Source organism: Streptomyces akebiae, from assembly GCF_019599145.1.
GTDB classification, from domain to species: Bacteria; Actinomycetota; Actinomycetes; order Streptomycetales; family Streptomycetaceae; genus Streptomyces; species Streptomyces akebiae.
The window spans coordinates 9,227,077-9,342,419 of record NZ_CP080647.1 but is presented as its reverse complement, the minus strand read 5'-3'; the positions used below and the strand labels follow the sequence as shown (position 1 = coordinate 9,342,419).

General features: G+C 72.8%; 83 protein-coding genes and 6 pseudogenes (2 of these 89 only partly in view). 34 read left to right on the top strand and 55 right to left on the bottom strand.

Annotation, left to right across the window (positions count from 1 at the left end):
• Positions 1-538, bottom strand: the 5' portion of a protein-coding gene (locus K1J60_RS40495) for a pyruvate carboxylase (RefSeq protein WP_220650561.1). It extends 2,837 nt beyond the left edge of the window; only the first 538 of its 3,375 coding nucleotides appear in the window; its start codon is at positions 536-538; its stop codon lies off the left edge, out of view.
• A gap of 236 nt (positions 539-774) precedes the next feature.
• The gene (locus K1J60_RS40490) at positions 775-2,490 is read right to left on the bottom strand and encodes a serine/threonine-protein kinase (RefSeq protein WP_220650560.1); all 1,716 of its coding nucleotides are present in this window, start codon (positions 2,488-2,490) and stop codon (positions 775-777) included.
• Positions 2,491-2,801: 311 nt separating this feature from the next.
• On the opposite strand from K1J60_RS40490, the gene K1J60_RS40485 reads away from it, so the two are divergent.
• Both K1J60_RS40485 and K1J60_RS40480 read left to right on the top strand, forming a co-directional pair.
• A complete protein-coding gene (locus tag K1J60_RS40485; RefSeq protein WP_220650559.1) occupies positions 2,802-6,011 on the top strand; it encodes a family 78 glycoside hydrolase catalytic domain in 3,210 nt (1,069 codons plus the stop codon).
• A gap of 222 nt (positions 6,012-6,233) precedes the next feature.
• On the top strand, positions 6,234-7,994 hold the full coding sequence (locus tag K1J60_RS40480; protein ID WP_259408128.1) for a protein kinase domain-containing protein: 1,761 nt from the start codon (positions 6,234-6,236) through the stop codon (positions 7,992-7,994).
• Between the two features lie 58 nt (positions 7,995-8,052).
• On the opposite strand, the gene K1J60_RS40475 is transcribed toward K1J60_RS40480, so the two are convergent.
• The 5 genes from K1J60_RS40475 to K1J60_RS40455 all read right to left on the bottom strand — a co-directional run bounded on the left by K1J60_RS40475 (position 8,053) and on the right by K1J60_RS40455 (position 12,544).
• Complete coding sequence (locus K1J60_RS40475; protein ID WP_220650557.1) at positions 8,053-8,898, bottom strand: MurR/RpiR family transcriptional regulator; 846 nt, start codon at positions 8,896-8,898, stop codon at positions 8,053-8,055.
• Positions 8,899-9,024: 126 nt separating this feature from the next.
• The gene (locus K1J60_RS40470; RefSeq protein WP_220651926.1) at positions 9,025-9,945 is read right to left on the bottom strand and encodes an ABC transporter substrate-binding protein; all 921 of its coding nucleotides are present in this window, start codon (positions 9,943-9,945) and stop codon (positions 9,025-9,027) included.
• A gap of 27 nt (positions 9,946-9,972) precedes the next feature.
• A complete protein-coding gene (locus tag K1J60_RS40465; protein ID WP_220650556.1) occupies positions 9,973-10,662 on the bottom strand; it encodes an ABC transporter permease in 690 nt (229 codons plus the stop codon).
• Positions 10,659-11,324: an ABC transporter permease gene (locus K1J60_RS40460; RefSeq protein WP_033532706.1), complete on the bottom strand. Its 666-nt coding sequence runs from the start codon at positions 11,322-11,324 to the stop codon at positions 10,659-10,661. The genes K1J60_RS40465 and K1J60_RS40460 overlap by 4 nt, the downstream gene beginning before the upstream one ends.
• A complete protein-coding gene (locus tag K1J60_RS40455; protein ID WP_259408127.1) occupies positions 11,321-12,544 on the bottom strand; it encodes an ATP-binding cassette domain-containing protein in 1,224 nt (407 codons plus the stop codon). Before K1J60_RS40455 ends, K1J60_RS40460 begins: the two co-directional genes overlap by 4 nt.
• 266 nt (positions 12,545-12,810) lie before the next feature.
• On the opposite strand from K1J60_RS40455, the gene K1J60_RS40450 reads away from it, so the two are divergent.
• Positions 12,811-13,716 carry an amidohydrolase family protein gene (locus tag K1J60_RS40450; protein ID WP_220650555.1) on the top strand — a complete coding sequence of 302 codons (906 nt, stop codon included), beginning with the start codon at positions 12,811-12,813 and terminating at the stop codon, positions 13,714-13,716.
• A 385-nt stretch (positions 13,717-14,101) separates the two neighbouring features.
• On the opposite strand, the gene K1J60_RS40445 is transcribed toward K1J60_RS40450, so the two are convergent.
• The 3 genes from K1J60_RS40445 to K1J60_RS40435 form a co-directional block, all read right to left on the bottom strand.
• Positions 14,102-15,532: a cytochrome P450 gene (locus K1J60_RS40445; protein WP_220650554.1), complete on the bottom strand. Its 1,431-nt coding sequence runs from the start codon at positions 15,530-15,532 to the stop codon at positions 14,102-14,104.
• A 161-nt stretch (positions 15,533-15,693) separates the two neighbouring features.
• Positions 15,694-16,329: a phosphoribosylanthranilate isomerase gene (locus K1J60_RS40440; RefSeq protein ID WP_220651925.1), complete on the bottom strand. Its 636-nt coding sequence runs from the start codon at positions 16,327-16,329 to the stop codon at positions 15,694-15,696.
• 83 nt (positions 16,330-16,412) lie between these two features.
• Complete coding sequence (locus K1J60_RS40435) at positions 16,413-17,657, bottom strand: PucR family transcriptional regulator (protein ID WP_220650553.1); 1,245 nt, start codon at positions 17,655-17,657, stop codon at positions 16,413-16,415.
• Positions 17,658-18,017: 360 nt separating this feature from the next.
• Here K1J60_RS40435 and K1J60_RS40430 point away from each other — a divergent pair, with 360 nt between their 5' ends.
• On the top strand, positions 18,018-18,881 hold the full coding sequence (locus tag K1J60_RS40430) for a DUF4394 domain-containing protein (protein ID WP_220651924.1): 864 nt from the start codon (positions 18,018-18,020) through the stop codon (positions 18,879-18,881).
• A gap of 176 nt (positions 18,882-19,057) precedes the next feature.
• Here K1J60_RS40430 and K1J60_RS40425 read toward each other — a convergent pair whose 3' ends face one another.
• The 5 genes from K1J60_RS40425 to K1J60_RS40400 form a co-directional block, all read right to left on the bottom strand.
• Positions 19,058-20,371 carry an LCP family protein gene (locus K1J60_RS40425; RefSeq protein WP_220650552.1) on the bottom strand — a complete coding sequence of 438 codons (1,314 nt, stop codon included), beginning with the start codon at positions 20,369-20,371 and terminating at the stop codon, positions 19,058-19,060.
• 342 nt (positions 20,372-20,713) lie between these two features.
• Complete coding sequence (locus K1J60_RS40420; protein WP_398683964.1) at positions 20,714-20,932, bottom strand: hypothetical protein; 219 nt, start codon at positions 20,930-20,932, stop codon at positions 20,714-20,716.
• 95 nt (positions 20,933-21,027) lie between these two features.
• Positions 21,028-21,462, bottom strand: coding sequence for a DUF7144 family membrane protein (locus tag K1J60_RS40415; RefSeq protein WP_220650551.1), 435 nt, complete (start codon positions 21,460-21,462; stop codon positions 21,028-21,030).
• A gap of 50 nt (positions 21,463-21,512) precedes the next feature.
• Complete coding sequence (locus tag K1J60_RS40410; protein ID WP_220650550.1) at positions 21,513-21,983, bottom strand: SHOCT domain-containing protein; 471 nt, start codon at positions 21,981-21,983, stop codon at positions 21,513-21,515.
• Between the two features lie 1,697 nt (positions 21,984-23,680).
• Complete coding sequence (locus K1J60_RS40400) at positions 23,681-24,388, bottom strand: HdeD family acid-resistance protein (protein ID WP_220650549.1); 708 nt, start codon at positions 24,386-24,388, stop codon at positions 23,681-23,683.
• Between the two features lie 208 nt (positions 24,389-24,596).
• Between K1J60_RS40400 and K1J60_RS40395 the strand changes: the two genes are divergently transcribed.
• Complete coding sequence (locus tag K1J60_RS40395) at positions 24,597-26,012, top strand: DUF2252 domain-containing protein (protein ID WP_220650548.1); 1,416 nt, start codon at positions 24,597-24,599, stop codon at positions 26,010-26,012.
• Positions 26,013-26,127: 115 nt separating this feature from the next.
• On the opposite strand, the gene K1J60_RS40390 is transcribed toward K1J60_RS40395, so the two are convergent.
• The 5 genes from K1J60_RS40390 to K1J60_RS40370 form a co-directional block, all read right to left on the bottom strand.
• A complete protein-coding gene (locus tag K1J60_RS40390; RefSeq protein ID WP_045560456.1) occupies positions 26,128-26,325 on the bottom strand; it encodes a hypothetical protein in 198 nt (65 codons plus the stop codon).
• A 156-nt stretch (positions 26,326-26,481) separates the two neighbouring features.
• A complete protein-coding gene (locus K1J60_RS40385) occupies positions 26,482-27,003 on the bottom strand; it encodes a hypothetical protein (RefSeq protein WP_220650547.1) in 522 nt (173 codons plus the stop codon).
• Positions 27,004-27,051: 48 nt separating this feature from the next.
• On the bottom strand, positions 27,052-28,752 hold the full coding sequence (locus K1J60_RS40380) for an MFS transporter (protein ID WP_259408363.1): 1,701 nt from the start codon (positions 28,750-28,752) through the stop codon (positions 27,052-27,054).
• Positions 28,753-29,098: 346 nt separating this feature from the next.
• Complete coding sequence (locus K1J60_RS40375) at positions 29,099-29,635, bottom strand: DUF2087 domain-containing protein (protein WP_220650545.1); 537 nt, start codon at positions 29,633-29,635, stop codon at positions 29,099-29,101.
• 171 nt (positions 29,636-29,806) lie between these two features.
• Positions 29,807-30,418, bottom strand: coding sequence for a 3'-5' exonuclease (locus tag K1J60_RS40370; RefSeq protein WP_220650544.1), 612 nt, complete (start codon positions 30,416-30,418; stop codon positions 29,807-29,809).
• Between the two features lie 175 nt (positions 30,419-30,593).
• Between K1J60_RS40370 and K1J60_RS40365 the strand changes: the two genes are divergently transcribed.
• Entirely contained in the window at positions 30,594-30,974 is a 381-nt protein-coding gene (locus K1J60_RS40365) for a winged helix-turn-helix transcriptional regulator (protein WP_220651923.1), read from the top strand.
• Between the two features lie 90 nt (positions 30,975-31,064).
• Here the strand turns inward: K1J60_RS40365 and K1J60_RS46420 are convergent.
• A pseudogene (locus K1J60_RS46420) lies at positions 31,065-31,366 on the bottom strand (elongation factor 1-alpha C-terminal domain-related protein); the annotation flags it as partial.
• 41 nt (positions 31,367-31,407) lie between these two features.
• On the opposite strand from K1J60_RS46420, the gene K1J60_RS40360 reads away from it, so the two are divergent.
• Entirely contained in the window at positions 31,408-31,842 is a 435-nt protein-coding gene (locus K1J60_RS40360; RefSeq protein ID WP_220650543.1) for a helix-turn-helix domain-containing protein, read from the top strand.
• Positions 31,839-32,219: an antibiotic biosynthesis monooxygenase family protein gene (locus K1J60_RS40355; RefSeq protein ID WP_220650542.1), complete on the top strand. Its 381-nt coding sequence runs from the start codon at positions 31,839-31,841 to the stop codon at positions 32,217-32,219. Before K1J60_RS40360 ends, K1J60_RS40355 begins: the two co-directional genes overlap by 4 nt.
• 13 nt (positions 32,220-32,232) lie before the next feature.
• Here the strand turns inward: K1J60_RS40355 and K1J60_RS40350 are convergent, their stop codons facing one another.
• The gene (locus tag K1J60_RS40350) at positions 32,233-32,769 is read right to left on the bottom strand and encodes a hypothetical protein (protein ID WP_220650541.1); all 537 of its coding nucleotides are present in this window, start codon (positions 32,767-32,769) and stop codon (positions 32,233-32,235) included.
• 197 nt (positions 32,770-32,966) lie between these two features.
• Between K1J60_RS40350 and K1J60_RS40345 the strand changes: the two genes are divergently transcribed.
• Positions 32,967-33,959: an aldo/keto reductase gene (locus tag K1J60_RS40345; RefSeq protein WP_220650540.1), complete on the top strand. Its 993-nt coding sequence runs from the start codon at positions 32,967-32,969 to the stop codon at positions 33,957-33,959.
• Positions 33,960-34,089: 130 nt separating this feature from the next.
• Here K1J60_RS40345 and K1J60_RS40340 read toward each other — a convergent pair whose 3' ends face one another.
• The 8 genes from K1J60_RS40340 to K1J60_RS40305 all read right to left on the bottom strand — a co-directional run bounded on the left by K1J60_RS40340 (position 34,090) and on the right by K1J60_RS40305 (position 59,140).
• Positions 34,090-35,358, bottom strand: coding sequence for a diaminobutyrate--2-oxoglutarate transaminase (locus tag K1J60_RS40340; protein WP_220650539.1), 1,269 nt, complete (start codon positions 35,356-35,358; stop codon positions 34,090-34,092).
• A gap of 65 nt (positions 35,359-35,423) precedes the next feature.
• A complete protein-coding gene (locus tag K1J60_RS40335) occupies positions 35,424-36,425 on the bottom strand; it encodes a TauD/TfdA family dioxygenase (RefSeq protein WP_220650538.1) in 1,002 nt (333 codons plus the stop codon).
• A gap of 32 nt (positions 36,426-36,457) precedes the next feature.
• Positions 36,458-36,667, bottom strand: coding sequence for an MbtH family protein (locus tag K1J60_RS40330; RefSeq protein WP_220650537.1), 210 nt, complete (start codon positions 36,665-36,667; stop codon positions 36,458-36,460).
• Between the two features lie 147 nt (positions 36,668-36,814).
• Complete coding sequence (locus K1J60_RS40325) at positions 36,815-53,260, bottom strand: non-ribosomal peptide synthetase (protein ID WP_220650536.1); 16,446 nt, start codon at positions 53,258-53,260, stop codon at positions 36,815-36,817.
• Positions 53,257-53,550 (bottom strand): acyl carrier protein, encoded by a 294-nt coding sequence (locus tag K1J60_RS40320; protein ID WP_220650535.1) that lies wholly within the window; start codon positions 53,548-53,550, stop codon positions 53,257-53,259. The genes K1J60_RS40325 and K1J60_RS40320 overlap by 4 nt, the downstream gene beginning before the upstream one ends.
• A gap of 267 nt (positions 53,551-53,817) precedes the next feature.
• Positions 53,818-55,530, bottom strand: a complete 1,713-nt coding sequence (locus tag K1J60_RS40315; protein ID WP_220650534.1) for an acyl-CoA dehydrogenase — start codon at positions 55,528-55,530, stop codon at positions 53,818-53,820.
• Positions 55,527-57,389: an acyl-CoA dehydrogenase family protein gene (locus K1J60_RS40310; RefSeq protein WP_220650533.1), complete on the bottom strand. Its 1,863-nt coding sequence runs from the start codon at positions 57,387-57,389 to the stop codon at positions 55,527-55,529. The genes K1J60_RS40315 and K1J60_RS40310 overlap by 4 nt, the downstream gene beginning before the upstream one ends.
• Positions 57,386-59,140 (bottom strand): fatty acyl-AMP ligase, encoded by a 1,755-nt coding sequence (locus K1J60_RS40305; protein WP_259408126.1) that lies wholly within the window; start codon positions 59,138-59,140, stop codon positions 57,386-57,388. Before K1J60_RS40305 ends, K1J60_RS40310 begins: the two co-directional genes overlap by 4 nt.
• Positions 59,141-59,279: 139 nt before the next feature.
• Here K1J60_RS40305 and K1J60_RS40300 point away from each other — a divergent pair, with 139 nt between their 5' ends.
• From K1J60_RS40300 to K1J60_RS40275, 6 genes are all read left to right on the top strand, one after another.
• The gene (locus K1J60_RS40300; RefSeq protein WP_220650532.1) at positions 59,280-60,239 is read left to right on the top strand and encodes an ABC transporter ATP-binding protein; all 960 of its coding nucleotides are present in this window, start codon (positions 59,280-59,282) and stop codon (positions 60,237-60,239) included.
• A complete protein-coding gene (locus K1J60_RS40295; RefSeq protein WP_220650531.1) occupies positions 60,239-61,147 on the top strand; it encodes an ABC transporter permease in 909 nt (302 codons plus the stop codon). Before K1J60_RS40300 ends, K1J60_RS40295 begins: the two co-directional genes overlap by 1 nt.
• An 87-nt stretch (positions 61,148-61,234) precedes the next feature.
• Positions 61,235-62,476, top strand: coding sequence for an LLM class F420-dependent oxidoreductase (locus K1J60_RS40290; protein ID WP_398683959.1), 1,242 nt, complete (start codon positions 61,235-61,237; stop codon positions 62,474-62,476).
• Positions 62,463-63,176: a thioesterase II family protein gene (locus K1J60_RS40285; RefSeq protein ID WP_220650530.1), complete on the top strand. Its 714-nt coding sequence runs from the start codon at positions 62,463-62,465 to the stop codon at positions 63,174-63,176. The genes K1J60_RS40290 and K1J60_RS40285 overlap by 14 nt, the downstream gene beginning before the upstream one ends.
• A 49-nt stretch (positions 63,177-63,225) precedes the next feature.
• Positions 63,226-64,050, top strand: coding sequence for an SDR family oxidoreductase (locus K1J60_RS40280; protein ID WP_220650529.1), 825 nt, complete (start codon positions 63,226-63,228; stop codon positions 64,048-64,050).
• Between the two features lie 46 nt (positions 64,051-64,096).
• Positions 64,097-66,742: an amino acid adenylation domain-containing protein gene (locus K1J60_RS40275; protein WP_220650528.1), complete on the top strand. Its 2,646-nt coding sequence runs from the start codon at positions 64,097-64,099 to the stop codon at positions 66,740-66,742.
• Between the two features lie 37 nt (positions 66,743-66,779).
• Here the strand turns inward: K1J60_RS40275 and K1J60_RS40270 are convergent, their stop codons facing one another.
• Complete coding sequence (locus tag K1J60_RS40270; protein WP_220650527.1) at positions 66,780-69,473, bottom strand: LuxR C-terminal-related transcriptional regulator; 2,694 nt, start codon at positions 69,471-69,473, stop codon at positions 66,780-66,782.
• Between the two features lie 435 nt (positions 69,474-69,908).
• Positions 69,909-71,621 (bottom strand): IlvD/Edd family dehydratase, encoded by a 1,713-nt coding sequence (locus K1J60_RS40265; RefSeq protein WP_220650526.1) that lies wholly within the window; start codon positions 71,619-71,621, stop codon positions 69,909-69,911.
• Between the two features lie 410 nt (positions 71,622-72,031).
• Here K1J60_RS40265 and K1J60_RS46980 point away from each other — a divergent pair, with 410 nt between their 5' ends.
• The 3 genes from K1J60_RS46980 (at position 72,032) to K1J60_RS40250 (ending at position 74,806) form a co-directional block, all read left to right on the top strand.
• Positions 72,032-72,484 (top strand): IclR family transcriptional regulator domain-containing protein, encoded by a 453-nt coding sequence (locus K1J60_RS46980; protein WP_317619741.1) that lies wholly within the window; start codon positions 72,032-72,034, stop codon positions 72,482-72,484.
• Positions 72,485-72,578: 94 nt separating this feature from the next.
• Positions 72,579-73,637, top strand: coding sequence for a zinc-dependent alcohol dehydrogenase (locus tag K1J60_RS40255; RefSeq protein ID WP_220651921.1), 1,059 nt, complete (start codon positions 72,579-72,581; stop codon positions 73,635-73,637).
• A gap of 35 nt (positions 73,638-73,672) precedes the next feature.
• Positions 73,673-74,806: a PP2C family protein-serine/threonine phosphatase gene (locus tag K1J60_RS40250; RefSeq protein ID WP_220650525.1), complete on the top strand. Its 1,134-nt coding sequence runs from the start codon at positions 73,673-73,675 to the stop codon at positions 74,804-74,806.
• Positions 74,807-75,106: 300 nt separating this feature from the next.
• Here K1J60_RS40250 and K1J60_RS40245 read toward each other — a convergent pair whose 3' ends face one another.
• Complete coding sequence (locus tag K1J60_RS40245) at positions 75,107-76,240, bottom strand: aromatic acid exporter family protein (RefSeq protein ID WP_259408125.1); 1,134 nt, start codon at positions 76,238-76,240, stop codon at positions 75,107-75,109.
• 537 nt (positions 76,241-76,777) lie between these two features.
• Here K1J60_RS40245 and K1J60_RS40240 point away from each other — a divergent pair.
• From K1J60_RS40240 to K1J60_RS40230, 3 genes are all read left to right on the top strand, one after another.
• Positions 76,778-77,458, top strand: coding sequence for a GAF and ANTAR domain-containing protein (locus K1J60_RS40240; RefSeq protein WP_259408124.1), 681 nt, complete (start codon positions 76,778-76,780; stop codon positions 77,456-77,458).
• Positions 77,459-77,793: 335 nt separating this feature from the next.
• The gene (locus K1J60_RS40235; protein WP_220650523.1) at positions 77,794-78,678 is read left to right on the top strand and encodes an SDR family oxidoreductase; all 885 of its coding nucleotides are present in this window, start codon (positions 77,794-77,796) and stop codon (positions 78,676-78,678) included.
• An 86-nt stretch (positions 78,679-78,764) separates the two neighbouring features.
• Entirely contained in the window at positions 78,765-78,935 is a 171-nt protein-coding gene (locus K1J60_RS40230; RefSeq protein ID WP_220650522.1) for a hypothetical protein, read from the top strand.
• Positions 78,936-79,069: 134 nt separating this feature from the next.
• Here the strand turns inward: K1J60_RS40230 and K1J60_RS40225 are convergent, their stop codons facing one another.
• The gene (locus tag K1J60_RS40225) at positions 79,070-79,633 is read right to left on the bottom strand and encodes a hemerythrin domain-containing protein (RefSeq protein WP_220651919.1); all 564 of its coding nucleotides are present in this window, start codon (positions 79,631-79,633) and stop codon (positions 79,070-79,072) included.
• Positions 79,634-80,117: 484 nt separating this feature from the next.
• The gene (locus tag K1J60_RS40220) at positions 80,118-80,972 is read right to left on the bottom strand and encodes a GNAT family N-acetyltransferase (RefSeq protein ID WP_220650521.1); all 855 of its coding nucleotides are present in this window, start codon (positions 80,970-80,972) and stop codon (positions 80,118-80,120) included.
• A gap of 222 nt (positions 80,973-81,194) precedes the next feature.
• Between K1J60_RS40220 and K1J60_RS40215 the strand changes: the two genes are divergently transcribed.
• Entirely contained in the window at positions 81,195-82,889 is a 1,695-nt protein-coding gene (locus K1J60_RS40215; RefSeq protein ID WP_220650520.1) for a dolichyl-phosphate-mannose--protein mannosyltransferase, read from the top strand.
• Positions 82,890-82,925: 36 nt separating this feature from the next.
• On the opposite strand, the gene K1J60_RS40210 is transcribed toward K1J60_RS40215, so the two are convergent.
• From K1J60_RS40210 to K1J60_RS40185, 6 genes are all read right to left on the bottom strand, one after another.
• Positions 82,926-83,504: a hypothetical protein gene (locus K1J60_RS40210; protein ID WP_220650519.1), complete on the bottom strand. Its 579-nt coding sequence runs from the start codon at positions 83,502-83,504 to the stop codon at positions 82,926-82,928.
• Complete coding sequence (locus K1J60_RS40205; RefSeq protein ID WP_220650518.1) at positions 83,501-84,883, bottom strand: hypothetical protein; 1,383 nt, start codon at positions 84,881-84,883, stop codon at positions 83,501-83,503. The genes K1J60_RS40210 and K1J60_RS40205 overlap by 4 nt, the downstream gene beginning before the upstream one ends.
• Positions 84,880-85,713, bottom strand: coding sequence for an ABC transporter ATP-binding protein (locus K1J60_RS40200; RefSeq protein ID WP_220650517.1), 834 nt, complete (start codon positions 85,711-85,713; stop codon positions 84,880-84,882). Before K1J60_RS40200 ends, K1J60_RS40205 begins: the two co-directional genes overlap by 4 nt.
• Entirely contained in the window at positions 85,710-86,540 is an 831-nt protein-coding gene (locus tag K1J60_RS40195; protein ID WP_220650516.1) for a zf-HC2 domain-containing protein, read from the bottom strand. Before K1J60_RS40195 ends, K1J60_RS40200 begins: the two co-directional genes overlap by 4 nt.
• Complete coding sequence (locus K1J60_RS40190; RefSeq protein WP_220650515.1) at positions 86,537-87,097, bottom strand: RNA polymerase sigma factor; 561 nt, start codon at positions 87,095-87,097, stop codon at positions 86,537-86,539. The genes K1J60_RS40195 and K1J60_RS40190 overlap by 4 nt, the downstream gene beginning before the upstream one ends.
• A gap of 106 nt (positions 87,098-87,203) precedes the next feature.
• Complete coding sequence (locus tag K1J60_RS40185) at positions 87,204-87,818, bottom strand: dihydrofolate reductase family protein (RefSeq protein ID WP_220651918.1); 615 nt, start codon at positions 87,816-87,818, stop codon at positions 87,204-87,206.
• Positions 87,819-88,072: 254 nt separating this feature from the next.
• Here K1J60_RS40185 and K1J60_RS40180 point away from each other — a divergent pair, with 254 nt between their 5' ends.
• From K1J60_RS40180 to K1J60_RS40170, 3 genes are all read left to right on the top strand, one after another.
• Positions 88,073-89,263, top strand: coding sequence for a carboxylate-amine ligase (locus tag K1J60_RS40180; RefSeq protein ID WP_220650514.1), 1,191 nt, complete (start codon positions 88,073-88,075; stop codon positions 89,261-89,263).
• Positions 89,264-89,507: 244 nt separating this feature from the next.
• A complete protein-coding gene (locus K1J60_RS40175; RefSeq protein ID WP_220650513.1) occupies positions 89,508-91,292 on the top strand; it encodes an N-acetylglutaminylglutamine amidotransferase in 1,785 nt (594 codons plus the stop codon).
• The gene (locus K1J60_RS40170; protein WP_259408122.1) at positions 91,265-93,586 is read left to right on the top strand and encodes a S9 family peptidase; all 2,322 of its coding nucleotides are present in this window, start codon (positions 91,265-91,267) and stop codon (positions 93,584-93,586) included. Before K1J60_RS40175 ends, K1J60_RS40170 begins: the two co-directional genes overlap by 28 nt.
• Before the next feature lie 229 nt (positions 93,587-93,815).
• Here the strand turns inward: K1J60_RS40170 and K1J60_RS47300 are convergent.
• From K1J60_RS47300 to K1J60_RS40160, 3 genes and pseudogenes are all read right to left on the bottom strand, one after another.
• A pseudogene (locus tag K1J60_RS47300) lies at positions 93,816-94,064 on the bottom strand (phosphatase PAP2 family protein); the annotation flags it as partial.
• Positions 94,061-94,246, bottom strand: coding sequence for a hypothetical protein (locus tag K1J60_RS40165; protein WP_220650512.1), 186 nt, complete (start codon positions 94,244-94,246; stop codon positions 94,061-94,063). The gene K1J60_RS40165 and the pseudogene K1J60_RS47300, both read right to left, overlap by 4 nt.
• Before the next feature lie 111 nt (positions 94,247-94,357).
• The gene (locus tag K1J60_RS40160) at positions 94,358-94,846 is read right to left on the bottom strand and encodes a DUF5709 domain-containing protein (protein WP_220650511.1); all 489 of its coding nucleotides are present in this window, start codon (positions 94,844-94,846) and stop codon (positions 94,358-94,360) included.
• Positions 94,847-95,061: 215 nt separating this feature from the next.
• On the opposite strand from K1J60_RS40160, the gene K1J60_RS40155 reads away from it, so the two are divergent.
• Positions 95,062-95,199 (top strand): hypothetical protein, encoded by a 138-nt coding sequence (locus tag K1J60_RS40155; protein ID WP_220652008.1) that lies wholly within the window; start codon positions 95,062-95,064, stop codon positions 95,197-95,199.
• Between the two features lie 146 nt (positions 95,200-95,345).
• Here K1J60_RS40155 and K1J60_RS46415 read toward each other — a convergent pair.
• Positions 95,346-95,468 (bottom strand): annotated as a pseudogene (locus tag K1J60_RS46415) (SDR family NAD(P)-dependent oxidoreductase); the annotation flags it as partial.
• 292 nt (positions 95,469-95,760) lie between these two features.
• Between K1J60_RS46415 and K1J60_RS40145 the strand changes: the two are divergent.
• The 3 genes from K1J60_RS40145 to K1J60_RS40135 all read left to right on the top strand — a co-directional run bounded on the left by K1J60_RS40145 (position 95,761) and on the right by K1J60_RS40135 (position 98,872).
• Complete coding sequence (locus tag K1J60_RS40145) at positions 95,761-96,606, top strand: glycoside hydrolase family 16 protein (protein ID WP_259408121.1); 846 nt, start codon at positions 95,761-95,763, stop codon at positions 96,604-96,606.
• Positions 96,607-96,833: 227 nt separating this feature from the next.
• Positions 96,834-97,598 (top strand): IclR family transcriptional regulator, encoded by a 765-nt coding sequence (locus K1J60_RS40140; RefSeq protein ID WP_220650509.1) that lies wholly within the window; start codon positions 96,834-96,836, stop codon positions 97,596-97,598.
• 233 nt (positions 97,599-97,831) lie between these two features.
• Positions 97,832-98,872, top strand: coding sequence for a PP2C family protein-serine/threonine phosphatase (locus K1J60_RS40135; protein WP_259408361.1), 1,041 nt, complete (start codon positions 97,832-97,834; stop codon positions 98,870-98,872).
• Positions 98,873-99,057: 185 nt separating this feature from the next.
• On the opposite strand, the gene K1J60_RS40130 is transcribed toward K1J60_RS40135, so the two are convergent.
• Positions 99,058-99,573, bottom strand: coding sequence for a hypothetical protein (locus K1J60_RS40130; RefSeq protein WP_220650507.1), 516 nt, complete (start codon positions 99,571-99,573; stop codon positions 99,058-99,060).
• 263 nt (positions 99,574-99,836) lie between these two features.
• On the opposite strand from K1J60_RS40130, the pseudogene K1J60_RS46410 reads away from it, so the two are divergent.
• A pseudogene (locus K1J60_RS46410) lies at positions 99,837-99,938 on the top strand (SAM-dependent methyltransferase); the annotation flags it as partial.
• Between the two features lie 165 nt (positions 99,939-100,103).
• On the opposite strand, the gene K1J60_RS40125 reads toward K1J60_RS46410, so the two are convergent.
• Entirely contained in the window at positions 100,104-100,631 is a 528-nt protein-coding gene (locus K1J60_RS40125) for a DinB family protein (protein ID WP_220650506.1), read from the bottom strand.
• A gap of 370 nt (positions 100,632-101,001) precedes the next feature.
• Here K1J60_RS40125 and K1J60_RS40120 point away from each other — a divergent pair, with 370 nt between their 5' ends.
• Both K1J60_RS40120 and K1J60_RS47295 read left to right on the top strand, forming a co-directional pair.
• The gene (locus tag K1J60_RS40120; RefSeq protein ID WP_220650505.1) at positions 101,002-101,808 is read left to right on the top strand and encodes a nucleotidyltransferase domain-containing protein; all 807 of its coding nucleotides are present in this window, start codon (positions 101,002-101,004) and stop codon (positions 101,806-101,808) included.
• A gap of 34 nt (positions 101,809-101,842) precedes the next feature.
• Positions 101,843-102,010, top strand: a pseudogene (locus K1J60_RS47295) (transposase); the annotation flags it as partial.
• 167 nt (positions 102,011-102,177) lie between these two features.
• Here K1J60_RS47295 and K1J60_RS40110 read toward each other — a convergent pair.
• The 5 genes and pseudogenes from K1J60_RS40110 to K1J60_RS40090 form a co-directional block, all read right to left on the bottom strand.
• Positions 102,178-102,786: a DJ-1/PfpI family protein gene (locus tag K1J60_RS40110; protein ID WP_220650504.1), complete on the bottom strand. Its 609-nt coding sequence runs from the start codon at positions 102,784-102,786 to the stop codon at positions 102,178-102,180.
• Between the two features lie 187 nt (positions 102,787-102,973).
• Positions 102,974-103,861 (bottom strand): GNAT family N-acetyltransferase, encoded by an 888-nt coding sequence (locus K1J60_RS40105; RefSeq protein WP_220650503.1) that lies wholly within the window; start codon positions 103,859-103,861, stop codon positions 102,974-102,976.
• Positions 103,858-107,280 carry a hypothetical protein gene (locus tag K1J60_RS40100; RefSeq protein ID WP_220650502.1) on the bottom strand — a complete coding sequence of 1,141 codons (3,423 nt, stop codon included), beginning with the start codon at positions 107,278-107,280 and terminating at the stop codon, positions 103,858-103,860. Before K1J60_RS40100 ends, K1J60_RS40105 begins: the two co-directional genes overlap by 4 nt.
• Positions 107,281-107,371: 91 nt before the next feature.
• Positions 107,372-107,833: pseudogene (locus K1J60_RS40095) on the bottom strand (FecCD family ABC transporter permease); the annotation flags it as partial.
• A gap of 235 nt (positions 107,834-108,068) precedes the next feature.
• Complete coding sequence (locus K1J60_RS40090; RefSeq protein ID WP_220650501.1) at positions 108,069-109,271, bottom strand: cytochrome P450 family protein; 1,203 nt, start codon at positions 109,269-109,271, stop codon at positions 108,069-108,071.
• Positions 109,272-109,731: 460 nt separating this feature from the next.
• Between K1J60_RS40090 and K1J60_RS40085 the strand changes: the two genes are divergently transcribed.
• Entirely contained in the window at positions 109,732-111,537 is a 1,806-nt protein-coding gene (locus K1J60_RS40085) for an RICIN domain-containing protein (RefSeq protein WP_259408120.1), read from the top strand.
• 667 nt (positions 111,538-112,204) lie between these two features.
• Here the strand turns inward: K1J60_RS40085 and K1J60_RS40080 are convergent.
• Entirely contained in the window at positions 112,205-112,612 is a 408-nt protein-coding gene (locus K1J60_RS40080; RefSeq protein WP_220650499.1) for a RidA family protein, read from the bottom strand.
• Positions 112,613-112,855: 243 nt separating this feature from the next.
• Positions 112,856-113,218 (bottom strand): Imm51 family immunity protein, encoded by a 363-nt coding sequence (locus K1J60_RS40075; RefSeq protein ID WP_220650498.1) that lies wholly within the window; start codon positions 113,216-113,218, stop codon positions 112,856-112,858.
• Between the two features lie 353 nt (positions 113,219-113,571).
• Between K1J60_RS40075 and K1J60_RS40070 the strand changes: the two genes are divergently transcribed.
• A complete protein-coding gene (locus K1J60_RS40070; RefSeq protein ID WP_220650497.1) occupies positions 113,572-114,216 on the top strand; it encodes a dihydrofolate reductase family protein in 645 nt (214 codons plus the stop codon).
• Between the two features lie 499 nt (positions 114,217-114,715).
• Here K1J60_RS40070 and K1J60_RS40065 read toward each other — a convergent pair whose 3' ends face one another.
• On the bottom strand, positions 114,716-115,343 hold the 3' portion of the coding sequence (locus K1J60_RS40065) for a hypothetical protein (protein ID WP_220650496.1). Its footprint extends 161 nt past the window's final position; 628 of the gene's 789 nt are visible here — the last part of the coding sequence; its start codon lies off the right edge, out of view — the gene reads right to left on this strand; its stop codon occupies positions 114,716-114,718.

The following is a 115,343-nucleotide window of genomic DNA, read 5'->3' as shown; positions in this document are numbered from 1 at the left end:
ACTCGCGCAGCGCCGCCGGATCCTCGACGCGGCGCATTCCGCGACCGCCGCCGCCCGCGACGGCCTTCACGAAGACCGGGAAGCCGATCTCGTCCGCGGCGCGGACCAGTTCGTCCACGTCGGTGGAGGGCTCGGAGGAGCCGAGGACCGGTACGCCGGCGGCACGGGCGGCGGCGACCGCGCGCGCCTTGTTGCCCGTCAGCTCCAGGATGTGGGCGCTGGGACCGACGAAGGTGATGCCGGCCTCCTCGCACGCGCGGGCCAGCTCGGGGTTCTCGGACAGGAACCCGTAGCCCGGGTAGACGGCGTCGGCGCCCGCCAGCCGGGCGGCGCGCATGATCTCCTCGACGGAGAGGTACGCCCGCACGGGGTGCCCCGGTTCGCCGATCTCGTAGGCCTCGTCGGCCTTGAGCCGGTGCAGCGAGTTGCGGTCCTCGTGGGGGAAGACGGCGACCGTCCGCGCACCCACTTCGTAGCCGGCGCGGAACGCGCGGATCGCGATCTCGCCACGGTTGGCGACCAGTACCTTGCGGAGCATCCCTGATCCCTTCGAGCTGCCATGAGGACACCATGGTTTCGGCAATGATGCCGTTACACCACAAGAAACGTGTCACTCAGTGCCATGTGAGCCCAGTCACTTCCTGAGTCCAGACTGTACGATCATCGGACATTCCACCCGGTCGGTGCGCCCGAGGACAGTCGTGTCCGCGCGGCCTGCCGGTTTCCGTGTGACCCTCAGTGCCACGCGAGCCGCCGGATCGCACCGAATCCCCGTCAGCTCCCCACCGCGAACTGGCTGCCCGTCTTCTCGCCGTCGTCGGTCCGTGCCGCCGCGACACAACGGAAGACCCGGAGCCCGTCGGCCCACTCGGCCGCGCTCGGCGGAATGAGGTCGACGCTCCACTCCCCGGCGACCCGGCGACCCTCGGGGGCCATCGACGCGGACATGACCTTCTGGGAGCAGAGCGTCTTCACATCGGGGTGCTTGATCAGGTCGCGGGCGTTGTTGGTCTGGCCGTCCTTCGGCAGGGGGGCGATGGCGAAGGTCTCCCACACGTGCTTGGCCTGGCAGTCGGCGCGGCTGACCGTGACGATGCCGGAGATGTCGACGATCCCGCTCCAGCACTCGGGGGTCTCGACGCATCGGCCGCCCACGCCGTCGACCTCCGTCGCGGGACAGTTCTCGGTGGTGGTCGCCGCCCCGAACCCCGAGGTGCCCTTGTCGTCGGCGGCCCCGGCGGACGGTGACGCGGCGGCGGACGAGAGGGAGCCGTCCGTGCCGCCCTCCCGCCGGTCGTCGCCCTGGTAGGTCACCACGGTGACCGACACGCTCACGGAGACGGCCACGGCCGCGAACGCGGCGATCAGCACCGGCCGGCGCCGCGCCGCACCCTTGCGTCCACGATCGCCACCGTCGCCACCGGGCCCGGGAACGACGGTCGTACCGCCCGCCCCACCCGATCCGCCCGGCCCGGGGACCACGGTCGCCCCTCCCCCGCTCGTCGGCGCGTCCCCGTACGGCGGCGCGTCCCCGTACGGCGGCGGCATCGTCGTGGGCGGCGCGACCGCGTACGGCGGCATCGTCGTGGGCGGCCCGCCCCGGTACGCCGGAACCGTCGGCATGGCGGGCGCCGGGCCGAAGCCACCGCCGCCGCCCAGGTCGACGGTGTCGAGGTCGACCGCGACGAGCGCGTCACGGAACGCGCCGGCGTCGGACAGGCGGTGGGCGGGGTCGGCGGCGAGGGCGTGGCGGAGCGCCGTGTTGAAGGCGGGCGGCAGTCCCGGGATGTCGGCGTAGGGCCAGGTGTGGCGGACGATCAGCTCGGCGAGGCTGAGTTGCGTGCCGTCCTCCGGGTAGTGCGGCGGGCGTCCGCACAGCAGGGCGTAGACGGTCGCGGCCAGGGAGTACACGTCGCCCGCCGGGCTGGGGTCCGTCATGCGGAAGGCCTCGGGCGGCGCGTACGCGGGGGTCAACGCCTCCCGGGTCACGGACAGTTCGCGTCCGGGCCGGGGCATGGCGGCGAGGCCGAAGTCGGTGAGGGCGACGCCCCCGTACCGGTTGACCATGACGTTGCCGGGCTTGATGTCGCGGTGCAGCACCCCGGAGGCGTGCGCGGCGGCCACCGCGTCGGCGAGGCCCACGCCGATGTCGCGCGCCTCCTTGGCCGGGAGCGCGCCCTGGCGGTGCAGCCGGTCGCCCAGGGAGCCGCCGGGGCACAGCTCCAGCACCATGTAGGGGCGGTTGTCGGCGAGGACCCCGGCGTCGTACACCGGGACCACATGGGGGTGTCCCGACAGCTGCCCGGCGGCCGTGACCTCCCGCAGGAAGCGTTGCCGGTCGCGGGGTGTGGAGAGCACCCTGCTGTCCACCTTGAGCGCGACCTCCCGGCCCACGGCCAGTTGCCGGGCCCGGTACACCGTGGCGAACCCGCCCTGGCCCAGGACTTCCTGGATCTCGTAACCGGGCAGGTCCGTTCTCTCGGGCCCCATGGTTGCCGTACCCCCTGCGCACAGCCCCGGCCAGGACATCCGGCCGAGGTGAGGCGGACTCTAGCCGAGCCCGGTGGCGATGGAAGGCCGGGGGCGTCCGGCTGCCTCTCATCGCCCTGTCAGGCGGCAGTCGGCCCTCACACCGGTTAAATCGTTTCAATCCCAAGGATTCACTGGCGCCCCAACCATTGACCGGATTCCGCGCGGAACCATAACCTCCGGGCAATCACGCTGAAACCTTTCAGGGCTTCACGGGCTTCCACCCTCCCACCCCCTCCCACCCGCCGAACCCCCCGATCCGAAGGTGCACCATGGCACGCGACTTCTCACGGCGAAGACTTCTCCAACTCGGCGGCACCGTGACCGCCTCCGTCGTCCTGTCCGGGCCCCGGGCCTTCGCCGCCCCCGGGCCGGGAGCCGTGGTCACGGCCGCCGGGCAGCCGCCCGCGCCCACCGGAACGCTCACCGATCTGCTGCCGCGGGCCCTCGGCACGAGCGCCGGGACCGGCCCCCGCTTCAGCTGGCAGGTGCCGGACTTCTGCGCCGGCACCGTGCAGCGGGCCTACCAGCTGCAACTGGCGGCCACCCCCGACGGTTTCGAGGACGACGAGCTGGTGTGGGACTCCGGCAGGCGGAAGTCGGCCGACTGCACGGCCGTCCCCTACGACGGCCCGCCGCTGAAGCCCCGTACGGCCTACTGGTGGCGGGTCAGCAGCTGGGGCGAGAAGCGGTCGGCCTGGTCGGAGCCGGCCCTGCTGGCCACCTCGGTCGAGGACGAGTGGGAGGCGAAGCCGATCTGGGCGCCGGCCGGGCCGGTGATGACCGACGGCACCCTCACCGTCCGCGTCAGGATCAGCGCGGTGGCCGCCGGACTGTGGTTCCGGGCCACGAACACCGCCAACAACTACCTGTGGCAGCTGCGCGCGGGCACCACCGGTGTGCTGCGCAAGCACGTCTGCGTGGGCGGCACGTACACCGTGCTCGGCGAGGTGCGGCTGCCGTTCGCGGTCACCGCCGGGGAATGGGTGGACGTGAGCGTCACCATGACCGGTTCGACCTTCACCACCACCGTGAACGGCACCGTGGTCGACACCACCACCGACAGCCGCTACGCCTCCGGCAACATCGGTCTGCGCAACGGCCTCACCGAGTCCCAGACCTACGACCGGGTGACCTTCACGGCCACCGACGGCACGGTCCTCCTCGACGACGACTTCGCCTCCGACAAGGGCACCTTCACCGTCGGCACGGTCTCCGGCGGCGTCCTCACCTTCCCGGCCGGCGCCTCCTCGCTCTCCTCCTACGGGGCTGACGACACCTGGGCGCTGCTGCGCCACGAGTACGACACGAAGCCCGGCCGGGAGATAGCCGCGGCCGTCCTCTATGTGGCGGCCACCTCGCCCGATCCCGCCCGGCAGTACGTCGCGAAGGTGTGGAGCAACGGCCGCGCCGTCGGCTACGCGTCCGTCCGCTCCGGCACCGGAACGGCCTACCAGGCCTTCGACGTGACCTCCACCCTGCGGTCCGACGGGCAGCCCAACGCGCTGGCCGCGCTGTGCTGGACCACCTCGCAGCAGAAGTTCCTGGCCCAGCTGGAGATCACGTACACCGACGGCAGCCGCTCGACCGTCGCCTCCGGGGACCACTGGAAGGCGCGCCGCCAGGCCGGGCTGCTGCCCGCGAAGGGCAGCGCGGGCAGCAGCTACTTCACCGTTCCTCAGGAGTACTGGGACCTGCGCCGCGAGCCGGTGGGCTGGACGAAGCCCGGCTTCGACGACGGCGACTGGCTGGAGCCGGTCGTCCGCACGGCGATCGACGGTCTCGTCCCCGCGCTGATCGAGGCGGTGCGGCCGCACGACGTCACCCCCGCCTCCGTCACCGAGGTCGCCGAGGGGCGCTGGCTGGTCGACCTGGGCCGGGAGATCGTCGGCGGCCTGGCCCTGGAGGTCACCGGCGAGGCGGGCGACACGGTCGAGGTGCGGCTCGGCGAGGAGCTGAACGCGGACGGCACCGTCCGGTACCAGTTGCGCGCCACCAACACCTACCGCGAGGTGTGGACCCTGCGCGACGGCGAGCAGCGCTTCGAGCACTGGGGCTACCGCGGCTTCCGCTGGGCCGAACTGCGCACCACGCTCGACCTGTCGGAGGCGGTGGTCACCGGCCGCGCCTGGAAGCTCGACTGGGACGACTCGCACGCCTCGTTCCGCAGCTCCGACGCCGACCTGGACCGGGTCTGGGAGCTGTGCCGCTACTCCATCGAGGCCACCCGGGGCGACCTCTATACGGACACGCCCACCCGCGAGCGAGGCCCGTACGAGGGCGACGCGCTGATCAACCAGCTCTCGGAGTACGGCGTCCAGCGCTCCTACGCCCTCGCCCGCTTCTCGAACGACTATCTGGTCCGCAAGGGCACCTGGCCCACCGAGTACCGGCTAATGTGCGCGATCTCCGCGTGGGAGGACTACCTCGCCACCGGCGACGACCGGCAGCTCGCCAAGGACTACGACCTGCTGACCGCCAAGAACCTCACCTCGTACCTGGACTCCGACGGGCTGGTCCGCAAGGCGCCCGGCAGCACCAGCCAGAACCTCGGCGATCTGGTCGACTGGCCGACCGCCAGCCGTGACGGTTACGTGTTCACCAACGTCAACACGGTCGTCAACGCCTTCCAGTACGCGGCCTTCGAGGCGCTCGCCGAGTGCGCCGCGGCCCTCGGCAAGGACGCCGACGCGACCGCCCTGCGCGGCCGGGCCGACACCCTCGCCACCGCCATGCGCGCCACCCTCCTCGACAGCGCGGGCGGGCGCTTCCTCGACGGTGTCGGCACCGCGCACAGCGCCCAGCACGCGACCGCCTTCCCGGTGGCACTCGGTGTCGCGGACGCGCTGGACGAGGAGGTGCGGGCCAGACTGGGCGACACCCTCGCGGCGGGCGGCATGAAGGTGAGCGTGTACGGGTCGCAGTTCCTGCTCGACGCGCTGTTCCGACTGGGCCGCTCCGACGCCGCGCTCGCCCTGCTCACCTCCACGGCGACCAACTCGTGGCTGCACATGCTGGACGCGCTGAGGGCGACGATCGTCACGGAGGCGTGGGACCCGGCGCTGAAGTCCAACATGACGCTCTCGCACGCCTGGGCGTCCGCTCCCGCCAACGCGGTGGCCCGGCACGTTCTCGGCGTCCAGGTCAGCGAGCCCGGTGCGGCCGCGTTCCGCATCCGGCCGAGGACCGGGTCGTTGACGGAGGTCGAGGGGACGGTGCCCTCCGTGCGCGGGCCGGTGTCGGTCCTGGTGCGGCGGTCCGAGGACGCGCACACCACCCGGGTGACCGTGCCGCCGAACTCCCGTGCCCTCGTGGAGGTCGAGATCGGGGACGCCGACCCGACGGCGTACCGGGTGAAGGGCACCACGCCGGGCGGAGAGGGCCGCGTACGGGTCGAGTCCTTCACCGATCTCACGGGCACGGTGCTGCGGATCGGTCCGGTCGGCTCGGGCACGACGGAGGTGCGACGCACCGACGCGTGAGTCATCCAGGGAGCCGGAAGTGACCGAACCCATGACCGCGAGCCCTCGCTGAGCTAGCCTCAGCCTTCTGGGGGCGAACTGACGTACGCCAAAAGTTCTTTCGGGGGTGTTGTGTCAGACCAGCGGCCGGTCCCACCGGGTTCAGCGGACAGGGCTCCGGCGCTGCGGGAGGCGGGGGCACTGCCGCTGCGTCCCGGCGACCCGGAACGGATTGGTCCGTATGTGCCGCAGGGGCTGCTCGGCAGCGGCGGTATGGGGCGCGTCTATCTGGCGCGCCCCGCCGACGGCGGCCCCGACCTCGTCGCGGTGAAGGTGATCCGGCCCGAGTACGCGGAGGACGTGCGGTTCCGCCGCCGGTTCGAGCAGGAGGCGTCGGTGCACAGCCGGGTGCGGACGCCGCGCATGCCGCGCCTGGCCGGGACGGGTTTCCGGGACGAACTGCTGTGGATGGCGACCGAGTTCCTGCCGGGGCTCGATCTGGCGGCGGCCGTGCACGAGGACGGTCCGCTGCCCGTCGACGCCGTCCGGCGGCTGGTGGCGGAACTGGGACAGGCCCTCGCCGACCTGTCCGCCGCCGGAATCGTGCACCGGGACCTGAAGCCGTCCAACGTCCTGCTGTCCGCGCGGGGCGCGCACGTCATCGACTTCGGTATCGCCAAGGCCGCCGACGCGAGCGCCATCACCGGCACGGGCAACCGGGTCGGCACCCCGGCCTACATGTCGCCGGAGTATCTGCGCACGGGCGCCTGCGACACGGCCTCGGACGTGTTCTCGCTGGCCTGCTCGCTGGTCTTCGCGGCGACCGGCAGCGCCCCGTTCGGTGACGGCACCGGCGTCGACGTCATGCACCGGGTCGCCTTCGAGGAGCCCAACCCGAAGGTGCTCGCCGAGATCGCGGCGGCCGACGCCACGCTCGCCGCCCTGCTCGGCGCCTGTCTGGCCAAGGAGCCAGGACAGCGGCCGACGCCTGAACAGCTGATCGAATCCGCCGCGTCCGTCCCCGTCGAGCCCGAAGCCGCCGCGCCCCGCCCCGGCGAGCCCGAGTCCGTCTGGCCCGAGGCCGCCTCGTCCGACTCACCGGCCTCCGAGGGGGCCCGACCGCCCGCTGCCTTCGACTGGCCCGAACCGCTGGGCGGGAGGATCCTCGCCCGGCAGCGGGCCTACGAGACCCTGCGTCGCCTCCCCCTCGAACAGCCCGGCCCCGGACGGGCCGGACAGGCTCCGGCGACCGACCCGCCGCCGAGTCCCCCCGCCGAGGCCTCGGCCCGGCCCTTACCACCGGCACCGCCCCGCTTCCGGTTCCGCCGCAGGCGCGTGCTGGTCGGGGCCGCCGGTGTCGCCGTCTGCACGGCGACCGCCGGTGTCGTCGTCCTCACCCTGCTGAGCCCCTCCACCACCACCGCCTCGCCGCAGCGGGGTACGACGCGGTCCGCGGACGCCCTCCTCCCCGACGACGACGCCTCGGTGTCGGCGGCCTCGGGCCAGGAGGGTGCGGGCGCCGCCCCGGACGGCGGATCGAGCGACTCGGAGGTGTCCGGCGCGGACGACCGGACCTCTGCCGACGGCGATTCCCGGCGCCCAGACGGGACCGCCACCGGCTCCGGCCCGGGTACGGGCACGGGCACGGGCACGGGCACGGACGACGACCCGGACACCGGTTCGTCCGCGCCCACCCCCGGGAGCAGCGCCCCCACCGAGCCGTCCCAGGAGCCGACCGACCCGTCCACCGAGCCCTCGACCCCGGCCTGGCTCACGGACTGCACGTACTACTACGGCAACGGACGCACCCGCCTCGGGGACAGCGGCGACCGCGTCCTCCAGGCGCAGTGCATGCTGAGCAAGCGGGGCTACAGCCTCGACGTGGACGGCGAGTTCGACGCCGACACGGAGGCCGCGGTGCAGAGCTTCCAGCAGGACAAGGGGCTCGCGCTCGACGGTGTCGTACGGCCGCCCGTCTGGAAGGCGTTGCGCTCCACCGAGTGAGCCGCGCCGCCGGGTCGCTCGGGGTGCCGGGTCCGTCCGTCGGCGCGGACGTGACCCGTCACTCGACGAACAGGCCGCGCGCGGCGGCCCGCAGGTCGAAGTCCTCCAGCCGGGCCTGAGCGTCCGGGAGGGCGTCGCACATCGTCTCCAGGAGGACCTGGCCCAGCAGCTGGGGAGCGCCGGCGGTGTCGAAGACCAGATCCGTGCCCACGGCGGCGGGGAGCAGCAGGTCGCTGTGGGCGGCCACCGGGGCGAAGGTGCCGTCGGCGACGGTCACCACCGTCAGGCCGACGCCCCGGGCGTGGGCGAGTGTGTCGAGGAGTTCCCGCGGGTGCCGGGGCAGCGCGAAGCACAGCAGCGCGCTCGCGCCGGCGCGGCGGGCGGCGTCGACGCGGTCGGCGAGCAGGGAGCCGCCCTCGTCGAGGAGTCGTACGTCGGGGTGGACCTTCGCCGCGAAGTAGGCGAAGCCGCGTGCCTGGGCCGCCGAGGCGCGCAGGCCGAGCACCGGGAGGGGCCGGGAGGCGGCGAGCAGACGGCCGGCGCGTTCGACGGGTTCGGGGTCCGTGAGCAGCGACGCCAGGTGTCGGAGATTGTCGATCTCGGCCTGTACGGCACGTTGGTAGGGGTTGGTGGGACGCTCGTCGAAGCCGTGCCCGGTGGGTGCGACGGCCCGCAGGTGGTCGCGCAGGGCCGGATAGCCGTCGAAGCCGAGGGCGGCCGCGAAGCGGGTCACCGACGGCTGGCTGACCCCGGCCACGCGGGCCAGCTCCACGCTGGACAGGTAGGGCACGTCCGCGGCCTGCCGGACCAGGCAGTGCGCGATGCGGCGCTGTGTCGGGGTGAGCCGACGGCCCTCGAAGAGCCGTTCGAGCCGCGCGGCAGCGCCGACGGCGGCGTCCGTCATACGGTCCTCCAGCCGGTCGTCGTGCCCGGTCCCCTCCCTCTGCCCGGCAGGGTGCTCGCTGCGTGGTGCCGGGCAGGGTCGGGGCGGACGGTCATGGTGGGGCCGAGCCGGTCGGCTCCGCCCGGTTCAGCTCACGAGACCGGCGGAGGTCAGCCAGTCCTCGGCGACGGTGTCGGCGTCCTCCTTGTCGTTGACCAGCTTCTTCATCATCTCCAGCAGGTCCTCGGTGGTGAGCTTGGCGGAGACGGCGTTGAGCGCCTCCTTCGCCTTGTCGTCCACCGCGGCCTTGTAGACGAGCGGGGTGACGTTCTGCGAGGAGAAGAGGTTCTTCGGGTCCTCCAGGACCACCAGCTTGTCCGCGACGATGGCGGGGTCTGTGGTGTACAGGTTGGCGGCCTGCACCTTGTCGTCCTTGAGCAGCTTCACCAGGGTGCTCTGGGCACCCGCGTCGAGCGGCTGGAACTTGCCGAACTTGACGCCGTAGACCTTCTCCAGGCCCACGCCGCCCTGCACGCGGGTCTTGAACTCCGACCCGGCGCCGAGCGTCAGGTCGCCCGCGACGGGCTTGAGGTCGGCGAGGGTCTTGAGGTCGTACTTGGCTGCGGTCTCGGCGGTGACGGTCACCGAGTCCTTGTCCTCGGCCGCGGCGGAGTCGAGGATCTCCACCGACGAGGGGAGCTTCTCCTTCAGTTCGGCGTTGATGTCCTCGGTGCTGGTGGCGGTGCTGTTCTTGTCGACAGCCACCGACAGCAGTGCGCCGTTGTACTCGGGGAAGACGCTGATGCCGCCCTTGACGACCTGGTCGTAGTAGACCTCGCGGGCCCCGATGTCGAACTTGCGGGTCACCTTCAGGCCCTTGTCCTCCAGGGCCTGCGCGTAGATCTCGGCGAGCAGCTGGTTCTCGGGGAAGTTCGCCGAGCCGACGACGATCGACTTGCCGCTGCCGTCGCCGCCGTCGGTCAGCGGGTTGTCGTCGCTGTCGCCGCCTCCGCCGCAGGCGGTCAGGGTCAGCGCGGTGATGAGGCCGAACACCGCGCCTCGGTACATGCCTCGCATGGAATGTTCCTCTCTGGTTCAGGACTTCGACGCCGAGACCCTGAGGCCCGGCGAGACGACGACGCGTCGCAACGCGGTGAACACGATCTGGACGACGAGCGCGAGGACGACGACGACCGTGGAACCGCCGATCACCAACTCGTAGTCGTTGCGGGAGAGTCCGTCGACGATGTAGCGGCCCAGGCCGCCCAGGCCGGGATACGCGGCGACCGTCGCGGTGGCCACGACCTGGATCGCGGCGACCCGCAGGCCCAGGAGGATCAGGGGCAGCGCCATCGGCACCTCGACCCGGGTCAGGACCTCCCACGCGGTCATGCCGACGCCGCGCGCGGCGTCCCGCGTGGCGGGGTCCACGCCCCGTACGCCCTCGAAGGTGTTGATCAGGATCGGCGGTACCGCGAGGGCGACGAGAGCGACCAGGACGGGCGCGGTGCTGAGTCCGGCGAGCGTGACGACGAGGACGACCAGGCCGAAGGTGGGGATCGCGCGGGCGAGGTTCGCCACGCTGGCCACGGCGAAGGCGCCCCGGCCGGTGTGCCCGACGAGCAGTCCGGACGTCAGCCCGATGAGGGCGGCGAACAGCAACGACAGTCCGCTGTAGGTGAGATGCTCCAGGAGCCGCTGGGGGATGCCCTCGTCGCCGTGCCACTGCGCCGAGGAGGTCAGCCAGTCCCCCACGAGCTCCATCTGGTTCAGGAAGTCGTTCATGCGGACGTCACCTTGTTCCGGGACCACGGGGTGAGCAGTCGTTGCGCCAGGACCAGCAGCGCGTCGGTGGCGAGCGCCAGCAGCATGATCAGGACGATCGCGGTGACGATCGGGGTGGGGAAGTCGAGTTGGAGGCCGCGGGTGATGTAGTAGCCGAGGCCGCCCTGCCCGATCAGCTGTCCCACGGCGACGAGGCTGATGGAGGAGACCGCGGCGACGCGTACGCCGGCGATGACGACGGGGACGGCGATCGGCAGCTCCACCTGGACGACTCTGCGTACGGCGCCGAAGCCCATCGCGGTCGCCGCGAGCCGGACGGGTTCGGGGACCGAGGCGAGTCCGTCGACGACGTTGGGGACCAGCACGGACAGGGTGTAGAGCGTCAGCGGGATCATCACGGTCTGTTCGGTCAATCCCGTGTACCGGACGAAGATCATGAACAGGGCGAGCGACGGGATCGAGTACAGGATGTTGGACACGGTCAGCACCGGCGGGTAGAGCCAGCGCCAGCGGTGGCACAGGATGCCGAGCGGCACGGACACGATCAGTCCGAACAGCACGGGCAGCAGGCCGAGTCGGAGATGGATGCCGGTGTACTCGGCGAGTTCTCCGGTGTGATCGGCGATCCACTGCCACCGGACGAGCGGTTCGTCCCCGGTCATCGGTCGACACCGCCCTGGGTTTCGGCGGCTGCGGGCTTGTCTTCGGCTGCGGGCTTGTCGACGGCCAGGGTCTTCGGCGTCGGCGCCCCGGCCGAATCCTCCGAACCGGCCGCGCCGACCGATCCGTTCGAACCGGCCGCGGTCGCCGCGGTCGAGAGTTCGTGCGCGTCCACGACTCCGGCGACCGCGCCCTCCGCGTCGACGGCGACGGCGAGACGGGCGGGCGAGAGGAGAGCCGAGTCGAGGGCGGCTCGTGCGGAGTCACCGGCCAGGCTGAACGTGTGGCCGAGGGGGGTCAGGGGGGCGTCGGCGAGAGTGCCGGTCGACGGGAGGCCGGCGGTGGCGGCCCAGCCGAGCGGCCGGCGTGCTTCGTCGACGACGAGCACCCAGGGCGCGTCCGCCGCCCGCGCCTCGGCGACGGGAGCCCCGGACGGCAGCACCGGGCCGTCGCGCAGCGGCAGTCGGGCCGCGTCGACGAAGGAGAGCCTGCGGATGCCCCGGTCCTGGCCCACGAAGTCGGCCACGAAGTCGTCGGCGGGGCTGCCGAGCAGCCGCTCGGGGGTGTCGAACTGGGCGAGTCTGCCGCCGGTGCGGAACACCGCGATGTTGTCGCCGAGCCTGATCGCCTCGTCGATGTCATGGGTGACGAACACGATCGTCTTGTGGAGCTCCTTCTGCAGCCGGACGAACTCGGCCTGCAACTCCGCACGCACGATCGGGTCGACGGCGCTGAACGGCTCGTCCATCAGCAGCACCGGCGGGTCGGCGCCCAGCGCCCTGGCCACTCCGACGCGCTGCTGCTGCCCGCCGGAGAGCTGGTTGGGGTAGCGCTTGGCCATCTCGGCGGGCAGACCCACGAGTTCGAGCAGTTCCGCGGCCCGGGCCCGTGCCTTCTTGCGGCCCCAGCCCAGCAGCAGCGGAACCGTGGCTATGTTGTCCAGGATCGTGCGATGCGGGAACAGTCCCGCGTGCTGGATCACATATCCGATGCCCCGGCGCAGTTCGGGCGCGTTGACCTCCCGGATGTCCCGGCCGCGCAGGCTCACCGTGCCGGTGGTCGGCTCCACCATGCGGTTGATCATGCGCAGGGTGGTGGTCTTGCCGCAGCCGGAAGGACCGACCAGGACCGTGATGCCGCCCTCGGCCAGCTCCAGGGACAGGTCGTCCACCGCTGTCGTGCCGTTGGGATACTTTTTGCTCACCGCGTCGAATCTGATCAAGACTGCCCCTTACCCGACTACATATGGCCATTCAGAGTTGTCGGTGAGTGAATGACAGTCAATGGAATTCCGTGAACGGCACGTTACGTTCACACCAAGCCGCACCGGGGGTGCCCGATATCCCCTCCTTCTGTGGATTTACTCCCTCGTACGAGGGAGTACGGCGACGGCACCGGGGATGTACCGTTCGGCGCGGGCCCGCTACCGGGTGGTCGTTCCCCGCGCGCCCTGACCGGGGAAGCGCCGGCCTTGGTGGGAGGAGCGTCATGACCAACTGCGACGTGCACCAGCATCTGTGGACCCCCTCGCTGGTGGCGGCCCTCAGGTCACGCCGCGAGCCGCCGTTCCTGGACGGCTGGACCCTGTTCCTCGACGGCGAGCCGCCCTACGAGCTCCCGCCCGCCGATCATGACATCGCCCGCCGTACCGAGCTCGCCGACAGCGACGGCCTGGGCCGGGCCCTCGTCTCACTCTCCTCCCCGATCGGTGTGGAGTGGCTGCCCGCGGCCGAGGCGCGCCCCCTGCTCGACGCCTACCACGAGGGCTCCGCGGCGCTCCCCGAACCGTTCGGCGCCTGGGCCGCGGCGTGCGTACGGGACGTCGACGCGAAGGCGACCGCCGCGGACCTCGACCGGGGCTTCGCCGGTCTCCAGCTCCCGGCGAACGCCCTTGCCGACGCGGCAGGTTACGCCCGCTGTGCCCCGCTCCTCGACCTCCTCGAAGAGCGCGACCTCCCCCTGTTCGTCCACCCGGGTCCAGCGCCGGGCGGTGCCGAGGGGCCCGGCTGGTGGCCCGCGATGGTCCCCTACGTCCAGCAGATGCACGCCGCGTGGTTCGCCTTCCGCGCCTTCGGCCGCCCCCGCCACCCCCGGTTGCGGGTCTGCTTCGCCCTGCTGGCCGGGCTCGCCCCGCTGCACGGGGAGCGCTTCGCCGCCCGCGGCGACGGCCGCGACGCCGGGGTGGACCCGGGCGTCTTCGTGGAGACGTCGTCCTACGGTCCGACGGCCGTCGAAGCCGTGGTGCGCGCCCTGGGCGTGGAAGCCGTCGTCCAGGGCTCGGACCGCCCCTACGCCGAGCCGCCGCAGCAGCCCGGCTTCGGGCTGGGCGGAGCGGCCGCGTACGCCTTCCGGATCACCAATCCGCGACGCCTGCTCACAGGCACGGACGGCTGAAACCGGCGGGCCGACCGGCACGGAGGGCCGAGGCCGGCGAGGTCGTCCCCCGCCACCCCCGGTGACGGGTCTGCTTCCCCTGCTGCCCCGGGCTCGCCCCTTCGTGGAGACGCCGTCCGACGGGGCCGACGGCCGTCGAACCGGTGTGCGCGCCCTGGGCGTGGGACGCCGTCGCGCGAGGCTCCCCGACCGCCCCTACGCCGAGCCGCCGCAGCAGCCCGGCTTCGGGCCGCGCACCGACGCGCAGGGCCGAGACCGGCGAGTCGAAGACCCGGGAGCCCGCGGCCGAGACCGGCGAGTCGAAGACCGGGAGCCCGCGTCCTACCCCACCCCGCGCCCTACCGTCGCGCGCCGGTCGGCGCGCGACGGTACGCGCGGTCGTCGGTCAGCGGCCGGGACGGATCAGCCCCGTGAGATAGCGCCACAGTGAGGAGCGCTGCCGGGCGGCCACGTCCGGCGTCACCGTCTCCGTCGCGCCCGTGTCCCCCGCGCCCGTGTCCCCCGACTCCGTCGGCTCCGCCACCGGCCGTTCGGCGGTCGGCGCGAGTTCGTACCGTACGGGCAGCGAGCGCAGGCCCCGCATGAAGGGCGAGGAACGCCAGGGCAGTTGGTCGACGGGGAGGGCGAGGTCCAGGTTGGCGAACCGCTCGAACAACCGGCCCACACCGACGGCCGCGACCGTCGAGGCCAGCTCGCGGGCCGGGCACTGACGCGGGCCGGCCCCCCAGGACAGGTGCGCCCGGGTGCTGACCGTGGTGCTGGGGGCCACGTGGTCGGCGAAGAGCGGATCCGCGTGCGCCGCGGCGGAGGAGACCCAGACCGGGTCACCCGCGCGGATCGTGTAGTTGCCGAGTCTCGTGTCGGCGGCGGCGAACCTCGGCACGAAGTTGACCAGCGGCGGCTTGCGCATGACGACCCGGTTCATGGCCTCCCGGACCATCCCGGCCGAGAGGCTGGCCCGCACGCTGTCCTCGCCGGAGAGGACCTCGACGACCGTGTTGGAGACGAGGATGCCGACGTGGTCGGAGGTCATGCCGAGCAGCATGAAGAGTTCGCGGGCCAACTCGTCGAGCGAGAGGTCCGGGTGGGCGGCCAGCAGATAGGAGGGGAAGTCCTCGCCCGGCGTCTTCAGCTTCAGCTCGGCGAGCTCGGCCAGCGCGCCCAGCAGCCGGTCCAGGGCGGGCCCCGCGTCGGGACCCGCGTCCAGTACCCGCCACATGTCCATCAGGGCGTCGTCGCCCTGGGAGCCGGGGAAGCCGAGCAGATGGCTGGCCACCATGAGCGGCAGGGGCCGGGAGAACTGGGCGGACAGGTCCGCCAGCCCCGTGCCGCCCGCCTGGCCCATGAGCGTGATCAGCTCGTCGGCGTAGGCGGTGACGGCGGCCTTCAGCCGCTTGGCCTGGGGGTTGCGCGGGTCCTGGAAGGGCTTGAGTGCCTGGTCCCACGCGGTCCGCAGGCTCCGGTAGCCCGGACCGCCCTGGATGAGTACGTGGTTGACCTCCAGGGAGGGGCCGAGCGGCCAGTCGGCGGGGACCCGGCCCTCGGTCCTGGCCCGCCAGTTCTCCAGGCCCTTGGGCCAGCCGGCGTCGTCCTGGAGCACCTGGAGCGCCTCGCGGTAGCCCAGCACCAGCCAGGCGGGGACGCCGAGCAGATCGACCGGCGCCACCGCGCCGTGCCGCTGCCTCAGCCGCTCGTACACCAGCGACGGACGCGTCTCGTAGTCCCGGGTCAGCAACGGTTCCGGAGACATCGCCTCCAACCCCGCACCGTCCAGCTCCACGGACACGCCCTCACCCGACTGGGTTTCCCTCACCATGCCGCCCCTCCGACACTCCCCGTACCGGCCCACCTTCATTCGGTAGCCGGAACGCTGGGACCCTACCCCAGGGTCACTTCCGGGGGAACGCCGGGCGGCACCACTCACAGCTCCGGCCCCGTGACGCACAGCCGTGCGCGGGGCACCGCTGCCGCCGTGCGTCACCTCCCGGTGCGGGCCGCCCTGATGAACTCCCTGATCAGAGCTGGGTCCTTGACGCCTCGGTGCTGCTCCACACCGCTGGAGACGTCGACGCCCCAGGGCTCGGTGGCGGCGACGGCGTCGCGCACGTTCTCCGGGGTGAGGCCGCCGGCGAGGAGCCATTTCTCCCCGGAGCCCGCCAGCGGCTTGCTCGCCCAGTCCCAGGCGATGCCCGAGCCGGGGACGGGCGCGTCGAGGAGGAGCATGTCCTCTCCGAACTCGCCGCAGCGCGGTACGGAGTCACCGAACGCGGCGGCACGGATCAGCGTCCGGTCGTCGGTCGCCAGCTCGTCGTAGTAGGCACGGTCGTCGGGGCCGTGCAGCTGGATCGCCCGGATCCCCGACGCGGCGGCCAGGGAGCGCACGTCCTCCAGGGGCTCCTGGCGGAAGACGCCCACCGTCAGGACGTGCTCCGGCACACGGCGGCCCAGCCGTGCGGCGGTCGCGGCGTCGATACGGCGCGGGCTGGCCGAGAAGACGAAGCCGATGGCGTCGGCGCCCGCCTCGACGGCGGTGTCGACGTCCTGCTCGGTCTTCAGACCGCAGATCTTGATGAAGAGGGAGTCACTGTTGCTCACGGGCCCAGCCTGCCGCATCGGCGACGACGCGGGAACGGCGGCCGTCCGGTCCGGGAAGCCGACGCGGGTACGGCGGCCGCGAGGACCGGCGCGCCGCAGGGTCAGCGCCACGCTCCCGACAGGCGCCGGGCGACGGCCGCGCTGAGTGTCCGCACCCCCCGGGTCGAGCCGGGGTCGATGCCGGTGAGCTCCCGCGCCCGGCGCAGCCGGTAATCGAGGGTGCGGGTGTGGACGTTCAGGGCGGTCGCCGTGGCACCGCGGTGCATGTCGTGGCGGTAGTACGTGTCGAGCGTGATCAGCAGGTCCGGGCCGGCGGCCAGCCGGTCGGACAGTGCGCGCAACCAGGCGTCGACGAACGGCACGTCGGCGACGGCGAGTTCGACGAAGAGGTCCGCCAGGGTGTGCGGCCGCAGCCGGGCGGAGGCCCGTCGCAGCGGGGCGGTGTCACTGATCCGCCGGGCTCTGTCGAGCGCGTCGGACAGCTCGGGCAGCGGCGCGGTGGCGGTGCCGACGGCGCAGGGCCGGCCGAGGGCCCGGGCCACGTCCCGGACGACGTCCGCCACATGTTCCGGGGCGAGGTCGGGCAGGAGGTCGAAAGCGGTGTGCTCCGGCACATTCTCGGCCCGCCCGGAACCGGAATTCACGGGGACGAGAGCGATCAGCTCACCGCTCCCGTCACCGCCCCGCGAACCCCATACGACGGGGGATCGGTGACTCTTCACGAGTGTGTCGATCTCGTTTTCCAGGATGCGGTCGACAGGTGGAGGGTCCGGCAGCCGGAACACCGTCACCGCGTACCGGTCCGGCAGTTCCATGTCGACGGCCTCGGCGAGTTCCGCCGCTATCGGGTCCCCGTTCAGCAATGACCGGGCCAGCAGGGCGACCTGTTCGGCGTACGGCATTCGACGGCGCAGCACACGGACGAATCCCTGACGGTAGGCGCCGATGCCGCGCTCGCCCTGCGGGGCGAACCAGGTCATCATCCGCATGAGTTCGTCCACACCGGCGCGGCGTTGGGCCTCGGTCGCCTCGTTGATCTCGCGCAGCATGAGCGCGGTGTGCACCCGCAGCACCTGCTGCCGCGCGTCGAGCGACATGCCCGCGCCGGCCCGCAGTTCCCCCATGGACGCGATGTACTCGAGATCGTCGTCACTCAACTCGCTGTTGTTTGGCGACAGTTCGACAGTGCGGTGCCGGAGCCAGACCGCGTGGTCCAACGTCTCGGCCCGCGCCCGGGGGTCCTTGCGCAGGAACCCGAACTCCGCGATCTCGCGTGCGTATGTCTCTACCTCCCGGCGGGCGTTGGTCGACGCCTGGCGGGCCAGTTCGGCGAAGAGGCTCCCCATGGACACGAGCATGTCATTCCGGTCGAACGGGCCGACAGTCGGGATCCGGACGGCGTTCATCACTCCGCATAAATCGGCGGCAAGTGGGCCGACCGGGTTTTTGTCACCGTGCGCAAAATTCCCGGATCGGGTCGTTTCCGTCACGGCTTCCGCTTGTGTAGGAGTCGTAAAGCGGCCTTAATGAGAGCCGCGTACCCACCCGTGGGGGAAGAGCGTCGCAATCATTCCGGCTCTGCTTCGGAACGGTTCCGGCAATCAGTACGGGCAGGAGTACGGAAATTCCTCAACCGAGCGTCGGACAAGGACGCACGCCCAAACGGGAGGGAAACTCCGATGAAGGCAGGCAAGCGAAAGAGAATCATGGCGGCGATGGCGGTCATGGTCACGTCGACCGCGCTCATGCTCGGCGCGCCGGGCACCGGTTCGGCCGCCCCCGCCGCCGCCCCCAGCCTCCGCGCCTACGGGATCACCGGTGACGGCACCCTGATGGTGGCGTTCTGGACCGACCGGGCGGACGTGCTCAACTGGGTCAGGGCCGTCACCGGCCTCAGCGGCGACACGGCCCTGATCGGCATCGACTTCCGGGTGCAGAACGGCGTGCTGTACGGCGTGGGCAACAAGGGGGGCATCTACACGATCACCATCCCGACGGGCAGCCAGGACGTCGTGGTCACCAAGGTGTCCCAGCTCCAGTACGCGCTGAACGGCACGAACTTCGGCGTCGACTTCAACCCGGCGGCCGACCGGCTACGCGTGATCAGCGACAACGGCCAGAATCTGCGGCACAACCTCAACGACCACACGACGATCCAGGACCTGAACCTCACCACCCCGCCGATCGAGGGCACGACCAAGGGCGTCTCCGCCGCCGCCTACACCAACAACGACCTCGACGGGTCCACGGCGACCACGCTGTTCGACATCAACACGACCAGCGACCAGGTCGTCATCCAGTCCCCGGCCAACAACGGCACGCTCGCCCCGACCGGCAACCTCGGCATCGATGCCCAGATCAACGCCGGCATGGACATCTACAGCACCCTGAGCGGCGGCAAGACGGTGGACAACACCGCCTTCGCCACCCTCACCGCCTACGGCGCGAGCACGCCCTCCCTCTACACCGTCAACGTCTTCACCGGGCAGCTCACGCTCGTGAACGACGCCGCGAAGTCCAAGTTCCCCCTGAACATCACGGACGTGGCCGTCTCCCTGACCGGTAGCTGATCCCCCGACCGCACCCTCGCCGCGGCCGGCCACCACCGGGCCGCGGCGAGGCCGCGAGGAGGGCGACGACCCGCCCGTCACGACGAGCCCGCCGTCGCGGCCCCGTCAGCACAGCCCCGTCAGCACAGCCTCGTCACCCCGGGCCCGCCGCCACATCCCCGCCGCGACAGCCCCGTTCACCGCAGTTCCTCCAGATCGAGATCCGACCCCACCACCAGGGTCACCACTCCCGCCGCCGCGTCCGCGGACCGTGTGGCCTTGGCGTCGGGCAGTCGTGAGGCGAGGACCCTCGCCTGCTTGGCCAGGTCGGCCGGATGGGCGACCGTGGTGGTGTCCGTGTTCTCGGGCGCGTTGCCCGTGCCGACGACGGTGAACCCCGCCTCGCGCAGCTTCTCGGCGACGGCAGCGGCCCGCCCGGAGACGCCGGTGCCGTTGAGGACCTGGACCCGCACGTCGGAGGCGTAGATCAGGTCGTTCTTGGCCTGTGCCTGGAGCCTCTTCTTGTCGACCTCCTTGTCGTTGGCCAGGGAGGTGAACAGATCGGCGGCCTGCGGGTACTGCCAGACGATGTTGGCCCTGTCGGTGGGGACGTCGGCCTCACGGGGGTAGTTGGGGACGGTCAGGAAGGTCAGCCGGTCGCTCGGGATGCCCTTGAGCTGGGAGGCGAGGTCGTAGAGCGGGTCGATACCGTCGAGATCCTCGTCCGTGGTCAGCGACTTGGTGGCGGACTGCAGGAAGTCGTAGAGCGAGGTGGGGCTGGTCAGACGGGACTTGGCCTTGGCCGCCAGGGTCTCCATGAACTCCTGCTGCCGGCCGATGCGCCCGATGTCGGAGCCGTCGCCGACGGCATAGCGGGTCCGTACATAGCCGAGTGCCGTCTCTCCGTCGACGGTCTGGCAGCCGGCCTCCATGTCGAGGAGGGCGTTGTCGTCCTTGATGGCCTGCTCGGGGCAGACCTCGATGCCGTCCAGCGCGTCGACCATGCCCTTGAAGCCCTGGAAGTCGACGGACATGAAGTTGTCGATGCGCAGACCGGTGTTGGCCTCGACCGTCCTGATCGAACAGGCGGCCGCGCCGGCGACCTCGCCGCTGGAGCCGCCGATCGCGAACGCCTCGTTGATCTTCGCCAGGTGCGGGCCCGACGTACTGCCGTCGCCCTTCTCGCACGCCGCTATCTCGACCCAGGAGTCACGCGGGAACGACACCACGGTGGCCCACTCCCGGTTCGCGGGGAGGTGCAGCACCATGAGGGTGTCGGACTGCATCGTGGTCAGGTCCTTGCCGTACTTCGCGTTGGCCCCGTCGCGGCTGTCCGAGCCGACCACCATGATGTTCTTCGAACCCGGGCTCAGATTGACCGGGCGGTCCCCGCCGAGCTTGCCGTCGACGTCGGCGCCCGTGATGTTGTTGTCCAGGTCCTTGTAGACCCAGGCCCCGACCCCGCCGACACCGAGGACGAGCAGGGCCGCGCCGCCCGCGAGCCAGCTCACCGTCCGGCCCCGTCGTGTCAGCCGCGTGCCCCCGCCTCCGGCACCCGCGCGCCGCCTGCCCGTACCACTCACCGGCCCTCCCCCGCCTCGGCCGCACCCGGCCGGTCGACTGCCCTGCCCCCTGGACGTCCGGCGGTCGTGATCACCGAACGCGCAGGACTCTACATGCATGTAGATATACGGATCGGCGCCGCAGGCGACTCACCACGCCCCGCACGCACGAACGTCACAGAGGCGTCGCAGCGTACAGAAGGACGACCGTCGTCACGTCCGAGTCGCCCGAGAACACCCTCGGGACGACCGCGCCCCACGGCAGCGCGAACCGCGCCTCCTCCGCAGGCCTCAGTGGTCCCCTTCGCCCTTCGCCCGGCCGAGCAGCTCTCGCGGCAGCCCCTCGTCGCCCGGTTCCAGGGAGGTGACGAAGCCGGCCGGCACCGCCTCGCGGTCCGGCTCCCCGTCGAGGACCCCGCGCATCCGGTGCGCGGCCGGACCCGCCCGGTCGGAGGCCGGGGTCCACCCGAAGGAACGGCCGGAGCGCTCCCGGGGCCGTCCCCCTCGCACAGCGCGGACGGATTGTGGAAGGAGAGGCGCCGAAGCGCCCCACCTATCCTCTACGCCCCCGCCGCGAGGACCCGTCCCTCCGCGGAGCCGGTCCCTCAGCGGAGCGCGTCCCCGGAATCGTCCCGCCTGACCACGCACAGGGCCCAGATGATGAAGGCCGAGAAGGCGATCATCACGATGGACCAGACGGGGTAGTACGGCAGGGACAGGAAGTTGGCGATGATGATCAGGCCGGCGATCGCGACGCCTCCGACGCGGGCCCACAGGGACTCCTGGAAGAGGCCCAGGCTGACGAGCACGGCCACGGCGCCCAGGGCGAGGTGGACCCAGCCCCAGCCGGTGAGATCGAACTGGAAGACGTAGTCCTGGGTGGCGACGAAGACGTCGTCCTCGGCGATGGCCATGACGCCCCGGCAGATGTCGAGGACGCCCGCGATCATGAGCATGACGGCGGCGAAGGCCGTCAGCCCCTCGGCGAAGGGCCGTGACCGCTTGGTCGAGTGCATGCGTCCGGTGTGTGTGGCGGTCATACCGTTGCCTCGATTCGGTGTCGTGCGGTGGGTGTCGTGTCGGGTCCGGGTCAGCGCCCGGCGGCGGTGGGGCCTGCGCCCGTGCCCGCCGAGGCTCCGTGGCCGCTCAGGACCAGTTCCTTCGCGCGGCGGAACTCGTCGTCCGTGATGTCGCCGCGTGAACGGATCTCGGACAGCCTGGCGAGCTCGTCGACGCTGCTGGATCGTCCGTCGCCGCCCGTGGCCGTCTGCCGGATGTAGTCGTCGAAGGCGGCCTGCTGTGCGCGCGCCTGTGCCACCTCGCGGCGGCCCATGTTCTTGCCCCGGGCGATCACGTAGACGAAGACGCCCAGGAACGGCAGCAGGATCGTGAGGACCAGCCATCCCGCCTTGGCCCAGCCGCTCATGTCGTCGTCACGGAAGATGTCGACGACGACCCGGAAGAGCAGCACGAACCACATGATCCACAGGAACAGCAGGAGCATGGACCAGAAGACGCTCAGCAGCGGGTAGTCGTACGCGAGGTACGTCGGACCACTCATGTCTCTCCTCCGTCCCGGGCGTACGCCCGGCAGGTGTTCTGCCGTCCTCGGCGCGCCCGCGGCGCCAGGGTCGGCGCCGTTCTCAGCGTGCCCACGACCGGAGCCGGCCGGCCTCACCCCGGGCGGGTGAGACCGGCCTCGTCCGGGGCGGGGTCGGCCGCGGCGGCGGCCACCGCCACGAGCGCCAGTACGACCATGACCAGGACGGCCACGAGGACGACCGCGCCGACCGTGGGGTGGTTCCAGAGCAGAAGGGCCAGCGCGCCCGCGCCGAGGACGACGCCGGTGGTCCAGCGGGGGTGGGGCGCCAGTCGGCGTCCGGTCCGGCCGGTGCTCATTCCGGCCTGCCGCAGCGACCGCCCGGCCGCCGTGGTTCCGCGCCCGGCCAGGGCCCGCACCCGGCCAGGGCCCGCACCCGGCCAGGGCCCGCACCCGGCGGGCCACCCGCCCGGGGCCGTACAGATAGGCGGCGAGCGCCGTGGCCAGGAAGACGACGAGCAGGGTGCGCGTACTGTCCCGCAGGAAGCGCAGGAAGGTGTCGAAGATGGCCCCGGCGGCGTCGGGCGGCAGGGCCGAGGGAGGTACGGCGTCCAGGTAGACACGGCGGACGACGGCCAGCGCGACGAGCAGCACGACCATCATCACGCTGATGCCGAGGGCCGTGATCAGCGTCATCACCCGGTGGCCGGGCGCGGTCCACACCGCCAGGGCGGCGAGGGCGATCGTGATGACGGGCAGCCAGGTGCCGAGGATGTTCAGCAGCCGCATGGCGTCCTGCGCCTTGCCCAGTACGTCGGTGTGGAAAAGGGTGACCGTGCGGTCGCTGTCGGGGACGGCGGCGGCCTTGTCGAAGCCCGCGTCCACGAGACGCTCCCGGACCTGGTCGACGACGGCGCCGACGTCGAGTTGGATCGTGTCGCCGGTGGCGCGCAGCGCGCCCTCCCGCTCGCCGGTGAGCATGTGCACCACGGCCGCGTGCGCCCGCCGGTTCGAGCCCTCCCGGACCTGTTGAAGAACTCGCTGATGATGACGCGGGTGACGTTGCGGTCCACGACGGTCCGGACGACGGAGCGCAACGGACCGTCGAGGGCCTCGGCACCCGCCACGACCTGCGGCGGCGCGCCGTTGTCGGCGAGCACCTTGGTGAGGGCGTCCGTCACCGCCTTGACGTCCACGTTCTTGACGACCTCGTCGGTCAGCCGGTTGATCACGACGTTCTGTACCGCCGGGTCGGACGCCAGCGGAGCGACCGTCTCGACGTACCGGTCGGTGTCGGCGACGGTGTCCTGCACCCAGGCCGCGACGACGGCGAGGGGCGCGAGCAGCAAGGTCACCACGAGCAGAACCGCGGCCCCGCCTTGCGCAACCGCCGATGCCGCACCCCGGCATCCCGCCGCAACCGCTCGTACTCGGCACGCTCCTCGGAGCTGAGCACATGCCCACCCGGCCCGTCAGCCCCATGCCCACCCGCCCCGGCACCCGGGCCACGACCACCCGCCCCGACCCCACCGCCCGGTTCGGCACCCCCACCTGGGCCGGTCCCCCCCACCAGGACCCGACCCGCTCTCCGCGCCGGCGGCATCCCCGCCGGCCGAGTCGGCCTCGTCTCCCGGTCCGTTGGCGTCGGCCGGTTCGGAGTTCGGTGGTACGGAGTCGTTGCCCGGGAACATGGGTCCTCCTCGGGGTTGTGCGGAGACTCAGAGGGCGTCCGTGGTCGATGCCCGGGAGCCCGTGACGCCCGCCCGGCGGAGGGCGGCGCGCCAGGCGAGGGCGACCGTCGCCTCGGCGAGGCCGAGCAGGACGAGCCACAGGCCGAGCAGTCGGGTCAGGGCCGTGGCCGACTCGGTCGGCAGGGCCAGCACCACGATCCCCGCGGCGATGCCGAGCACCGCCACGCCGAGGACGAAGCCCCGGTGGGGCATGTTCTTGGCGGCGAGGGCGGTGTAGAGCGTGAGGATGCCGGTGGCCAGCCAGACGATCCCCACGATCAGCGAGAGCGCGGTGATGGTCTGCAGCGGGTTCCGCAGGCAGAGGACGCCGGCCAGGACGTACAGCAGCGCCAGGAGCAGCCCGGGCAGGCGCTCTCCCGCCTCTTCCCGGGCGAAGACGTCGACGAAGCGGAACGCCCCGATCGCGAGCAGGTACAGCCCGAGCAGGACCGCGAGAACGTGCAGGGTCCCGTCCGGCCAGACCAGGACGATGACGCCCGGCACAAGCGTGGCCAGCGCCGAACCCAGGATCCACTTCCAGGAGCGGCCGACCCTCCCCAGCACCTCCGCCGGGTCACCCGGCACTCCGGAAGCCCCTCCTCCCGGCGCAAGGTCAGCCCCGGGCTTCGCCCCGGCCTCACCAGGCCTGTAGTCGTCCGCCCCGGTACGCGGTGCCGGGCCAGGGGACTCGGTCATGGCTCCTCCTCGCGTCCTCGCGGCCGAACGGGCCGCTTCGGCACCGTCGGCGACTTCGGCACACGACAGGTGCGCGGTGACCTCGTCGGGCCAGCGTCGCACCCCGCCCCGACTGTCGGATCACCCCCGGCGGGTGATCCGAGAGCACCGCACGGTCGAGGAGGGTGGACGGTACGCCGCCGGGCCGGCGGCCCAGGAGGTGTGTGTCATGACCAGTGCGAGCGCATCCACGGCATCACCGACCGTGGCCGAGAGGGCGGCGCACGGCCGGGAGGCGCGTCAACGCGCCTCGCGGTCCTGCCACGGCTGGTTCGAGTCGGACGCGGACGCCGACCGGACCGACCCGATCGAGGTGATCGAGCGTCAGTCGGCCACCCGGATTCCGGAGTTGGTGCCCATCCGCTACGGCCGCATGCTCGAATCCCCGTTCCGCTTCTACCGGGGCGCCGCGGCCATCATGGCGTCGGATCTCGGCCCCCTTCCGAACACCGGTCTGACCGTGCAGCTCTGCGGTGACGCCCATCTGCTCAACTTCCGGCTGCTGGCCTCGCCCGAACGCCACCTCGTCTTCGACATCAACGACTTCGACGAGACCCTGGCAGGGCCGTTCGAATGGGACGTGAAACGGCTGGCGGCCAGCTTCGTGATCGCGGGCCGGGCGAACGGCTTCTCGACCGAGGAGCAGGACAGGGCGGTACGGACGTGCGTGAAGGCGTACCGGCGCCGCATGCGCGAGTTCGCCGGCATGCGCACCCTGGACATCTGGTACGCCCAGGACGACGCCGACCGGCTGCGGGAGCTGATGGCCTCGTCGATGGACAAGGAGACCAGACGCCGTACGACCGAGGCGGCCAGGAAGGCCCGTACGCGCACCCAGCTCCAGGCCTTCGAGAAGCTGACCCGGGTCACGGCCGAGGGCCGGATGATCACACCCGACCCCCCGCTGATCACCCCGCTCCGGGACCTGCTGGCGGACTCCTCCGCGAAGGGCCAGGAGGCGGAGCTGCGGAACGTGCTGGACCAGTACGTACGGACCCTGTCGTCCGAGCGCCGGCATCTGCTGCGCCGCTACCACGTGGTCGACATGGCCCGGAAGGTCGTGGGCGTCGGCAGCGTCGGCACGCGCTGCTGGATCGTGCTGCTGCTCGGCCGGGACGACTCCGACCCGCTGCTGCTCCAGGCCAAGGAGGCACAGGAGTCCGTCCTCTCCGCGCAGCTCGGCGGCGACAGCTACGACAACCAGGGCCGCCGGGTGGTTTCGGGGCAACGGCTGATGCAGACGACCAGCGACATCTTCCTGGGCTGGACCCATGTCGTCGGTCTGGACGGGCGCGAACGAGACTTCTACGTACGGCAGTTGCGCGACTGGAAGGGCATCGCGCGCCCGGAGACCATGGATCCCGGCCTGCTGCGGCTCTTCGCCCGGTTGTGCGGCGCCAGTCTGGCTCGGGCGCACGCCCGCTCCGGCGACCCCGTCGCCATCGCCGCGTACCTGGGCGGCAGCGACCGCTTCGACCGTGCGCTCGCCGAGTTCGCACAGTCCTACGCCGACCGCAACGACCGGGACTTCGAGGCGCTGGGCGTGGCCGCGCGCACGGGTCGGGTCCGCGCCGAGAGCCTCTGAAGCGCTCCCCGAGAGCCTCTGAAGCGCTCGCCGGGCTGCGGGGCTCCCCCGGCGAAGCGCGCCCCCTCCAGGCCCCCCGGCGAAGCGCCCCTCCAGGACCCCGGCGGCTCCCGGCTCACTCCGGCAGCTGACGCATCTCCAGGACGCGCAGCCCCAGGGACTGGCAGCGGGCCAGCAGCCCGTACAGATGCGCCTCGTCGACGACGTGCCCGAACAGGACAGTGTGGCCGGACATCACCACATGGTCCAGTTCGGGGAAGGCGCCGGTCAACGCCTTCGACAGCTTTCCGTCGACGCGGATCTCGTAGCGCATGAGCGGTGTGCCCCCATGGCCGGGTACGGGCGGGCTGCGTTCCTTCTCTGCGATCGTCCGTCCTGGGGCCCCGGCCCGGCCTCACCCCGGGGAGGTGAGTCGATGGCGCAGGTGCGGCAGGACGTCGGTGGGTCAGCGGGGCGATGGGTCAATGGGTCAATGGGTCAGGTAGAGCTTGAACGCGATGATCAGGAGGCCGAGCAGCAGGTTCACCGAGGCCGTGACGGCGACCAGGCCCCACGGGGCGTCGGCTCGGCGGGCCGCGACCACCGACCAGCCCACCTGTCCCGCCACGGCGACCGCGAGCGCCAGCCAGAGGGCTCCCGACAGATCGAGGCCGAGGAGCGGGCTGATCGCGACGGCGGCGGCCGGTGGGACGGCGGCCTTGACGATGGGCCACTCGTCGCGGCACACCTCCAGCACGATCCGGCGGTCCGGGGACCGCTGCGCCAGGCGTGCCCCGAAGAGCTGGGCGTGCACATGCGCGATCCAGAACACCAGGCCGGTGAGCAGCAGCAGAAGGACCAGTTCCAGACGGGGGTAGGTCCCCAGGCTCCCGGCGCCGATGATCACGGAGGAGGCGAGCATCGATCCGTAGACGCCGCCGGTGTAGTCGGCTCGGGCCCGACGCTCCGCGCCGCGCCCGTCCCGGGACGCGGCTCGCTCGCTCGTGGACATCGTCTCCGCCTCCCTGGCCTTCAGATCGTGGTCTCCGTCGCCGCTGCCTCAGTGTTCCGAGCGGCGCGGGGCGGCCGGTGCGCCGGAGCCGCGTGGCCTGGATCGATCCGGGCCCGGTGGCGTCGGACGGTCGGACCCCGATGGTGTCGGACGGTCGGTGCCGCCTTGCGTCGGACGGTCCGTCCCCCCGCCCGGCAGGCCCGGGGTGACCAGGAACGCGGCGACGGTGATGCCGCCGGCGGCGAGGATCGCCGCCTTCAGGCCGTCCAGCTGGGCCGAGGCGTAGGAGTCGGCGAGGGCGTCGACCTCGGACGGCGGCAGTCCGGCACGCTCGGCCGCCGTACGCACCTGATCCGTGGGGACGAAGCTGATCCCGGCCTCGAGCGCGACACTCGTCTGCTGCTGGGCCTCCTGCGACAGCGCCGGATTGTCTTCGACCTGTGTGGTGAAAGCCTGGGCCAGGGAGCCGATGAGGAGCGATCCGATGAGCGCGGTGCCGAGGGCTGATCCCAGGTTCTGGGCCGTGAACTGCAGACCGCCGACCTCGCTGCGTTCCTCCTCGCCCACGCTGGACTGCACCACGTTGCCCAGCTGCGAGGCGAGCAGCCCCAGGCCGACACCGAGCAGGGCCATGGCCAGCGCGAACTGGGTGTCGTCGATGACGGGGTCGATGGTGGACAGCAGCCACACGATGGACCCGGCCAGGGTCACCAGGGCCAGCCGTACCACCCGGCGCGGTCCGGCCCGTCGGCCCAGCCGGGAGGCGACCAGGGAGGCGGCGAGCATGGTCACGGACACGGGGAGCAGCCGCAGTCCGGTCTGGAAGGCGTCGAAGCCCTGCACGACCTGGAGGTAGAGCGGAATGGTGAAGAACAGTCCGAGCAGGATGAGGTTCTGGCTGAGCAGGGCCAGCAGGCCCGACCGCAGCGCGGGGATGTGCAGGAGGGGCAGGTGGACCAGGGGTTCGGTGCCTCGGGCCGCCCGCCGGTGCTCCCAGCGCGTGAAGACGAACAGGACGATCACGCCTGCGCCGATGACGAACAGGGTCGGCGCGAAGCCCATGACGGTGAACGGCGGGTTGCGGGGCTGTACCCAGCCCCAGGTACTGCTCTGCAGCACACCGAGCACGCCCAGGGCGAGACCCGTCGCGGACAGTACGGCGCCGACACCGTCCATCGGGGGGCGGGCCCCGGTCCGGGGCGCTTCGGTGATCACGCGGTGGAAGCACAGCACGGCCACGACGACCACGACCTCGCCGGCGAAGACGAGCCGCCAGGTGAGGTACGTCGTCACCCAGCCGCCCAGCAGCGGGCCGACGGCGATCCCGGCCCCGGCCAGCCCGCCGATGACGCCGTAGGCGACGGCCCGGTCCCGGCCGCGGTAGGACTCGGCGACGAGGGCGGCCATGGCCGGCAGCACCATCGCGGCGCCGAGGCCCTCGATGACCGACCAGCCCAGGGCGAGGACCCACAGGGTCGGCGCGACGGCGGTCAGGGCCGAGCCGGTGCCGTAGACCACCAGGCCGAGCAGGAAGAGCCGACGGCGGCCGAGGATGTCGCCGAACCTGCCTCCGATGATCATGAAGGCGGCCATGACCAGCGCGTACAGCGTGATGACGGCCTGGATGGCGGTGACCTCGGTGTCGAAATCCTCGACCAGTTGGCTGATCGAGACGTTCATGACGGACGTGTCCAGAACCATCAGGAACTGGGCCGTCCCGAGGACGATCAGAGCCCGCCACCGCTTCACGGCATCCACCTCGCCGAGTCGGCCCGGGACGCCGGCGGGCGCCGTCCGAGCAGCGACCGTCACCGACCGGCCACCACCCCCCATCCCAGCTCAGAAGCTTCGCGGGCGCCTCACCCGTCACGGGCGAGGCGTCCGTCCGCGCGGCCGGTGACCACCATCCGTCGGAGAGACGCCGCCGGTGCGGGTGGAGCCGCCGGTGCGGGTGGAGCCGCCGACGGTCGCCGTCACCGCCACGGTGTTCTGTCCCGGCTTCCGTGGCAACCGACCGCTCCTCCCCACCGGGGGCCGGTGTGTACCCGCTGCCTGCGCCAGAGGACCTGACCACGACGCGGACCGCCCTCGACCGTCAGACTCGCCGATAGGCGGTACCCGACTCGTTTCTGCGCAACAGACCCTCGTCCACCAGGGCACGGCGCAGGCTCACCCAGTCGTCGAACCATTCGCCGCAGATCGCGTTGACCTTGGCCTCGGAGTAGGTCGCGCCGGGCTCGAAGGAGTCCTTCACCACGGCCAGAACCCGACTGCGCACCTCAGCCCTGCCCGGAATGGAGGTGAGCCGACCTCGGCGGAAATAGGAGCCCGCCCCGTCTCCGCCGCCGCGACCGGAGACGCTGACCTCGGCCTGGACCGCGAGCCGGAAAGTGTCGTCGAGCAGCGTGTACGTGCGCTTCTCGCTGTCGTAGGCGGCGATCCGGCCGTCCGTCAGCTTCTGCAGCGCCGCGGCAGCGGCCGGTGGGCGGAGCTCGGTCAGTTCGGCGACCTCCGCCACGGAGGTCGCGCCGAGGGCGAGGGCCGCGTAGGCGGCGCGCCGGTCGGTCTGGGCGAGGAGACCGACCAGGTCCCGGCAGGAGGGTGAATGGCCTTCGGTGAGGGCCGTGTTCATGGTGTCCGTTCCGGTTGTCGTTCCGGGCGCCGATCGTTGGTGGAGCCTCGGGCGTCTCTACAAGTACAGCCGTCTCGGGCTGTGTTGAAAGCGGTTTATGGCGAACGGGTGCGTTTCAGCCAGGCCTCCGGGACGGGGGCGTGGGGGGACGGGGGGCGTCGCGTGGGCCCGCTACGGCTCACGGTGGTCGCTCGGTCTGGACGTCTGTGGCGGTGAGGGCCATGCCCCGCGGCCCGACAGATCGAGGACGAGTGCCGCGATGTTCCACGCGTCGTCCTCGCCGCGGTGATGGCGTCCTTCGAGCGGCAGTCCGGCGATGCGCAGGGCGTGGCCCATGCCGGGTTTCTTGCGCAGCCCGTACGCCGCGGCGAACACGGCCTTGGCATTGGTGTGGGTGCGCTCCGTCGGATAGCCGAACGGGTAGGCCACCCCGTCGGCCTGGCTCTGCCGGGCGAACTGCCGACGGTCGTACTCGCCCCAGCTCGCCCAGGGGCGCTCCCCCGCCCCGTACTCCTCGACGAGGATGCGGCATGCCTCGGCGAAGGTGACGCCCCGTTCCACCTTAGCCTGGGTCAGGCCGGTCAGTTCCGTGCAGAAGTCGCTCACCGCCGACCTCGCGGGGCGGACCAGGACCCGGTGCCGGGACACACGGCACCGCCTCGACACGTCCACGACGGTGAGACCGATCTCGATGATCTCGTTCACGGAACCGGGCGGCGGTTGTCCGTCCCAGCAGGTGGCTTCCACATCGATGACGTTCAGCAGGGCGGATTCGTGGCGCATGGGGACGAGGGTATGGATGCGCCACCGGTACCGGCACCTCGTTTTCCGCTCGCGAGGTCGGTGTCGGTTCGCTTCCGCGGAGCCAGGACCCACGTGCTCTCCCATGGTTACTATGAAACGGCAGGAGAGCGGCATTGACCTGGAAGAACGCACTTCTCAGTGACTGGGGAACCTGATAGTGGCCAAGCAGTACACGGGCTCGCCCGAAGACGCGGACCTGAGGCGCGCCGACTCGCTGGCGCGAGAGATCTTCTCGGACGTCGCCAACAAGTGGGCGCTCCTGATCATCGAGGGGCTCGGAGAACGCACCCTGCGCTTCAGTGAGTTGCGCAACGAGGTCGAGGGCATCAGCCACAAGATGCTCACCCAGAACCTGCGCATGCTGGAGCGCTACGGACTGGTCGAGCGGAGGGTGCACCCCACCGTGCCGCCGCGGGTGGAGTACACCCTCACCGAGCCGGGCCGCGCTCTGCGAGCCACGGTCGATGGCATGTGCGACTGGACCCACCAGTACCTCGGTCACATCGAGGCAGCCTGCCGTCGCTTCGACGTCTGACGGGTGCACGGCACTCGCCTGGGTCGTACCGGCGCCCGTCGAGACGTCCCGTCGCGCCTGCCGAGCCGGGCGGTCCGGCCAGCGCGGGTCCGCCATGCCGGCCGCGAACGTCGAGCCGTCGGACCGGGCGATGAGGAGTAAGGAGCCGGTGCGGCGGGAGTCGGCGCAGGAGTCGAGAGCGACCGGTTCGGCGGTGCGGATCCTGACGCGGCCGATGTCGTCGGCGACCGGTCTGCCGGGGGCGGGGTGCTGCGCGAGGGCGTCGAGAGTGAGCCGCGACGGGATCTCCTCGACGATCGCCCTGACCGTCGGGTGGTGTGCTTGAGCAGGGCGCGCCGGCCGACGGTGAGCGGCTGGTCGGCGACGTGACAGACGGTCGCCTCGACGCTCCGGGCCCCGGGGCCTCTTCCGGTGGCCCCGGCCACCTCCGTCGGTGGCGGCGCCGCCCGAGGACGACGGGCTCTCGCGGAGCATGGCCTGGGCGCTGAAGAACCTGGGCGGGCCGATCACGGTGAGCACGCCGGCCCGCGAGGCACGGATGTCCGAGCGCGGCTATCTGCGTCACTTCGCGCGGAGCCAGGGCATCTCACCGATCCGCTGGCTGATCTCGCAGCGGGTCCGGGCGAGCCTGCCGCTGCTGGAGACCTCACAGGCCTCCGTGGAGGAGGTCTCGGCCGCCGTCGGCTTCGCGTCACCGGTGACCTACCGCCACCACTCCACCAAGATCATGCACACCTCGCCGTCGGCCTACCGCAGAGGCTTCCGCACCGTCCAGGTGGCCAGGGAGGCGGCCCGGACGGACCTACGGAGCCCAAGCTTCCGTGAGGGGCACGCGGGGAGTGCGTCCCGCCGTACGGTAGCGACATGAGCGATCACTCGGAAGCGGCCGTCGCACCCGTCGAGGCCCATGAACCCCCTTACTACGTAGCTGTGTTCACCACGGTGCGCACCCAGGAGCAGGACGGCTACGCCGAGACGAACGCGCGCATGGAGGACCTGGTGAAGGACATCCCCGGCTACCTGGGGATGGACCATGCGCAGACCCCCGGCGGGCTGGGCATCACGGTCAGTTACTTCCGTGACGCCGACGCGCTGACGCAGTGGCGCACCGACCTCGAACACCGCGCGGCGCAGAAGCGTGGGCGAGCCGAGTGGTACCGGAGCTACACACTGCATGTGGCGAAAGTGGAGCGGAGCAGCGGCTTCACACGAGCGGAGGTTTCCGAGGGCCCGACGGCGGGCTGACCCTCGGGCGGGGTCAGAGGGCGGCGCTGCCGAGAACCTCCGCGAGGTCGTCCGCCGACTCGGGCGTGAGGCGGTAGAACCCCTGGAGGCTGACCACGCGCTGCAGGCGTCCGTCCACCACGTACTTCAGGCCCCTGGTCCCTCCTCGGCGGTTGCGCCAGGTCAGTCGTCCGAGGAGGTCGCCGGGTACCGGCAGGTCGAAGCGCACCGGTGTGGCGTCCACGTGGACGGCCTCGGCACCGCAGCCGCCCGCGCCGAGCGCCGCCCAGTCGTGGTGTCCGGGGAACCCCGGGTCCCGCCATGTCGCCGGAGCGGTGCCGCAGCAGTCGCGCCGCTCCCTGTCGACCACGCGCATCCGGCTCACCAGCAGCACCTCGCCCCGGTTCACGTGCAGCGCGTACACCTCGTCCCCGGGGTGGGCGCCCGACCAGGCGGGGAGCGAGGAATGGACACCGCTGAACGCGACGGGCGGGCGCTCGCCCTCGCGTCCCGCCCCGCGCAGGGCACGGCACGTGTCGTGGGTCCACAGGACCGTGAAGGCATCGGACATGCCGAGATCCTACGAACGCGTATGAAGACAGCAGCCTTCCATCTGGTTGCCGGGGCCTTGCCGTCCGGGCCGACGACGGTCTCCCGGGCCGGCGTCAGCGGGAGTGTGCTGGTTGCTCGTCAGGGATGTGTCACTGCGGTGTGGAACGCGAGTCGCGGCTTGCCTAGAGCGCACTCCACGCGACTAGCGTGCAGTCCATGAAATACACGCAGCTCGGACGCACCGGCCTCAAGGTCAGCCGGCTCGTCCTCGGCACCATGAACTTCGGTCCCCACACCGACGAGGCCGACAGCCACGCGATCATGGACGCGGCGCTGGACGCGGGCATCAACTTCGTCGACACGGCCAACGTCTACGGCTGGGGCGAGAACAAGGGCCGTACCGAGGAGATCATCGGCACCTGGTTCGCGAAGGGCGGCGACCGCCGCGACAAGGTCGTCCTCGCGACCAAGGTGTACGGCAACATGGGCGCGGACGGCACAGCGTGGCCCAACCACGAGAAGCTGTCGGCGTTGAACATACGGCGCGCCGTGGACGCGTCGCTCAAGCGGCTGCGGACCGACCACATCGACCTCTACCAGTTCCACCACATCGACCGGGACACCCCGTTCGAGGAGATCTGGCAGGCCGTCGACGTGCTGGTCCAGCAGGGCAAGATCCTCTACGCCGGGTCCTCCAACTTCCCCGGGTACAAGATCGCCCAGGCCAACGAGATCGCCGCCCGCCGCGGCGGCACCATCGGCCTCGTGAGCGAGCAGTGCCTCTACAACCTCTATGAGCGCCGCGCCGAGATGGAGGTCATCCCGGCCGCGCAGGAGTACGGCCTCGGCATCATCCCCTGGTCGCCGCTGCACGGCGGTGCGCTCGGCGGAGTGCTGAAGAAGGAGGTCGAGGGCGGCCGGCGCAGCGAGGGGCGAGCCGCGGGCGCCATGTCCGGCCCTGAGGTGCACGCGAAGATCCAGGCCTACGAGGACCTGCTCGACAAGCACGGCGTGGAGCCCGGCGAGGCCGCCCTGGCCTGGCTGCTCACCCGTCCCGGTGTGACCGGCCCGATCGTCGGCCCGCGCACGGCGGAGCAGCTCGAATCCGCCCTGCGCGCCGTCGAGTTGGATCTGAGCGAGGAGCTGCTGGCCGGGCTGGACGAGATCTTCCCCGGCCCTGGACCGTCCCCGGAGGCCTTCGCCTGGTAGCGGTCGCAGCCGCAGTCGCCTCAGTCGCAGTCGCCGCCACCGTCGTCGGACGGTGGCGGCGTTCGGCCTGCGGGCGCCGCTGTCACGGCTGCCGTCCCGGTGCCGCCGCCATCGCGACCGGCACGGGCGACTACGTCGTAGCGAGTACCTGGACCGTGTCGCCCACGGTGTCCGCCACTTCCTTCCACTCGGTGAGGGAGATCGTCAGGGGTGGCAGGAGCTTCAGCACATGCCCCGCCCCCGAGGTCTCGGCGACGACGCCCGCGCGGAACAACGCCCCCCGTATCCGGTCGGCCGTCCCGGGGGCGGGGAATCTCAGTCCGCTCATCGCTCCCTTGCCGACGACTTCGGCGGCACCCGCCGGGAGGGCGTCGACGATGCTGGCGAGGCTGGTGCGGATCGCGGCGGTCAGTTCGGCGGCGTGGTCGGTGAAGTGCGGGTCGGTCCAGTGGTCCAGTGCCGCGGAGCCCGCCACGAAGGCGAGGTTGTGGCCGCGGAACGTGCCGTTGTGCTCGCCGGGGGCCCAACGATCGATCTCGCGCCGGATCAACAGCGCCGCCATCGGCAGCCCCATTCCGCTGAGGGACTTCGACAGGCAGACCAGGTCGGGACGGAGTTCGGGGGCGTCCTCGAAGCTGAAGAAGGTACCGGTGCGTCCGCAGCCCGCCTGGATGTCGTCCACGATGACCAACGTGCCGGTGGCGTCGGCGAGTTCACGGATCCGGGCCAGCCACGCGCGGGGCGCGGTGTGCAGTCCGCCCTCGCCCTGGACCGTCTCCAGCAGGACCGCGGCGGGCGGGGGCGTCGCCGCGCCCGGACCGAGGGCGTGTTCCAGGGCGGCGAACGGATCAGGCTCGGCCACGTCGCCGTACGGGAGGATCGTGACGTCGGTCAGCGGTACGCCCGCCGCGCCGCGCAGCAGCGGGGAGGTGGTGGCGGCGAGGGCGCCGAGGGACGTGCCGTGGAAGCCGCCGGTGAAGGCGATCACCTCGGTGCGCCCGGTGACCTTGCGGGCCAGCTTCAGCGCGGCCTCGACGGCGAGCGTTCCGGCCGGTCCGGGGAACTGGACGACGTGGTCGCCGAGGCCGCGGGGCTGGAGGATCAAGCCGGTGAACCGCTCCAGGAAGTCGGCCTTGGCGGTGGTGTGCAGGTCCAGCGACTGCACCGGGCCGCCGGCCGTGAGGTAGGCCGTCACCCGCTCGACGATCCGGGGCGGGTTGTGGCCGTAGTTCAGCGAGCCGGCCCCGCACAGCAGGTCGACGTAGCGGCGTCCGGAGGTGTCCCACAGATGGTGTCCGGCGGCTCGTTCGAAGACCACCGGGAAGTCGCGGCAGTAGCTGCGTACGTTCGACTCGTGACGTTCGAACACCGCGAAGGGCGTCCGGTCGGTCTCGGTCATGTCAGCACGTACCTTTCATGTCGACGATTCTCGTGACGCGTTGCGGGCCGATGACGCCTGGCGGGTCACTTGACCAGCACGGTTCCGTCACCGGGACGGTGGTCGCGGGAGCGGCGCAGGTCGCTGAAGGCGAAGGTCCGCTGGAGCCAGCGGTCGTGGCCGTCGTAGCGCGGAGTGAACGCCGAACGGCCGTGCAGGGTGATCCGGTTGTCCACGACGGCGAGGTCGCCGGGGCGCAGCAGCACCCCGGTGTACGTGCGGTGCGCCACCTCGGCGAGTTCCGCGAGAGCGGCCCGGCCCTCGGGGGTCAGCGCCTTGGTGGCCGCCTCGTCGAAGCACCAGTCGGGGTCGTCCGGATCGCCGGTGAGCACGGCGTGCGCGGTGCCCTCGCCGGCCGGTCCGAAGGACGGCGGCGCCTCGGTGACGTACTCGGGCCTGCCGAGCGCGTCCCGGGTGCCGGGCGTCAGCAGCGGCAGGACGCGCCGGGCGCAGCTGGTGCGCAGTTCGGCCGTGCCCTCGTGGTCGGGGCGCAGGCACAGCAGCATGACGTAGTCGGGGCGGTGGGGGTGGAAGGCGTTCTCGGTGTGGAAGGTGAGCTCCACCGAGCCGACGTTGCCCTGGACCGTCTCCTGGCCGGGCACCGGCACGACGTCCTGGACCAGGGCGCCGGACTTCTCCGCCGCGAAGGCGGCCGGATCGCCGAGCCCGGCCGCGAACAACAGCAGGGTCGCCGCGGGCAGGGACGGACCGTGCTGGACCGAGCCCTTCACCATCGGGGTCAGCGGCAGGCGCGCGGCACCGATGGGAAGCCTTCTCAGGACGAGGGCGCCGTCGGGGCCCGCATGCCTGCGGAACTCCCTCACGGTGCGCCGTATGTCGGCCGGGACGTCCTCCCAGGCGTGCCGGGCGAGCGCCACCCATGCCGGATCGTCGACCCGGTCGCCCGCCTGGTCCAGCAGTTCCGCCGCCACAAGGCCGAGCCGGGCCAGGGTGCGGGCGTCGTACCGCACCGTGCCGTCGGCGCTCGCCGGGGCGTACGGTGCCTGCGTCACGTCGACGCTGCTCACGTGCGTGTTCCCTTTCGTCCGCTGCGTCCGCGTCACTCGCCCATGGCCCGGACGAGGCTCTTGGGGCGCAGGTCGGTCCACTCGCGTTCGACGTACTCCAGGCAGGCGGTGCGGCTCTCCGGGCCGAAGACGGAGGTCCAGCCGACGGGCACGGCGGTGAAGTCGGGCCACAGCGAGTGCTGGCCCTCGTCGTTGACCAGGACCAGGTAGGTGCCGTCGGGGTTCTCGAAGGGGTTCGTCATGACGGGTCGGTGTTCCTTTCGGGAGCCGGGAGGCGCTTCGCCTCCCGGCGGAGGGGAGTGGGGCCACGGTTCCGGCCGGTGGTCCGGGCGGTGTGGCTGGTCATCAGGTCGATGTGGAGGGCGGCAGGCCGGTCCGCACGGCTCACCTCACCGTTCGACGAAGGCCCAGTAGCGGGAGATCGCGGCCGCGTCGATGTCCGGGATCGCGACCGCCAGGTCCCGCAGTCGCTGCAGTGTCCTGTCGTTCTCGAACTGCAGGGTCGGCTGCCGTGGGTCCGGCGCCGTCCTGGCGTGCTCTTCGAGATACGCCTGGTAGGGCAGGATCGGCAGGTCCTGTCCCTGTTCGCTCGCGCGCCGCAGACGGCGCAGCCACTCGGTGAGCGGGACCGCTTCGGTGACCGTCCCGCGCATCCGGTCGTACCCGCTCATGAAGACACCGGCTCCGACCGTGCGCGGGTGGTGGAGGTGGTGCACACGGGCGGTTCCGGTCCCCGTCAGGATCAGCCCCACGACGGCGCGGGCCAGGACGTCGACGGGGAGCAGCGCTTCCTCCAGATCCGGTCCGGCCGGATAGCAGCCGAGCGCGGCGCAACTGGTGAGCAGTCGGGAGAACATGTCGTCCGGACTGACGGCACCGGTGGCGGTGTGGGCCCAGATGCGGCCGAGCCGGTGGATGCCGCCGGCGGCCCCCCGCGCGAAGGCACGCTCCACCAGCCGGTCCGCGACCCATTTGCTCGCCGCGTAGCCGTTCCCGAACGGGTGCCTCTCACCGTCGATCGGTGAATCCTCGCTGACCAGCCGGGAGTTCCGGCCGAGCCCGAACACGCCGAGGGTGGAGAGGTGGTGGAACGCCTTCGGCCTGCCTTCGGCGGCCAGGCGCAGCAGGGTTCGGGTGCCCTCCACGTTGGCCGGCTTCAGCCGGTCGTACGGCGAGAGGTGATGGACGTGCGCGCCGCTGTGCACGATCGTGTCGACCCGCTCGCGCAGCCGCGCCCGTTCCGAGGGGTCGAGGCCGAGGTCCCCTGCCGCCAGGTCACCCCGGACGACATGCAGCCGCGCTTGGTCCGGCGTGGGCCTGAGGTCGATGCCGTAGCGCCGCAGGGCCCCGGTCAGCCGCTCGCCGGCCTCGGCGTCGGTCCGCCCACGGACGAGGCAGTGCACGCGCGCCGAAGTCCGGTGCAGCAGCTCTGCCAGGAGGAAGGCTCCGACGAACCCCGTGGCCCCGGTCAGCAGAATCTCTTGCGGGCCGGCGGCGTCCGGACCGGCATGCGGCGCGTCGGGCGGACCGGCGGGGGACTCGGCGGATGTGAAGCGCAGGGCGGGACTCAGCTCGGCTTCCGAGTCCGGCACCCACGACGCGGCGTGCGGTGCGCCCTCCGCGAGGTGGCGGGCCAGTCCCGCCGGGGTCGGTGCTTCGAGAAGTGCCGACAGGCTGAAGCGGATCTCCAGAGCCTCACCGATCCGGCCCGCCAGCCGGGTGGCGAGCAGGGAGTGACCGCCCAGTGCGAAGAAGTCGTCGTCGGCGGAGACCTCGGGCACCCCCAGCACCTCGGCGAACAGCCCGCACAGGAGGGCCTCCCGTTCGGTCCGCGGCGCCCGGCCGGTACCGGCGGCGGTGTCCGGTGGGGCGGGCAGTGCCCTGCGGTCGAGCTTGCCGTTGGCGTTCAGCGGAAGCGCGTCGACCCCGACGAACGCGGACGGTACGAGGTGGGCGGGGAGGACGGTGGCGAGCCGGTCCTTCAACTCGTCGACCACCGACGGCTTTTCGGCGACGACGTACGCCACGAGCCGCTGGTCGCCAGGACGGTCCTCGCGGGCGATCACGGCGGCTCGCGCGACCCCGTCGAGCGCGGTCAGGGCGGCCTCGATCTCGCCGGGTTCGATCCGGTACCCCCGGATCTTGACCTGGTCGTCGACGCGGCCGGCGTACTCCAGGACACCGGCACGGTTCCAGCGGGCCCGGTCGCCCACCCGGTACATCCGGGTGCCGGGCGGACCGTACGGGTCGGCGACGAAGCGTTCGGCGCTCTGGCCGGGCCGTCCGGCGTAGCCGCGGGCGAGTCCGGCGCCTGCGAGGTACAGCTCGCCCCACACCCCGTCGGGGACGGGCTGGAGGTGGTCGTCGAGGACGTACACGCGCGCGTTGCCGATGGGGCGGCCGATGGGCACCGGTCCCGTGCCGAGGTCGTCGTCGGGTTCGAGGCGGTGGACCACGCAGCCGACGGTCGCCTCCGTGGGGCCGTACTCGTTGACCACCACGGTCTCGGGATGCCTCGCGCGCCACGCCCGCAGGGCGCTGCCGTCGAGGGCCTCGCCGCCGATGACCAGGTTCCGCGCGTCGCCGACGCGGTCGGGCAGGGACTCCAGCAGCCGCAGATGGCTCGGGGTGACCTTGAGCAGGTCGGGGGTCCCGGTGTCGTGGTCCAGGTCCGCGAACCGCACCCGGCCGCCCGTGATCAGCGGAGTGAACAGCGTGGTCACCGGCATGTCGAAGGCGAGGGAGGTGTGCACCAGGGACTCGCCGGTCGCGGCCGGGTACATCGCCACCGCCTCGCTCAGGTAGGCGGCGAGCGATCCGTGTGCGACGACGACCCCCTTGGGGCGGCCGGTAGATCCGGAGGTGTAGATCAGGTAGGCGGCCTGGTGGGGGTGGACGGGCAGGCCCGGGTCGCTGTCGGGGAGATGGTCCAGGCCGGCCGGGAAGGTCTCCTCGTCGAGCACGATCCGCGCCGCCGAGTCGGCGACCAGCGCGTCGATCCGTGCCCGCGGGTTGGCCGGGTCGACCGGCAGATAGGCCGCTCCGGTCTTCAGGATCGCGAGCAGGGCGACGACCACCTCGGGGCGGCGCGGCAGCACGACCGCGACGACGCTCTCCGGTCCGGCCCCGAGCGTGATCAGGTGCCGGGCGAGCCGGTTCGCGCGACGGTTCAGTTCGTCGTACGTCAGCGCCGTGCCGTCCGCGACGACGGCCACCGCGTGCGGGGTGCGTGCCACCTGCGCCTCGAACATCTCCGGCAGCGACGCCTCGGGCAGCGGGCCGGCGGTGTCGTTGCGCCGGACGAGGGTGTCCTCGCGTTCGGCGGGGGTGAGCAGGGGCAGCGTGTGCAGGGCTCGCGCCGGGTCGGCGGTCACCTCCCGCAGCAGGCGCAGATAGCGGGCGGCGACGCTCTCGGCGGTGGCCCGGTCGAACAGGTCCGAGGCGTACTCGACCGATCCGGACCAGCCGCCCTCGCGGGTCTCGACGAACGTCAGCGACAGGTCGAACTTGGCGCGGTCGCCGGGCACGTCCCCGAGGGTCACGGCGAGGCCGGGGAGGGTGGGGGCGACGGCCTCCTGGTTGACCGTCAGCATGACCTGGAACAAGGGGTGCCGGGAGCGGGAGCGCGCCGGGTTGAGGACCTCGACCAGTCGCTCGAACGGCACGTCGGTGTGGTCGTACGCCGCCACGTCCGCCGCGCGCACCCGGTCGAGCAACTCCTCGAACGTGGGGTCGCCGGAGGTGTCGGCGCGCAGTACCAGGGTGTTGGCGAAGAGCCCGACGAGGCCTTCCAGCGCGGTGTCCGGACGGCCCTCCACGGGTGTGCCGACCACGATGTCCTCGCCGGCGCCGAGCCGGGTCAGCAGGGTGACGAGCGTGGCGTGCAGCACCATGAAGGCGCTGGCGCCCCGGTCACGGCCGAGCGCGTCGACGCGGCCGCGCAGTGCGGCCGGCACGGTGAAGGGCACGGTGCCACCGCGCTGGGAGGCGACGGCGGGCCGTGGCCGGTCGGTCGGCAGGTCGATCTGGTCGGGCACGCCGGCCAGCTCCCGCGTCCAGAACTCGATGCGCTCCGCGGGCAGTTCGCGCTCCCACAGGGCGTAGTCGGCGTACTGGAGGGGCAGCGGGGACCAGTCGGGGGCGTGGCCGGCGAGGCGGGCAGCGTAGGCCGTGGAGAGGTCCTCGGCGAGGGGCCGCATGGAGGCGCCGTCGCCCGCGATGTGGTGCAGGAGCAGCAGCAGCGCGTGCTCGCGTTCCCCGTCGGTGAACAGCTCGGCGCGGACGGGCGGTTGGTGGTCGAGGGAGAACGGCGTCCGGGCGGCCTGTGCCAGCCCCGCGGCGAAGTCGTCCGCGGCGTACGGCCGGACCGCGAAGCGCGGTTCGGTGTCGACGACGATCTGGTGCGGCCCGTCCGGTCCGTCGGCGATCACCGTGCGCAGTACTTCGTGCCGTCGGACCAGGTCGCCGAAGGCGTCCCGCAGGGCGTCCCGGTCGAGGGTGCCGGTCATCCGCAGGACGACGGGGATGGTGTACGTCTGCGCGGGACCGTCGAGCCGGTCGAGGAACCACATCCGTCGCTGCGCCGCCGACAGGGGCACCCGCTCGGGCCGTTCCCGGCGGACCAGCGGGGGCCGGGAGGTCCGCGTAGGCCGGTCCGACAGCAGGTCCGCGAGTCCGGCGACGGTGGCGTGCTCGAAGACCTCCCTGAGGGACAGCTCCGCTCCGAGGTCGGCGCGGATCCGGTTGACCAGGCGGGCGACGAGCAGGGAGTGGCCGCCGAGGCGGAAGAAGTCGTCGTCGGCGCCGACGTCGGCCACCCCGAGGACGGCGGCGAAGAGGTCCGCCACCTGTCGTTGCAGGCCCTCGGCGGGTGTCCTGCCCGTGCCCTCGGCGGTGTGGTCCGGCGCGGGCAGCGCCTTGCGGGCGATCTTGCCGTTGGCGGTCAGCGGCAGCGCGTCCAGGGGGACGAAGGCGGAGGGGACCATGTAGTCGGGCAGGGCACCGGCCGCCGCGCCGCGCAGGGCGGCCGGGTCCGCCGGGTGTCCGTCGCGCGGCACGACGTAGGCGACGAGGCGCTTGTCGCCGGGGGTGTCCTCGCGGACGACCACGGCGGCGGCGTCGATGCCCGGCTGGGCGGTGAGGACGGCCTCCACCTCGCCGAGTTCGATGCGGAAGCCCCGGATCTTCACCTGGTCGTCGACGCGGCTGACGAACTCCAGCCGCCCTGCCGCCGTCCATCGGGCCAGGTCGCCGGTGCGGTACATCCGGGTTCCGGGCGGGCCGAAGGGGTCGGCGACGAAGCGTCCGGCGGTCAGGCCGGGGCGGCCGTGGTAGCCGCGGGTGACGAGGTCGCCCGCGACGTACAGTTCGCCGGCGGTGCCGACGGGTGCCGGGCGCAGCAGCGCGTCCAGCACGTACATGCGTGTGTTCCAGGCGGGCGTGCCGATGGTGACGACGCCGGGGGGCACGGGGTCGCCGGGTTCGATGCGGAACAGGCTGCAGCCGACGGTGGTCTCGGTCGGGCCGTACTCGTTGAGGACGGTCACGCCGGGGTGCCGGGAGCGCCAGGCGTCCAGGACGTCACCGAGGAGGGACTCGCCGCCGAGGACGAGTTGTCCGCACGGGGAGTACTCCTCGGGGACCGCGCTCAGCAGATGCAGATGGGTGGGGGTGGCCTTGACGAAGTCGGGCCGGGTGACGTGGGCGTCCTGGTCGGGGCCGCTCGCGGTCCAGCGGACCAGTTCCACGGTGCCGCCGCAGATCAGCGGGCCGAACATGCCGGTAGCGGTGAGGTCGAAGGAGACCGGCGAGTGCACCAGGACGCGGCGGCGCAGGCTCTCGTACTCGTGGGTGGCCCAGGCCAGGTAGGCGACCAGGGAGCGGTGTTCGACGACGACCGCCTTGGGTCGCCCGGTGGAGCCCGAGGTGAAGATGACGAAGGCGGTGTGGTCGGGTCGGCGGACCACGGTGGTGAGGGGGCCGCAGGGGCGTGGCCGGATCTCCGGGTCGTCCGTCGGCACGACGGCCGCGGTCGTCAACGAGGCGACCCGCTCGGCGAGTTCGGCCGTGGTGACCACGGCGACCGGTGCGATGTCCCCCAGCATGAAGGCGAGGCGGTCGTCCGGGTGGGCGGGGTCCAGCGGCAGATATCCGGCGCCGGTCTTCCAGACGGCCAGCAGGGTCACGGGGACGTCCTCCGAGACCGGCATCAGCACGGCGACGTGGCGCTCCGGGCCCGCTCCCAGGTCGAGCAGGTGCCGTGCCAACCGGCCAGCACGGGCGTCGAGTTCGGCGTACGTCAGCTCGGTGGTGCCGAACACGACGGCCGGCGCGTGGGGTGTGCGGGTCACCTGGGCCTCGATCAGGTCCGTCAGGGTCCGCGTCGGCACCTCGTGGGCGGTGCTGTTCCACTCGGTGAGCAGCAGTCGGCGCTCGTCGGTGCCCACGAGGTCGAACTCCCCCACCGGGCGGTGGGGTTCGGCGGTGACGGCGGTGAGCAGTCGGGTGAACCGCTCGGCGATACGGGCGGCCGAGTCGCGGTCGAACAGGTCGGTGGCGAACTCCAGGAGGCCGTCCACCCCGCCCTCGGGCCGCTCGACGAGGAAGAACGACAGGTCGAACTTGGCCGTGGGTGACGCGACCGGCCGCACGCGTGCCGTCAGGCCGGGCAGGTCGACGGCGAGGTCGAGGGCGGTCTGCTGGTCGGCGTCGCTGAAGTTCAGGCCGGTCTGGAACAGCGGGTGCCGGGCGGTGGAGCGGGCCGGGTTGAGGGCTTCCACGACCCGTTCGAACGGCACGTCCTGGTGGGCGTAGGCGGCGAGGTCGGCGGCCCGTACCCGGCGCAGCACCTCGGTGAAGTCGGGGTCGCCGGTCAGGTCGGTGCGCAGGACGAGGTTGTTGGCGAAGTAGCCGATCAGGGGCGTCAGGGCGTCGTCGGTGCGGCCCGCGACCGGTGAGCCGATCACGATGTCCTCCCCCGCGCCGAGCCGGTGCAGCAGGGTGGCCAGGGCGGCGTGCACGACCATGAAGACGGTCGTGTGGTGCGCTCGGGCGAGCCGGACCAGGGCCTCGTGGACGGCGGGCTCGACCGCGAAGGGCACCGTGTCGCCGCGGTGGGTGGGGACGGCGGGCCGGGGCCGGTCGAAGGGCAGTTCCAGTTGCTCGGGCAGCCCGGCGAGCGTCGTCCGCCAGTGGTCGAGCTGGTGGGAGAGGACGCTGTCCGGGTCGTCGGCCGCCCCCAGCGACTGTCGCTGCCACACCGCGAAGTCGGCGTACTGGAGCGGCAGTCGGGCCCATTCGGGTGCCTCGCCCCGGCTCCGGGCCGCGTACGCGGTGGTGAGGTCGCGGGCCAGCGGGGCCATCGAGGCGCCGTCGCCGGCGATGTGGTGCAGGACGAGGAGCAGCACGTGTTCGTCCCCGGCGAGGTCGAACAGGGTGGCGCGGAGCGGTGGTTGGGCGGTGAGGTCGAACGGTGTGCGGACGGCTTCGGCGAGCCGCTCGCCCAGCGTGTCCTCGTCGGTGCGGACGACGGTCAGTGGCGGCACGGAGGGCAGGACCACCTGGTGGGGGCCGTGCCCGTCCTCGGCGAAGACCGTGCGCAGGCTCTCGTGCCGCCCCGCCAGGTCGTCCAGGGCCGCGGTGAGCGCGGCCACGTCGAGGGCACCGCTCAGCCGCAGCGCGACGGGCAGGTTGTACGTCGGGGACGGGCCCTCGAAGCGGTGCAGGAACCACAGTCGTTCCTGCGCGTACGACAGCGGCAGGCGTCCCTCGCGCGGCCGAGGTGCGATCGCGGAGCGGCGCGGGCCGCCGGGGTCGAGCCGGGCCGCGAGCCTCGCCACGGTCGTGGCCTCGAACAGCACCGACAGTTCGAGGTCGGTGTCGAGGGCGGCGCGGATGCGGCTCGCCAGCCGGGTCACCAGCAGGGAGTGGCCGCCGAGCGCGAAGAAGTCGTCGTCGATCGAGACCTCGGGCACGCGGAGGACCTCGGCGAACAGGCCGCACAGGATCTCCTCCTGCGGGGTGCGCGGGCCGCGGCCGGTCGTGCGCGCGAGGTCGGGGACCGGCAGGGCCGAGCGGTCGAGCTTGCCGTTCGGGGTGAGCGGCAGCGTGTCCAGGGTGACGATCTGGGCCGGGACCATGTACTCGGGCAGTCGGGCGGCGAGCCGGTCGCGCAGGTCGTCGACGTCGACGTCGACAGGAGCGGGGGCCGAGGCCGAGGCCGGGGCCGGGGCGGCGGGGACCACGTACCCGACGAGCCACTGCCCGTGCACGGCCGCGGCCGCCCGGGCGACGGCCGGATGGTCGGCCATGGCGTCCTCGATCTCGCCGAGTTCGACGCGGAACCCGCGCAGCTTGACCTGGTTGTCGGCGCGCCCCAGGTACTCCAGCTCGCCGTCCGCCGTCCAGCGCGCCACGTCTCCCGTGCGGTACATGCGTGCTCCGGGCGGCCCGTACGGGCTCGCCACGAACCGCTCGGCGGTCAGCGCGGGCCGGTCGAGATAGCCGCGGGCCAGTTGGACGCCCTCCACGTACAGTTCGCCGGGCGCGCCGGGGGCGACCGGTGCCAGCGTCGCGTCGAGGACGTAGGCGCGGGTGTTGGCGACGGGACCGCCGATCAGCACGGTCTGGGTGTCCGCGGGCGCGGCCCAGGCGGTGACGTCGACGGCGGCCTCGGTCGGACCGTAGGCGTTGAGGAGCACGGCGTCCTCGTCCGCCCCGTCCTCGTGGAAGCGGCGGACCAGTTCGGCGGGCAGGGCCTCGTCGCCGGAGACGACCAGGCGGACGGAGTCCGGCAGCCGGGTCTCGGCCAGATAGGCGCCGAGCATGGAGGCGCTGAGGTGCACGACCGCGACGGACTCCTCGCGCATCAGCCGCTCCAGATAGAGCGGGTCACGGTGGCCGTCGGGCCGGGCCACGACGAGGGTGCCGCCGTACATGAGGGTCCAGAAGACCTCCCACACCGACACGTCGAAGCTGACCGGCGTGGACTGCAGCACCCGCTCGCCCGGGGCGAGCCGGTGGTCGCGCTGCATCCACCACAGCCGGTTCGCCATGCCCGCGTACGTGTTGACCGTGCCCTTGGGGCGGCCGGTGGAGCCCGAGGTGTAGATGACGTACGCCGCGTTGTCTCCCCGGGCCGTCACCTGCGGGTTCTCGTCGGGTCCCTCGGCGTCGGGTGCGATCCGCTCGAAGCCGTCCGCGTCCCGGTCGGAGATCAGCAGCCGGGCGCCGGAGTCGGCGAGGATGTACGCGATCCGGTCGGCCGGGTAGCCGGTGTCGATCGGCACGTACGCGGCGCCCGCCTTGAGCACCGCCCACAGGGCCACGATCAGGTCGACCGAGCGCGGCAGCATCACGGCGACCCGTGACTCGGGTCCGACGCCCCGCTCGCGCAGGGCGTGGGCGAGCCGGTTCACCCGGGCGTCGAACTCGCCGTACGTGACGCTCTCGCCCTCGAAGCGGATCGCCTCGGCGTCCGGGTTCCGGAGCGCCCGGGCCTGGAGCAGTTCGACCGCCGAGGCCTCGCCGTCGAAGCGGACGGTGGTGTCGTTCCAGCCGTTCAGCACCAGGGCGCGGTCCTCGGTGCCGAGGACGTCCACGTCGGAGAGCCGTCGGCCGGGGTCGGCGGTGACGCACTCCAGGACGCGGACGAACCGGGTCGCGAAGCTCTCGGCGGTACGGCGGTCGTACAGGTCGGTGGCGTACTCCAGACGGCACAGCAGCCCGCCGTCCCCGTGGACGTGGCAGTCGAAGTGCACGTCGAACTTGGCGGTGCCGCTGGTGACCGGGCCGGGGTCGGCGGTGACGCCGGGCAGGTCGAAGCGGGCCTCGGTGAGGTCCAGCCAGGCGAGCATCACCTGGAAGAAGGCGTGCCGGGAGCGGGAGCGCTCCGGGTTCACCTCCTCCACCAGCCGTTCGAAGGGGACGCCCTGGTGGGCGTAGGCGGCCAGACCCGTCTCGCGGACGCGGACGAGCAGCTCCTCGAAGCTGGGGTCGCCCGAGGTGTCCATGCGGTAGACGAGGGTGTTGATGAAGACGCCGACCACGTCGTCGAGGACCGAGTCGGGCCGGTCGGCGATCACACCGCCGAGCGGGATGTCCTCGCCCGCGCCGAGCCGGGTCAGCAGCAGCGACACGGCCGCCTGGAGGACCATGAACGGGGTCGTGCGGGTGCGGCCGGCCAGGTCCAGCATCCGCCGGTACAGCTCCGGGGCGACGGGGAACTCGACGTGGTCCCCGCGGTGGGTGGCCACCGCCGGGCGCGGCCGGTCGCCGGGGAAGGTGACCTCGGGCGGCAGCCCGTCCAGGTGCTGCTTCCAGTACGCGATCTGGCGGGGCAGGTCCGCGGCGAGCGTTTCCCGCTGCCAGATCGCGAAGTCCGGGTACTGCACGGTCAGTTCGGGGAAACCGGGTGCCGTGCCGCCGGTCCGGGCGCGGTAGGCGGTGGTGATGTCCTCGGCGATCGGGCGCAGCGAGGCGCCGTCCGCCGCGATGTGGTGCACGACCAGCAGCAGGACGTGGGTGTCGGGCCCGGTCTCGTACAGCGTCGTCCGCAGGGGTACGTCGCGCGTCAGGTCGAAGGGGCGCCCGGCGTCGGCGGCGAGGTCGGGATCGGCGTCCCGGACGAACTCCGTGGTGTAGCGCGTCTCGGGCGGCAGGACGACCTGGTGGGGGCCGTCGGCGTCCTCCGGGTAGACCGTGCGCAGCGCCTCGTGGCGGGCGACGAGGTCGGCCAGCGCTCCGCCGAGGGCGTCGGTGTCGAGGGTTCCCGTCAGCCGGATCGCGAGGGGGATGTTGTACGTGCCTGAGGCACCCTGGAGGCGTTGCAGGAACCACATGCGTTCCTGGGCGAAGGACAGCGGGACGCGGCCGGGCCGTTCCTCGGCGGTGATGCGTTTGGCCTGCGGGGCCAGCCGGGTCAGCCGGTCGGCGACACCGGCGACGGTGGGGGCGGCGAACAGGTCGCGCAGCGACAGGTCGACGCCGAACTCGTCGCGGACGCGGTGGACCAGCCGGATCATCAGGATCGAGGTGCCGCCGAGCGCGAAGAACTCGTCGTCGACGCCGACCCGTTCGACACCGAGGACCTCCGCGACGATGGCGCACAGTGCCTCCTCCTCGGGCGTGCGGGGGTCGCCGCCGCCGGCGGGGGCCACGGGGGCGGGGCCGGTGTCCGCGTGCGCGGTGCCCATGACGAGCAGCCGGTCCTCCGCGCTCACCTCGATCAACTCTGCCGCCCGGCGGTCGAGTTCCGCCGCCGCGCCGCCGAGCAGGCCGGCCAGGAGGTCGGCGAGGCGGGTGACGGCCCTGGTGTCGAACGCACCGGCGAGGTGGGAGAACCGCAGCCGCAGCCGTTCGCCGGGGAACACGGAGAGCGTGACCGGGTAGTGGGTGCGTTCGACGAGGTCGGCGTGGGCCAGGCGCAGTCCGCCGGCCTCGATGCCGTCGTCCATCGGGTAGTTCTCGAAGGCGACGACTGTGTCGAACAGCGCGTCGAAGCCGGCGGCGCGGGTCAGCTCCGCCAGCGAGACGTGCTGGTGGGCGTGGAGGGCCCGCTGTTCGTGCTGGAGCCGGGCCAGCAGCGCGGCGAGCGTCTCGTCCCGGTCGATCCGCACCCGGACCGGCAGGGTGTTGACGAACAGCCCGAGCATCGACTCCGCGCCGGGCAGCTCGGGCGGGCGTCCGGAGACGGTCGCGCCGAAGACCACGTCGTCACGGCCGGTGAAGGCGCTCAGCAACAGCCCCCACAGGCCCTGCACGACGGTGTTGAGGGTGAGCCGGTGTGCCCGGGCCGTCGACGTCAGGGCGTCGGTGAGCGTCTCGGGCAGGACCACCTCGTGGACGTCGTGTCCGTCGGGGGTGCGCTCGGCACGGGCGAGCAGGGTGGGTGCCGTCAGACCGGCGAGCCGCTCCCGCCACACCTCGGCGGAGGCCTCGCGGTCCTGCCGGTCGAGCCAGGCCAGGTGGTCCCGGTACGGGGCCGGCGGAGGCAGTTCGGTGCCGCCGTACAGGGTGAACAGTTCGCGGACGAGCAGGGGCAGGGACCAGCCGTCCAGCAGCAGGTGGTGGTGGGTCAGGACCAGACGGCGGTCGCCGAGTGCGGTGAACCGCAGCAGGGGCGGCCGGACGACGCTGAAGCCGCGGGCGCGGTCACGGGCGAGGAAGGCCTCCAGGTCGTCCTCGTCGCGCTCCTCCCAGGGGACCTTCACCTCGGCGGGGACGACCTGCACGGGGGCGCCCGTCGAGCGGCTGCGGAAGGCGGACCGCAGATTGGGGTGGCGGTGCAGCAGGGCGGTGGCGGCGGCCCGCATCCGCTCGGGGTCGAAGGGGGCGTCGGTCTCCAGGACGAGCTGGCCGACGTAGGGGTCGTCGGGCTCGTACAGGGCGAGGAAGAGCAGGCCCTCCTGGAGCGGGGAGAGGGGCAGGACGTCCGCGGCGCCGCGGAACCTGTCCAGTTCCTCCTGGGTGATCCGGACGAGGGGCACGTCGGAGACGGTCAGCCCGCCTCGGGTGTGCGGGGCGAGTTCGGCCAGGGCCCGCGTCCACGCGTCGGCGAGGGCGCGTACGTCGGTCTCGGTGAGGACGCCCGAGGGATAGGTCCACTCGGCGGTCAGCTCGCCGTCGCGGACGTGCGCGTCGATCTGGAGGGCGTGGGTGAGCGCGAGGTCGTCGTCGGCCAGCAGCTCCACGGCGGCCCCGCCGTCGGCGAGACGCCAGCCGCCGAGGTCCTGTGCGTCCAGGCGGCCCAGGTAGTTGAAGGAGATCTGCGGCGTCGGCAGTCCGGTGAGCCGGTCGCGCAGCAGGTCGTGGCCACGTCCGCCGTGCGGGATCGCGCGCAGCTCCTCCTTGGTGCGCTTGATCAGCCGGGCGTCCGTCGCGGTGCCGGGGCCCAGGCGGACGGGGTGGACGCGGGTGAACCAGCCGACGGTGCTGGACAGGTCCATCCCGTCCGGGAGGTGGTCGCGGCCGTGGCCCTCCAGGTCGACCAGGACCGGGCCCTCGCCGCGGTGGCGTTGTACGGCCGCCGAGAGCGCGGCGAGCAGGATGTCGTCCGGGGTGGCCCGGTAGGCGGCGGGCAGGGTGCCCAGCAGGGTGGCGGTGAGCTCGGCCGGGACGGTGACGGTGACCGAGCGGGCGGTGCCGTGGACGTCTTGGGCGGGGTCGAGGGGGCGGGTGCCGAGCACGGGCTCCGGGGTGGACAACAGGTCGGTCCACAGCGGGAGTTCGTCGACGGGGGCGCGGAGGTGTCCGGCCCAGCGGCGCAGGGAGGTCCCGGGCGGGGACAGCTCCGCCCCCGCGAGCGCCTCGGCGAGGTCGGTCAGCAGGATGCGCCAGGACACGCCGTCGACGACCAGGTGGTGCAGGACGAGCAGCAGCCGGCCGGAGGCGAACCACACCGCCCGGACCATCACCCCGTCGTCCGGCGACAGCGCGCGCCGCGCGGTCTCCTTCTGCCCGGCCACGTCCTCGTCGCGGGCCCGGCTCAGGCACTCCTCGGCCCGTACCGCGCCCACGGGCCGGATGTGCCTCCCGCGCATGCGCAGGGCGTCATGACGGTCGAGCACCTGCTGCAGGGCGGCGGTCAGCCGGTCGTACGACAGTCCCGGGTCGGTGGCCAGCAGGAGGGACTGGGCGAAGCCGGCCGTGGAGCCTCCGCGTTCGGCGAGGCGGCGGGCCATCGGGGTCTCGGGGAGTTCGCCGACCGGGTCGTCCTCGGCCGGCAGGGTCGAAGGGGCCGTCGGTGCCGTAGTCGTCGTCGTTGCCGCCTCGGCGGCGGTGGCGAGCCCGGCGACGGTCGGGTGGTCGAACACGTCCTGCGGTGTGAGGCGCACGCCCTGGCGGCGGGCGCGGCCGACGAGCTGGATGGCGTGGATGCTGTCCGCGCCGAGGGCGAACAGGTCGTCGTCCACGCCCAGTTCGGGGCGGTGGAGAAGTGCGGCGGCGATCGTGTGCAGGGTGTGCTCGGCGGCGGTCGCGGGGGCCCGTCCGCTCACCGGCCGGGCCGGGGCGGGCAGGGCGCGGCGGTCGATCTTGCCGTGGGGTGTCACCGGGATCGTGGGCAGCACGAACACGCTCACCGGCACCATGTGGGCGGGCAGCCGCCGCACGAGATGGGCCCGGGGGTCGGTCCGCGGGGCGCCGGTGACGTAGCCGACGAGCTGCCGGGCGCCCGCGGCGGAGTCGTGGACGAGGACCACCGCCTGTGCCACGCCGGGCACCGACGCCAGGACGGCCTCGACCTCGGCGGGCTCGACCCGCTGTCCGTTGATCTTGACCTGGTCGTCGGCGCGTCCGGCGAACTCCAGGGAGCCGTCGGCGCGGCGGCGCACCAGGTCGCCGGTGCGGTACATGCGGCTGCCGGCGTCCGGGCCGTAGGGGTCGGCGACGAACCGCTCGGCGGTGGCGCCGGGCCGGTCGAGGTAACCGCGCGCGAGCTGGACGCCCGCGAGGTACAGCTCACCCGTGACGCCGTCCGCCACCGGCCGCAGGGCCGGATCGAGCACGTAGGCACGGGAGTTGTGGGTGGGGGTGCCGATGGTGACGGGCTCGCCGGGCCGGCAGGCGTGGGAGGTCGCGGTCACCGAGAACTCGGTGGGCCCGTAGGAGTTGTGCAGTCGGGCGCCGCACTCGCGGTGGAAGCGGTCGGCGAGCCCGTCGGGCAGCGCCTCGCCGCCGCAGCTGACCATGCGCAGCGAGGGGGTCGGCACGTACTCGTCGAGGAAGGGGCCGAGCATGGCCGGGACGAAGTGGATGACGGTGACGCGCTCGTCGCGGACCAGCCGGGCCAGGTAGGCCGGGTCGCGGTGGCCGTCGGGGCGGGCGACGACGAGGGTCGCGCCCCGGGTGAGGGTCCAGAACACCTCCCACACCGACACGTCGAACCCTACGGGCGTCTTGTGCACGACCCGGTCCGCCGGGGTGAGCCGGTACTCGTCCTGCATCCAGGCGAGCATGTTGGCGATGCCGGCGTGGGTGACGACGGTGCCCTTGGGCCGGCCGGTGGTCCCCGAGGTGTGGATGACGTACGCGGCGTGGTCCCCCCGCGGGACGACGCCGGGGTTCGTGTCGCTCTCGCCCTCGCCCTCGCCGAGGGAACGCACGGTGTCCTCGTCGATCACGAGCGCGGGGCGGGAGTCGGCGATGAGGTGCGCGATCCGGTCGGCCGGGTAGCCGGTGTCGACGGGCACGTACGCGGCGCCGGTCTTCAGCACCGCCCACAGCGCGACGATGAGGTCGAGCGAGCGCGGCAGCCGCACCGCGACCCGCGACTCCGGTCCCACGCCCTTGCCGCGCAGGGCGTGCGCGAGGCGGTTCACGCGGGTGTTGAGTTCGCCGTACGTCAGCCGCTCGCCCTCGAAGACGACGGCCTCGGCAGCCGGGTCCTGGGCCTCGAAGAGCTCCACCAGTGAGCGCGGGTCCGTGGCCCGGCCGGTGGCGTTGCGGGCGTGGAAGCGCTCCCGCTCCGCGTCGTCGAGCAGGTCGAGGGCGCCGATGGGCAGGTCGGGGCGGTCGGTGGCGGCGGTGAGGAGGCGGGTGTAGCGGTCACGGTGGGCGGCGGCCGTCCCGGGGGTGAAGCGCCCGGGGTGGGCGTTGACGGTCAGCTCGATGCCGTCGCCGGCCTCGGGATCGCCGAACGCGTGCAGGGCGAGGTCGCGCACCGGGCCGGAGGCGAGCTGGTGTGCCGTCGCCCGGACGGGGCCGAAGGGCAGGTGGGCGGAGGCGAAGGAGAGGACGTTGACCGACGGGCCGCTCAGGGTGCCCGGGTGGGCCGTGGCGGCGAGGGCGCGGCGCAGTTCGTCGTGCGGGTAGCGCTGGTGGCGGGTGGCCTCGGCGAGGCGGGCGGCGACGCGGTCCAGGAGTTCGGTGAACGTGGTGGAGCCGTCGACGTGGATCCGCAGCGGGACGTCGTTGACGAGCATGGCGGGCGTGGACAGGGCCCGCGGGCTGAGGCGGGCGGCCATGAACACGCGGACGACCACGTCGTGGGCCCCGGTGACGCGGTGGGTGTGGGCGACCATGGCGGCGATCACCGGCAGGGACCAGCGTGACCCCGCGAGTCCGCGCATCCGCGCGGCGGTGGCCTCGGGCAGACGGCCGGTCGCGGAGGGGAGGCTGGGCGCGAGTCCGGTGGCACCGGAGGCGCCGGAGGCGAGTGCGGGTGCGGTCGCGTCGGAGCCGGAGTCGGAGACGGGGCCGGTGACCGCGGAGCCGAGCTCGGTGGAGTCCGGCAGGTCGGCGAACTCCCGTTGCCAGTAGGCGCCGTCGCGCTCCCGGCGGGCGGACTTGAGGTAGGCGTGCTCCTCGTCCAGAACCTCGCGCAGGGTGCCGAATCCGCTCGGGGGCGGCTGTTCGCCCGCCGCCAGCGCCGTGTAGACCTCCAGCAGGCGACGGCAGTGCAGGACCTGTCCGTAGCCGTCGAGGAGGATGTGGTGGTAGCGGAAGTGCAGCCGGTACCGGTCGGGGCCGAGCCGCAGCAGGGTGTGTTGGAAGAGCCGGTCACCGGTGACCGGCACCGGCCTGGCCAGATCGGCGTCGGTCCAGGCGCGGGCGGCGGCGGCCGGGTCGGCCTCGCCGCCGAGGTCGAGGTACTCCAACTCCCCCTCGATGGACGGGTCGACGCTCTGGTGGACCGTCTCCGCGTCCTCGTGGAAGCGGACGCGCAGGGCCTCGGTCTCGGCCACGGTCCGCCGCACGGCACGGGTCAGCAGGGCGCGGTCCACCGGCCCGGGGACGTCGTAGTAGATGCCGCAGGTGTACAGGGGGCTGTCGGGTGCGAGGCGCTGGGCGACCCACACCCCGTGCTGGGCCGCCGTCAGGGGCAGGGCAGAGTTCATCGTCGGGCCTGCTTCTCGTTCGTGCCCGCCGCCGCTGTCGGCTGCCCGCCCACCAGGTCGGACAGCGCCGCGCTCAGCGCGTCGACCGTGGGGTGGTCCCAGGTCAGCGCGTCGTCGACGGTGACCTCGAACTCGTCCTCGATGTCGGCGGTGATGGCCAGCGCCGTGAGGGAGTCCAGGCCGTAGTCGGCCAGCGGTACGGACGTGTCGATGTCCTCCGGCGATCGGCGCAGATAGGTGGCCACACGCGCGGTCAGCCAGGTGTGCACGTCTCGGTTGCCAGCGGTCATGAGGGGGTCTCTTTCTGAGCGGGTGGGTGAGGAGGGAACGAGGGCACCGGCGCGGGGCGGCGAGCAGCCGGGCGCGGCGACGGACCCCGTGGCGGTGGCGGCGCGATGCCGCCCGTCACGGGCGGGTGGCCGGCGGTCGGCGTACGGCCCTCGGCGAGCGGGGCCTCCGGCAGGCGCGGCCGTCAGCAGGCGTGGCCTTGAGCAGGTGCGGCCTCCGGCGGCGTACGGCCTACGGTCGGGCTCGGGTTCGAGGCCGGCCGGCGGTCGTCAGACGGCGAGTGGTCTGCCCGTCAGGCCGAAGGAGCGGCCGGTGTCCCGGCGGTCCAGGAGCTCGGCGAAGAGCGCGCCCTCCACCGGGGCGGGCAGGGGGCCGGGTCCGTACGGGCCGGGGGCCGACCGGTGCAGGGCCGCGCGCAGCCAGGCGGGGTCGGCCAGGAAGTCGCCCGGAGGGGCGTGCCGCCAGACCTGGACGCAGACGGTCCGGGACAGCAGGCGCACGTACCGGGTGACGAGGTCGTAGTGCTCGGGGCGGGCGTCGACGCCGAGCTCCACCGGTGACAACACCCCGCACACGGCTGCCAGTTCCGCCAGGTCGGTGTGGTCGTCGACGACCGCCGTACGCAGGTCCGCGTGCTCGGCCGACCAGGACGTGTCGGCCAGGGCGCGCAGGGCCCCCGCTACCGGATCGCGGCCCCCGGCGTGCAGGGTCAACCGGTCGTGGCGCAGGGGCGGCAGCGCCTCCGCGAGCGCGAACAGGTCGCCGGGCGCCTCGGTGCCGGGGCGGGCCCAGGTGCGGCGGGCCAGCAGGGGGAGCTGGGGCAGCAGGCTCATCTGGCAGGCGGCGCGCGCGATGTGCCCGAAGCCGACGGGGGCGAGGTCGCGCAGCAGCTTCTGGAACAGCGCGGTCGGCCCCTCGCGCAGGTAGAAGTGGGCGCCGAGGAGTTCCGAGAGCCGGTCCATGGCCCCGAGGAGCAGCCGGGACACCTCGAACTTCACCGCCGAGGAGTACACGCTCGCCGCACCGGGCACCAGGTGCAGCGCACGGGCGCCGACCGCGCCGAGGGCCTCGGCGCGCAGCAGGTCGGTGAAGACCCCGGCCAGCTCCGAGCGGACGTACGGGAGGTCGGTCGCGGCACCGCCGTACAGCCGGCGCCCCGTCAGGTGGTCCACGGCGATGCGCAGTCCGGTGTCGAGGATGCCGGTGGCCATCGCGGGCAGCACCGTACGGGTGATCTGCAGGGCCTTCAGCGCGGTTTCGAGGCCGGAGCCGACCGGGCCGAGGACCGCAGAGGAGGGCACGGGCAGGTCGTCGAAGCGCAGGCCGCCGAGCTGGACCCCCCGCATCCCCACGGTGCCGAAGCGCGGCAGGTCGGTCAGGCGTGCCGGGTCGGCGCCCGCCCGGTCCACGAGGACCAGGGAGTGGCTGCGCGGACCGGGCCGGGTGTCGGTGCGGGCGAGCACGACCATGGCGTCGGCGCGCCGGATGTTGGTGACGACCTCCTTTCGGCCGCTCAGCCGGAGCGAGCCGTCGGCCTCGGTGGTCGCGGTGAACTCCGTACCGGCCATGTCGTTGCCGTGCGCCAGTTCGTGGAAGGCGATGGCGACGCGTCGGCCGTCGAGGAGCAGCCGGGCGGCGTACTGGCGCTGCCGTTCGTCTCCGGCGGTCCACAGGGTGACGCCGGCGATGAGCGAGCTGGCGCCGTAGCCGAGACCGAGCGCGGGGTCGCGGCGGTAGAGCGCGCGCATGACCTCGGTCAGGTGGTCGGCCCGCTCCAGCCTGCCCCCCAGCTCGGGTGGGACGAACTCGGCGTTCAGTCCGTAGGAGTGCAGCAGCGACTCCCCGGCGGTGAGCGTCTCGCCGCGTTCGTCGGCGGCGAGGATCGCGCCGGCACCGGTCGGGTTGGCGGGGTCGGCGAGACTGCCGAGCAGGTGCTCCAGTTCGTCGGCTCGCTTGGGGGCGAGGCCCGTGGCGGTGGTCATGCGGCACCTCCCGACAGGGTGAACTCCGGTGCGGGGCCGCGCAGGACGACCTCGGCGAGGGCGTCGAGGACGTCGCCGCCGTCCTCCGCGAGCAGGGCGGTCAGGCAGGCCCGCAGCCACAGGTCGTCCCCGCCGAGCCGTCCTGTGCGCAAGGAGGGGTTCTCCAGCCACAGCAGCAGGCAGGCCGCCGCGGCGTAGGCGCGTTCGTACGCCTCGGCGAGGCGGAACGCCGTGGCGGGGAGTCCGCCCGCCACCGGTACGAAGTCCGCCGACTCCGTTTCCAGGCGGGCCAGTTCGACCAGCAGCCGGTCCAGGAGCGGGCCGGTCCGCGGTGTCGTCCGCGTCCGTGCGCGGGCCGCGAGGTCGGGCAGGGCCTGCACGGCGCTGCATCCCGTCACGGACAGCAGGCTCAGCCGGGCCGGGTCGAACGGGGGCAGGGGTGCGGTGAGGTCGGCGGCGGAGCGCAGGCCTTCGCCGTCCGTCCTGCGGCGGCTCAACTGGCGGGCCAGGCGCGGCATCTGGTGGAGGAGGGTCGCGCGGTTGACGGCCGTACTGCCGTCGAAGACGGCGCAGATGCGGTGGTCGCGCTCCAGTTTGGCGAAGCCGCCGCCCGGGGGTGAGGTGAGGAAGCCACGTACGCCCAGCAGTTCACCGAGCGAGCCGAGGGTCTCCTGGGTGAGCGTCGGCACGTACGCCTTGGCGATCGCGGAGATCGCGCTGAGTTCCCCGGGCAGGGTGTGCGCCGAGCGCGCGGAGAGCAGGCTCACCGCCTCGGCGGTCAGCGTGACCGCTGCCGCCCGGCCGAGGATGCGGCGTACGTGGGGGACGTCGGCGAGACGGCGGCCGTACAGTTCGCGGCCGGCCGCGAAGTCCCGGGCCAGACGCAGGGCGTGGTCGGCGGCGCCGAGGGAGAGCGCGGTGCAGGCGATGCGGGTGAGCTGGAGGGTCTTGAGGACCACGGGGATCCCGTCGCCCTCCTCTCCGACGACCGCGTCGGCGGGGACGGGGGCGCCGTTCAGGGTGAAGCCGCTGATGTCCGCGCCGCGGATGCCGTGCGTACGGACCTTCGGCAGGTTCCGCCAGGCCCCCTCGGGCAGTCGGCGCCTGTCCACCAGGAAGAGGCTGAAGCCGCGCGCGCCGCCCGCCGGATCCGTGCGGGCGAGGACGCAGGCGAGGCCGGCGCGGGTGGCGTTGTTGATCAGCCACTTCTCACCGGTGAGCCGCCAGCCACCGAGGCCACCGGCTCCGGCCCGGGCCGCACCGGATCCGGAGGCACCGGCTCCATCCCCGTCCTCGGCTCCGGCTCCATCCCCGTCCTCGGCCCCGGCGGCCCGGGCTGTGGTCCCGGCGCCACCGACCCCGGCTCCGACGTCACCGGTCAAGGCGGCACCACCGGCACCATCGACACCGGCCCCACCGGTCACGGCCCCGACGCCACCCGCCGTGCCCCCGCTCTCGTCCTTCGTCGCCTTGAGGTCGCCCGCGAGCAGGTCGGCGCCGTGGCCGCGTTCGGTCAGGCCCCAGCAGACCGGTTCGCCGGCGCGGACACGGTCGGCGAGCCGCGCGGCCTGCTCCGGGGTGCCGGCCACCCACACCGGGGCCGCCCCGAGGAACGTCTTGCCGTGGGCGATGGCGACGGTCAGGTCGCGGCGGGCGACCGCGCGCAGCAGCCGTACCGTCTCGCCGAGGTCGCCGTCCTGGGTCAGCACGTAGTGGGCGGGCAGCCCGGCCTCGTCGAGGACGCGGACGGCCCCGTCGGGGAACTCCTCCCGCTCGTCGAGCCCGGCGAGCGTCTCGGGCGAGAAGACGTCGTCCTCGTGGGCGGCGAGCAGGGACTCCAGATCGGCCGTGGTGGTCATCGCCCGCTCACCCGCCGGTGTTCGGCCAGGGCCGCGGTGAGCAGCGGGTCCTCGCCGAGGTGAAGGGTGTCCAGGTCCCCGGCGAGGTAGAGGGCGCGCATCGCCGCGCGCTGCACCTTGCCGCTCGTGGTACGCCGGACGCCGCCCGGCCGGACCAGGGCGACCGCCGCGACGGGGACGCCGAACTCCCGGGCCACGGTCTGCTTCATTCCGACGGCGATCTGCCCCAGCCGCTCCGCCCCCCAGTGGGCGCGGATCTCGTGGACGGCGACGACCGCGGGGGCGATGTCGGCGCCGTCGCCGTCACCGACCATGAAGACGGCTCCGTGCAGGCCCTCCAACTCCTCGTGCTGGGAGCGGAGTTCGTACTCGATGTCGGAGGGGTGCAGATTGCGTCCGTGCAGGACCAGGACGTCCTTGCTGCGGCCGGTGATGTAGAGGTCGTCGTCGAGCAGGGCTCCGAGGTCGCCGGTGCGCAGGAAGGGTCCGCGTCCGTCGTCGGTGCGTGCCCGGAACGTGGCCTCGGTGACGTGCTCGTTCTCCCAGTAGCCCGCGGTGACGCAGGGGCCGCTGAGCCAGATCTCGCCGATGCGGCCGTCCGGCAGGGCCCTGCCGGTGCCGGGGTCGACGATCAGTACGTCGGACCCGGTCGGCGCCCCGCAGCCGACGAGCACGCGGGACGGTTCCGTGCCGGTGGCCGGCCTGAGCACCTGGTTCTCCAGTGCCGCCGCGTCGACCGCGGTCCGCAGCGGGGGCCGCCCCGCGGTACCGGACGCCAGCAGAGTCGCCTCGGCCAGGCCGTAGACGGGGATGAGCGCCTCGGGTCGCAGGCCGGCGGCGGCGAACCGCTCGGTGAAGGCGGCGACGACGTCGGCGCGGACCGGTTCCGAGCCGTCGGCGAGTTTGACCCGGGAGAGGTCGAGCGTGGCGAGCTGCTCGTCGGTGACGCGGCGGACGCACAGCTCGTAGCCGAAGTCGGGCGCGGCGGTGAATCCCACGTCGCAGGCGTCCAGCATCCGCAGCCAGTGGTACGGCCGGCGCAGGAAGGACATGGGGTCCATCTGCACATAGCCACTGCCGCACAGGAGGCCGGGCAGCATCAGGCCGATGAGGCCCATGTCGTGGTACAGGGGGATCCAGCCGCCGTACGTGGTGGCGCTGTCGTTGCCGAAGGTGTCCACCATCCGTTCGACGTTGGCGACCAGGTTGCCGTGGGTGACCATGACCCCCTTGGGGTCGCCGGTCGATCCGGAGGTGTACTGCAGCAGGGCCAGGGTGTCCGGGGAGACCTCGGGGGCGGTCCAGGCCTCCGGGTCGCCTTCGCCGGTGTCGGTGGCGTGACAGACGGCGCCGACGATGCCCTCCTCGGCCACCCACTTCTCTACGTCCGGCAGATCGCCGCTCTGGGTGAGGACGACGCGCACGCCCGCGTCCCGGGCGATGGCGGCGAGCCGGCGGCGTTCATGCCGGTAGCGGCCCGGCAGCGGGGCCGGCACGGCGATGACCCCGGCGTAGACACAGGCGGAGAAGGCGGTGGTGAACTCGATGCCCGGAGAGTAGAGGAGAAGTGCCCGATCTCCCGGGGAGAATCTTTCCCGGAGCCAGGAGGCCGTGCGCCGGGAATGCAGATCGAGTTCCGCGCGATTGCGCACCGTTCTGTTGATGTCGGTGAAGTCGGAAACCAATGTCACGGCAGGCTGCTGCGGATCGCGCGCCGCCCGCTCCCTCAGCATCGTGAGTAATTCTCGCACGACAGGAACCGTACGTGATCTTGGTTCTCGAACATGCCCTGAAAAGTTCAAGCAGCCCTAAAGCAAGGCCATCGAATCGGCAAGAAACCTTGACTCTTCCATGATCGACCGAACCCGGACGCAGGCGTAGAAACGTTCCGTGCATACGTCAACCGCGTCGGCCGTCCTCGTCGATGCCCTCCACAAGAAATACCGGGCGAACCATGCGTTACGAGGTGTTGAACTGGAGGTGAGATACGGCGAGGTGAGGGGCCTGCTGGGACCCAACGGAGCCGGTAAGACCACACTGGTCAAAATTCTCACGACACTCCTCAGCCCTGATTCCGGACGGGTTGTCGTCAATGGCTGGGATGTTTACGAGCACCCGGAGAAAGTGCGCTGCAGCATCGGTATGGCCGGCCAGTATTCGACGGTCGACGGACTGTTGACCGGATTCGAGAATCTGTATCTCCTCGCGAAACTGCGCGGTGTGGGTCGCCGTACGGCCCGCCGCCTCGCCGACGATCTGCTGTCCCGCTTCCGGCTCACCGCCGTGGCGGGCCGCCCGGCCGGCACCTACTCCGGCGGAACGCGCCGACGCCTCGATCTCGCCGCCGCCCTCGTCGGCTCCCCGCCCCTGGTCGTCCTGGACGAGCCCACCACCGGCCTCGACCCGGAGAGCAGGCTGGACACCTGGGAGGCGGTCGGTGAACTCGTGGCCGGCGGCACCACGATCCTGCTGACGACCCAGTACCTGGAGGAGGCGGACCGGCTCGCCGACCGGATCACCGTGATCGACCGGGGCCGGGTGGTCGCCGAGGGCACCAGCGACGAGCTGAAGGCGACCGCCGGCAACCGGCTCGTCGTGTGCGTCGCCGAGGACCACCAGCTCGACGCCGCCGCCCGCGCCGCCGCCCGGGCGACCGGCGCGACCCCGACGGTGGATCGCCGCGCCCGGCGGGTGGAGGCCTCCGCCGGCGACGGCCGGGCCGCACTCGGCCGGGCCCTCGCCGCGCTGGAGAGCGAGGACGTCGAGGTGCTGGAGATCGGCCTCAGCCGCTGCACCCTCGACGACGTGTTCCTCGGACTGACCGGCCACGCCCGACGGAAGGCCGCCTGATGAGCGCCCCGGCCCGCGTGCCGCACACCGCCATGCCCCCGCACCGGACCGACCGCGCCCCGGGCCCGGCCGCCACCGGCACCGCCCTCGGCCCGACCGGCGCCCGCGGGATCCCCGTGCTCCGCGTCGTCGCGGAGAGCACCGACCTCGCCCTGCGCAACCTGCTGCACCTGCGGCGCACCCCGGGGCTGCTCATCTCCTGCCTCGTCGAACCGGTCGTGTACGCCCTGCTCATCGGCTACGTCTTCGGCAACAGCCTCGGCGGCCCGGCGTACCGCTCCTACATGATGGGCGGTCTGATCGCCCAGACGGTGGCCTTCACCACCACCTTCACCACCGTCGGACTCTCCAGGGACCTGGAGCAGGGGATGGTCGACCGCTTCCGTGCCCTGCCGATCTCCCGGGTGGCCCTGCTGCTGGGCCGGACCACCTCCGACCTCACCACCTGCCTGGCGAGCGTCGCCGTCACCACCACCTGCGGCCTGCTGATGGGCTGGCGCGCGCACACCGGGCCCGTCGAGGTCGCCGCCGGGGTCCTGCTGGTGCTGCTGTTCTCCTTCGCGATGTCGTGGGTCGGCGTGTTCGTCGCGCTCGTCGCACCGAACGCCCAGGTGGCCGGCAGCCTCGGGCTGATCTGGCTGTTTCCGGCGACGTTCATCTCCTCCGGGTTCGTCTCCGGCTCGACCCTGCCGGGACCGCTGTCCACCGTGGCCGCCTGGAACCCGATCACCTCGCTCGCGAACGCCCTGCGCCGGCTGTTCGGCAACACTCCCCCACCGGGCTTCCACGTCCGGCACGACTGGCCCGCCCAGCACCCCGAGCTCTACACCGCGGGCTGCTCGGTGCTGCTCGTCGCCGTCTTCGTCGGCCTGTCGGCCTGGCGTCACCGCACCCGCACGAGTCGCTGACCGCGCGCGAGACCGGTGACCAACCCCCGATCGCGGCCCCGACCGCGACCCCGACCGCGCGGCTCGTACGCCCCACAGGAGTCCCCCATGCCCGTCCCCGCCCTGCGCCTCGGCCTCAATCTCGGCTACTGGGTCGGCCTCAACGACGCCTCCAACCTCTCCCTCGCCTCCCTCGCCGAGGACCTCGGCTACAGCGCGGTGTGGGTGTCGGAGGCCTACGGCTCCGACGCCGTCACCGTCATGTCCTGGATCGCCGCCCGCACCTCCCGCATCGGCATCGGCAGCGCGGTCCTGCAGATACCCGCCCGCTCGCCCGCGATGACGGCGATGACCGCCGCCACCCTCGACACCCTCTCCGGCGGACGGCTCAGGCTGGGGCTCGGTGTGTCCGGCCCGCAGGTCTCGGAGGGCTGGCACGGCGTCAGGTTCGCCTCGCCGCTGGGACGTACCCGTGAATACGTCGGCCTCGTGCGCCGGGCACTGCGCCGAGAACCCCTCGCTCACGAAGGCCGCCACTTCACGCTGCCGCTGCCGGACGGCCCCGGCAAGGCGCTCGCCCTGACCATCCGGCCACCGCGCGAGCGGATACCGGTCTACCTCGCCGCCCTGGGACCCAAGAACCTGGAACTGACCGGGGAGATCGCCGACGGCTGGCTCCCGGTCTTCTTCTCCCCCGACCACGCCGCCCAGCAGCTGCGCCCCCTGCAGGCCGGCCTCGCGAAGTCGGGGCGCACCCTCGACGGGTTCGACATCGCCCCCGGAGTCCCCCTGGTGACCGGCCCCGACTGGCGGACCTGCGCCCGCCGGGTACGGGGGTACGCCGCGCTGTACCTCGGCGGCATGGGCGGACGGGAGGACAACCACTACACGCAGCTGGCCGAACGCATGGGCTTCGGGGACCGGGCCCGTGCCGTCCAGGAGAGGTTCCTGACCGGCGACTACCCCGGCGCCATGGCCGCCGTACCGCTCGAATTCCTCGACGCCACCTCGCTGCTCGGCCCCCGGGAGCGCATCGCCGAGCGGATGACGGCGTTCGCCGAGGCCGGTGCCACCACGCTCAACCTGATGCCGGTGGGCCCGGGGCTGCCCGGACCGGACCGCGCCGCCGACGCGCTGCGCGTCGCCGTCGAGGCGGCGGAAAGCACCGGCCTGTTCACGTCCGCCCCAGCCCCCGACGGCCCCCGTACACAAGGCCCGCACCACGCCCACCACGCACAGAACGCGCAGAACGCGCAGAACGCGCAGAACGCGCACCACGCGTACCGCCCGCAGGACACACAGGACGCACAGGACCCCCGAGGAGAGACCCGCACCCATGACCACGCATGACACCACCAAGCTGATCTGCCTGCCGTACGCCGGGGCGGGCGCCTCGTTCTACCGACCCTGGAAAGCCCTCGCCGGGGACGCGCTGGAGATCGTCCCCCTGCAACTGCCCGGCCGTGAGCGGCTGATCGACGAGGAGCCGTACCGGGACGCGCACCGGGCCGTCGACGGGCTCCTGGCCCAGCTGAGGGAAGGACTCGGCGACGGCGGTGGGCGTCGAGTCGCCGTCTTCGGGCACAGCCTCGGTGCCGTGCTCGCCTTCGAACTCGCCCACCGGCTGGTCGACGAGCCGGGTGTCGAGCTGCTCCATGTCTTCGTCAGCGGGTCGCCGGAACCGGCCCGGGGCCGCGAGCGGCGGGCCACCGGCCTGTCCGACGAGGAGTTCCTCGCCCGTGTCGGCGACTTCGCCGGCTACCACCACCCGGCGCTGGACGACCCGGAGATGCGCGAGATGATCCTGCCCGCACTGCGCGCGGACGTCGAGATGCACGAGAACTACACGCCCTCCACCGACCTTCCGCTGCAGGCTCCCCTCACGGTCGTCCGGGGCGAGGACGACGACCTGGTCGGCTACGACGACGCCGAGTCCTGGAGCAAGGTGGCCGGCCGCGACTTCGAGCACGTCGAGGTCCCCGGAGGCCACATGTACCTCACCGACGCCGCCCCCGCGCTGGTCCGGCTGATCGTCTCGACGGTGCTGTAGCACCACCCGGCCTCTCCCCCAACGAGCCTGATTCTCCAAGGAGTTCCCGATGCGTCTGCACGGCAAGTCCGTCCTCGTCACCGGCGCCGCCCGCGGACTCGGCAGGGCGACCGCCCTCGCCTGTGCCGCCGAGGGCGCCGACCTCACCCTGCTCGACCTCTGCGCCGACCTGCCCGGTGTGCCGTATCCCCTGGGCACGCCGGGGCAGTTGGAGCACACCGCCGCGCTGTGCCGGGAAGCGGGCGCCGCCGTCCTGACCACCGTGGCCGACATCCGTGACCTGCGCGCCGTACGGGAGGCGGTCACCCGGGCCGAGGACCGGTACGGGCGGATCGACGTCGTCGTGAACAACGCGGGCATCGCGGCACCCTCGGGCAAGCCGGTGCACGAGATCGGCGAGGAGGAATGGTCCTTGATGATCGACGTGGACCTCTCCGGAGCCTGGCGGGTGATCCGCGAGGTCGGCAAGGCGATGAGCGACCGGCGGGCCGGCAGCATCGTCAACGTCGCCTCCACGGCCGGGCTCGTCGGGTACCGGCACTTCGCCGGGTACGTCGCCGCCAAGCACGCCGTCGTCGGGCTCACCAAGGCCGCCGCGCTCGACTACGCGCCGTCGAAGGTGCGGGTGAACGCGGTCTGCCCGGGGTCGGTGCGCGACGACGCGAGGGCCGAGGGCCGCATGCTCGGCGAGATCGCCAGGGCCCTCGCCGTTCCGGTGGACGAGCACGAGAAGACCTTCGTCGAGGCACAGCCGATGAACGCGCTGATCGAGCCCGAGGACGTCGCGTCGGCGGTGCTCTTCCTCGCCTCGGACGAGTCCCGGCAGATCACCGGCTCGGTCCTGACCGTGGACGGCGGATTCAGCGCCCGCTGAGCCCGCGCACACCGTCAGCCCTCCCCGAACGACAAGGAGTACCCCCGTGTCAGGCTCCCTCCACTCCGCGGCCCGCTGCCACGCGGTGCGCGTCCGCTCGGACCGCTCCCCAGACCTCGCGGCACTTCCGGGGGTGTGGATCGAGGACGTGCCCGTGCCGGCGGCCGATCCGCTCGCCGAGCGCCTCCGTCACGCCGAACTCGCCCGCCCGGCCGACGCACCGCGCAGGGTCCTGCTGCGCTACACCGACGGCCCCTGCGATCTGGTCGTCGTGGCCCCCCGCGACCCATGGGACCGTACGGCCCTGGGACGGCTGGCCACCCAAGACCTGTCCGGGCCGCGAACCGACCGCGCCGCGTCCCCCTCACCCACTAACTCACCCGCACCCACGACCGCACCCACGACCGTGCCCGCACCCGCCTGGGGACTGGCGGACGACGGCCCCACCACCCCCCACCACTTCGCCCTGGGCGACGGGGGCGACGAGGCGAGCTGGCTCGCCGCCCTCGCCGTCACCCTTCGGGGCTACGACCCCGAGAGCACGCCCGTCATCGGTACGGACCACGGCTCCTTCACCGTCGAACACGCCCCCACGCTCGGTGAGCTGAAGCCGTCCCCCGTGGACGGGCCCGTGCTCGTGGGTCTGCTCTTCGACGAGGCGGAGATGCCCGGCGCGTACGTGCCCTGTCTGGCACCGCCGTTCCCGCTCACCCTGTCGGTCTTCAGGGACGCCGACGGCTGGCGGCTCCGCTGCGACCATCTCGGCACGCATGTCTCCACGGAGATCGCCACGCAGTTCACCCGGCACCTCGTACGCGTGCACCAGCGTCTCCTGGCCGCGCCGGGGACCGCGATCGGCGACGTCGACCTGCTGGACGACGCCGACCGCGACCGGGTCGCGGCGCTCGGCCGACCGCCCCACCCTCTGGTCACCACCCCGGTGGGCGTGCCCGAGGCGTTCGCGCGGATCGCGGAGGCGACGCCCGACCGCGTCGCGGTGACCGACGCCGGCGCAGAACTGACCTATCGCGAACTCGACGAACGGTCCGCCGTCCTGGCACACGGTCTGCGCGCACACGGCGTCGGTTCCGGGGACCGGGTGGGCGTGTGTCTGGAGCGCACCGCCGAACTCGTGGTCGCCGAGCTCGCCGTGCTGAAGGCGGGCGCGGCCTATGTGCCCGTCGACCCCGCCTACCCGGCGGACCGCGTCGCCCACACCGCGCGGGACGCGGGCCTGGGTGTGGTGATCAGCCGTCTGCCCGAGTTCCCGGACGTGCCGGGCTGTGCGGCCGTGACACCGGACGAACTGTGCGCCGCGGCGGCCGGGCGCGGGGCCGCCACCGCCCTGCCCGCCGTCGCTCCCGACGCCGCCGCCTATGTCATCTACACCTCCGGTTCCACCGGCCGCCCCAAGGGCGTCGAGGTGCCGCACCGGAACGTGCTCGCCCTCATCGACGCGACCCGCGACGAGTACGGGTTCGGGTCCGACGACGTGTGGACCTGGTTCCACTCCAGCGCTTTCGACTTCTCCGTGTGGGAGATCTGGGGCTGTCTGCTGACCGGGGGCAGGCTGGTCGTGGTGCCGTACTTCGTCTCCCGGGAACCCGACAGCTTCCGCGACCTGCTGGTGTCCGAGCGGGTCACCGTGCTGAGCCAGACCCCGTCGGCGTTCGCCCAGTTGCTGGACGTGGACCACACGCGGGTCGGGGTCCGGCTGGTGGTGTTCGGCGGTGAGCCGCTCGACGCGCGCATGCTGCTGCCCTGGTTCGACCGGCACCCCGAGTCGGTCTGCCGGATGGTGAACATGTTCGGCATCACCGAGACGACGGTCCATGTCACCCAGCAGACGCTCACCCGGCGGCTGGCCCTCGCCGGCACCCGATCCGTGGGACGCGCGCTGCCCGGTTGGCACCTGTACGTGACCGACGCCGCGGGACGGTTGCTCCCACCGGGGGTGGCCGGTGAGATCTGCGTCGGCGGCGCCGGTGTCGCGCTCGGCTATCTGGGCCAGGAGGAACTGACCGCCCGGCGCTTCGTGGCGGACCCCCGCACCGGCGGGACCATGTACCGCAGCGGGGACCTGGGCCGTCTGCGCCCGGACGGGCGGCTCGAACACCTGGGGCGGATCGACAGCCAGGTCAAGATCCGCGGTTTCCGGATCGAACTCGACGAGATCCGCTCGGTGCTGCTGGAGGACCCGGATGTGCGGACCGCGGCCGTGGTGGTGCGTCGGGACGACCCGGCCGACGCCGCCACCGCCCGGATCGACTCCTATGTGGTCCTCGACGGCGGCAGCCCGTCCACGGTCCGCGAGCGGGCGGCGGGCGTCCTGCCCGACCACATGCTGCCCGCCACGGTCACCGCGCTGGACGCGCTGCCGCTGACGGCCAACGGGAAACTCGACACGACACGGCTCCCCACGCCCGTGGCCACCGTCCCGCCCGCGCGGGACACCGGGCCCGTCACGGACGACGACCTCACCGGTCGGCTGCGGGAGATCTGGAGCGAGGTCCTCGGCAGGCCCGTCGGCCTGGACGACGACTTCTTCGAACTGGGCGGCAACTCCCTGTTCGCCGTCCGCATCGGCGCGGCCCTGCGTGCGCACGGCCTGCCGCCGCTGCGGCTGCGCGAGCTGTACCGCCACCCGACCGTCCGGGGCACCGCCAGGAACCTCGCTTCCACGAGCGGCTGACCCAGGAGGCGTCAGAGCGGCGTCAGAGCGGCGTCAGTCACAGCAGACGCAGCTCGCGGGCACGGCGTACCGCGTCGTTGCGCCGGTTGACCGCGAGCTTGCGGAAGACGCTCTTGAGGTGGGTCTTGACGGTGTTGACCGACAGGCACAGGTCGGCGGCGATCTCCTCGGTGGACATCATCCGGTCCAGACGCCGCAGCACATCGCGTTCGCGTCCGCTCAGCTCCTCCACCACCGGCGGCCGTTCCTCGGGCCGGGGCGGCCCGGTGTGCGCCGGCCCGGCTGGTTCGGAGGTGAGCCAGCCGGCCGCGAGGCCCCGCAGCGGGGCGGTGCCGAGCACGGGCCGGAGCCATCCGCCGGCCTCGGCGAAGGGCCGGCGCAGCCGCTCGCGCCGGGCCTCCTGGAGCGCCTGGGCGAGATGCCTGCGCACGGCGGCCTGGTCGCCCATCGCGTGCGCGGCCTCGGCACGGACCAGCAGAGCCCGTACGGTCACCGCGGGACCGCTGGGGCTCTCGGGGTGCAGACCGTCCAGCAGCTCGATCGCCGCGAGGGGGGTGCCCGCGGCCAGACGGGCCCGTGCCTCGCCCACCGCGCACACGGGCTGGTGGCCGGGCACGGCGTGCAGCAGGTCGGCGGCGGCCTCGGGCCGGCCCCGGGCCAGGTGGGCGGCGGAGGCGACCAGGGCCGTGTGCCCCTCCGCCCAGGGCGAGGCGACGTCGGCCGCCACGGCCGGTTCGGCCGCCGCAACGGCGGCCCGGGTGTCGCCGCGGGCCAGCAGCAGACGGGCGGTGGCGAGGGCCCGGCCCGCCTCGGTCACCGGGTCCCGCATCGCGGGCGGGGCGGCCGCCGCCGCGTCGAGATGGGCGCGGGCCAGCCGCAGTTCGCCCCGGTCGACGGCCACGGCCGCGAGGACCAGCCGTGCGACGCCGAAACCGGACGGCTGCGGCAGGCTGTACCGCTCGGAGACGGTGAGCGCCGCCATGGCCTTGCGTTCCGCCCTGCCCAGCCAGCCGTTCAGATAGTCGATGAGAGCCAGTCGGCCGAGGGAGTCCTCGCGGGGGAGCGCGGTCGACACGCCGTCGGAGCCCTCGGCCACCAGCGACAGGGCGGCACGTGCCTCCTCCAGGTGCCCGGCCCACAGCCGGGTGGAGCCCACATGGGCGAGGAGCAGGGCGGTGAGTTCGGGGTGCCTGTCCAGGAGGTGGGCGGGGACCTGTTCGCACAGCCGCTCGGCGGTTCCGGCGGCCTGTTCCGCCCTGGCCGGTGAGCCGGTCAGCCGGGCGGCCAGCGCCTCCAGCAGCAGGCAGCTCAGCCGGGCCGCCGCCGGGCCCGGTTCGTCCTGGGCCCGCGCCCGGTCCTCCTCCCCCGCCAGGCTCCGCTCCGCGTGCCGCAGATGGGTCAGGCCCCGGTCGAGCTCGCACCGGGAGAGTTCACGGGCCGCCCGTACGAGGTCCGTCGCGGGGCTCGTGGCTTCGGGGTCCATGCGGGAGAACAGGTCGGTGAAGTCGTCGGAGCGCAGGCCGGTGAAGAGCTGGCCGATGGCGAGGTCGTCGACGAGGGCGCCTGCGGTGAACTCCCAGTCGCCCGCGGCGGCACCGTGGCCGAGCGCCTCCGCGAGCATTCCCGAGCGGCGCAGCCACTGTGCGGCCCGGCGGTGGAGCACGGGTTCCAGGCCGGGGCAGCGCATCCGCAGATGGGCGCGGAGGATCTCCCCGAAGAGGGGGTGCAGGCGGTACCAGGCGTGCCCGAGGTCCTCGACGAAGGCGTTGCCCCGGTGCAGCCCGGCCAGGATGCCCTCGGCGTCGGACCGCTCGGTGAGCGCGTCGGCCAGCTCGGGGAGGAACCGCTCCAGGACGCTGACCCGCAGGAGGAGGTCCTGGGTCTCGGGGGACTGTCGTTCGAGGACCTCCGCGAGCAGGAAGTCGGCGACCGCCGTGCGGTCCGCCTCGAACTGTTTCAGATACGCCTCCGGGTCCGGGTTCTCCCGCGCTGCCAGCGCGCACAGCCGCAGACCGGCCGCCCACCCCCGGGTGCGCTCCACGAGCGCCTCCGCGACGGGCACCGGGAGCCGCAGGCCGTGCAGGTCCAGCAGGACGGCCGCCTCCTCGGGCGTGAAGGCCAGTTCCGCGTTCCTGATCTCCGTGATGTCGCCGGCGGTCCGGTGGCGGTGCAGCGGCAGCAGCGGTTCGGTGCGGGTGACGAGGATCAGGCGGACACCGGACGCGGCGTGGTGCAGGACGAACTCCAGTTGGTCCGCGATCTCCGGGTCGGTCACCCGGTCGTACTCGTCGAGCACCACGATCACGGGTGGGCCCAGGGTGTTCAGTTCGGTGGCGAGCCGTGTCAGCAGGGTGCGGTCCACGCGGCCGGCGTCGGCCGGGCAGCCGATCCCGGACGGCAGGGGCACACCGGCGGCGCGGAGTGCCTGGAGGAGGTAGGCCCAGAACATGCCGGGGCCCTGGTCGCCGGCCTCGGTGGTGAGCCAGGCGACCGGCCGGTCCCGCCGGGCCGCCCAGTCGGCGACCAGCAGGGTCTTGCCGGCGCCGGCCGCCCCGTTGACCACGGTCAGCGGCGTCCTCAGGGCCTGGTCGAGGTGGTCGACCAGACGCTCGCGCCGCAGGAACGTGACGGGCCCGGCCGGTACGGCCAACCGGGTGGGCAGGAACGGGGCGCCCTGGGGATCGGCGCAGGGGACGGCCGACCCCGCATCTCTCTCCCCGGGCCTCACCATGGCTTTCACCACCACCGGTCGTCGGAACTCGGGCAGCGCTCCTCGTTCAGCATCCCAGCGTTTCCCCGAGCCTGCGCGCCACGCGGCCGCGCACAGCGCACCCGGGGCCTTGGCCTCGACGCCTCCTTGGACCGTCTTCGCGCCGGGCCGCAACGGTGTAGTACGCGACTGCCCGAACGGCCGGTGCATCCTTCGATCCGGGTCCAGCCGGGCGCCGACCGAGGCGCCGGGTCCAGCGGGACACCCGTGGTGATGTCCGATGATGTCCGCCTGACCGCCGACCGCCCCGGGGCCGGAGGGCCTGGACGGCGGCTCGGTGGCCGGGGCGAGGATGTCGAGGTGGGCGCGGGAACGGCCGCGTACGCCGTCCATCATCAGTCGGCGTCGGTGACGCCCGTCGCGGGTCCTGCGCCGGGCGGCCGGCCGGAGTCGGCCTCAGTGCGACTCGCGGCTCACCTCGGAACCGCTGGAGCCGAGGAGGAAGTCGAGGTCGGCGCCGGTGTCGGCCTGGAGGACGTGGTCGACGTAGAGGCGTTCCCAGCCGCGCCCGGGGGTGGCGAAGCCGGCGACCGTGGCCCGGTCCGGCTCCCGCCGCGCGAGTTCGTCGGCGGACACGTCGACGTCGATCCGGCGGGCCGCCACGTCGAGGGTGACGAAGTCGCCGGTCCGGACGAGTGCGAGGGGGCCGCCGGCCGCGGCCTCCGGTGCCACGTGGAGGACGACCGTGCCGTACGCCGTGCCGCTCATCCGGCCGTCGCAGACGCGGACCATGTCACGGACGCCCTGTTCCAGGAGTTTCCTCGGCAGGGGCATGTTGGCGACCTCGGGCATGCCCGGGTAGCCCTTGGGACCGCAACCGCGCAGGACGAGGACGGAATCGGCGTCGACGTCCAGGTCGGGGTCGTCGATCCGGGCGTGGAAGTCCTCCACGGAGTCGAAGACGACGGCCCGGCCCCGGTGGCGCAGCAGACGCGGGGAGGCGGCGGCCGGTTTGACGAGGGCGCCGTCGGGGGCGAGGTTGCCCCGCAGGACGGCGATACCGCCCTCGGCGACCAGCGGGGCGGCACGCGGGCGGATGACCTCGGTGTCCCAGACGGCGGCGTCGTCGAGGTGGGCGACCAGCGGCTCGCCGGTGACGGTCAGCGCGTCGGGGTCGAGCAGATCGCGGACCTCGCGCAGGACGGCGAGCAGTCCTCCGGCGCGGTGGAGGTCCTCCATGAGGAAACGTCCGGCGGGCTGGAGGTCCACGAGGACCGGCACCCGGGAGCCGATGCGGTCGAAGTCGTCGAGCGACAGGTCGACACCCAGGCGGCCGGCGACGGCGAGGAGATGGACCACGGCGTTGGTCGAACCGCCGATCGCCGCCAGCGCGACGATCGCGTTGTGGAAGGACGCCTTCGTCAGGAAGGTGCCCGGTCGCCGGTCGGCGCCCACCAGGTCCACGGCCAGCCGGCCGGTGTGGTGCGCGGCCTCCAGCAGCCTGCTGTCGGCGGCGGGGATGCCCGCCACGCCGGGGATCACCGTGCCCAGCGCCTCGGCCACCAGAGCCATCGTCGACGCGGTCCCCATCGTGTTGCAGTGCCCTCGGCTGCGGATCATCGCCGACTCGGAGCGGGTGAACTGCTCCTGGGAGAGCGTGCCCGCCCGGACCTCCTCCGACAGCTGCCACACCCCGGTGCCGCAGCCCAGCAGGCCGCCGCGGAAGGTCCCGTTGAGCATCGGCCCGCCGGGGACCACGACCGCGGGGAGGTCCACCGAGGCGGCGGCCATCAGCAGTGAGGGGATCGTCTTGTCGCAGCCGCCGAGGAGCACCACACCGTCGATGGGGTTGGCCCGCAGCATCTCCTCCGTGGCCATCGCCGCCATGTTCCGCCAGAGCATCGCGGTGGGCCGTACGTTCGTCTCGCCGAGCGACACCACCGGCAGGTCCAGCGGGATGCCGCCCGCCTCGTACACGCCGTTGCGCACCGAGGCCGCGACCTCGTCCAGGTGGGCGTTGCAGGGCGTCAGATCGGAGGCGGTGTTGGCGATGGCGATCTGCGGCCGTCCGGTGAAGGCGTCGCCCGGCACGCCCCGCCGCATCCACGCCCGGTGGATGTAGGCGTTGCGGTCCTGTCCCCCGTACCACTGCGCGCTGCGGAGCGTCACCCGGAGTCCCTTCCGACCATCGGCACGGCGGTCTACAGTCTGGAACGCGATGAAGCATACGCAGGCGCACCGGAGCGCGGCAGACCCCGCGGAGGGTGGCCCGGCGGGTGCCGGGGCCGGCCGACTCGTCGGGGCGGAGCGGGTGTTGACGGTCGCGAAGGCGCCGGCCGGGTGTCCCGGCGGGGTGGGGCCGGAGGAGCTGACCCGGGATCGAACCCGGGTGGTCGGCGGTCCCGGGCCGACGGTGCACCGGGCGCTGGGCGCGGTGCGCCGGACCGGGCACGCCGACCAGGACGTGCGGGGCCGTTTCGGGCTCGGCGACGCGTTCCCGCGCATGGCCTTCGCGCCGATACCGAAGCCGCCCTCCGACGCGGACAGTGGTCGGAGCTCGCACCACGAGGCGCCACGTGGTGCCGGACGGCCGGGAGGTCGTGTACCGGGCCGAGGCCGACCCGCCCGACGGTGCCCTCCGGCTGGCGGCGACGGTCGGCCGAGGCGACCTCGGCCGCACCACCTCTGCCGGAAAGCTGCCGCTCGCCGGGCGGTCGGGCCCCATGGCGGAGGTGGACGCGTGGATCGGCGGCTCTCCCCCGGGCCGTCGTACGCCCCGGTCGCTGGGCACGGCGGCCGCGCCGCGCCGTGAGTCGGCGGCCGTCCGCGTCCGGGGCCACGGCGTCGACGACCAGGAGACCGAGGCCGGGGTCGGCTGCCCGGCGCTGCCGGTGTTCCCGACCTCGCCGCCGGCCCCGTCCGGTGCCGTGAGCGTCAGCGCGCTCGCCCACCGGACGAGCCCGGCGCCCCTGGTCGACGCGCTCGACGAGATCCGCGCGCTGCTCGGGCCGGTGGGCGAGCCGCGCCGGTGAGGCGGCCCGCTCGGCACCCCGGCGAAGACCTCGCTCACGCCCGGCCCCGGCCGCACGGCGTCCGACACCCCCTGGAGAGAGTTCCGTGAACCTGATGCGCGCGTTCGTCCTCACCGCCCCCGGCTCGTACGAGGTCCAGGAGCTCCCGGCGCCGGTGGCCGGGCCCGGGGAGGTCGTCGTCGACGTGGAGCGGGTCGGGGTGTGCGGTACCGACATGGAGTTCTTCTCCGGCACGATGACCTACCTCCACCAGGGGCACGCCGCCTACCCGATGCGGCTCGGCCACGAGTGGGCCGGGCGGGTGTCGGCGGCCGGGGACGGTGTCGACCCGGGCTGGGTCGGCCGACGAGTCATGGGCGACACCATGCTGGGCTGCGGCGACTGCCGCCGCTGCCTCCGGGGCGACCAGCACGTCTGCGAGCGGCGCCTGGAGGTCGGCATACGCGGGGGTCTCCCGGGGGCCCTGGCGGAGCGGCTCGCCGTACCGGCCACCTCGCTGCACGCCCTGCCGGACTCCGTGGACGCGGTGCTCGGCGCGCTGGTGGAGCCGGGCGGCAACGCCCTGCGCGCGGCGCGGGCGGCCGCGACCCGGCCGGGGGACCGGGCCCTGGTCCTCGGCCCGGGGACGATCGGGCTGCTGGTCGCGCTGTTCCTCCGGGCCGCGGGTGCGGAGGTCCACCTCATGGGCCGGGACGCCCCTTCCCTCGCCTTCGCCCGCGGCCTGGGCTTCGACCACACCTGGACGGAGGACTCCCTGCCGGACCTCCCCTTCGACGCGGTGGTCGACGCCACGAACGCCGCCCATCTGCCGGACCGCGCGCTGGAGTCGGTGGAACCGGGCGGCCGCGTCGTCTACATCGGGCTGGCCGCCGGGCCCAGCCGGATCGACACCCGCGCGCTCGTCCTCAAGGACGTCACGGCCGTCGGCGTCCTCTCCGCCTCCCCCGGCCTGGACGCCACCATCCGCGCGTACGCGGCCGGCACGATCGACCCCCGTCCGCTCGTCGCCGCCACGGTGTCCCTCGACGAGGTCGGACCGGTGCTCGCCGGTGAGCGCCCGGCCGGGGCCGGCGCCGGGCCGAAGGTCCACGTCGATCCCCGGCTCCGGCCGCTACGGCGGGGCGGTTCCCGCACGTGGGAGGACCCGGCTTAACGTACGGGGAGATCACGACCTGCCCGGGAGTCCGCATGGCCGGTAGCCGCCGGAAGAGCCCTGTCGAGGCCGTCGACGCCTTCGAGGCCATCGAGCCGCCACGCAACGCCGAACTGATCCTCGGCGTGCTGGGGGTCACCGCCCTGGTGGAGGCGCTCGGGGTGCTGTCCGGGTCCGAGGTGTGGCTGCTCGGGCTGCTGGTGTTCCTGCCGGGCACGGCGTCGGCGCTGTGCACGGTCCGGCAGACGGCGTTCGTCGCCGCGTGGACCACGCTCGTCGTCACCGCCACGGCGGTGGTGCGCAACGTCGACGCCGACCGGTGGCTCGACCGGCTCCTGCTCGTGCTGCTCACCCTCGCCCTGGGCGCGGCGTCGGTGTACGCCTGCCACCGGCGGATCGGGCGCGAGCACGAGATGTTCCGGCTGCGTTCCACGGCCGCGGCCATGCAGCGGCACATCCTGCACCCGCTGCCGCTGCTCACCGACGACGTCCTGGTCAACGGCCTCTACGAGCCCCTCCAGGAGGACCGGCTGGTCGGCGGGGACATCTACGACGTCGTCGCCTCGCCCTGGGGGACGCGGGTGCTGATCGGGGACGTCCAGGGCAAGGGACTGGCCGCCGTGGGCGCCGCGTTCGCCGTCATCGGCACCTTCCGCGAGGCCGCCCATCGTGAGCCCACGCTCACCGCCCTCGTCGACGCGCTGGACGCGGCGGTCGTCCGGCACAACTCCTACGCCGAGAACACCGGTGACGACGAGCGCTTCGTCACCGCCCTCGTGATCGGCATCGACGGGCACGGCGAGGAGGTGCAGGCCGTCAACTGCGGACATGTCCCTCCGCATGTCCTGCACGAGGGTACGGTCACGACGGCCGAGCTGGATTCCGGCGTCCCGCTCGGCCTCGCCGAACTCGCCCTCGAACCCACGATCGTGAGCTGGTTCGCGTTCCCGCAGGGCGCGACGCTGCTGCTGAGCACCGACGGCCTCACCGAGATCCGGGCCGCCGACGGCACGTTCTACCCGGTCGACGAACGCCTCGCCCAGCATCTCGACGCCTCCCCCACCGACCTGCCCCGGGTCCTGTACGAGGACGCCCGCGCGTACGCGGGCGGCGGCGGTTCGCACGACGACGTGGCCGTCCTGACGGTCCGCCGGTCGCCACGTCACTGAACCGGGACCGAAAAGGGTTTCCGCAGCACGTTGCGAGAACCATTTGGTTCGTTCTGCCGCACTCCCCGGTTCGCGCGCACGTGTCGTCAACGGGCGCATGTTCCGTCGTCGCCGGTCGCCCATACCTCCGGCGACATGATGAAGGCCGTCTACGACGCGGAGAGTTCGGGCACCGACTTCTGGATGGACCGCCTGCTCGCCCGCTCGCCCGCTCCGGAAACGACCCGGGACAATGACCCGTTCACCACCCGGACAAGTACCGGACGACTACCGGGCATCACGCCCCGATCGCCGGGGGCCTCAGTGCTGGACGAGCTGATCGGCCAGACGGTGGGCCTGGGCCAGCAGCGTCCCGTACGTCACGAGCGCGTCGGGGTCGTCGGCGACGGCGCCCGGCAGGCGCACGCGGAAGTCGTCGAGGCTGCGGTGGAGTTCGCCGACGGCCTCGCGGAGTTCATCCGCGCCGGCGTCGTCGTCGCCCGGGGCGAATCGGGTCCGTCCGTAGAGGCTGACGGCGCGGGCGGTGCGCCGCAGGAAGTCCGCGTAGGGCCGGGCGATCGCCGTGGCCGGCCGGGCGGCCGTCCCCCCGCCGTCGGCGGCCTCCCACACCGTTCGGGTCACGCCCGAGGTGTGGACCGCCACGTGGTCGAGCACGGCCAGCGCGTCGGCGTACGCCTTGCCGGGCGGGGCGACGGCGTACCTGCGGCGTCCCCACGGATTGACCCGCATGCTCTCCCGGCTCCAGCCGATGGCCTGCCGGGCCTGGTCGACCAGACGCCCCAACCGCAGTGCGCGCTCGTGCCACCCCCCCGCCTGGTGCCCTTCCCACTCGCCGGTGGCCAGCCCCTCCGCCACCGAGTCCAGGATCGCCTCGGCCTCCTGGACGGCGTCGAGCAGCGCGGCGCGGGTGTCACGCAGATACACCGGGGGCCTGATCAGCGCGTTGACCGCGACGCCCACCACCGCGCCGAAGACCGCCTCCGCGATGCGGGCGGCCGACGCGGCGACGGTGACCTGACCGCCGGTCAGCACGAAGAGCGCGCCGGTGGCGGCGTAGACGCCCTGGCTCCCCAGCCGTTGCCACTGACCCAACAACAGCACCGTCGGCAGCACCAGGGCCATCGTGACCATCGTGTGGTCCAGCACCAGTGCCACGCCGGTGGCCACCACCGTGCCGACCGCGATGGCCCCGAGCTGCTGCAAGCCGTGGGCGAGCGAGCGGAACACCGTCGACTCCACCAGCACGACGGCCACCCAGGGCGCCACGAACGCCATGGGAGCCGCGAGCCACCAGCCCGCGACCGCCCACGCCACCCACGCGGCCAGCGCCGCCTTGCCGGCCTGCGCCACCAGATCCCGTTCCCTGCCCGGTCCCGCCCACGCCAGCCGCACCGTCCGCACGGCGGCCGCCCCACGCCGCCGCGCCTCCCTCATCAGCCTGCCGGTCCACTCCATACCCCACCAAGTGCCACGTCAGCGGCGCGCCGCACCTGCCGCCCGCGAAGTCAGGGCGGACGAACCGGGTGACCCGGCTGTCGGGCCCCGACGGCCCACCGAGAAGCGGGGCTTGGTACGCGTCGTGGTGCGCACGCGATACGTGCGAGCACGGCGCCGCGCCGGAAACCGGAGGACGAGGTCGCGCTGATCACCGGCGGCGATTCCGGCATCGGACGGGCGGTGGCGCTGCTCGACGTCCTGGGGAGCAACGCCGCCTGCCAAGTCGATCGCCCCGCACCTGGCCCGGCGGGGTGTCCGCGCCGACGTGGTGGCCCCGGGCCCGACCTGGACCCGCTCGACGAGGCGGACCAGCACATGCCGCCCGAAGGCCTGGCGCAGATCGGGAGCGAGGCGTCCCTGGGCCGGGCGGCCCAGCCGGAGGAGATCGCGCCGACGTCCGGTCGCCTTTCCACGGGGCTAGCGTGCGAGGCTGGGTACGAGTACTTTCGCGGGCCGGGGTGAACGGAGGACGGTGTGGACTGGGATCGGTTCGCACAGCAGATGGCGTCGATGGCGCGCGACCTGCTGGCACAGCGTTCGGTCGACGCCACCCTGGAGCGGATCACCGCCTCGGCCACCGAACTGGTGGAGGGCTGTGACGCGGCCGGCATCCTCGTGCTGCACGGCACCACGGTGGAGACGCTCGCCCCCACGGACCAGCTGGTCGTCGACAGCGACCGGCTCCAGGAGCGGTTGCGTGAGGGGCCGTGCTTCGACGCCGCCCGTGAGGGTGAGGGGGTCCTGCGCATCCCCGATTTCTCCGCCGGGCAGCCACGCTGGCCCCTCTTCACCCCACAGGCCCGCCGGCTGGGTGTGGGCAGCATGATGGGCTTCCTGCTGTTCACCGTGGACGAGGACCTCGGCGCGCTGAATCTCTACTCGCGGGAGCCCGGCGCGTTCACCGAGGCCAGCGAGTTGGCCGGCTGGCTGCTGGCCTCGCACGCGGCGGTCGCCTTCTCCAGCGCGCGCACCCACGCCCAGCTGAAGCAGGCCGTCACCACCCGCCATGTGATCGGCGAGGCCATGGGCATCCTCATGGGCAGCCACCGCCTCACCGAGGAGGAGGCCTTCGACGTGCTGCGCCGGTTCTCGCAGGAGCACAACATCAAGCTCCGTGAGGTCGCCCGCCGGGTCTGCGAGCAGGGCAGCCTCTGACGGCGGAGCGCGCGGGCCCGTGCGGCCCGGGGCGGGTGGGCACCGGCATGTCGAGGGGACGGCTCCTCCGGCACGCTGTCAGAACCAGAGAAGCCTGGCCAGGCCGACCCCCAGGGGAACGCCGTCGAACCCGGCCTTCCCATCAAGTCCCCCCGCCTCGGCTCCCCACACCCCGGAGCGCCGACCACTTGCGCGCCGGTTCGGGTTCGGCACCAGCACGTACGGCACGAGCACGCACGGCGATCCGCGCGGCGTCGGACAGGTCCGTGCGGGTACCCGGCAGTGCCGTGCGGGGGCGCCCCCTCCGCTCACCCAACCGACGAAGGGCCGTACCCATGAACGACGACGACGTGCGGAACCCGGTCGAGCGGCATCCCCGGCCGGACCTCCCCCAGCAGGACCAGGAGCATCCCGGCTGGACGGGCCCGATGGACCCGCCGCCCGATCACGGCGAGGAGTCCTACCGGGGCAGCGGACTGCTCAAGGACCGCAAGGCGGTACTCACCGGCGGGGACTCCGGGATCGGCCGCGCGGTGGCCCTGGCGTACGCACGGGAGGGCGCGGACGTCCTCTTCACTCATCTGTCGGAGGAGGCCGAGGACGCCCGGGAGACCGTCCGCCTCGTCGAGGAGGCCGGACGGAAGGCGATCGCCGTCGCCTGCGACGTCCGCGACGAGGAGCAGTGCCGCGCTCTGGTCGAGCGGGCGGTCGCCGAGTTCGGCCGGATCGACGTGCTGATCAACAACGCCGCCTACCAGATGGCGCAGCCCGACGGCATCGGCGCCATCACCACGGAGCAGTTCGACCGGGTCGTCCGGACGAACCTCTACGGCATGTTCTGGCTGTGCCGGGCAGCCCTGCCGCACATCCCGGCGGGCGGTTCGATCATCAACACCACGTCCGTGCAGGCGTACAAGCCCAGTCCGCACCTGCTCGACTACGCCATGACCAAGGGCGCGATCGTGACGTTCACCCAAGGGCTGGCGCAGATGGTCGCCGCGGACGGCATCCGGGTGAACGCGGTGGCGCCGGGGCCCGTGTGGACCCCGCTGATCCCGGCGACGCTCCCGGACACGAAGGAATTCGGCAAGCAGGCGCCGCTGGGCAGGCCCGCCCAGCCCGCCGAGATGGCGCCCGCGTACGTGTTCCTCGCCTCCGACCGGGCGAGCTTCGTCACGGCGGAGATCCTCAACGCCACCGGCGGCACCCCGCTGCCCTGAGGCCCGTTTGGCTCCTCGGTCACCGGGCACCCGTGGGCGCACACCAGGAAGCAGTGGCATTCGGTTCGGAAAGAAGTTGAGACGCCGTGAGCACGCACACCGTCGAGAAACTCGTCGTCCGCGAGAGCGGCTGGGCCGAGGCCCGGCGTCGGCGCGAGAAGGGTGTGCGCCTGTGCCTTCCCGCCCTGACGGACCGGGACGGTATCCGCGGGGCGGGGTCCGAGACGGACGAGCACATCGTCAGGGGTGACGACTGAGCCCGACGACGGACCTCGCGCCACGACGCGAAGCCGGACGACGACGGCGGCGGGCCGGTGGAACCCGGTGAATCCGGGTTCCACCGGCCCGCCGCCGTCGTCGTCCGGCCCGCCGCCGCCGTCCGTCCGCCTCGTCAGCCGTCCTTGCCCCGGCCGGTCAGCGCGTCGCGCAAACGGTCGACGAGGCCCATTCCGGGAGCGAGCAGCTTGTTGGCCGGCGGGGTGTCCGGGGCCGCCGGGTGGGGCCGGGTCGGGGCCGTCTTCTTGGCCGTGCGGACCTTTTCGCCGAGGCCGTTCAGGGCGTCCGTCGAGCAGGCCGCGCGCAGCCTGGGGAAGAGGTTGTTCTCCTCGTCCTGGATGTGCGACCTGATCTCGGTCATCAACTGGATGGCCAACAGGTCGAAGTCCGGGTGGTCGGCCTCGCACTGCTCCAGCGCCTTCATGGTGCGCTCGGCCTCGGCGTGGTCCTCCAGCTCACGGTCGGCGATCGCGTCGCCGTCCGGGAGGTGCTCGCGGACCGCCGGGTAGAGGTACGCCTCCTCGGCGACCGAGTGACGCACCAGCTCGATGGTGACCTGGTCCATGTGCTGCTTGCGCTGGGGGTCCCCGGAGGGCAGTGCCTCGATCCGGCCGAACAACTCCTCCACCTCCCCGTGGTCCGTGGTCAGTTCGTCGATGACGTCTCCACCGTGTCCCATGTCTCCCGCTCCTCTCCTCGGTGCCGCGATGCCTTCGCCATCCGTACCCGTGGGCCTCGTCAGGCCCTCGGCGCGGCCCCGAGTACCCGCGAACGGCCCAGCCACGCGGCCCTCCCGGGGTGGTTCCCCGAGAGGGTCCGTCGCGTTCCGTGCGCTGGTGGTGCCGAGGAGGTCCTCGCGCTGCTTGAGGGCCTGCGGGGAGACCCGGTCGTACGGCAGATGGAAGACGGAGCTCTGTTCGACGGCCCCGCCCGTCTTGTGGACGCTGGTGACCACCAGGTCGACCTCGGCGTGCGTTCGTAGACGACGTCCCCGCGCCGTCGGAACTCCCGCAACGCCTCCAGTGCGGGCACCCGCGAGTGATCCGTCTCCGCCTCCAGGAATCTCCCGCCGTGTACGGGCCTCACGGGTGCCCCTGGAGAGCGATCGACACCGGCGAGCGACACGGGCGCTCGGGGCGGCGCGCGGGATCGGCGATCGGCGGCTACGACCGGGCGGGCTGACCGGCGATCAGGAGGGTGCAGCCGGCGGGGCGGAAGCCGAGACGGGAGTAGATACGGGCGACGGTGTCCCGCGCGTAGGCGAGGAAGACGGTGCTCACCCCATGGTCGCGGGCGTGCGCGACCAGAGCCGCCGTGACGGCGGCCGCCAGGCCCTGGCGGCGGGCGGCGGGAAGCGTGCCGATGCCACCGACCTCGGTGGTGCCGTCCATCGGGTGGTAGTGGCCGACGGCCAGCGGCGTGCCGTCCGGGGCGACGGCGGCGACCAGAACTTTGTGCCCGGCGCGGAGAACGGGGCGGACCGTCTCCACGGTGCCGTCCGCGATCAGTTCCTCGGCCACCGCCGCCAACCGCGCACGGTCCGACGCGCCCCCCGCGGTGCCCTCGTCGGCGAAGGCCAGCCGCGGCAGGGCGAGGGCCGCGGGCAACACCGGATCGTCGGCCGTCAGCGCCCGGAGGGTCACACCGTCCGGCACCGGGTGCGGGTCGACGCGGTGGTGGGGATCCAGCGCCATCAACGGGCGTTCCAGCACCGGAAGTCCGGAGCCCTCGATCCCGGCCCGCAGCGCCGGAGCCGACTCGGCCAGCCACTCGAACGCTTCCGGGACACCGAGTTCACGCTGCCGGGCCCGTACCCGCGCGATGTCGGCGGCACCGATCGCCGCGGCCCTTCCGGCGGTGGGCTGGGCATGTCCGGGCCCGCCGTAGTACGGGGCTCCCGGCTCCGAGCGCACGAACAGCCGCAGCGGCCCGAACTCCTCGACGTCCGCGAACAGCGACGGCACGGTGGTGTAGTACCGCTCGATACGGGCCTGCAACGTCTCGCTCACCTGCCGCATCCCATCACGGCACGACGCCGCCGCGCATCAGGGATTGGCGTCCGCAGGTGGGCGGTTGGCGCTGGGCGGCCGTCGCCGTCCGCGACGCACCGCCCGCGCCGATCGAACGCGTGCCCCTTACGATCTCCGGAGACGAGCGCGCGGGGGTGCGGAAGTGGGCGCACCGTTCCGCGTGAGCGGCAGGACCATGTTCGTACACACTCGAAGGACGCTGTCACCGCGATGCTCCACGGCCCCCGTCCGACGACGGCGTCCCTCGACCGGATCGACCGTCCGCGCCCGTTCGGGCACGCTGGGCGACCCCCGAGCGACGTGCGCGAACGGCTGGTGCCGCCCTTCCCGGAGCCGGGGACCCGGATCTGGGAGCGCGTGGGGCTCGGGCCGGAGCCCGCGTACCGGGTCGCGAGCGCGATGGGGTGGCTGGGGCCGCTGCTCGTCGCCCTGCTGGCGGGAACGATCCGCTTCTGGCGCCTCGGGCAGCCGCACGAACTCGCCTTCGACGAGACGTACTACGCCAAGGACGCGTGGTCGCTGCTCAGGTTGGGCTACGAGGGCACCTGGCCGGACCGCAAGGTCGCCGACCCGCAGGTCCTGGCCGACCCGCAGGTGATCCCACTCTCCGACACCGGGGCCTTCGTGGCGCATCCGCCGACGGGCAAGTGGGTGATCGCCGTCGGTGAGTGGATGTTCGGTCTCACCCCGTTCGGCTGGCGCTTCATGACGGCGCTCCTCGGGACGCTGTCGGTACTGATGCTCTGCCGCATCGGACGCAGACTGTTCCGTTCCACGTTCCTGGGCTGTCTGGCCGGCACGCTGCTGGCGGTGGACGGTCTGCACTATGTGATGAGCCGGACCGCCCTGCTCGACCTGATCGTCATGTTCTTCGTACTGGCGGCGTTCGGTTGCCTGTTGCTCGACCGGGACCACGCCCGGTCCCGGCTCGCGGCGGCGTTGCCGGTGGCCCCGGACGGGCATGTCCGCCCGGACGGGGGCACCGGTGACCACGCCGGTACGGGATGGCGCCCTTGGCGGCTCGCGACCGGAGTCTGTCTGGGCCTCGCCGCCTCGACCAAGTGGAACGGCCTGTACTTCCTGGCCTTCTTCATGGTCCTGACCGTGCTGTGGGACGTCGGCGCCCGACGCGTCGCGGGGGCACGGCACCCGTACCGGGCGGTGCTGCGCAAGGATGTGGGCCGGTCGGTGCTCTCCCTCGCCCCGGTCGCCGTGGTGACGTATCTGGTGACGTGGACCGGCTGGTTCCTGTCCGACGGCGGCTACGGGCGGCACTGGGCGGACGGCCGCGGCGGCGTCTGGTCGTGGATCCCCGCCCCGCTGCGCAGCCTGTGGCACTACGAGTCCGCCGTCTACCGGTTCAACGTGGGCCTGGAGACCTACCACAAGTACGAGTCGAACCCGTGGAGTTGGCTGGTCCTCGGACGTCCCGTGCTGTTCTCGTACCGGTCGCCCGAGCCCGGCGAGGCGGGTTGTCACGCGCTGACCGGCTGCTCCCAGGCGATCCTCGCCCTGGGGACGCCGATGCTGTGGTGGACGGCGTGCTGCGCCCTCGGGTATCTGCTGTTCCGGTGGGCGCTGCGCCGGGACTGGCGCGCGGGCGCCGTGCTGGGCGCGGTGGCCGCCGGCTATCTGCCGTGGTTCCTCTACCAGGACCGCACGATCTTCGCCTTCTACGCCGTCGTGTTCGTGCCGTACGTGTGCCTGGCCGTGGCCATGACGCTGGGCGCGCTGCTGGGGCCGCCGGGCGCGGGTGCCGACCGCCGCAACCGGGGAGCGGTGGCGGTCGGCACCCTCGTCCTGCTCATCGTCTGGAACTTCGTCTACTTCTTCCCCGTCTACACGGGCCAGACGATCCCGTATCCCGAGTGGCAGACCCGGATGTGGCTCGACACCTGGATATGAGCCCCGCCCTGGCGCTCTGGCCGCCACCCGCGGCGGCTACCGTCTCGGGCCCGCCAGGGCGTACACCGTGATGCCGGTGACGGCGAGGGCCAGGGCGGTCCAGGTGGCCGCCGGCGTACCGGGCGGCAGCAGCATCCAGGTCGCGACCTCCATCGGCACGTTCGTCGGCGGCGGGGCGAAGGCCGAGAACGACAGCCAGGCGACCGCCGGGGTCCACGCGTACGGTGCCCCGCACACCACCGCTCCGAGGGCGACGAGCCCCGTCAGCCCCGCGCTGTCACGGACGATGAACGCGGTGGCGGCCAGGTCGGTGCCCGTCGCCCGTACCGCGAGGAGCACGAGGGCGACGACCGTGCCGATGAGCAGCACGTGGGCCGCCCTGCGGGGCCGCCAGCGGATCGCGGCCGTGCGGTCCAGCGCGAGGTCCTGCCCGCCGAGCCCGATCGAGGCGGCCGTCACCCCTGCGACGAGGACGAACACGGGCGTCCTCGGATCGGCCGGTCCCCCGCCGCCGTCCCGGGCGACCAGCGCCCACACCGCGGCCGCGCCGATGACCACGGCGGCGAGCGACGCGGGCACCTGCCGGGAGCGCGCGTACAGGGTCAGCCATCTCATCGGGCCGTACCGCCGTCCAGGATGTCGAGCGGGTCGCCCGAGCAGGAGACCGCGGCGGTGTGCGCGTCCTTCACGCGGGCGATCTGCTCGGACCACGGCAGGGACTTGAGTTCCGTGAACACCGGGCGGGCCGTGGCGAGTTGGTCGCTCGGCGCGTGCATGGCGCCGGTGAACGGCCGCAGGTCCCCGAGGACCCAGCCCGCGACGACGCCCTGCGCGGCGAGTTCGCCCATGGTGCCGCTCTCGTTGGCGCTGCGGGCGAAGCAGACCGGCGCCATGCCCTGCCCGAGGAGGGCCCGCGTCAGCTGCTCGCCCTTCGCGTCGGCGATCACGCCGTCGCCGAAGTCGACGAGCACGGCCCTGCGCGACCGCTCCGGCGCGTCGAAGATCCCCCGTCGCGCGGTGCTCTCCCGGACGGTTGTCGGTGCCTCGCCGCCGAGGACGCCCCGCAGGAGACGCAACGCCTCCTTCCCGGGGTCCGCGAGGTCGGCCAGCCGGTCCTGGTGGACGGCCGCCACGCACACCGGTCCGTCACACACCTGGGCCGCGGCGGCCTCGTCGACGACGTACACCCCGCGCGGGTCGGCGGGCAGGACGAGCAGGGCGATCACCGCGCCCGCCAGGACGGGTGCGAGGGCGAGCAGCCGGGCGCGCGGCGTCGAGACGGCCAGCAGGGCGAAGCCGGTCACGGCCATACCGAGCAGCCAGACCGTCTGGCCCACGTGCACGGGGGCGGAGAGGGTCAGGAACACGTCGCGCACCTCGTCCACCACCGGTGACAGCAGCGCGACCCGGCTCGGCCCCCACATGGCCGTGGGCACCGCCGACTCCGTCGACATCCGCAACAGGTTGACGAAGACGAAGGCGGCCACGGCCAGCGCGGGCGGCGTCAGCGGGGAGGGGAGGCTGCGTCCGATCCCCATGCCCAGCAGAGCCCCCGCGACGAGCGCGAGCACGGCGACCAGCGAGATCGGCAGCCAGCCGAGGTGCGTGTACTCGGTGGTGCCGCTCACCTGGACCGCGCCCAGGAGGACGATGAGCACGAAGGCCGAGGTCAGCGTGATCGCCGTCGCGCCCGCGGTCGTGGCGGCGCGGTGCCGGGCCGGTCGTGGTGTGCTCGTCAGCAGCTCGGACATGCGCGACCGGTGGTCGCGCAGCCCCTGGAGGGCGCCGAGCGCCAGCGCGAGCGGCCACAGGACGGCCATCAGGAACCGGGTCCACAGGGCCATGGACGTCCACTGGCTCGTCCACAGCGCGGCGCCCTTCCACCACGGTCCGCTCACCAGGTACAGGAACGCCAGGGCGACGCAGAGGGACACGATGCCTGCCCAGGGGGCGACGGAACGTCTCAGCTCGATCCGCAGGACACGGCCGTTCACCAGGTGCCCCTTTCCTGCCGGGGGTCGAGCAGCAGCGCCGAGTAGCCGCGCTCCAGCGGGCTGTCGCCCACGTGCTCGGGTCCGCCCGCGGCGGCCAGCTCGTCCGGGGTGCCCTGGAAGACCAGCCGGCCCTCGGCGAACAGCACCACGTCGGTGCAGGCGGCGGCGACGTCCTCCACCAGATGCGTCGAGACGACCACACAGGTGTCCGTGCCGAGTTCCTGCAACAGCTCGCGGAAGCGGAGCCGTTGGGCCGGGTCCAGGCCGGCCGTCGGCTCGTCGAGGAGCAGGATCGCCGGGTCGTTGACGAGGGCCTGGGCGATCCCGACGCGCCGCACCATGCCGCCCGACAGTGCTTTCATCCGCTCGTCGGCGCGGTCGGCGAGGCCGACCCGCTCGATCGCCCGCTGCACCGCGGCGGGGACGTCCGCCTTCGGTACCTCCTTCAGCCACGCCATGTACTCGACGAACTCGCGCACCGTGAACCGCTTGTAGTAGCCGAACTCCTGCGGCAGATAGCCGATGCGGCGGCGCAGCGCCCGGTGTTCGCCGAGGCCTCCGGCGGACTCGCCGAGCAGTTCCAGGGTGCCCTCGGCGGGGCGCAGCACGGTGGCCAGCGCCCGGATGAGGGTGGTCTTGCCGGCCCCGTTGGGTCCGAGCAGGCCGTGCACGCCGGTGCCGAGCGACAGGTCGAGCCCGTCGACGGCCATCCGTTTCCGACCGGCCCTCACCTTCAGCCCCGTGGCCCGGATCTCCCAGGCGTAGGGCGTCGGCGCGAGGTCGGCCGCGGTCAGCGCGGACATCACGTGTGGTTCCTTCCCGTTGGTCATCGATGGGCTCCCAGCACGGAGTAGGCGCCCCTGCGGGCGATCACGACACCGATGCCGAGCGTGAGGATCAGCCCCCACACGGGGAGGCCGTCCGTCCGGAGGGCGAGGGGTACGCGGCCGGTGGCCAGGGTCGGCGCCGCGACCACGGCGGCCCACACCGCGACCAGCGCGAGGGCGGCGCGGGTCACGCCGACGACGCCGCCGAGCGCCAGGGTCGTCGAGGTGAACGCCAGGCAGGGCAAGAGCCACTGGGCGGCCGTCACCCCCGTCACCCATCCGCCGACGAACAGCGTGGGCACGACGAGGACGAGCACGGCCACGGTGCGCCGCAGCACCAGTTGGAGCCCGGCCCTGGGCACGGAGGCCGTCAGCTCGTACGCCGGGTCCAGGCCGCGTGACCACGAGGCCGCGACGCCGAGGACGGGCAGGACGGGGGAGAGCAGCAGCACCAGCGACACCTCGCCGGAGCCGTGTCCGGCGCCGGGGTCTCCGATGTCGAACAGCAGGGCGAGCAGGGTCACGCTCATGATCATGGCCAGCCACGGCACCGTCGTGGGCGTCAGCCACGTCGACAGCCGGGACCGCAGCCGTCGGCGGCGGGGCATGGTGGGGATGGCGGCGAGCCGGGGTTCGAGGTCGGCCCAGACGGTGCCGACCAGGGCGGTCACGGCGGGCGCGGTCACCGTGACGGCGGCCGACAGCCGGTCCCGGCAGCTCCGGCAGGCCTCCAGATGGGCCTCCAGGGCCCACACCTCGTCGGCGGCGAGGTCCGTGTCGCCGCGCGCGTATCCGTCGATGAGCCGTGTCGACGCGTGTTCCACGCTCATGCCAGGGCCTTCCGCATCTCGGTCCGGGCCCGGCGGGCACGGGTCTTGACCGTGCCCTCGGGCACGCCGAGCAGGACCGAGGTCTCCCGGACGGTCAGTCCGTCGAGCACCATGGCCTGCAGTACCGCTCTGAGTTCGGGCGCGAGGCGGCGCAGCGCGTCCCCGACGTCGCCGCCGACGGTCGCCGCGAGGGCCTCGTCCTCGGCGGCGGGCGCCACGGGGTGCGCGGCGGCCGCGGGCGGGGGTTCCGCGTGGTGGGCCCTGCGCCGGAACGCGTCGACGAGACGGCGGGCTGCGATGGTCCACAGCCAGCCGACGGCGCTCCCCCCGACGGCGGCGCCGGCGAACGCGCCCGCCGCGCGCCACACCGCCAGGTATGTCTCCTGCATGACCTCGGCGACGATCTGCTCGTCGGCGCAGCGGCGCCGCAACCGCACCACCAGCCACGGCGCGGTGCGCCGGTACAGCTCGTCGAACGCCGCGCGGTCGCCCCTGGCCACGAGCCGGACGAGGCGCTCCTCGTCCGGCTCGCCCGCTGCCTTCCTGACTGATCTCACACCCCCTAGACGCGGGGCCCGCGCGCCGGGTTTTCCCTCCCGAGTGATCCCCGTCACACGCCCCTGAGAGCCTTGGTACGGCCCTTGCGGCGGGAGTACGTGGCCATCACCGCACGAAGCGGTACTTCAGGTGCGTGGCGAGCGGGGTGTGGACCACCCTGACCGTTTCGAGGTCGTGCCGCCCCGCGTCCGGGTCGTCGAAGAGCCGCAGCCCCGCCCCGAGGAGCACGGGCACGACATGCAGTTGCAGCTCGTCGACGAGCCCTTCCCGCAGGTACTGGCGCACCGTGTCGGCCCCGCCCGCGATGTCGACGTCGCGGCTCCCGGCGGCGGCCCTCGCCCGGTCGAGGGCGCTGTGGACCCCGTCGGTGACGAAGGTGAAGGTGGTGCCGCCCTCCTTGACCAGGGTGGGCCTCGGACGGTGGGTCAGCACGAAGACGGGGGTGCGGAAGGGCGGGTTGTCGCCCCAGAACTCCTCACCCGTGTCGTACATCGTCCGGCCCATGATCACCGCCCCGGTGGCGTCGAACCACTCCCGCATCAGTTCGGAGTCCCGGTTCTCCTCGCCGCCGGCCATGCCCTGGCGCTCGCGCCAGCTCGCCAGGTTGTGGATCCACTCGAAGAGCGGCTCGGCGCCGTCGCCTCCCGGGTTGTCGAGGGAGACGCCGGTGCCGGCGACGTACCCGTCGAGGGAGATGGCCAAATCCGCAGTCACGGTCACGGTCACGGTGGGGTACTCCTGAAGTCCTGGGTTGTTCTGCCTTCACTCTCACGTCGATCGGGGAGTGCCGCCCTCGACATCACCCGCCACATCCGGCGCCGCGACCGGCTCGACACCGCTCACACGGGGCGCATTGGCGGCAGAAGTGCAGAGATGGGACTATTTGTGCGTTTGTCGGGAACTCGCACCACGCAGCGGTCGTCGAAGGGCTCAGGCCCGGCGGACGATCTTCGGGTACGGATGAGGGAGAAGCCGTGACCGTTCGTGTAGGCGTAGAGGAAGAGTTTCATGTTCTGGACGCGGAGAACGGGCGGCTGGTCCCCGGGGCCGGCGCGGTCCTCGGTCGACTGCCCGGACCCGAGTTCAAGGCCGAGCTCCAGCGCTCGGCGGTGGAGTGGAACAGCCCCGTCCACTCCACGCTCGACTCCCTGCACGCCGATCTGCGCGGGGCACGGCGGCGGCTGGACGAGGCGGCCACCGGACTCGGCCTGGCCGTGGTCGCGGCCGGTACCGTACCGTTCGCACGGGTGACGCCCGGTGACGCCACGCCCGATTTCCGTTACCGGTCCCTGGTCGACGAGTACCGCAAGGTCGCCGACGAACAGCTCGTGTGCAGCGCGCAGGTCCACGTCGACGTGCCGGATCGGGACACGGCCGTCCGGATCATGTGCGGTGTCTCGCCCTGGCTGCCCCCGCTGCTGGCCCTGTCCGCCAGCTCGCCGTTCTGGCTCGGCTCGGACACGGGCTACGCGAGCTGGCGCACGATGCTGTGGCAGCGCTGGCCCACCGCGGGACCGGTCGGCTGCTTCGCCGGGGCCGCCGACTACGACGCGGCGGTCGAGGACCTGATCCGCTCGGGCGTGATCAAGGACCCGGGGATGGTCTACTACGACCTGCGGCCGAGCGAACACCAGCCGACTCTGGAGCTGCGCATCTGCGACGCCTGCCCGCGCGCCGAGACGGTCGTCCTCATAGCCGGCCTGTTCCGCGCCCTCGTCGAGGACGCCAAGGCCGGCCTGGGGCAGCCCGGCACGGGCTGCGACGGCAGGCACGAGTGGCTGAGGGCCGCGGTCTGGCGGGCCGCGCAGGCGGGCCTGGAGGGCTCCCTGGTCGACCCGGCCACCCGCGTCGCCGCGCCCGCCCGCGAGGTTCTGCAGACCATGATCCGAAGGCTGCGCCCCGTCCTGGAGGCCCTCGGCGACTGGGACACCGTCCGCACGCTCACCGAGGAGGCGCTGGCCCGGGGCAGCGCGGCACACCGGCTGCGCGGGGTCGCCGAGCAGGAGGGCATGCTCGCCTGCGTCAGGGCCGCCGTCGCCGAGACCCGCGGCGAGTACGGACGGGGCATCGGCCCCGGAGCCGTCCGCCGGCCCGTGGCCGCCGCCGGCGGGGCCGGACCCACGGGGACCACCGCGGCCTACTCGGTGGAGTCCGTGGGCGGCTGAACACCCACGCGGTGGTGCGGGAGGCAGGCACCGGCTCTCGCCCACCGCCACAGGTCACGGCGCGGAGACCCACGACGCAGAATCCGTCGTCCGCCCCGTGGTGCCGGTGCCACCGTGATCAAGGAGTGGCTCGCATGCCCAGCAGCAAGACGGAGACGCACCGCGAACGCACCGGCTCGTGCTCGACCGAGGCTTCGCCTCCGGGCCCGTCCGACGGACACCCCCTGCGAGGAGGTGCTGTCTGATGTGCGGTCTCTGCGGAGAGATCCGCTTCGACGGCGGGCGGCCGGACCTGGCCGCCGTCGAGCGCATGACCGACCGACTTGCTCCCCGGGGCCCGGACGGCAGAGGCCTGTGGTCGCAGAACGCCGTCGCCCTCGGGCACCGCAGGCTGAAGATCATCGACTTGTCCGAGTGCGGGGCCCAGCCGATGACGGACCCCGCGGGCCGGATCGCGGGTGTCTTCAACGGCTGCATCTACAACTACAAGGAGTTGCGTGCGGAGCTGCGCGGCCTCGGCCACCGCTTCTTCTCCGGCTCCGACACCGAGGTGGTGCTCAAGGCCTACCAGCAGTGGGGCACCTCCTGCGTCGACCACTTCTACGGCATGTTCGCCTTCGCCATCGTCGAGCAGGCCACGGGACGCCTGGTACTGGCCCGTGACCGGCTGGGCATCAAGCCGCTGTACCTGGCCCACGCGCCGGGACGGCTGCGGTTCGCCTCCTCGCTGCCCGCGCTCCTGGCGGGCGGCGGCGTCGACACCTCGCTCGACCCGGTCGCGCTGCACCAGTACCTGAGCTGGCACGCCACGGTGGCCGCACCGCACACCGTGCTCGCGGGCGTGCGCAAGCTCCCGGCGGCCACCGTGCGGGTGGTGGAGCCCGACGGCAGCCATCGCGACATCCGCTACTGGCAGCCGTCGTACACCCGCCGGCCCGAGGACGCGGGGATGGACGCGGACGACTGGCGGGACGCGGTGCTCGACGCGCTGCGCACCGCCGTACGCCGGCGCATGGTCGCCGACGTGCCCGTGGGCGTCCTGCTGTCGGGCGGCCTCGACTCCAGCCTGATCGTGGCGCTGCTGGCCGAGGAGGGGCAGCGCGATCTCGCGACGTTCAGCGTGGGCTTCGAGTCCGAGGGCGGCGAGGAGGGCGACGAGTTCCCCTACTCGGACCTGGTCGCGCGGCGTTTCGGCACCGACCACCACCAGCTGATGGTGCCCTCGGACCGGGTGTCGACGGCCCTGGACGGGGCGATCGAGGCGATGAGCGAACCGATGGTCAGCCACGACGTGGTGGCCTTCCACCTGCTCGCGGAACAGGTCGCGAAGGAGGTGAAGGTCGTGCAGAGCGGCCAGGGTGCCGACGAGGTCTTCGCCGGCTACCACTGGTACCCGGACATCGCCGCGGCCCCGAGGGAGCGGGCCGCCGAGGCGTACGCCGAGACCTACTTCGACCGGTCGCACACCGACCTCACCGCGATGCTGCAACCGCACGTACTGCCCGAGCACGACGTGTCCGACCGCTTCGTGCGGGAGCACATGGCACGCCCGGGCGCCGAGACCGCGCTCGACGCGACGCTCCGGCTCGACGCCGAGGTGATGCTCGTCGACGACCCGGTCAAACGCGTCGACAACATGACCATGGACTGGGGCCTGGAGGCCCGGGTCCCGTTCCTCGACCACGAGCTCGTGGAGCTGGCCGCCGTCTGCCCGCCGGAGCTGAAGCTCGCCGACGGCGGCAAGGGGGTCCTCAAGGCCGCGGGCCGCCGGGTCCTGCCCGCCGAGGTCGTCGACCGGCCGAAGGGATACTTCCCAGTCCCCGCCGTCAAGCACATGGCGGGCCCCGTGCTGGGGCGGGTCCGTGAGGCGCTGTCCGCGCCGGAGGCCAGGTCACGCGGCGTGTTCCAGGACGCCTACGTGGAAAGGCTGCTGGCGGCCCCGGACGAGCACCGCGCCAGGCGTGGGGCGAACGAGCTGTGGCAGATGGCTTTGCTGGAGATATGGCTGCAAACGCACGGAATCAGGTGACAGGGGAACACCCCCTCACGGGCTCCCCCCGCCCCTCCCCCGTCGGCGAGGACCTCGTCGACGGGATGCCGTGGCGCCCCGAGGAGCACGGGCCCGCCGCCGGGGTGCCGGGGGCCGGCGGCCACGCCCGCACGGCCGGCGTCCCGCCGCCGACGGCCGCCACGGCTCCGGCGCAGGTCCCGCTGCCCGACACCGCCGCGCCGCTGGACACACCACAGCCGTTGCGGTCGCACGGCTGCTGGTACCCGTCGGTGGATCCCAGCGGCAGGTACGTCGCGTTCATCTGCGACCGGGGCGGGGTGCCCCAGCTGTGGACCGGGCCGGTCGGAGGGGACGAGGTCCATCTGCTGGACTCCGATCCCCACCCGGTCAAGGAGGTGGCCTGGTCGCCCGACGGCCGCTGGATCGCCTACACCACCGCCCCGGGCGGAGGCGAGCACACCAGGGTGCTGTGCGTACGGCCCGACGGGACCGGACGGCGCATCCTCGCCGGTGCCGAACCGGGCAGCTCCGCCTACCTGGGCTGCTGGCAGCACGACGGCAGGGCCGTCGCCGTCACCGTCGCCGAGCCGGTCCTCACACCGGGCGGGGCCGACGGCGAGGAGGGGGCCGCTCCCACGGGTCCCGGCCTCGCCGACCCGGGCACCTACACCGTCCCCCGGCCGGCGGGCTGGGCCACCCGCGACGGCCGGGCCGTGCTGCTGGGCGGCCCGCACCACGGCGACGCCGGTGCCGGGTCCGGCCGCGACACGGAGATCCCTCAGCCCCACGGCGCGGGAATGCCCGGCGTCCACGAGAGGGACGGCGGCGCGTCGGCCCGGGAGCGGACGTCGGGCGGAGGACTGGCCGCCTATCTCGTGGACCCCCTGGGCGTGGCGGCCCCCACCCTGCTGGCGGTCGAACGCGGCGCCGCGACCCTGCGCGTGTGCGACATCAGCAGGGACGGGCGGCTGGCACTCCTGCGCCGGGGGCCGCGCGGCCGTCGCGAGGCCCTCGTCGTACGGACCGGCGACCTGCGGACCACCTTCGCCCTGCACGTCGCCGACGGCGACCCGTGGATCGGCCGGTTCTCCCCGGACGGCGCGACGCTGTGGCTGCGCAGCGACGCGGCACGCGAGTTCGCCGCGCTGTTCGCCGTCCGCCTGGACGCCGAGGGCGAGTCGCCGGGTCTGACCGTCGCCGCCGAGCGCGGGGACTGCGGACTGGAGCTGCTGGCGCTCGGACACGACGGGTACACCGCGGCCCTGGCCTGGAACGTGCGCGGCGCCACCGAGCTGGAGGTCACCTCCGTGTCGCCGACGTCCGCCGGGCAGGCCCGGGTGGGGCCGTCGCGGAGGGTGTCGCTGCCGCACGAGGTGGTGACGCGTATCCCGCAGGTCGACGGCCGCGCGGGACTGGTGCTGGCCCTGTCCGGCTCGCAGCGCCGCCCCGGGGTGTGGTGGTTCCCCGAGGGCGCGGCGCGGCGCACCGCGTGGTCGTCCCGGGACGAGGACGCCGTCCCGCCCGGCCGGCCGCCCGTGCGTCCCGTGCCGCTGCGGCCCGTCGCACGGGACGGGCTGCCGCTGAGCGGCTGGTACTACCGGGCTCCGGACCGGGGCGCCGGGGAACCCGCACCCTGTGTGATCCATCTGCACGGCGGGCCCGAGGAGCAGGAACGCCCGGTGTTCAACCCGCTCTACCACGAGCTGCTGGGCCGGGGGCTCGATGTCTTCGCGCCGGACGTGCGCGGCTCGTCGGGGCACGGCCGGTCGTTCGTCGACGCCGACCTCGGTACGGGCCGGTTCGCCGCGATCGAGGACGTCGCCGCCTGCGCGGCCCATGTCGTCGTCGCCGGTCTCGCCGATCCACGGCGGCTGGCCGTCATGGGGCGCTCCTACGGCGGCTACCTGGTGATGGCCTCCCTCGTGTGGCACCCGGACCTCTTCCGCACCGGCGTAGCGGCCTGCGGCATGTCCGACTTCACGACCTTCTACGCCGGTACCGAGCCGTGGATCGCGGAGTCGGCCGCGCACAAGTACGGCCACCCGGAACACGACCGTGAGCTGCTGCACGCGCTGTCCCCGATGACCCGCGTGGACGCCCTGCGCGTACCGGTCCTCACGGTCCACGGCGAGCACGACACCAATGTGCCGCTCGGCGAGTCGGAGCAGTTCGTCCGCGCGGCCCGGGAGCGGGGTCTGCGGGCCGAACTGCTGCTGCTCCGCGACGAGGGCCACGACTTCCTGCGCGCGGACAGCCGAAGGATCTTCCGCCGGACCGCCGCGGACTGGCTCCAGCGCCACATCGCCGAGTAGGCCGCCGACGTCCCCGGCCACCGCGCGGGGCACCGACCCGGGCGTGGTCAGGGCAGACGGCGGCGTGCTCGGGGCGGACGGCGGCGTGCTCGGGGCAGACGGCGGCGTGCTCGGGGCAGACGGCGGACGACGAGGAGGGGCAGGCGCGGGAGGCGGCGGGCGGTCCAGCACCGGCCAGGCCGATCACGGCGTCGGCGGCGACATCGCTCGGGAAGTGGGCTCCGCTCCGCACCCGATCGACGGCCACGAGCACGGTGGGGACCGCACACGCGGCGCCGGCCGCGGGCCAGGAAGGCCGGACCACGGCCGTGAAGGCGACCGCCCCGGCGGTGCCCCGGCGGTGTGTGGCCGGACGGGAAGGACGAGGACGCGGGACGGTCCTCGACTCGGCGGCGTGCGGGAACCACCCCTTCGGCGGCCGGCGCCGGTCGATCAGCTGCTTGCCGACGGCGTTGGAGCCGACCTGCGCCGACGTCATCGCCGCCGGCGCCGACCGCGCCCGCCGCCCCACCAGACCATCACCACGGCCGCCGCGCACCACGGCTTGGCGCTCCCGGCGGTCTCCTCCACCGCCCACAGCGGCTTGCCCACACGGACGGGGTCCCAGGCCGCCGGCCGCCGGGCGATCCACCGATCAGCCGCGCGGAGCCGGGCCGACACTCTCATGCTCCAGGTACGCCCCGGTCGCCCCGAGAGCGCGCAAGGCCCCGCGCGGCACGGCGGTGAAGACGTCGGCTCCGGCGCGGTCGCGGGCCGGAGCCGTGCGGCCGTTCAGTCCTGCGGCGGGTCCGCCAGGGGCAGCCGGTCGTCGGGGACGACGTGCATCGCCGCCTCCTCGGCTCCGGCCGCTCCGCCGTCGATGCCCTCGTCCTCGGCGACGAGTTCCTTGGTGGTGTCCGTCCGGGCGCCCTCGTCGGGTGCGACGAGGCGGCCGGCGCGGTCCGATCCGGCCTCCGGATCCAGGGGTTCGCCCTCCCCTCCCGGGAGGTCGCCGATGCCGTCCCCGGCCGGGACCTGCACGTCGGGCTCTTCCTGACGCAGTCTGGCGTCCAGGCTCTCGCCCTCGTGCTGCTCCGCCGCCGTGGTGCCGCTCTTGGTGACACCCAGCGGCCTCTCCGGCGGCGAATAGCCCTCGTCCAGCATGTCGTCGTACGTACGTTCGTCGATGGCGTCCTGGAGATCCAGGGGAGCGGCGTCCTCCTGCTCCTCGCCGCCACCGGTGGGCTGGTAGGCGTCGTCCGCCATGTTCTCGTCGCTCATGATCGCCTCCGGGAGGGTCGGCCGGTTCGTGTCTCCGTGCGGAGTACCGAGTTCCGCGGGGTGTGACACCTCTGCACGGCTCTGTACCGCGACCCGTACGGCTCCCTACCGCGACCGCCCCCCTCGTCGCGTCGGCCGGGCGCGCGCCTCGGCCATCCGTGCGGTGCCCGCGCTCCCCGCGTTACCGGCCGACCCGGGCGGGCAGTCGGGTCGGCATGAATCAGAGTCCGCGCACCCCACTGGTCGACAGTTCGCTCGCGGCCCTCGTCAAGGGGTACACCTGGCTGCCAGATCGTCGCCGACGTACCGCCGACCCCCTGGTCCGCGCCCGCCTGACGGGACCGAAGGCGTAGACGGCCGCCTTGTCGACCCAGACGTCCATCCGGCCGACTCCCCCACGGCGCGCCCCGCCAGGTCCTCGACCGCCTTGGCGTCCGTCATGTCGGTCGGCACGACGAGCGTCCGCGCCCCATGGTGCCTCTCGCGCCCCATGGTGCCTCTCGCACTCCCGAGCGGTCGCCTCCAGCACCTCCTCACGGCGGGCGGCCTGCACCACGGCACACCCCTTGCGCGCGAAGGCCTCGGTCGTGGCCCTGCCGATCCCGCTGGACGCTCTCGTCACCACCACGACGTGTCTCCCTCAGTCGCATTCCGCACCTCCTCAGGTCCGACGTCCCGGACGTGTCGAGTCCTGCTCCGCGGTCCGAGTACCGGAAACCGCCGATTCACCTCGGCGGCGGCGGAGCGCGGCCGTCCGGTAGGCGACCCGTTCCGGGGATGGCGCCGGAGCGGTCGCGCGGTGACGATGCCCCCTCGCACCACGTATCCCGCACCGGGTCGAAAGGGGCTTTCCGATGGGTTCGCACGCGGCACCGAAACGTCGTGGACGCGCACTCGGACCCTCCCTGGGTCTCATGCTGCTGGTGGCGCTCGTCGGCGTTCCCCGTGCCGAGGGAGCGCCGGTGTCGGCCGACGCCTGCCGTGTCGCGGGCACCGAACTGCCCCGGGGCGACTGCGGGCCGTTCTGGCAGGTCCTCGCGGAGGACTTCGACGGCGACCGGGTGCCGCTCGGCGGATTCAGCGACTGCGAGCACCGGGTCGACACCTCCGCCGCGCACTGCGGGGGCCTGCGCGGCGCGTACCGCGACAACTGGTGGGCGTACCCGACGGGTTGGCGCGACACGGCCAACGACAGGGGCCGGGACGTCGTGGGTGTCTACCACCCGGAGGACACCGTGAGCGTGGGCCCTGCGGAGAACGGCGACGGCCGCATGTTCATCCGGATGTGGCGGCCCGCCGACGGGGGCCCGGTGCACGCTGCCGCGGTGGTACCCCGTGCGGTCATGCAGATGAAGTACGGCAAGTACAGCGCCCGTATCAAGGTGACGAAGCTCGCCCCGGGCTACAAGTCTGCCTGGCTGCACTACGGCGGGGGCTGCGAGATGGACCATCCCGAGGGTGAGTGGACCGGCGACCTCACCGCCTTCCACCATCCCTGCGGTGGCGGTGAGCAGGGCTACTTCCCGGGGAGCGACGACTGGACGCGGTGGCACACCGTGTCGACGGAGTGGACGCCCGGCCACGTGCGGTTCTTCGTGGACGGGCGGCAGGTGGGTCACGACACGAGGAACGTGCCGGACCGGCCGCTGTCGTGGGTGCTGCAGAACGAGAGCGCCCTGGAGGGGCCGGGCGCGGCCCCGGGCAGCAGCGCCCAGCTCGACATCACCTGGGTGGCGGCCTACGCGTACGGGTGGAAGTGATCATCCGGCGCGGGCGGGCGGAACCGGCGGCGGGCGCGTGGCGGTGGGTTTGGATCAGTGGGCTTGGATCGGTGGGCTTGGATCGGTGGGCTTGGATCAGTGGGCTTGGAGCCGTCGGCCGGGAGCCGTCGGCCCGGAGCCGTTTGCCGGGAGCGGTCGGCCCGGAGCCGTCTGCCCGTCCGCGGGCGGAGCTTGCCCGGGCCGCGCGCCCGGCGCACGCTGGTCGTATGGCTGCGCAAGAAGGCCCCGGCCCCACACTCATCACCTCCGTGCAGCGGGCCTTCCGCCTGCTGGAGGCGGTGAGCGCCCACGAGAACGGCGCGCCGGCGAAGCAGCTGGCCCGGGAGACCGGGCTGCCCCTGGCCACCGCCTACCACCTGCTACGGACCCTGGTCCACGACGGCTACCTGCGGAAGCTGGCCGACGGCGGGTTCGTGCTGGGCGACAAGGTGACCGCCCTGCACGCCACCGGCCGGGGGCAGGCACTGCTCAGCCGGGTCCGGCCGACGCTCGCCGCACTGCGGGACGAGCTCACCAGCGCCGCGTACCTCACTTTCTACGAGGACGGTGAGATCCGGGTCGCCGAGATCGTGGACAGCACCCGAGCGCCCCGGGTGGACCTCTGGGTGGGGTTCGAGGACGCCGGGCACGCCACCGCGCTGGGCAAGTCGGTGCTGCGCGAACTGGACGAGGAGTCCCGCAAGGACTACCTCTCCCGGCACCACCTGGCCGACCTCACCCCGAGGACCATCACCGACGCGCCGGAACTGCTCCGCCGGCTGGACTCCTCCCCCATCGCGCCGGCCGTCACGGACCTGGAGGAGTACGCCCTCGGCACGGTCTGTGTCGCGGTGCCCGTGTACAGCGGGGACACACTCGGCTCGCTCGGGGTGTCGCTGCGGGCGGACCGGCTCTCCCGGCTCGACGAGGTCCGGGCCCGGCTGCTCCCGACCGCGAGCCGGGTGACCAGGGGCCTGTCGCTCACTATCTGAAAATCGACTCCTTGTGGTGCCCTAGCCAATCCTCTTTCCTGGATCAAACGGACAATTCCGGAGTGCATGCTCCACGCACAGGTGAGGACTGCGGGCGAAACATGAGTCACACCCGAGAGCTCGGTGGCGACCACGGAACGATCGGGCCGTCCCGGAAACGACCGGCCGCCCCGGGGGCGGAGGCCCGGAGCCGGGTCACCACCCAGATGGCCTCCGGCACGCCCGTACTGCCCATGCTGATCGTCTCCGTCATCGTGGTCGTCGCCCTGTTCGGCGGGGCCGGGCTGACCTGGCTGCCGCTGCTCGCCGCCGGGCCCGCGCTGGCCGCCACCACCAGCGGGCCGGGCGGCGTTTTCTGCGTCGGGCTGCTCGCCGGGGTGCTGGGCACGATGCTCGGCGTCCGGGAAGGGGCGCCGGGCGGTGCGCTGGCCGCCGTGCTGTCCGCGCTGGCGGCCGTCACCCTGGCGAGCGGCCTGGCCGCCGCGTTGCGGGGGCGACGCGAACGGGTCCTCGCGGCCGTCCGCTCGGTCGCCGAGGCCGCCCAGCACGCCCTTCTCCAGCCGGTGCCCGCGGTCGTCGGCCCGTTCCAGGTGGCCGTCCGGTACAGCGCGGCCGCTGCCGAGGCCCGAATCGGCGGGGATCTGTACGCACTCGTGCCCACCCCCTACGGGGTGCGGCTGATCGTGGGCGATGTGCGCGGCAAGGGGCTGCCGGCGGTGGGGGTCGCCGCTCTGGTGCTCGGGGTGTTCCGCGAGGCGGCGTACGAGGAGCCCGACCTGCTCGCCGTCGTCGACCGGATCGAGCGGAGCCTGGCCCGCAACCTGCGCTGCGACGACTTCGTCACCGCCGTGGTCGCCGGGCACCCCGAGCCGGATCGGCTGGAGCTGGTCAACTGCGGACACGCGCCGCCGCTGCTGGTGCACGGCGATGACGTGGTGCCCGTGGAACCGGCCCTGCCGGCGCCGCCCCTCGGGCTGCGTGCCCTCACGGGCGAGACCCCCGCGCTCCAGACGCTGCCCTTCGCCGACGGTGACCAGCTGCTGCTCTACACCGACGGGGTCACGGAGGCCCGGGACCGCGACCGCGAGTTCTACCCGCTCACACAGCGGCTGGCACACCATCTGTCGGAGGAGCCGGCACACACCCTGACGGCCCTGCACACCGAACTCCTGAAGCACGTGGGCGGCCGCCTGCACGACGACGCGGCCCTCCTCCTGCTCCGCAAGCCGACCTCGGCAGCCGCACCGGCCTCTGACGGGCGATCACGACCCTGACTCGGCCGACTCCGGGGCTTCGGAACACCGGGGGCTCGCGGTAACCGGGGGCTCGGGGTAACCGCGTAGCGGGGTCCCAGAGTCTCGGAACCGCCGGGCCTGCCGCTGTGCCTCCCGACCTCGGCGCGCCGCGGGTCGCCGAGCGGGTATGGAACGGGCCATCTCGAACGCCGCGGACGGGCGGTTCATGACGGTTTCTCGCACACTCCTGTGACCGAGATTCCGAAGCCACCCTTGCTGTCGCCCGCCTGAGCGGCGATCTCCTTCGGTACCGGTCCGGCGCCGAGCATGATGTCCCACTTGCCCGACGAGAGCACGGTGAATTCCACCTCCAGGGCACTGTCGATCTTCCACCCCCGTGTCCGCAGGCGGTGGGCGATCAGGGTGAGTTCAGCACGGCCGGGAAGCTCGGGTGTGAGGATGGCGCCGGATGCCATGCAGGGGGGAACTTTCGCGGCGGCGGCACGTGGGTCCTCCACGACGCGGAAGTGGTCTCCTCCGACGTTCTTCGCGGCGTAGCGAAGGTCGCTCAGTACCTGCTCCATGGTCTTCTCAACGGCTGGCGACGCCTTCCCCGCGGGCGGCGGGGTTGCCGTCGCCGGAGCTCCTGGCGTTGTCGCCTCGGCGCCTCCGCAGGCGGTGAGCAGCAGCGTGGCCGCGATCGTGGCGGCGATCGCCGTGGAGTGTCTGAGCCCTGTCAAAGCCCCGCCCCTGGGTGATGCGGACCCGGCATGGAGCACCAGGTCAGAGGGGGTGAGTGTGCCAGGCCGGGTCCGCGTCCGTCCACAGATCCTCGCCGACGCCGGTACCGCGACTTCCCAGGGACCAATAACCGACGAACCCTCCACCAGCAACCTTGTTCCAACCTGACATCCGCTGGCGCGGCCGCCCTCACAGGCCGACCATGCTGTCCAGAGGCAGGAGGTACGACGCGGAGGACACCGGACGGCCATAGCTCAGGGTCGGCATCCTGGCCGGGTACTCCACCCACCACACGACCCCGCAGTGGCTGCCAAGCCATGTTCGCCGAGTTCCACCGCACCGCACGCTCGCGCCCGGTGGCTACTGAACGGCTGCGAGCCGAGCTCGTCGTCCCTCAGCTCCAGCGCGGTCATCGAGCCCGCGGTGAACCGCCGGTTCGGGTGGGCGTTCCGGGCCAAGCCCGATCATCTTCGGCGACAGATCGACACGGGGTGCTTGCGCGGTCCTCTGTCCGCGTCGCAAGCACGCCTCACGCGCCGGTGACTCCGTCGACCTGCTCGCGGATGAGATCGGCATGACCGTTGTGACGTGCGTATTCCTCGATCATGTGCACCATGATCCAGCGTAGGGAGATTCCCTGATCGCCGACGTGACTCGCCTCCTGCTCGGACAAGCGGCCGGTGTCGTCCAACGACGCGTCAGCGATCAGCTCACGACCTCGGGCGGTCTCCGCTTGCCAGGCAGCCGTCGCCTCGTCGAGTCCTCGTTCCGGCTCAAGGGCAAAGCCGTCAAGGTTGCCCTCTCCGAAGACCGGCGACACGGTCAGACCTGCGAACACACGCTGGAACCAGTTGCGCTCCACCTCGGCCATGTGCTGAACGAGACCGAGCAGCGTCATCGGCGACGGTGACGCAGCAGCAAGCCGTAACTGATCATCCTCCAGGCCCGAACACTTCAGGGCGAGAGTCGCACGGTGAAAGTCCAGCCATGCTTCCAGCATGGCCCGCTCGTCAGCATGGGCGGGTGGGATCGGCCGTCCATCCGGTGTCGTATGCATGAGCACACCCTGGCAGCGGCAGCCGTGGGCCACGACCGTCTTCGCCGGCGACGAACACGCGTCCCGCCCGTCTTCTGCCGCCGGCCAGTGACGTCAAATCTCGTTCCTGGCACAGACCTTGGGGAGCGGTCGCGGAGGGTTACAGCGGTGTTCGACTGCGAGGCTCGACCTCGCGCGGGACCGCGCACATCCCGCCGCCGCAGCGCCCCGCGGGTTGGGGAACGAACGAGGACGGCGAGGTCGCGTCCATCGATCCTGGCGGGCCGGTGCTGCACCGGCCGCTGGCGGATGCTGGGCGGTGCGATTCGCGGACGCCACACCGCCTGGAAAACCGTTCGGCAGCAACAGCGGCACAAGGCACAGTGGCCCCGTGAAGGAACGAGGGCTGGACCGCGACGGAACGATCGCGCGCGAAGGCGCACTGGACCGAGTGTCGGCAGCGTTCGTTCCCGTCGTCGATGCCGCCCGCGCTCATATCACCGAGACGTTCGGCGGAACGCGCCTGCACAGCGCCTACCTCTACGGCAGCATCCCCCGTGGCACCGCCACCCCCGGAGTCTCCGATCTCGACCTTCAGCTCGCCCTCCACGACGAGCCCACCGAAACCGACCGTGCTGACGCCAAAGCGATCGAGGCCTTACTCGACCGTGCGTTCCCGCAGATCGATGGCGTCGGGATCCTGCTGACCAGCACGCGGGTCCTGCTCAGCGACATCGAACGTCACGATGGCGGATTCTTCATCGCCTGCCTCTGCACCCCGTTGCTGGGCCCTGACCTCGCAGAACAACTGCCCCTTTATCGCCCCACAGCCCTACTCGCGCGGGAGACCAACGGTGACCTCGCCCGCGTGCTTCCACACTGGCGTGCCAAAGCAGCCGAAGCCACCACGGAGGCCGATCACCGGACCCTCAGCCGTCTTGTCGGCCGTCGTATCGTCCGCACAGGATTCACTTTGATCATGCCCCGATGGGGCGGCTGGACCAGCGACCTCGACCAGTCCGCCGAACTCTTCGGCCGCTATTACCCCGAGCGCGTCGAGCAGATGCGTGTCGCCGCGTCCCTTGGCCGCGCACCCTCACCCGACCCGGCGGTGCTCGGGATACTCATCAACGACCTCGGCCCCTGGCTCGCAGCAGAGTACACAGCCGTGCACGGCGAGAAAGTCCCACGTCCCTGACGGGCAGCCTCCGCCGTGAACGCAGTGCAAGGCGGACGCGGTCGCGCAGTACCAGCCGCGGCCCGAGGCGGCGATCCGGCAGCTTGCCTCCGCCCTGGGCATCAACCCCGAGACCTTGCGGCACTGGGTTCGGGCGGCTGGCGCAACCCGGGCACCGCGGCGTCCTTCGGCCACAGTCGGGCGCGGCCTCCGCACTCCCTGACCTCGCGGCTCCGGGAGAGGCCAGCGGCTCCGGGGTTTCGGGACCGGCCGGGGGCTCGCTGAAGCCGAGGGGCTGTGCTGCTCCGCGGCTTGGAGCTCCAAGGTCTGTGCCTGTGCCTGTGCCTGTGGCCCTCGACGGCCCCGCTCCCTTTCGGGCCACCCGCCGCCTCAGCGCAGCGCCGCCTCGCCCGCGCGGACGGCGGCCAGGCCGCGCTCGACGGTCTGCCGGTTCTCGCCGACCGGGGCCACGTAGTCGAGGACTCCGCGGGCGGCGTCCTCCCCGAGAGTGCGGGTGATCACCCAGGTGGCGAGGTACTGGGAGGCCAGGCAGCCACCGGCCGTGGCGATGTTCCCCTCCGCGTGGAACGGTGTGTCCAGCACGGTGACGCCAAGGGCCTCCACGAAGGGCCGGCTCTTCACGTCCGTGCAGGCCGGCACGGAGTCCAGCAAGCCCAGCCGGGCGAGCACCAGCGCGCCGGAGCACTGCGCGCCGATCAACTGGCGCGCGGGGTCGAGCGGCAGCCTCGCGAACAGCCGGTCGTCGGCGACCACGTCACGCGTCTGCACCCCGCTGCCGACGAGCACGACCTCGGCCTCGCTCACGAATTCCATGGGGCGCTGTCCGGTCACCTCGACGCCGTTCATCGACGTCACCACGGGCGTCGGCGTCGTGATGAAGGCCTCCAGGCCGCCCTTGCGGCACCGGTTGATCAGTGCGGAGGCGATGAAGCTGTCCAGCTCGTTGAACCCGTCGAAGGTGACCACCGCTACCCGCATCACAACTCCCTCGTCGACGACATCCGGCCGCCAGTTTCACCGACCCGCACCCCCGGGACGAGGGCCAAAGCGCAATGGGTGGCCTGCCGTTGCCGAGCGTCACGGAGCGGTCCGGTCCGGGCCGGAGAGGACCGGGCCGGCCGTAGGACACCCCCGGGCATCGGGCCTCTCACCCAGAGGGCTCCCGTCAGGGCGGCACCGGCGAGAAGTCGTACACGGCGAAGTCGGTGACCGGGAGATAACCGAGGCGCACGTAGAGCGCGTTGCTCGTGGCGTTGTCGAGGTCGGTGAAGAGCAGGACCTGCCGCGCGCCGGCGGCCGACGCGGCACGGCTCGCCTCGGCGGTCACGGCACCCGCGTATCCGCGGCCGCGCAGCTGGGCCGGGGTGTAGACGGTCGCCACCCGCACCTGGCCGGCGATCATCGGGGTCACGCCGGCCAGGGAGACGGGAACGCCGTCCGGGGTCTCCCAGACGGTGACGCGGCCTGCGGCGAAGCGCGCGGCGGCGGCGTCGGAGCGCGGCTGTCCGACGGCTGCGGCGAACTCGTGGTACCAGCGGACGAGTTGCTCGCGGTCCTGCGGGCCGGCCACCCGGCTCCGCCCGGGAGGGAGAGGCCGTGGTGGGGTGAGGGTGCCGAGGCGGTACAGACGCTGACGCGCGCACAGTGTCGGCACCGCCCGGGTGAGCCGGTGCCACGCCCGGGCGAAGGCGGAGGCGGTGTCGTGGTCCGCGCTGACGCCGGGGAGGCGGTGGCCGAGGCCGGCCAGACGGGCGGCGAGGGTGTCGGCCTCTTCGGGCGTGAGCGGGGTGAGGTTCAGCCGGTGGGGCGGGGTGCGGAAGAAAGTGGCACGGACCTCCCCCGCCCGCTCCGACCAACCGAGGACCGGAGCCCCTGCGCCGTAGGCGTTCGCCCCGGACGCACGCAGTGTCTCGGTGACCGTCAGGTGCAGGGTGTGCGGGGCGGGGCGTGAGCGCAGGAAGTGTCCGGCTCGGGCAAGGAAGTCGTCGACATCGTCGGTGAGATGCCAGGAGCCGTCCTCGTCGGCGCGGCACCGACCGTCCGGGGGCGTCATTCGCTGTGCGTCGTGGTCCGGTACGCCTGGTGGCGCACATCGGGGTCGGCATGGCGCCGCAGCAGACGCAGCAGGGAGCGCCATTCCTCGCTCCAGCCGAGGGACAGGCCTCTCCCCCTCACCAGGCCGACGGCCAGGAGGCCGGTCGCGGTGCCACCGTCGCGGGCGAAACCGCCGGCGGCGGTCAGCAGCGTCTCGGCGCACTGCGGAGCGCGATGCGCCGTGGCCATCCGCAGCCTGTCGGAGGTCTGTACCGCGACGCTCACCCCGATGCCCTCGAACGCGGCCGCGAGATCCCGCAGCCGTCCGAGCAGTACGGCCGGTTCCACGGCGAGCTCGACCAACTGACCCAACAGCTCGACGCGTTCGGGCGCGAGCAGTCGTTCGCCCGCGAGTTGTCCGGCGACCGCCTCCAGCAACTCGGTGCGGACGCCCGCGACGTAGGTGAACGACGTCAGGTGCCGCAGCCTCTGCAGCGCAGGTACGTCCCGGCTCTCCTGCGCGTCGCAGCCGCCCTCCGGCGTGCGTGTCGCCGCCAGCAGATCGGCGACCGCGCTGTGGAACGCGCTGCCGGGTGCGGCACCGCCCACGGGGTGCGGCAGTTCGGAGACGGCCAGATCACGCAGGGCCCATGCGGCGAAGCTCCAGCGCGTCCTGTCGTCGAGGTCGGTGACCGTCCGGGAGACGCGGTGGGCGATTTCGGGCGAGTACCGGGACCACACCCCCATCGCACGCAGCACGGCGTGGCCGGTGAAGCCCTCCGCGAGCGCGAGGGACGTGTCGTACGCCGCGAGGACGAGGGCGGCGTACGCGCGGCGGTGCGTCTCGGCCAACTCCCAGGGGGTGACGGCCAGCAGGGCTTCGTGGACGGGGCCGGTGTCGTCGCGTGCCGCTTCCTCGATCAGGGTCCGGGCCTCCGGCTCGCCGAGCAGCGGGGGCAGGGCGCGGACGACGGCGGCCCGCACGTCCGGGTGGCGGTCGGGGGCGTGGAAGGCGCGCGCCAACAGGGGGGCCGCGCGCCTGGGCGGCAGGAAGCGGGCGGCGAGCCGTACGGCCTCCTTGCGGGAGGTGACCTTCGCGGACCGCTCCCCGGTGAGCAACGGGCCCAGGGCGTGGGCGAGTCGGGACGGTGCGGTGAAGCGGGCGGCGCGTGCCGCCGCGTACACGGCGACCCTGGCCCGGTCGCCGTCGGCCTGGTCCAGCAGCGTCGGCAGGGCGTCGTGGGGCCGGTCGGTCCGGGGCAGTGCGCCGAGCGCGGCCTCGGCGACGACCACGTCCGGGTCGTCCGTGTGCGCGAGCGCCAGGGCCCGCCCGAACTCGGGCACCGGGGCGGCGGCCCTGATCAGGGCGGCCCGCTCGTCGAGCGGGAGCGTACGGTCGGCGATCGCCTCTCCGGCCAGCCGGACCGCCGCCCGTTGCTGGCGCGGCAGCCAGCGGTCGCTGTCGCCGAGGTCCGGCAGTGGGCGCCGGGCGCCGTCCGCCAGGAAGCGTCCGTGGGGCGGGGTTTCGGCCAGCAGGGTGTCCAGCAGGTCCGTACGCCGCCGGGACAGCACGTGTCGTACGGGAGGGAGGACGACCGCCGACGGTTCGCGGGCGACGATGCGGGCGGCCCGTTCGTCGCGGGTGGCCGGTGCGGCCAGCCACAGCCGGGCCGCCGCCTCGACGGTCTCGTCGTCGCCGCGTTCCACGGCCGTGGCCAGCCGGTCCTGGAGTTCGGACAGGCGCCGGGCGCGCGGTCCCAGTGCGGCGGCCAGTCCCAGCAGCAGCCGGAAGTCGGCCCGCCCGGCCGCGGCGTCGAGCCAGGGGCGCAGAACGTCGAGGACCTGGTGCTCCTGCCCCATGCGCAGCTCACGACGGAGCGGACCGAGGTCGGGCACCCCGACCCGGTCCGTGATGCGCGCCAGCGCACGCAGGGCCCACTCCCGCAGACCCACCTCGCCGTCCCCGGCCACCTCGCCGTCCCCGGCCGCCTCGCCGTTCGTGGCGTGTTCGACGAGCAGGCGCACGGCCAGCGTGCGCAGTGCTGTCAGGGTGTCGGACGAGGTGTCCCGTGCCTCCAGGGCGCCGGTGGCGACCGCGTCGAGCAGCGGAACGTCGTCCGGGGCGAAGACGCGCGGGTGCGCTGCGGCGAGCGCGCCGAGCGCCGCCGCGCGGACGGGGTCCCGCTCGTTGCGCAGCCGCAGCCCCGCCGTCGTCAGCACCTCGGTGATCGCCGCACGGCCGCCGTCCCGGGCGGCGCAGGCCACGTACAGCGGCCAGGCGGCGGCCCGGTCGTCGGCGTCGGACCGTCCGATCGCGGCCAGCAGCGCGGAGCGGGCCCCGTCGAGCGGGCCGTGGGCGAGGATGTCCAGGTCGTCCCACCAGTAGTCGGTGCCGTCGAACGCGGCGGCCGCGCGCCGCACTTCCGCCCAGCGGCGCTCGCGCGGCAGCAGATCGAGAACGGTCGGGGCGGGGTCCGCGCCGGTGCCGCCGCCGACCGCGTCCACGAACGCGGGGCGTCGGCCGGGTGCCATGGCTGCGACCAGGGCGGTGAAGTGCGGGCCGCGATTGAGCCAGTGACGGCCCAGCGCGGTCAGTGACGCGGGCTCGGCCCGCAGGAGCGCGCGCAGCACTCCGGGGGGCGGCACCGCCTCGTGGCGCTGTCGCTCGCGGTCGGGGGAGGTGATCCAGCGGATGACGCGCTCGACGTCGGCGGTGGCCAGGGGGGCGAGTCCGCGGCTCAGCGCGGGCGGCAGGCTGCCGGGGCCGTGCCGCTCCAGCAGGGTCAGCACCCTTTCGGGCCGCAGGGGCGCGAGCGCCGTGACCATGGTGGCGTGCAGCCGCCACCAGTCGTCCCGCTGCTGCCCGCCCGCCCGGTCGGCGAGGGTCCGCTCGGCGTGGTCGAGCACCGGGTCGGGATGCCGGGACGCGAGCCGGGTCCAGCCGTCGACGGCGTGGGCGAGTCCGGGCAACTCCCGTGCCACGAACGGGGTGGAGCAGGCCGGCAGCAGCCGGGCGGCGTCGGCGTCGCCCCACTCGGCGCGCAGCCGCACCACCATCCGCTCGGCGAGTGCGGTGCGGCCTCCGGCGGCGAGCAGACGGGCCAGCCGCTGCCGCAGCACGGCCGGTGCGTCGTCGTAGGCCGCCTCGACCGCCCGGTCCGCTACGGGCAGGTCGCGTGCGGCTCGCCGCGCGTACCCGGCGACCACCGGGTCCGGATCGGCCAGCCGCGCCGCGAGGAAGTCCACGTCCTGTCCGACGAGGGCCGCCAGCGCCGCGAGCCGCCGTTCGTAGGGCCCGCGTCCGTCGAGGTCGGTCAGGAGCGGGGCGAGCGTCCCCTCGTCCGCGAACCCGCGGGCGGTCCGTGCCGTCAGGGTGAGACGTGCGGAGAACGGCAACGGTTCGAGGGCGGACAGCAGTTGCTCCGCGGTGGTCGGCATCCGCCGATTGTGCCCGGCGGGATCCGTCACCGCGATCGATTAAGCACGTCAGGGGCGGGCCTGCCCGCGGCTCCGGGCGACGGCCTCGCGGCTACCGCCGGCTCCGTATCAGCAGGTGGAGGAAGTACGGCGTGCCGATCACGGCGGTCATCATGCCGGCTCCCAGCTGGGCGGGGGCGATCACCGTGCGGCCGAGGAGGTCCGCCGTGCAGACGAGCGCGGCCCCGAGGAGGACGGCGACCGGGACCACCCGTGCGTGGCGTCGGCCCCCCAGGGCCCGCGCCGCGTGCGGTGCGACGAGGCCCACGAAACCGATGGTGCCGGCGGAGGCGACGGCGGTCGAGCTGAGCAGGACGGCCACCGCGAGGAACCCGAGTCTGGCCCGGGACGTCACCCGGGTGGCGCGGACCGGGACGCCGAGGCCGCGCGCGGCGTCGTCGCCGAGGGCGCGCGCGTCGACCCGACGGGCGGTCAGCAGCAGGCCGACGAGCCCGGTCGCGGCGACCGGGAGCATCTGCAGGACACCGTCGAAGCCGTTCTGGCCGATGCTGCCCTGGTTCTTCGAATGCGTCTGGGACTGGATCCGAGACAGGCGCACGACCACGCCCCCTGACCACCCTGTGGGTCGGTCGGGGGCGGGGATCGAAGCGTCGGTGTCGGCGCCCGGTCAGGCGCCGAGCGGCGGCAGTACGACGTGCCAGTAGGTGCTCACGCGGTTCACGCCGCGACGGCACTACGCGGGTGCCGGACGCCCGCGTCCGCGCGGCGGCGGACGGCCGGCACCGCCGTCAGAAGCGCACCGGCAGGTCGAGCAGGCCACGGGCCCGCATGGACGGCCGCCAACGCACCTCGTCCGGCGCGATGTCGAGGGCCAGGCCGGGGAACCTGTCGAGGAGAGCGGCGAGAGCGATCTCGGTCTCCATCCGGGCCAGCGGCGCGCCGAGACAGTAGTGGATGCCATGACCGAGAGCGAGATGACCGCTCGCGTCGCGGCCGATGTCGAGCCGGTCGGGGTCGGTGAAACGGTGCGGGTCACGGTGCGCGGCGGCCAGGGACAACAGGACTGTCTCACCGGCCGGAACGACCACCCCGCCGATGGTGACGTCCTCCACGGGGAAGCGCCGGATGGCCAGGGGCACGGGGCCGTCGTAGCGGGCCAACTCCTCGATCGCGCCGCCCAGTCGACCGGGATCGGCACGCAGCGTACGCAGTTGCCCGGGGTGGCGGAGCAGGGCCAGGGTGGAGTTGCCGATGAGGTGGACGGTGTTCTCGTACCCCGCGAACAGGATCAGGAAGGCGAGCGACATGAGCTCGTCCTCGCTCAGCCGGTCCTCGTCGTCGCGTACCGCGATCAGGGCGGAGAGCAGGTCGTCCGACGGCTCGGCACGCTTGCTGGCGATGAGCAGGGTGAAGAAGCCCAGCATGTCGCGGACGGCTTCCTTCGCGCGTTCCGGTCGTGTCGGGTCCGGAGCGATCAGGGTGTCGGTCCAGGACCGGAAGTCGTGCCGATCGTGCGGGGCCACGCCGAGCAGGTCACAGATCACGGCGATCGGCAGGGGTGCGGCGTACGAGGCGATCAGGTCGGCGCGGCCGTGCGGTTCGATGGCGTCGAGCAACGCGTCGGCGGTCCGCCTGATGGGTTCGCGCAGCCGGGCGACGCGGCGCGGGGTGAACGCCCGGGACACCAGGCGCCGGATGCGGGTGTGGTCCGGCGGGTCCATGTTCAGCAGGTTCGCGTCCAGCGCCGGCGGCAGCGCGAGCCCGTGGTAGCCACCCGGCGTCGCGTTGCGCTTGTCGAGGGAGAGCCGGGGATCGGCGAGGGCCTGGCGTACGTCGTCGTAACGCGTGACCAGCCAGGCCGGAAGCCCGTCCGTCCCGGCGATCCGGTGCACGGGCCCGGCCTCCCGAAGCCGCGCGTACACCGCGTAGGGATCCGCGACGAGTTCGACGGGGTCGACGAGGGGCGGCTGTTCGGGCGTTGTGGTGGCCATGGGTCTCCACCCTAGGCCCCTCTGACGGATCTCCACGACAGTCGCTCGAAACCTGCCCGGCACGGCGCGTGTTCGGCAGGTCAAACGGCGGTTCGCGCGACCTCACCAATATCTTCCGCAACCCTTGACGCCCCTCTTCTGACTGCGTAGACATGTCAGCGCAGTCAGGGCCAGGAACGGCTGACAACGTTCCGGAGTCCATGTCCCGCACGACCGGGGCCGGGAACGCACACGTGCCCGACGCCGGTGGACCGACCGACGTCGCCACGACGATCCGGTCCGGCCGGCGTCGCGCCGACTCGGACCCCTGGGACGTACGTGTCCTCCACCTGAGACGTACGTGACCTCGTCCTCGCCGACACCGGCGCCCCACCATCACGTCACTCGCACCCTCACCTCACCTCACCTCATGGCCGACGGGCCCCGGCACCACCGTGTGGCACCCCTAGAAGGAGGAACCGTGCAAAGACGCACGTTGAAAAAGGCGCTGGGCACCTTCGCCGCGGCGTCCGCGCTGCTGGCCGTACCCGCCTCCGGCGCGCAGGCGTACAACCCGACGGGCGGCACCCTGTACCAGCTCGGCAGCGAGCCGTGTCTGAAGGGGCGCGGCAACTGCGCGGTCTACCCCAAGTCGGCGCAGCTGCCGAGCGGTCGCCTGGTGGCCGCGTTCGAGAAGTCCACGGTGGTGTCGGCGACGGGCAGCGCCGACAAGCAGACCCTCCCGGTCCACAAGAGCGACGACGACGGCACGTCCTGGCAGCCGCTGTCGGAGGTCAAGGCACCGGCGTACCTCTCCGACGACCCCAAGTACGCGAAGTACACGAGCAACTGGACCAACCCGTACCTCTACGTCCTCCCCCAGGACGTCGGCGACTTGAAGCAGGGCACCCTGCTCCTCGCGAGTGTCGTGTCGGGCGACGACTACTACTACAAGGAGCACAAGGCGGCCGACCCGAACTGGACGCCCTCCAACGACGGTGACCGCAAGGACCTGGCGATCGCCCTGTACTCCAGCACCGACGACGGCGCCACCTGGAAGATCCTCAACGTCGTCGCCACCGGCGGCTGGCAGGGCGGCAGCGCGGGCGCCACGGGGCAGAACATCGCCGACGCCAACACGAACAGGCAGGTGGATCCCCTCTGGGAGCCGTACCTGATGGTCCACAAGGGAAGCCTCGTCTGCTACTACTCCGACGAGAACGACTACACGGGCTTCAACGCGACCACGGGCGTCCCGACCCTCGACCCCGCCAACGACACCGCCAAGGACTCCCTGGGCCAGATCCTGGTGCACAAGACCTGGGACGGGCGCAGCGCGAACTGGAGCGCACCCGTCGTCGACCTCGCCGGGCTGACCCAGGACATGGGCGGCGGCAAGACGGAGATCGGCGGCGGCAGGCCCGGCATGACCAACGTCGTCCGCACGACGGACGGCAAGTGGCTGCTCACCTACGAGTACTGGGGTGGCGGAGCCAACACCCGGTACCGGATCGCCGACGACCCGCTGAAGTTCTACACCGGTTCGCCCACCGGGACGGGGGTCAACTCGCTGCCGACGGACACCGGTTCGCGCGCGCTGTCGATGAACGGCAGCCCTGTGATCATCCGGCTCCCGGGTGGCCGGCTGGTCTACAACGCCGCAGGCAGCGGCAACGTCTGGGTCAACGAGAGCGGGCGCAGTGACGGGACATGGAAGGAGTACCAGACCACCTCCCAGGCCGGCTACAGCCGCAGCCTCCAGTACGTCGAGGGCACCGGCCGCATCTCGATCCTCAACAACCAGGGCACCTCCACACTCAAGTTCGCCGAGATCGACCTCGGGCACAGCGACGGCGCCTACTACCAGTTGGTGAACCGCAGGACCGACCAGGTGATCGGCACCGGCAACAAGACCAACGACGCCAACATCGGCAACGGCGACGTCCCTGACGTACGCCTGGAGGCCCCCGGCTCGGCTTCGAACGCGGACACCCAGTTCTGGCACGTGGTGACGGAACCCAACGGCGGTGTGACCCTGCTGAACAAGGCGGGCGGACGCGCGGCGGCCATCTGGACCGGAAACGCGACAGCCGGGCAGAGGATCGGCCAGTGGGTGGACAACAGCAGCACCGGCAGCTGGAACCTCGTCAAGACCGGTGACGGCTTCTACAAGCTGCAGTCCGTCAAGAACACGAGCCTGTACCTGACCGGCGCGTCCGCCGGTGCCCCGCTGACGCTGCAGACGGCGTCGACGGACGGTTCACAGGACTGGGAGCTGCTTCAGTAGGCGGGTGCCCCACGCGTCGACAGCGGCTGAGCGATACGGCCGGAGGACCGACGGCCGTATCAGCGGGTCTGCCGCGGAACCCATGCCGCCGCCCCGGCGCGACGCACGTCGGAGGTGACGGCCACGTCGTTGAAGGAGCCGACGGCCCCCCACGTCGAGTGGTGTCTTCACCTGCCAGGCGGTCGTGCGGGCGGCCGCGTCGGTCGCGGGTGAAGCCCTCGTCCGCGATGTCCACCCGGAAGGGCTGGTCCTCGGCGTACGGGGTGGCCTGCCCCTCCACCAGCGGAACCGGCCTGCCGTCGCCGTCGATCCACCAGTACAGCGCCTTCGACCCTCCCGTGCTCCCACCCAGCCGGAACGTCAGCAGCTCGCAGACGTTCCGGCTGGCACGCGTACTCGCCGAGGCAGGTTCCAGGACGCCGTCCTCGCCGATCGGCGGCCATGCGGCGGGGATCTCCGGGGCCAGGTCCGCGGTCCGCCTGGCGGTCCGTGCGTCGAGGAGGCGGACGCCCTTCTCGCAGCTCTCCCGCACGACGACGTGGGTGGCCACCCAGGAGCCGGTCGTGGCCGCGGTCTCGAGACAGCCCGGTCAAGCCGCGCATCGGACAAGAGGTGCCGAGCACGCAGGTTGGCACGTCGGCGCTCAGGCGGGCGAAACGACGTCTGCTCAGTCGAGGATCGCGGTGGCTTCGATCTCGACCAGATGCTCGGGGACGTCCAGTGCCGCGACACCCAGCAGCGTGGCCGGGGGGACCGGGGTGATTCCCAGCTCCGCGGCCGCTCGGGAGATCCCCTCCAGGAGCTGGGGCATCTTGTCGGGGGTCCAGTCGACCACATAGACGGTCAGCTTCGCCACGTCGTCGAAGGAACCGCCGGCCGCGGCCAGGGCGGTGGAGATGTTGAGGTAGCACTGCTCGACCTGCGCGGCGAGGTCGCCTTCGCCGACCGTGTGCCCCTCGGCGTCCCAGGCGACCTGCCCGGCGATGAATACCAGCTTCGACCCGGTTGAGATCGACACCTGCCGGTAGACATCGACCTTGGGCAATCCACTCGGGTTCACCAGGCTGATGGCCATGCTGTCGTCCTCCTTGTCCTGAGCGCCCGTCCGGCTCGTGTCCACCCGACCAAGGCGCTTCGGTCTCTCGTGGTTACTCGGGAACCGTAGGAGAGTGGCCGTTGACATGGAAGAACGCACTTTTCAGTGACTGGGGAACCCAAAGGTGACCATGCAGATCAAGGGGCGATCCGAAGAAATAGGCCCTCCTGATCACCGGGACCCACCCACCGCGACTTCGGGCACAGCGCGCAGCGAGGGGATTCAGTCCCAATCTCCGGGATCGGTGGCCTCGATGAGCGCGGCCAGCTTCGCGCGGTCGTGGAAGGCGCTGCTGAGAAGCAGCCCAAGCTCCCGCAGGGCCGCCTCGTCCTCGCCGTAGACGCACATCATCCCGGCCTCGGGATCGAAGCCCCCGATCCGGTCGGCCAGTTCCGGCGCATGAATGCGCACCGCCGTGTGCGCGACCGCGTCCCAGCTGTAGCCGCCGCCCTCCTGCCCGACGGCTTCGAAGAGGTCGGTCGCTTCGCCGAAGTGGTTGTCGCTGAGGATCAGGCTGTAGTTGCCGGGCGAGGTGCCGAACAGTCTCAGCGGGCTGAGGTCCGTGTGATCGATTGTTTCCGTCATACGGGCATCCTGGCACGGCCCACCGACAGGTCGGCTGACCTGTGTGCTCCACGACCGGATGCTCGTCGACGACGAGGCGGTGAAGCGCTCGTTCTACGGGTTCACCGGCTCCTACGACGCCTTCCACCGCGCGATCGTCGCGCAGATGGGCCCGAACCAGCCCCCCGGAACCCCGGTGCGTCCACCACCAGGCGATTGCGGCGGCGCTGAAGGCAAGAAACCTGAGCCTGCGCACCGACCCCTCCCGGCTTCGCGCGACCATTCCCGGTCGGCACGGGTCCGCGCGGCGATGAGTCAGCCGGTTCCCGCAGGTCTACCTTTTGACCGGACGACCATCTCATCGGGAGTAGGCCATGGGTCTCATCCACATCGAACTGTTCGCAACCCTCGACCTCGTCGGGCAGGCGCCCGGCGGCCCCGACGAGGACCCGGCCGGGTTCCCGTTCGGCGGCTGGCAGGCACCCCTGCTGGACGAGGTGGCGGGGGCACAGATCGGTGCCGCGTACGAGGGCACGGACGCCCTCCTGCTCGGCCGGCGGACGTACGACATCTTCGCCGCCTACTGGCCGCACCAGAAGGGCGGCGAGGACGGCGCGATCGCCGACCTCTTCAACCGTGTCCCGAAGTACGTGGCCTCCCGCGGAAAGCCCGACCTCTCGTGGGCCGGGTCCACGCAGCTCGGTCCGGATCTGGCCGCCGCGGTACGCGAGATCCGTGACCGGCACGAGCACGTGAAGGTCGTCGGGAGCCTGGACCTGGTGCAGAGCCTTCTGCGCGAGAAGCTCTTCGACCGTCTCGACCTCTGGGTGCATCCGATCGTGCTCGGCGTCGGGAAGAAGGTGTTCGACGGCGGCGAGGTGCCCACGAACCTCACGCTCCTCGAACCACCGGCGGCCGGCCCCAAGGGGGCCGTGTACCTGCGGTACGGACTCGCCGACGGCACCCCCGCCACAGGGGACATGAGCGCACCGGATCGCGGCGTCGGGCGCGCCGACTGAGGCCGGGCTCCCGACCTGCGACCGCCCCGGCCCTCGCGCCGACGCAGGCAAGGTACGGAGCATCCGCGGCCACCCCGGGACGATCCCTCTCAGCCCGGGAAGCTCATCCGGACCTGACGGTTCAGCACGAGCGCCGCGGTGAGGATCTGCGGCGGCTCGTCGACATCAGCTGCTGCTGGTCGAGCAGTGCGAGACGCTGTCGAAGCCGTACATCGAGCTCCGCAGCCTTGCGGGGCCACCTCGCGGAGGACCGCTCCTCGTCAGGCGCTTGGTCACCCGCTCCCTGGTCTTGACCGACTCCGCCCGGCGACGGGCCTGGACCCGCCGCCGGGGTGGTTCTGTGCGAGCTGCGGCGCCGTTCGGGCAGCCTGCTGGCTCCGGCGGCCCTGTACTGGGCGATCAACGGTTTCGGCTACGCGCCGGCATGGGCGACGCCCAGGTGGTGGCCTGCGGCTTGAACGGATGCTCCCGCCGGGCTGGACGTGGAGATCCGGGGCGTCTAGAGCGCGTCCACGGCGCTCACCCTCCAACCCTCGGAGGTGCGGGTGAGCGTCATCCGCACCCGGTTCAGATCCATGCGGGATCCCGTGACCTGGGTGCTCGTGGTGACCTGGTTGACGAACAGCAGGACCACGGCCTTGTCCGGTCCGGCCGACACGACGGACGCCGCGGGCAGGCCACCGCCCACGGGTGCCGCCACCGTCGCCTTCACCACACCGTGGTACTTCCTGGCGGTCGGTCCGACCACCTTCGTCGTGGTCCTTCCGTACTCGGCGCGAAAGGACCCGGTCAGATGGGTGCGGGCGCGGGCGAAGTCCCGGTCGAGATGCCGGTAGTCGTACGACAGGACGACGGGCGCCGCCTTCCGCGCGGCCGCGAGCGCCTCTCCCCGCGCCTGTTCCGCGCGCCGCCCCTCCCCGTAGCGCCACCCGAGCACGGCGATGGCGACCAGACCTGCCACGAGCACGACGCAGGACACCGTGGTGCGCAGCCGTCGCCAGCGCCGTCGTACGGACGCACTCTCCTTCAGCGCATCCTCGGACACGGACACGGACACGGACACGGACACGGACTCCGATGCCGGCTCCGGCGGGTCGTCCCACCCGTCATCGCCCGGAGCGTCGATC

Bases quoted from the DNA above. Each gene is read 5' to 3' on its own strand.
- K1J60_RS40490 (WP_220650560.1), bottom strand. From the start codon at position 2,490: ATGGGGCCCGAGAGAACGGACCTGCCCGGTTACGAGATCCAGGAAGTC.
- K1J60_RS40485 (WP_220650559.1), top strand. From the start codon at position 2,802: ATGGCACGCGACTTCTCACGGCGAAGACTTCTCCAACTCGGCGGCACC.
- K1J60_RS40475 (WP_220650557.1), bottom strand. From the start codon at position 8,898: ATGACGGACGCCGCCGTCGGCGCTGCCGCGCGGCTCGAACGGCTCTTC.
- K1J60_RS40470 (WP_220651926.1), bottom strand. From the start codon at position 9,945: ATGTACCGAGGCGCGGTGTTCGGCCTCATCACCGCGCTGACCCTGACC.
- K1J60_RS40465 (WP_220650556.1), bottom strand. From the start codon at position 10,662: ATGAACGACTTCCTGAACCAGATGGAGCTCGTGGGGGACTGGCTGACC.
- K1J60_RS40460 (WP_033532706.1), bottom strand. From the start codon at position 11,324: ATGACCGGGGACGAACCGCTCGTCCGGTGGCAGTGGATCGCCGATCAC.
- K1J60_RS40450 (WP_220650555.1), top strand. From the start codon at position 12,811: ATGACCAACTGCGACGTGCACCAGCATCTGTGGACCCCCTCGCTGGTG.
- K1J60_RS40445 (WP_220650554.1), bottom strand. From the start codon at position 15,532: ATGGTGAGGGAAACCCAGTCGGGTGAGGGCGTGTCCGTGGAGCTGGAC.
- K1J60_RS40440 (WP_220651925.1), bottom strand. From the start codon at position 16,329: ATGCGGCAGGCTGGGCCCGTGAGCAACAGTGACTCCCTCTTCATCAAG.
- K1J60_RS40435 (WP_220650553.1), bottom strand. From the start codon at position 17,657: ATGGGGAGCCTCTTCGCCGAACTGGCCCGCCAGGCGTCGACCAACGCC.
- K1J60_RS40430 (WP_220651924.1), top strand. From the start codon at position 18,018: ATGGCGGCGATGGCGGTCATGGTCACGTCGACCGCGCTCATGCTCGGC.
- K1J60_RS40415 (WP_220650551.1), bottom strand. From the start codon at position 21,462: ATGACCGCCACACACACCGGACGCATGCACTCGACCAAGCGGTCACGG.
- K1J60_RS40410 (WP_220650550.1), bottom strand. From the start codon at position 21,983: ATGAGTGGTCCGACGTACCTCGCGTACGACTACCCGCTGCTGAGCGTC.
- K1J60_RS40400 (WP_220650549.1), bottom strand. From the start codon at position 24,388: ATGACCGAGTCCCCTGGCCCGGCACCGCGTACCGGGGCGGACGACTAC.
- K1J60_RS40395 (WP_220650548.1), top strand. From the start codon at position 24,597: ATGACCAGTGCGAGCGCATCCACGGCATCACCGACCGTGGCCGAGAGG.
- K1J60_RS40390 (WP_045560456.1), bottom strand. From the start codon at position 26,325: ATGCGCTACGAGATCCGCGTCGACGGAAAGCTGTCGAAGGCGTTGACC.
- K1J60_RS40385 (WP_220650547.1), bottom strand. From the start codon at position 27,003: ATGTCCACGAGCGAGCGAGCCGCGTCCCGGGACGGGCGCGGCGCGGAG.
- K1J60_RS40375 (WP_220650545.1), bottom strand. From the start codon at position 29,635: ATGAACACGGCCCTCACCGAAGGCCATTCACCCTCCTGCCGGGACCTG.
- K1J60_RS40370 (WP_220650544.1), bottom strand. From the start codon at position 30,418: ATGCGCCACGAATCCGCCCTGCTGAACGTCATCGATGTGGAAGCCACC.
- K1J60_RS40355 (WP_220650542.1), top strand. From the start codon at position 31,839: ATGAGCGATCACTCGGAAGCGGCCGTCGCACCCGTCGAGGCCCATGAA.
- K1J60_RS40350 (WP_220650541.1), bottom strand. From the start codon at position 32,769: ATGTCCGATGCCTTCACGGTCCTGTGGACCCACGACACGTGCCGTGCC.
- K1J60_RS40345 (WP_220650540.1), top strand. From the start codon at position 32,967: ATGAAATACACGCAGCTCGGACGCACCGGCCTCAAGGTCAGCCGGCTC.
- K1J60_RS40340 (WP_220650539.1), bottom strand. From the start codon at position 35,358: ATGACCGAGACCGACCGGACGCCCTTCGCGGTGTTCGAACGTCACGAG.
- K1J60_RS40330 (WP_220650537.1), bottom strand. From the start codon at position 36,667: ATGACGAACCCCTTCGAGAACCCCGACGGCACCTACCTGGTCCTGGTC.
- K1J60_RS40325 (WP_220650536.1), bottom strand. From the start codon at position 53,260: ATGAACTCTGCCCTGCCCCTGACGGCGGCCCAGCACGGGGTGTGGGTC.
- K1J60_RS40320 (WP_220650535.1), bottom strand. From the start codon at position 53,550: ATGACCGCTGGCAACCGAGACGTGCACACCTGGCTGACCGCGCGTGTG.
- K1J60_RS40315 (WP_220650534.1), bottom strand. From the start codon at position 55,530: ATGACCACCGCCACGGGCCTCGCCCCCAAGCGAGCCGACGAACTGGAG.
- K1J60_RS40310 (WP_220650533.1), bottom strand. From the start codon at position 57,389: ATGACCACCACGGCCGATCTGGAGTCCCTGCTCGCCGCCCACGAGGAC.
- K1J60_RS40295 (WP_220650531.1), top strand. From the start codon at position 60,239: ATGAGCGCCCCGGCCCGCGTGCCGCACACCGCCATGCCCCCGCACCGG.
- K1J60_RS40290 (WP_398683959.1), top strand. From the start codon at position 61,235: ATGCCCGTCCCCGCCCTGCGCCTCGGCCTCAATCTCGGCTACTGGGTC.
- K1J60_RS40285 (WP_220650530.1), top strand. From the start codon at position 62,463: ATGACCACGCATGACACCACCAAGCTGATCTGCCTGCCGTACGCCGGG.
- K1J60_RS40280 (WP_220650529.1), top strand. From the start codon at position 63,226: ATGCGTCTGCACGGCAAGTCCGTCCTCGTCACCGGCGCCGCCCGCGGA.
- K1J60_RS40270 (WP_220650527.1), bottom strand. From the start codon at position 69,473: ATGGTGAGGCCCGGGGAGAGAGATGCGGGGTCGGCCGTCCCCTGCGCC.
- K1J60_RS40255 (WP_220651921.1), top strand. From the start codon at position 72,579: ATGCGCGCGTTCGTCCTCACCGCCCCCGGCTCGTACGAGGTCCAGGAG.
- K1J60_RS40250 (WP_220650525.1), top strand. From the start codon at position 73,673: ATGGCCGGTAGCCGCCGGAAGAGCCCTGTCGAGGCCGTCGACGCCTTC.
- K1J60_RS40245 (WP_259408125.1), bottom strand. From the start codon at position 76,240: ATGAGGGAGGCGCGGCGGCGTGGGGCGGCCGCCGTGCGGACGGTGCGG.
- K1J60_RS40235 (WP_220650523.1), top strand. From the start codon at position 77,794: ATGAACGACGACGACGTGCGGAACCCGGTCGAGCGGCATCCCCGGCCG.
- K1J60_RS40225 (WP_220651919.1), bottom strand. From the start codon at position 79,633: ATGGGACACGGTGGAGACGTCATCGACGAACTGACCACGGACCACGGG.
- K1J60_RS40220 (WP_220650521.1), bottom strand. From the start codon at position 80,972: ATGCGGCAGGTGAGCGAGACGTTGCAGGCCCGTATCGAGCGGTACTAC.
- K1J60_RS40215 (WP_220650520.1), top strand. From the start codon at position 81,195: ATGCTCCACGGCCCCCGTCCGACGACGGCGTCCCTCGACCGGATCGAC.
- K1J60_RS40210 (WP_220650519.1), bottom strand. From the start codon at position 83,504: ATGAGATGGCTGACCCTGTACGCGCGCTCCCGGCAGGTGCCCGCGTCG.
- K1J60_RS40200 (WP_220650517.1), bottom strand. From the start codon at position 85,713: ATGACCAACGGGAAGGAACCACACGTGATGTCCGCGCTGACCGCGGCC.
- K1J60_RS40195 (WP_220650516.1), bottom strand. From the start codon at position 86,540: ATGAGCGTGGAACACGCGTCGACACGGCTCATCGACGGATACGCGCGC.
- K1J60_RS40175 (WP_220650513.1), top strand. From the start codon at position 89,508: ATGTGCGGTCTCTGCGGAGAGATCCGCTTCGACGGCGGGCGGCCGGAC.
- K1J60_RS40170 (WP_259408122.1), top strand. From the start codon at position 91,265: ATGGCTGCAAACGCACGGAATCAGGTGACAGGGGAACACCCCCTCACG.
- K1J60_RS40160 (WP_220650511.1), bottom strand. From the start codon at position 94,846: ATGAGCGACGAGAACATGGCGGACGACGCCTACCAGCCCACCGGTGGC.
- K1J60_RS40155 (WP_220652008.1), top strand. From the start codon at position 95,062: ATGAATCAGAGTCCGCGCACCCCACTGGTCGACAGTTCGCTCGCGGCC.
- K1J60_RS40145 (WP_259408121.1), top strand. From the start codon at position 95,761: ATGCTGCTGGTGGCGCTCGTCGGCGTTCCCCGTGCCGAGGGAGCGCCG.
- K1J60_RS40140 (WP_220650509.1), top strand. From the start codon at position 96,834: ATGGCTGCGCAAGAAGGCCCCGGCCCCACACTCATCACCTCCGTGCAG.
- K1J60_RS40135 (WP_259408361.1), top strand. From the start codon at position 97,832: ATGCTGATCGTCTCCGTCATCGTGGTCGTCGCCCTGTTCGGCGGGGCC.
- K1J60_RS40125 (WP_220650506.1), bottom strand. From the start codon at position 100,631: ATGCATACGACACCGGATGGACGGCCGATCCCACCCGCCCATGCTGAC.
- K1J60_RS40110 (WP_220650504.1), bottom strand. From the start codon at position 102,786: ATGCGGGTAGCGGTGGTCACCTTCGACGGGTTCAACGAGCTGGACAGC.
- K1J60_RS40105 (WP_220650503.1), bottom strand. From the start codon at position 103,861: ATGACGCCCCCGGACGGTCGGTGCCGCGCCGACGAGGACGGCTCCTGG.
- K1J60_RS40100 (WP_220650502.1), bottom strand. From the start codon at position 107,280: ATGCCGACCACCGCGGAGCAACTGCTGTCCGCCCTCGAACCGTTGCCG.
- K1J60_RS40090 (WP_220650501.1), bottom strand. From the start codon at position 109,271: ATGGCCACCACAACGCCCGAACAGCCGCCCCTCGTCGACCCCGTCGAA.
- K1J60_RS40080 (WP_220650499.1), bottom strand. From the start codon at position 112,612: ATGGCCATCAGCCTGGTGAACCCGAGTGGATTGCCCAAGGTCGATGTC.
- K1J60_RS40075 (WP_220650498.1), bottom strand. From the start codon at position 113,218: ATGACGGAAACAATCGATCACACGGACCTCAGCCCGCTGAGACTGTTC.
- K1J60_RS40070 (WP_220650497.1), top strand. From the start codon at position 113,572: ATGGGTCTCATCCACATCGAACTGTTCGCAACCCTCGACCTCGTCGGG.